This is a genomic window from Nocardia sp. NPDC058499 (assembly GCF_042719915.1).
In the GTDB taxonomy this organism is placed as follows: Bacteria; Actinomycetota; Actinomycetes; order Mycobacteriales; family Mycobacteriaceae; genus Nocardia.
The window spans coordinates 1-111,368 of sequence record NZ_JBHXMZ010000009.1; the positions used below are offsets into that span (position 1 = coordinate 1).

107 protein-coding genes and 3 pseudogenes (1 of these 110 running past the window's edge) are annotated in these 111,368 nt (G+C 66.8%); 51 read left to right on the forward strand and 59 right to left on the reverse strand.

Annotated elements, in window-relative coordinates; all coding sequences use genetic code 11:
• Window positions 1-185 precede the first annotated feature (185 nt).
• From ACFWPH_RS24770 to ACFWPH_RS24780, 3 genes are read left to right on the forward strand one after another with little or no spacing between them, the layout of a single operon-like run.
• Window positions 186-1,151: an acyl-CoA dehydrogenase gene (locus ACFWPH_RS24770; protein ID WP_378754500.1), complete on the forward strand. Its 966-nt coding sequence runs from the start codon at window positions 186-188 to the stop codon at window positions 1,149-1,151.
• A 14-nt stretch (window positions 1,152-1,165) separates the two neighbouring features.
• Window positions 1,166-2,047, forward strand: a complete 882-nt coding sequence (locus tag ACFWPH_RS24775; RefSeq protein ID WP_378754501.1) for a VOC family protein — start codon at window positions 1,166-1,168, stop codon at window positions 2,045-2,047.
• Complete coding sequence (locus tag ACFWPH_RS24780) at window positions 2,044-3,528, forward strand: MFS transporter (RefSeq protein ID WP_378754502.1); 1,485 nt, start codon at window positions 2,044-2,046, stop codon at window positions 3,526-3,528. The genes ACFWPH_RS24775 and ACFWPH_RS24780 overlap by 4 nt, the downstream gene beginning before the upstream one ends.
• Window positions 3,529-3,636: 108 nt before the next feature.
• Here ACFWPH_RS24780 and ACFWPH_RS24785 read toward each other — a convergent pair whose 3' ends face one another.
• The 5 genes from ACFWPH_RS24785 to ACFWPH_RS24805 form a co-directional block, all read right to left on the reverse strand.
• Complete coding sequence (locus tag ACFWPH_RS24785) at window positions 3,637-4,440, reverse strand: TetR/AcrR family transcriptional regulator (protein WP_378754503.1); 804 nt, start codon at window positions 4,438-4,440, stop codon at window positions 3,637-3,639.
• Between the two features lie 134 nt (window positions 4,441-4,574).
• Window positions 4,575-5,066: a hypothetical protein gene (locus ACFWPH_RS24790; protein WP_378754504.1), complete on the reverse strand. Its 492-nt coding sequence runs from the start codon at window positions 5,064-5,066 to the stop codon at window positions 4,575-4,577.
• On the reverse strand, window positions 5,063-6,715 hold the full coding sequence (locus ACFWPH_RS24795; RefSeq protein ID WP_378754505.1) for a class I adenylate-forming enzyme family protein: 1,653 nt from the start codon (window positions 6,713-6,715) through the stop codon (window positions 5,063-5,065). Before ACFWPH_RS24795 ends, ACFWPH_RS24790 begins: the two co-directional genes overlap by 4 nt.
• Before the next feature lie 78 nt (window positions 6,716-6,793).
• The gene (locus ACFWPH_RS24800) at window positions 6,794-7,396 is read right to left on the reverse strand and encodes an HD domain-containing protein (RefSeq protein ID WP_378754506.1); all 603 of its coding nucleotides are present in this window, start codon (window positions 7,394-7,396) and stop codon (window positions 6,794-6,796) included.
• Between the two features lie 57 nt (window positions 7,397-7,453).
• Window positions 7,454-8,839, reverse strand: a complete 1,386-nt coding sequence (locus ACFWPH_RS24805) for an MFS transporter (protein ID WP_378754507.1) — start codon at window positions 8,837-8,839, stop codon at window positions 7,454-7,456.
• A 467-nt stretch (window positions 8,840-9,306) separates the two neighbouring features.
• Between ACFWPH_RS24805 and ACFWPH_RS24810 the strand changes: the two genes are divergently transcribed.
• On the forward strand, window positions 9,307-10,092 hold the full coding sequence (locus ACFWPH_RS24810; protein ID WP_378754794.1) for a class II aldolase/adducin family protein: 786 nt from the start codon (window positions 9,307-9,309) through the stop codon (window positions 10,090-10,092).
• 80 nt (window positions 10,093-10,172) lie between these two features.
• Complete coding sequence (locus ACFWPH_RS24815; RefSeq protein ID WP_378754508.1) at window positions 10,173-11,423, forward strand: amidohydrolase family protein; 1,251 nt, start codon at window positions 10,173-10,175, stop codon at window positions 11,421-11,423.
• A gap of 42 nt (window positions 11,424-11,465) precedes the next feature.
• On the opposite strand, the gene ACFWPH_RS24820 is transcribed toward ACFWPH_RS24815, so the two are convergent.
• From ACFWPH_RS24820 to ACFWPH_RS24835, 4 genes are all read right to left on the reverse strand, one after another.
• Entirely contained in the window at window positions 11,466-12,284 is an 819-nt protein-coding gene (locus ACFWPH_RS24820) for a FadR/GntR family transcriptional regulator (RefSeq protein ID WP_378754509.1), read from the reverse strand.
• Between the two features lie 165 nt (window positions 12,285-12,449).
• The gene (locus tag ACFWPH_RS24825; protein WP_378754510.1) at window positions 12,450-13,985 is read right to left on the reverse strand and encodes an ATP-dependent DNA ligase; all 1,536 of its coding nucleotides are present in this window, start codon (window positions 13,983-13,985) and stop codon (window positions 12,450-12,452) included.
• Between the two features lie 230 nt (window positions 13,986-14,215).
• Window positions 14,216-15,631 (reverse strand): lipase family protein, encoded by a 1,416-nt coding sequence (locus tag ACFWPH_RS24830; RefSeq protein ID WP_378754511.1) that lies wholly within the window; start codon window positions 15,629-15,631, stop codon window positions 14,216-14,218.
• A 243-nt stretch (window positions 15,632-15,874) separates the two neighbouring features.
• Window positions 15,875-16,867 carry an Acg family FMN-binding oxidoreductase gene (locus ACFWPH_RS24835; protein ID WP_378754512.1) on the reverse strand — a complete coding sequence of 331 codons (993 nt, stop codon included), beginning with the start codon at window positions 16,865-16,867 and terminating at the stop codon, window positions 15,875-15,877.
• A 353-nt stretch (window positions 16,868-17,220) separates the two neighbouring features.
• Between ACFWPH_RS24835 and ACFWPH_RS24840 the strand changes: the two genes are divergently transcribed.
• The gene (locus ACFWPH_RS24840) at window positions 17,221-18,135 is read left to right on the forward strand and encodes a universal stress protein (RefSeq protein ID WP_378754513.1); all 915 of its coding nucleotides are present in this window, start codon (window positions 17,221-17,223) and stop codon (window positions 18,133-18,135) included.
• A 38-nt stretch (window positions 18,136-18,173) separates the two neighbouring features.
• Here ACFWPH_RS24840 and ACFWPH_RS24845 read toward each other — a convergent pair whose 3' ends face one another.
• The 3 genes from ACFWPH_RS24845 to ACFWPH_RS24855 form a co-directional block, all read right to left on the reverse strand.
• Complete coding sequence (locus ACFWPH_RS24845) at window positions 18,174-18,659, reverse strand: DUF4383 domain-containing protein (protein ID WP_378754514.1); 486 nt, start codon at window positions 18,657-18,659, stop codon at window positions 18,174-18,176.
• 484 nt (window positions 18,660-19,143) lie between these two features.
• Window positions 19,144-20,025, reverse strand: a complete 882-nt coding sequence (locus tag ACFWPH_RS24850) for a universal stress protein (protein WP_378754515.1) — start codon at window positions 20,023-20,025, stop codon at window positions 19,144-19,146.
• Window positions 20,026-20,332: 307 nt separating this feature from the next.
• Window positions 20,333-20,671, reverse strand: a complete 339-nt coding sequence (locus ACFWPH_RS24855; RefSeq protein ID WP_378754516.1) for a hypothetical protein — start codon at window positions 20,669-20,671, stop codon at window positions 20,333-20,335.
• Between ACFWPH_RS24855 and ACFWPH_RS24860 the strand changes: the two genes are divergently transcribed.
• The 3 genes from ACFWPH_RS24860 to ACFWPH_RS24870 all read left to right on the forward strand — a co-directional run bounded on the left by ACFWPH_RS24860 (window position 20,670) and on the right by ACFWPH_RS24870 (window position 22,742).
• Window positions 20,670-21,920 carry an oxygenase MpaB family protein gene (locus ACFWPH_RS24860; RefSeq protein WP_378754517.1) on the forward strand — a complete coding sequence of 417 codons (1,251 nt, stop codon included), beginning with the start codon at window positions 20,670-20,672 and terminating at the stop codon, window positions 21,918-21,920. The two genes, ACFWPH_RS24855 and ACFWPH_RS24860, sit on opposite strands and share 2 nt — an antisense overlap.
• Before the next feature lie 22 nt (window positions 21,921-21,942).
• Window positions 21,943-22,347: a group 1 truncated hemoglobin gene (locus tag ACFWPH_RS24865; protein ID WP_378754518.1), complete on the forward strand. Its 405-nt coding sequence runs from the start codon at window positions 21,943-21,945 to the stop codon at window positions 22,345-22,347.
• A gap of 62 nt (window positions 22,348-22,409) precedes the next feature.
• Window positions 22,410-22,742: a hypothetical protein gene (locus ACFWPH_RS24870; protein ID WP_378754519.1), complete on the forward strand. Its 333-nt coding sequence runs from the start codon at window positions 22,410-22,412 to the stop codon at window positions 22,740-22,742.
• Between the two features lie 32 nt (window positions 22,743-22,774).
• On the opposite strand, the gene ACFWPH_RS24875 is transcribed toward ACFWPH_RS24870, so the two are convergent.
• The 4 genes from ACFWPH_RS24875 to ACFWPH_RS24890 all read right to left on the reverse strand — a co-directional run bounded on the left by ACFWPH_RS24875 (window position 22,775) and on the right by ACFWPH_RS24890 (window position 26,902).
• Window positions 22,775-23,623, reverse strand: coding sequence for an LLM class F420-dependent oxidoreductase (locus ACFWPH_RS24875; RefSeq protein ID WP_378754520.1), 849 nt, complete (start codon window positions 23,621-23,623; stop codon window positions 22,775-22,777).
• A gap of 79 nt (window positions 23,624-23,702) precedes the next feature.
• The gene (locus ACFWPH_RS24880; RefSeq protein WP_378754795.1) at window positions 23,703-24,779 is read right to left on the reverse strand and encodes a hypothetical protein; all 1,077 of its coding nucleotides are present in this window, start codon (window positions 24,777-24,779) and stop codon (window positions 23,703-23,705) included.
• Between the two features lie 505 nt (window positions 24,780-25,284).
• Entirely contained in the window at window positions 25,285-26,487 is a 1,203-nt protein-coding gene (locus tag ACFWPH_RS24885) for a lipid-transfer protein (RefSeq protein ID WP_378754521.1), read from the reverse strand.
• A complete protein-coding gene (locus ACFWPH_RS24890) occupies window positions 26,480-26,902 on the reverse strand; it encodes a Zn-ribbon domain-containing OB-fold protein (protein ID WP_062980267.1) in 423 nt (140 codons plus the stop codon). Before ACFWPH_RS24890 ends, ACFWPH_RS24885 begins: the two co-directional genes overlap by 8 nt.
• Window positions 26,903-27,057: 155 nt before the next feature.
• Here ACFWPH_RS24890 and ACFWPH_RS24895 point away from each other — a divergent pair, with 155 nt between their 5' ends.
• Window positions 27,058-27,846, forward strand: coding sequence for a GTP-binding protein (locus ACFWPH_RS24895; protein ID WP_378754522.1), 789 nt, complete (start codon window positions 27,058-27,060; stop codon window positions 27,844-27,846).
• Here the strand turns inward: ACFWPH_RS24895 and ACFWPH_RS24900 are convergent.
• Entirely contained in the window at window positions 27,764-28,201 is a 438-nt protein-coding gene (locus ACFWPH_RS24900) for an SAM-dependent methyltransferase (protein WP_378754523.1), read from the reverse strand. The genes ACFWPH_RS24895 and ACFWPH_RS24900 overlap by 83 nt on opposite strands.
• Window positions 28,202-28,646: 445 nt before the next feature.
• Between ACFWPH_RS24900 and ACFWPH_RS24905 the strand changes: the two genes are divergently transcribed.
• From ACFWPH_RS24905 to ACFWPH_RS24925, 5 genes and pseudogenes are all read left to right on the forward strand, one after another.
• Window positions 28,647-29,684, forward strand: coding sequence for an AraC family transcriptional regulator (locus tag ACFWPH_RS24905; RefSeq protein WP_378754524.1), 1,038 nt, complete (start codon window positions 28,647-28,649; stop codon window positions 29,682-29,684).
• Between the two features lie 307 nt (window positions 29,685-29,991).
• Window positions 29,992-30,873 (forward strand): hypothetical protein, encoded by an 882-nt coding sequence (locus ACFWPH_RS24910; RefSeq protein WP_378754525.1) that lies wholly within the window; start codon window positions 29,992-29,994, stop codon window positions 30,871-30,873.
• 78 nt (window positions 30,874-30,951) lie between these two features.
• Window positions 30,952-31,368: pseudogene (locus ACFWPH_RS24915) on the forward strand (SIS domain-containing protein); the annotation flags it as partial.
• A 53-nt stretch (window positions 31,369-31,421) separates the two neighbouring features.
• Window positions 31,422-31,724, forward strand: a pseudogene (locus ACFWPH_RS24920) (triose-phosphate isomerase); the annotation flags it as partial.
• 83 nt (window positions 31,725-31,807) lie between these two features.
• Complete coding sequence (locus ACFWPH_RS24925; protein ID WP_378754526.1) at window positions 31,808-32,608, forward strand: inositol monophosphatase family protein; 801 nt, start codon at window positions 31,808-31,810, stop codon at window positions 32,606-32,608.
• Window positions 32,609-32,725: 117 nt separating this feature from the next.
• Here ACFWPH_RS24925 and ACFWPH_RS24930 read toward each other — a convergent pair whose 3' ends face one another.
• Window positions 32,726-33,604: an alpha/beta fold hydrolase gene (locus ACFWPH_RS24930; protein ID WP_378754527.1), complete on the reverse strand. Its 879-nt coding sequence runs from the start codon at window positions 33,602-33,604 to the stop codon at window positions 32,726-32,728.
• A 352-nt stretch (window positions 33,605-33,956) separates the two neighbouring features.
• Here ACFWPH_RS24930 and ACFWPH_RS24935 point away from each other — a divergent pair, with 352 nt between their 5' ends.
• The 3 genes from ACFWPH_RS24935 (at window position 33,957) to ACFWPH_RS24945 (ending at window position 36,637) form a co-directional block, all read left to right on the forward strand.
• A complete protein-coding gene (locus ACFWPH_RS24935; protein ID WP_378754528.1) occupies window positions 33,957-34,541 on the forward strand; it encodes a TetR/AcrR family transcriptional regulator in 585 nt (194 codons plus the stop codon).
• Window positions 34,542-34,724: 183 nt separating this feature from the next.
• Complete coding sequence (locus ACFWPH_RS24940) at window positions 34,725-35,567, forward strand: mycofactocin-coupled SDR family oxidoreductase (protein ID WP_378754529.1); 843 nt, start codon at window positions 34,725-34,727, stop codon at window positions 35,565-35,567.
• A gap of 8 nt (window positions 35,568-35,575) precedes the next feature.
• Complete coding sequence (locus tag ACFWPH_RS24945; RefSeq protein WP_378754530.1) at window positions 35,576-36,637, forward strand: SDR family NAD(P)-dependent oxidoreductase; 1,062 nt, start codon at window positions 35,576-35,578, stop codon at window positions 36,635-36,637.
• Here ACFWPH_RS24945 and ACFWPH_RS24950 read toward each other — a convergent pair.
• Complete coding sequence (locus ACFWPH_RS24950; RefSeq protein WP_378754531.1) at window positions 36,624-38,738, reverse strand: FAD-dependent oxidoreductase; 2,115 nt, start codon at window positions 38,736-38,738, stop codon at window positions 36,624-36,626. The genes ACFWPH_RS24945 and ACFWPH_RS24950 overlap by 14 nt on opposite strands.
• 118 nt (window positions 38,739-38,856) lie before the next feature.
• On the opposite strand from ACFWPH_RS24950, the gene ACFWPH_RS24955 reads away from it, so the two are divergent.
• On the forward strand, window positions 38,857-40,101 hold the full coding sequence (locus ACFWPH_RS24955) for a cytochrome P450 (protein ID WP_378754532.1): 1,245 nt from the start codon (window positions 38,857-38,859) through the stop codon (window positions 40,099-40,101).
• A gap of 3 nt (window positions 40,102-40,104) precedes the next feature.
• On the opposite strand, the gene ACFWPH_RS24960 is transcribed toward ACFWPH_RS24955, so the two are convergent.
• The 4 genes from ACFWPH_RS24960 to ACFWPH_RS24975 form a co-directional block, all read right to left on the reverse strand.
• The gene (locus ACFWPH_RS24960) at window positions 40,105-40,713 is read right to left on the reverse strand and encodes a TetR/AcrR family transcriptional regulator (protein WP_378754533.1); all 609 of its coding nucleotides are present in this window, start codon (window positions 40,711-40,713) and stop codon (window positions 40,105-40,107) included.
• Complete coding sequence (locus ACFWPH_RS24965) at window positions 40,710-42,317, reverse strand: AMP-binding protein (RefSeq protein WP_378754534.1); 1,608 nt, start codon at window positions 42,315-42,317, stop codon at window positions 40,710-40,712. Before ACFWPH_RS24965 ends, ACFWPH_RS24960 begins: the two co-directional genes overlap by 4 nt.
• The gene (locus ACFWPH_RS24970) at window positions 42,314-43,225 is read right to left on the reverse strand and encodes a crotonase/enoyl-CoA hydratase family protein (RefSeq protein WP_378754535.1); all 912 of its coding nucleotides are present in this window, start codon (window positions 43,223-43,225) and stop codon (window positions 42,314-42,316) included. The genes ACFWPH_RS24965 and ACFWPH_RS24970 overlap by 4 nt, the downstream gene beginning before the upstream one ends.
• Window positions 43,226-43,297: 72 nt before the next feature.
• Window positions 43,298-43,750, reverse strand: a complete 453-nt coding sequence (locus ACFWPH_RS24975; RefSeq protein WP_378754536.1) for a nuclear transport factor 2 family protein — start codon at window positions 43,748-43,750, stop codon at window positions 43,298-43,300.
• A 117-nt stretch (window positions 43,751-43,867) separates the two neighbouring features.
• Here ACFWPH_RS24975 and ACFWPH_RS24980 point away from each other — a divergent pair, with 117 nt between their 5' ends.
• From ACFWPH_RS24980 to ACFWPH_RS24990, 3 genes are all read left to right on the forward strand, one after another.
• The gene (locus ACFWPH_RS24980; RefSeq protein WP_378754537.1) at window positions 43,868-44,656 is read left to right on the forward strand and encodes an SDR family NAD(P)-dependent oxidoreductase; all 789 of its coding nucleotides are present in this window, start codon (window positions 43,868-43,870) and stop codon (window positions 44,654-44,656) included.
• 291 nt (window positions 44,657-44,947) lie between these two features.
• A complete protein-coding gene (locus ACFWPH_RS24985) occupies window positions 44,948-46,603 on the forward strand; it encodes an AMP-binding protein (RefSeq protein ID WP_378754796.1) in 1,656 nt (551 codons plus the stop codon).
• A 40-nt stretch (window positions 46,604-46,643) separates the two neighbouring features.
• Window positions 46,644-47,519 (forward strand): LLM class F420-dependent oxidoreductase, encoded by an 876-nt coding sequence (locus ACFWPH_RS24990; RefSeq protein ID WP_378754538.1) that lies wholly within the window; start codon window positions 46,644-46,646, stop codon window positions 47,517-47,519.
• 9 nt (window positions 47,520-47,528) lie between these two features.
• On the opposite strand, the gene ACFWPH_RS24995 is transcribed toward ACFWPH_RS24990, so the two are convergent.
• The gene (locus tag ACFWPH_RS24995) at window positions 47,529-48,551 is read right to left on the reverse strand and encodes a zinc-binding dehydrogenase (protein ID WP_378754539.1); all 1,023 of its coding nucleotides are present in this window, start codon (window positions 48,549-48,551) and stop codon (window positions 47,529-47,531) included.
• Window positions 48,552-48,618: 67 nt separating this feature from the next.
• Window positions 48,619-49,065 (reverse strand): SDR family oxidoreductase, encoded by a 447-nt coding sequence (locus tag ACFWPH_RS25000; RefSeq protein WP_378754540.1) that lies wholly within the window; start codon window positions 49,063-49,065, stop codon window positions 48,619-48,621.
• Here ACFWPH_RS25000 and ACFWPH_RS25005 point away from each other — a divergent pair.
• Entirely contained in the window at window positions 48,963-49,601 is a 639-nt protein-coding gene (locus ACFWPH_RS25005) for a LysE family translocator (protein WP_378754541.1), read from the forward strand. The genes ACFWPH_RS25000 and ACFWPH_RS25005 overlap by 103 nt on opposite strands.
• 62 nt (window positions 49,602-49,663) lie before the next feature.
• Here the strand turns inward: ACFWPH_RS25005 and ACFWPH_RS25010 are convergent, their stop codons facing one another.
• Window positions 49,664-51,025, reverse strand: coding sequence for an LLM class flavin-dependent oxidoreductase (locus ACFWPH_RS25010; protein ID WP_378754542.1), 1,362 nt, complete (start codon window positions 51,023-51,025; stop codon window positions 49,664-49,666).
• A 99-nt stretch (window positions 51,026-51,124) separates the two neighbouring features.
• Window positions 51,125-51,742 (reverse strand): TetR/AcrR family transcriptional regulator, encoded by a 618-nt coding sequence (locus tag ACFWPH_RS25015; RefSeq protein WP_378754543.1) that lies wholly within the window; start codon window positions 51,740-51,742, stop codon window positions 51,125-51,127.
• Window positions 51,743-51,881: 139 nt separating this feature from the next.
• Between ACFWPH_RS25015 and ACFWPH_RS25020 the strand changes: the two genes are divergently transcribed.
• The 4 genes from ACFWPH_RS25020 to ACFWPH_RS25035 all read left to right on the forward strand — a co-directional run bounded on the left by ACFWPH_RS25020 (window position 51,882) and on the right by ACFWPH_RS25035 (window position 56,221).
• Window positions 51,882-52,931: a Rieske 2Fe-2S domain-containing protein gene (locus ACFWPH_RS25020; protein WP_378754544.1), complete on the forward strand. Its 1,050-nt coding sequence runs from the start codon at window positions 51,882-51,884 to the stop codon at window positions 52,929-52,931.
• Window positions 52,932-52,976: 45 nt separating this feature from the next.
• A complete protein-coding gene (locus ACFWPH_RS25025) occupies window positions 52,977-54,059 on the forward strand; it encodes a dihydrodipicolinate reductase (RefSeq protein WP_378754545.1) in 1,083 nt (360 codons plus the stop codon).
• A gap of 766 nt (window positions 54,060-54,825) precedes the next feature.
• On the forward strand, window positions 54,826-55,503 hold the full coding sequence (locus ACFWPH_RS25030) for an MspA family porin (RefSeq protein WP_378754546.1): 678 nt from the start codon (window positions 54,826-54,828) through the stop codon (window positions 55,501-55,503).
• A 64-nt stretch (window positions 55,504-55,567) separates the two neighbouring features.
• Window positions 55,568-56,221 carry an MspA family porin gene (locus tag ACFWPH_RS25035; protein ID WP_378754547.1) on the forward strand — a complete coding sequence of 218 codons (654 nt, stop codon included), beginning with the start codon at window positions 55,568-55,570 and terminating at the stop codon, window positions 56,219-56,221.
• 75 nt (window positions 56,222-56,296) lie between these two features.
• On the opposite strand, the gene ACFWPH_RS25040 is transcribed toward ACFWPH_RS25035, so the two are convergent.
• Window positions 56,297-56,827 (reverse strand): thioesterase family protein, encoded by a 531-nt coding sequence (locus tag ACFWPH_RS25040; protein WP_378754548.1) that lies wholly within the window; start codon window positions 56,825-56,827, stop codon window positions 56,297-56,299.
• A 295-nt stretch (window positions 56,828-57,122) separates the two neighbouring features.
• On the opposite strand from ACFWPH_RS25040, the gene ACFWPH_RS25045 reads away from it, so the two are divergent.
• The 5 genes from ACFWPH_RS25045 to ACFWPH_RS25065 all read left to right on the forward strand — a co-directional run bounded on the left by ACFWPH_RS25045 (window position 57,123) and on the right by ACFWPH_RS25065 (window position 60,325).
• On the forward strand, window positions 57,123-57,653 hold the full coding sequence (locus ACFWPH_RS25045) for a VOC family protein (protein ID WP_378754549.1): 531 nt from the start codon (window positions 57,123-57,125) through the stop codon (window positions 57,651-57,653).
• Window positions 57,654-57,836: 183 nt separating this feature from the next.
• Entirely contained in the window at window positions 57,837-58,625 is a 789-nt protein-coding gene (locus ACFWPH_RS25050) for an SDR family NAD(P)-dependent oxidoreductase (RefSeq protein ID WP_378754797.1), read from the forward strand.
• 55 nt (window positions 58,626-58,680) lie between these two features.
• Window positions 58,681-59,424 carry an SDR family NAD(P)-dependent oxidoreductase gene (locus tag ACFWPH_RS25055; protein WP_378754550.1) on the forward strand — a complete coding sequence of 248 codons (744 nt, stop codon included), beginning with the start codon at window positions 58,681-58,683 and terminating at the stop codon, window positions 59,422-59,424.
• Between the two features lie 56 nt (window positions 59,425-59,480).
• Window positions 59,481-59,957: a nuclear transport factor 2 family protein gene (locus ACFWPH_RS25060; RefSeq protein ID WP_378754551.1), complete on the forward strand. Its 477-nt coding sequence runs from the start codon at window positions 59,481-59,483 to the stop codon at window positions 59,955-59,957.
• 200 nt (window positions 59,958-60,157) lie between these two features.
• Window positions 60,158-60,325 carry a hypothetical protein gene (locus ACFWPH_RS25065; protein WP_378754552.1) on the forward strand — a complete coding sequence of 56 codons (168 nt, stop codon included), beginning with the start codon at window positions 60,158-60,160 and terminating at the stop codon, window positions 60,323-60,325.
• A 203-nt stretch (window positions 60,326-60,528) separates the two neighbouring features.
• Here ACFWPH_RS25065 and ACFWPH_RS25070 read toward each other — a convergent pair.
• Window positions 60,529-60,666: pseudogene (locus tag ACFWPH_RS25070) on the reverse strand (alpha/beta hydrolase fold domain-containing protein); the annotation flags it as partial.
• Window positions 60,667-61,115: 449 nt separating this feature from the next.
• Here ACFWPH_RS25070 and ACFWPH_RS25075 point away from each other — a divergent pair.
• The 3 genes from ACFWPH_RS25075 (at window position 61,116) to ACFWPH_RS25085 (ending at window position 64,333) form a co-directional block, all read left to right on the forward strand.
• Window positions 61,116-62,609 carry an MFS transporter gene (locus ACFWPH_RS25075; protein WP_378754553.1) on the forward strand — a complete coding sequence of 498 codons (1,494 nt, stop codon included), beginning with the start codon at window positions 61,116-61,118 and terminating at the stop codon, window positions 62,607-62,609.
• A gap of 222 nt (window positions 62,610-62,831) precedes the next feature.
• Complete coding sequence (locus ACFWPH_RS25080; protein ID WP_378754554.1) at window positions 62,832-63,305, forward strand: nuclear transport factor 2 family protein; 474 nt, start codon at window positions 62,832-62,834, stop codon at window positions 63,303-63,305.
• 191 nt (window positions 63,306-63,496) lie between these two features.
• Window positions 63,497-64,333, forward strand: coding sequence for a mycofactocin-coupled SDR family oxidoreductase (locus ACFWPH_RS25085; RefSeq protein WP_378754555.1), 837 nt, complete (start codon window positions 63,497-63,499; stop codon window positions 64,331-64,333).
• Window positions 64,334-64,448: 115 nt separating this feature from the next.
• Here ACFWPH_RS25085 and ACFWPH_RS25090 read toward each other — a convergent pair whose 3' ends face one another.
• Window positions 64,449-65,027, reverse strand: a complete 579-nt coding sequence (locus ACFWPH_RS25090) for a TetR/AcrR family transcriptional regulator (protein WP_378754798.1) — start codon at window positions 65,025-65,027, stop codon at window positions 64,449-64,451.
• Between the two features lie 90 nt (window positions 65,028-65,117).
• On the opposite strand from ACFWPH_RS25090, the gene ACFWPH_RS25095 reads away from it, so the two are divergent.
• A complete protein-coding gene (locus ACFWPH_RS25095) occupies window positions 65,118-66,440 on the forward strand; it encodes a DUF2236 domain-containing protein (protein ID WP_378754556.1) in 1,323 nt (440 codons plus the stop codon).
• Window positions 66,441-66,469: 29 nt separating this feature from the next.
• On the opposite strand, the gene ACFWPH_RS25100 is transcribed toward ACFWPH_RS25095, so the two are convergent.
• A complete protein-coding gene (locus ACFWPH_RS25100) occupies window positions 66,470-66,688 on the reverse strand; it encodes a hypothetical protein (RefSeq protein WP_378754557.1) in 219 nt (72 codons plus the stop codon).
• Between the two features lie 382 nt (window positions 66,689-67,070).
• On the opposite strand from ACFWPH_RS25100, the gene ACFWPH_RS25105 reads away from it, so the two are divergent.
• From ACFWPH_RS25105 to ACFWPH_RS25125, 5 genes are all read left to right on the forward strand, one after another.
• Window positions 67,071-68,255: an acyl-CoA dehydrogenase family protein gene (locus ACFWPH_RS25105; RefSeq protein ID WP_378754558.1), complete on the forward strand. Its 1,185-nt coding sequence runs from the start codon at window positions 67,071-67,073 to the stop codon at window positions 68,253-68,255.
• 29 nt (window positions 68,256-68,284) lie between these two features.
• Window positions 68,285-69,226, forward strand: coding sequence for a VOC family protein (locus ACFWPH_RS25110; protein WP_378754559.1), 942 nt, complete (start codon window positions 68,285-68,287; stop codon window positions 69,224-69,226).
• A gap of 243 nt (window positions 69,227-69,469) precedes the next feature.
• A complete protein-coding gene (locus ACFWPH_RS25115; RefSeq protein ID WP_378754560.1) occupies window positions 69,470-71,095 on the forward strand; it encodes a flavin-containing monooxygenase in 1,626 nt (541 codons plus the stop codon).
• Between the two features lie 71 nt (window positions 71,096-71,166).
• Complete coding sequence (locus ACFWPH_RS25120) at window positions 71,167-72,114, forward strand: alpha/beta hydrolase (protein ID WP_378754799.1); 948 nt, start codon at window positions 71,167-71,169, stop codon at window positions 72,112-72,114.
• A 68-nt stretch (window positions 72,115-72,182) separates the two neighbouring features.
• Window positions 72,183-73,049, forward strand: a complete 867-nt coding sequence (locus ACFWPH_RS25125; RefSeq protein ID WP_378754561.1) for an alpha/beta fold hydrolase — start codon at window positions 72,183-72,185, stop codon at window positions 73,047-73,049.
• Window positions 73,050-73,080: 31 nt separating this feature from the next.
• Here the strand turns inward: ACFWPH_RS25125 and ACFWPH_RS25130 are convergent, their stop codons facing one another.
• On the reverse strand, window positions 73,081-73,746 hold the full coding sequence (locus ACFWPH_RS25130; protein WP_378754562.1) for a Dabb family protein: 666 nt from the start codon (window positions 73,744-73,746) through the stop codon (window positions 73,081-73,083).
• Window positions 73,739-74,086 carry a hypothetical protein gene (locus ACFWPH_RS25135; protein WP_378754563.1) on the reverse strand — a complete coding sequence of 116 codons (348 nt, stop codon included), beginning with the start codon at window positions 74,084-74,086 and terminating at the stop codon, window positions 73,739-73,741. Before ACFWPH_RS25135 ends, ACFWPH_RS25130 begins: the two co-directional genes overlap by 8 nt.
• 91 nt (window positions 74,087-74,177) lie before the next feature.
• On the opposite strand from ACFWPH_RS25135, the gene ACFWPH_RS25140 reads away from it, so the two are divergent.
• Window positions 74,178-74,846, forward strand: a complete 669-nt coding sequence (locus ACFWPH_RS25140; protein WP_378754564.1) for a helix-turn-helix transcriptional regulator — start codon at window positions 74,178-74,180, stop codon at window positions 74,844-74,846.
• A gap of 17 nt (window positions 74,847-74,863) precedes the next feature.
• Here ACFWPH_RS25140 and ACFWPH_RS25145 read toward each other — a convergent pair whose 3' ends face one another.
• Window positions 74,864-75,643 (reverse strand): IclR family transcriptional regulator, encoded by a 780-nt coding sequence (locus ACFWPH_RS25145; RefSeq protein ID WP_378754565.1) that lies wholly within the window; start codon window positions 75,641-75,643, stop codon window positions 74,864-74,866.
• A 223-nt stretch (window positions 75,644-75,866) separates the two neighbouring features.
• On the opposite strand from ACFWPH_RS25145, the gene ACFWPH_RS25150 reads away from it, so the two are divergent.
• The gene (locus ACFWPH_RS25150; RefSeq protein ID WP_378754566.1) at window positions 75,867-77,579 is read left to right on the forward strand and encodes a 3-ketosteroid-delta-1-dehydrogenase; all 1,713 of its coding nucleotides are present in this window, start codon (window positions 75,867-75,869) and stop codon (window positions 77,577-77,579) included.
• Window positions 77,580-77,835: 256 nt separating this feature from the next.
• Here ACFWPH_RS25150 and ACFWPH_RS25155 read toward each other — a convergent pair whose 3' ends face one another.
• Window positions 77,836-78,636, reverse strand: coding sequence for an SDR family NAD(P)-dependent oxidoreductase (locus ACFWPH_RS25155; protein ID WP_378754567.1), 801 nt, complete (start codon window positions 78,634-78,636; stop codon window positions 77,836-77,838).
• A gap of 378 nt (window positions 78,637-79,014) precedes the next feature.
• On the opposite strand from ACFWPH_RS25155, the gene ACFWPH_RS25160 reads away from it, so the two are divergent.
• The 3 genes from ACFWPH_RS25160 (at window position 79,015) to ACFWPH_RS25170 (ending at window position 82,441) form a co-directional block, all read left to right on the forward strand.
• Window positions 79,015-79,794 (forward strand): hypothetical protein, encoded by a 780-nt coding sequence (locus ACFWPH_RS25160; RefSeq protein ID WP_378754568.1) that lies wholly within the window; start codon window positions 79,015-79,017, stop codon window positions 79,792-79,794.
• 125 nt (window positions 79,795-79,919) lie between these two features.
• Window positions 79,920-81,053: a terpene synthase family protein gene (locus tag ACFWPH_RS25165; RefSeq protein WP_378754569.1), complete on the forward strand. Its 1,134-nt coding sequence runs from the start codon at window positions 79,920-79,922 to the stop codon at window positions 81,051-81,053.
• Window positions 81,054-81,154: 101 nt separating this feature from the next.
• Window positions 81,155-82,441: a diguanylate cyclase domain-containing protein gene (locus ACFWPH_RS25170; protein WP_378754570.1), complete on the forward strand. Its 1,287-nt coding sequence runs from the start codon at window positions 81,155-81,157 to the stop codon at window positions 82,439-82,441.
• Between the two features lie 54 nt (window positions 82,442-82,495).
• Here the strand turns inward: ACFWPH_RS25170 and ACFWPH_RS25175 are convergent, their stop codons facing one another.
• From ACFWPH_RS25175 to ACFWPH_RS25265, 19 genes are all read right to left on the reverse strand, one after another.
• Window positions 82,496-82,699, reverse strand: a complete 204-nt coding sequence (locus tag ACFWPH_RS25175) for a cold-shock protein (RefSeq protein ID WP_195053545.1) — start codon at window positions 82,697-82,699, stop codon at window positions 82,496-82,498.
• Between the two features lie 221 nt (window positions 82,700-82,920).
• Window positions 82,921-83,055 (reverse strand): hypothetical protein, encoded by a 135-nt coding sequence (locus ACFWPH_RS25180; protein ID WP_378754571.1) that lies wholly within the window; start codon window positions 83,053-83,055, stop codon window positions 82,921-82,923.
• 110 nt (window positions 83,056-83,165) lie between these two features.
• Complete coding sequence (locus tag ACFWPH_RS25185; RefSeq protein ID WP_378754572.1) at window positions 83,166-84,806, reverse strand: ABC-F family ATP-binding cassette domain-containing protein; 1,641 nt, start codon at window positions 84,804-84,806, stop codon at window positions 83,166-83,168.
• A 67-nt stretch (window positions 84,807-84,873) separates the two neighbouring features.
• Window positions 84,874-86,982, reverse strand: coding sequence for a xanthine dehydrogenase family protein molybdopterin-binding subunit (locus ACFWPH_RS25190; RefSeq protein WP_378754573.1), 2,109 nt, complete (start codon window positions 86,980-86,982; stop codon window positions 84,874-84,876).
• Window positions 86,979-87,977 (reverse strand): FAD binding domain-containing protein, encoded by a 999-nt coding sequence (locus ACFWPH_RS25195; RefSeq protein WP_378754574.1) that lies wholly within the window; start codon window positions 87,975-87,977, stop codon window positions 86,979-86,981. Before ACFWPH_RS25195 ends, ACFWPH_RS25190 begins: the two co-directional genes overlap by 4 nt.
• Window positions 87,974-88,495, reverse strand: coding sequence for a 2Fe-2S iron-sulfur cluster-binding protein (locus tag ACFWPH_RS25200; protein WP_378754575.1), 522 nt, complete (start codon window positions 88,493-88,495; stop codon window positions 87,974-87,976). The genes ACFWPH_RS25195 and ACFWPH_RS25200 overlap by 4 nt, the downstream gene beginning before the upstream one ends.
• Before the next feature lie 20 nt (window positions 88,496-88,515).
• Window positions 88,516-89,643, reverse strand: coding sequence for an XdhC family protein (locus tag ACFWPH_RS25205; RefSeq protein WP_378754576.1), 1,128 nt, complete (start codon window positions 89,641-89,643; stop codon window positions 88,516-88,518).
• Window positions 89,644-89,880: 237 nt separating this feature from the next.
• Window positions 89,881-91,005: a cytochrome P450 gene (locus tag ACFWPH_RS25210; RefSeq protein WP_378754577.1), complete on the reverse strand. Its 1,125-nt coding sequence runs from the start codon at window positions 91,003-91,005 to the stop codon at window positions 89,881-89,883.
• A gap of 482 nt (window positions 91,006-91,487) precedes the next feature.
• Complete coding sequence (locus tag ACFWPH_RS25215) at window positions 91,488-93,254, reverse strand: hypothetical protein (RefSeq protein ID WP_378754578.1); 1,767 nt, start codon at window positions 93,252-93,254, stop codon at window positions 91,488-91,490.
• 699 nt (window positions 93,255-93,953) lie between these two features.
• Entirely contained in the window at window positions 93,954-95,402 is a 1,449-nt protein-coding gene (locus tag ACFWPH_RS25220; RefSeq protein WP_378754579.1) for an aldehyde dehydrogenase, read from the reverse strand.
• Between the two features lie 13 nt (window positions 95,403-95,415).
• Window positions 95,416-95,736: a hypothetical protein gene (locus tag ACFWPH_RS25225; RefSeq protein ID WP_378754580.1), complete on the reverse strand. Its 321-nt coding sequence runs from the start codon at window positions 95,734-95,736 to the stop codon at window positions 95,416-95,418.
• 26 nt (window positions 95,737-95,762) lie between these two features.
• The gene (locus ACFWPH_RS25230) at window positions 95,763-97,025 is read right to left on the reverse strand and encodes an amidohydrolase family protein (protein WP_378754581.1); all 1,263 of its coding nucleotides are present in this window, start codon (window positions 97,023-97,025) and stop codon (window positions 95,763-95,765) included.
• Entirely contained in the window at window positions 97,022-97,348 is a 327-nt protein-coding gene (locus ACFWPH_RS25235) for a hypothetical protein (protein WP_378754582.1), read from the reverse strand. The genes ACFWPH_RS25230 and ACFWPH_RS25235 overlap by 4 nt, the downstream gene beginning before the upstream one ends.
• A complete protein-coding gene (locus ACFWPH_RS25240) occupies window positions 97,345-98,619 on the reverse strand; it encodes an aromatic ring-hydroxylating dioxygenase subunit alpha (protein WP_378754583.1) in 1,275 nt (424 codons plus the stop codon). Before ACFWPH_RS25240 ends, ACFWPH_RS25235 begins: the two co-directional genes overlap by 4 nt.
• A 66-nt stretch (window positions 98,620-98,685) precedes the next feature.
• The gene (locus ACFWPH_RS25245; RefSeq protein ID WP_378754584.1) at window positions 98,686-99,528 is read right to left on the reverse strand and encodes a TauD/TfdA dioxygenase family protein; all 843 of its coding nucleotides are present in this window, start codon (window positions 99,526-99,528) and stop codon (window positions 98,686-98,688) included.
• A gap of 53 nt (window positions 99,529-99,581) precedes the next feature.
• Window positions 99,582-99,917, reverse strand: coding sequence for a hypothetical protein (locus ACFWPH_RS25250; RefSeq protein WP_378754585.1), 336 nt, complete (start codon window positions 99,915-99,917; stop codon window positions 99,582-99,584).
• A 5-nt stretch (window positions 99,918-99,922) separates the two neighbouring features.
• Complete coding sequence (locus tag ACFWPH_RS25255) at window positions 99,923-101,191, reverse strand: aromatic ring-hydroxylating dioxygenase subunit alpha (RefSeq protein ID WP_378754586.1); 1,269 nt, start codon at window positions 101,189-101,191, stop codon at window positions 99,923-99,925.
• 2 nt (window positions 101,192-101,193) lie between these two features.
• Window positions 101,194-101,802, reverse strand: a complete 609-nt coding sequence (locus ACFWPH_RS25260) for a carboxymuconolactone decarboxylase family protein (protein ID WP_378754587.1) — start codon at window positions 101,800-101,802, stop codon at window positions 101,194-101,196.
• The gene (locus ACFWPH_RS25265; protein WP_378754588.1) at window positions 101,799-102,587 is read right to left on the reverse strand and encodes an SDR family NAD(P)-dependent oxidoreductase; all 789 of its coding nucleotides are present in this window, start codon (window positions 102,585-102,587) and stop codon (window positions 101,799-101,801) included. Before ACFWPH_RS25265 ends, ACFWPH_RS25260 begins: the two co-directional genes overlap by 4 nt.
• Before the next feature lie 273 nt (window positions 102,588-102,860).
• Between ACFWPH_RS25265 and ACFWPH_RS25270 the strand changes: the two genes are divergently transcribed.
• Window positions 102,861-103,508 (forward strand): TetR/AcrR family transcriptional regulator, encoded by a 648-nt coding sequence (locus tag ACFWPH_RS25270; RefSeq protein WP_378754589.1) that lies wholly within the window; start codon window positions 102,861-102,863, stop codon window positions 103,506-103,508.
• Window positions 103,509-103,554: 46 nt separating this feature from the next.
• The gene (locus ACFWPH_RS25275; RefSeq protein ID WP_378754590.1) at window positions 103,555-104,307 is read left to right on the forward strand and encodes an isocitrate lyase/phosphoenolpyruvate mutase family protein; all 753 of its coding nucleotides are present in this window, start codon (window positions 103,555-103,557) and stop codon (window positions 104,305-104,307) included.
• Window positions 104,308-104,375: 68 nt separating this feature from the next.
• Here the strand turns inward: ACFWPH_RS25275 and ACFWPH_RS25280 are convergent, their stop codons facing one another.
• A complete protein-coding gene (locus ACFWPH_RS25280) occupies window positions 104,376-104,954 on the reverse strand; it encodes a TetR/AcrR family transcriptional regulator (protein WP_378754591.1) in 579 nt (192 codons plus the stop codon).
• Window positions 104,955-105,055: 101 nt separating this feature from the next.
• Between ACFWPH_RS25280 and ACFWPH_RS25285 the strand changes: the two genes are divergently transcribed.
• Window positions 105,056-106,195 (forward strand): acyl-CoA dehydrogenase family protein, encoded by a 1,140-nt coding sequence (locus tag ACFWPH_RS25285; protein WP_378754592.1) that lies wholly within the window; start codon window positions 105,056-105,058, stop codon window positions 106,193-106,195.
• Window positions 106,196-106,201: 6 nt separating this feature from the next.
• On the opposite strand, the gene ACFWPH_RS25290 is transcribed toward ACFWPH_RS25285, so the two are convergent.
• Genes ACFWPH_RS25290 through ACFWPH_RS25300 form a run of 3 tightly spaced genes read right to left on the reverse strand, consistent with a single transcriptional unit; the run spans window position 106,202 to window position 108,690 of the window.
• Window positions 106,202-106,534 (reverse strand): glyoxalase superfamily protein, encoded by a 333-nt coding sequence (locus ACFWPH_RS25290; RefSeq protein ID WP_378754593.1) that lies wholly within the window; start codon window positions 106,532-106,534, stop codon window positions 106,202-106,204.
• A gap of 30 nt (window positions 106,535-106,564) precedes the next feature.
• Window positions 106,565-107,311, reverse strand: a complete 747-nt coding sequence (locus ACFWPH_RS25295) for a 3-hydroxybutyrate dehydrogenase (RefSeq protein ID WP_378754594.1) — start codon at window positions 107,309-107,311, stop codon at window positions 106,565-106,567.
• The gene (locus tag ACFWPH_RS25300; protein ID WP_378754595.1) at window positions 107,308-108,690 is read right to left on the reverse strand and encodes an MFS transporter; all 1,383 of its coding nucleotides are present in this window, start codon (window positions 108,688-108,690) and stop codon (window positions 107,308-107,310) included. Before ACFWPH_RS25300 ends, ACFWPH_RS25295 begins: the two co-directional genes overlap by 4 nt.
• Before the next feature lie 136 nt (window positions 108,691-108,826).
• Here ACFWPH_RS25300 and ACFWPH_RS25305 point away from each other — a divergent pair, with 136 nt between their 5' ends.
• Window positions 108,827-109,741 carry a LysR family transcriptional regulator gene (locus ACFWPH_RS25305; protein ID WP_378754596.1) on the forward strand — a complete coding sequence of 305 codons (915 nt, stop codon included), beginning with the start codon at window positions 108,827-108,829 and terminating at the stop codon, window positions 109,739-109,741.
• 12 nt (window positions 109,742-109,753) lie between these two features.
• On the opposite strand, the gene ACFWPH_RS25310 is transcribed toward ACFWPH_RS25305, so the two are convergent.
• Window positions 109,754-110,917, reverse strand: a complete 1,164-nt coding sequence (locus tag ACFWPH_RS25310; protein WP_378754597.1) for a helix-turn-helix domain-containing protein — start codon at window positions 110,915-110,917, stop codon at window positions 109,754-109,756.
• Window positions 110,918-111,064: 147 nt separating this feature from the next.
• Between ACFWPH_RS25310 and ACFWPH_RS25315 the strand changes: the two genes are divergently transcribed.
• Window positions 111,065-111,368: the 5' portion of a nuclear transport factor 2 family protein gene (locus tag ACFWPH_RS25315; protein WP_378754598.1), read on the forward strand. It continues 74 nt past the right edge of the window; the window shows 304 of its 378 coding nt (coding positions 1-304); it begins with the start codon at window positions 111,065-111,067; its stop codon lies off the right edge, out of view.

Genomic DNA, 111,368 nt, shown 5'->3' on the forward strand with positions numbered 1-111,368 from the left:
GGACACCGAACGAAGTAGAGTCCGAGTGGTTTCAGCGGAATCAGGCAGCGTAGGAAAGACAAGAATCCGCTGTCCGAAATTCTTCCGGCCCCTCAAAGATCCTCCGGGACGCGGGCATCATGCGGCTCATCCAGCCGAAACGTTACGGCGGGTTCGAGTCCGATCCCTGCCTCTTCAATGCTGCGATGTACGAGATCGCCCGCTTGTCGAGCTCGGCAGGGTGGGTGACCGGCGTAGTCGGTGTCCATTCGTGGCATCTCGGGCTCTTTCCCGATCAGGCGCAACACGACGTGTGGGGCGAGGATCCGGATATGTGGATCAGTTCGTCCTACAGCCCCGCGGGCACCGCCAGGATTGTGCCGGGCGGTTACGAGCTGACCGGCCGGTGGGGCTTCTCCTCCGGTAGCGACCACTGCGGTTGGGTTTTCGTGGGCGCGATGGTGGCCGACGAGGACGGACGCCGCACCGGACAGCAGGTCCATCTGCTGCTTCCCCGAACGGATTACACGATCGACGATGTCTGGTTCACTGCGGGCTTGGCGGGCACCGGCAGTAACGATATCGTCGTCGACAAAGCGTTCGTGCCCGAGCACCGCGTCCACGATGTCGCGGATCTGTACGGCGGCCGCTATCCCGGCAACGCCGTCAACACCGGGCCCCTGTTCCGTATGCCCTGGTACACGGTATTCATCAACGCGGTTGTGGTGCCGCTGGCCGGGATGTCCAGGCGGGTTGTCGACGAGGCGGCGGGCATCCACCGATCCCGGCTGGCTGTCGACCCGGCCAAGCTACCGCATCCGGCGTCGCTGGCGCGGCTGACCGAAGCAGATTTCGAGGTCGACACCGCCTACCGGATTCTGCAAGCCGACCTGGGTGATGCTTACGCGGCGGCGGTTCGCGGGGACGAGGTGGCGATGCCGATACGGCAGCGCAGCAAGCGTGATCACATCGCTGCCGTGCGACTGGTCGTCTCGGCGGCCGACAAGGCATACCAGGTCGGCGGGCCGCGTTCCATCGCGTCGTCGTGCGCACTGCAGGCGGTCTGGCGTGACGTCCACGCCGGTCAGCACCATGCGATCAACCTGCCGGACAAGGTCGATCACGAGTACGGCGAGTATCTGCTGTCCGGCGCGCTCAACGGCCTCTACTGATTCAAGGAGCTCTTATGCCCATCCTTTCTCTGGGGTACCTGCGTCTGCGCGTCGAGTCCACCGAGTCGTGGCGGACTTTCGCCGGCGATTTCCTGGGCATGATGCGAGTCGACGGCCCGCTGTCCGATGCCCTGCACTACCGGATGGACGATTATCCGCCGCGCCTGGTGATCTCGGAGTCCTCCACGCCGGGGCTGGAGGCCATCGGTCTCGAGGTCCTGAACCGGGCAGATCTACAAGAGTTGGTCGAGCGAGTCGAGGCCGCGGGTGTCGAGGTTCATATGGGCACCCCGGCGGAGTGCGAGTTACGCCAGGTGACGGGGTTCGCGGGATTCGACGATCCCTCCGGAAACCGGATCGAGCTCTTCTACGGCCCCGTTCTCAGCCACCGCCCGGTGGAACTCAACGGCGTCTCCGGTTTCGTCACCGGTGACCAGGGCATGGGACATGTCATCGTGAACGTGCTCGATACCGAAGAAGCGTACGAATTCTACGTGGGAGTCCTGGGATTCGTCGAACGCAACTCGCTGGTGCTGCCCGGCGGGGTCAGCTACTTCCTGGGGTGCAACCCACGGCAGCACACGCTCGGGCTCAGCCCCGCGCAGGGGCCCGCGTTGATGCATTTCATGGTGGAGACCGAGGATATCGACGATGTCGGCAAGGCGCTCGATCGTGCCGTCGATCTCGGGATCCCGATGATGCAGTCGCTCGGCAAGCACACCAATGACCGGATGTTGTCGTTCTACGTCTACTCTCCCGAAGGCCATGCCACCGAAATCGGCTGGGGTGGAGAACGTATCGAAGGCGCCGAGCCCACCTACCGGATCACCGAGGGTGCTGTGTGGGGACACCGATTCACGCCGGCGCCCGACGGTACGAAGGGGCTTCCGCGGTGACCGGCACACTCGACGGCGGCAGACCGGAGACAGCCGCCGCGAGCGAAACACACCGATGGACACCGAGACTGGTCACCGTACTGGTCGTGCTGATCTTGATATCCGAGATCATTCCCGTCTCGTCCGTTCTCGCGGGTACCGCCCTGCCGGCCATCACCGCGGAGTTCGCCACCACCCAGGCCGGGTGGACCATGACGATCGCCTTCCTGACCGCCAGTATCGGGATGCCGCTGGTGGGCAAGCTCGCCGATATGTACGGCAAGAAACGACTGCTCATGATCGTGCTCGCGGTGACGGTCGCCGGGGCGGTGTTGTCGGCGGTGGCGCCGAACTTCCCCGTGTTCCTGATCGGACGTGCATTGCAGGGGGCGATCTTCTCGGTCGCATTCCTGTGCTATTCGCTGGTGCGCGACGTTTTCCCGCCGAGAATCGTTCCGTTCGCGGTCAGCGTCACCATCACCGGCACCGGTATCGTGGTTGTCCTGCAGCCATTCCTCGCGGGCTGGCTGATCGACAATCACGGTGTCACGGGCGCTTTCTGGTTCGTGACGGGGCTCACCGCGGTGCTGGCCGCCGCGGCGTTGCCGGTCATTCCGGAGTCGCCGGTACGCTCCGGTGACTCCCGCCCCGACCTGGTGGGTGCGGTTCTGCTGGGTGGCTCGGTGGCGGCGGTCCTGCTGGCGGTGAGCAAGGCGCCGGAGTGGGGCTGGTCCAGCGCAGCAACGCTGGTGCTGTTACTGCTCGGGTGTGCCATGTTCGCCGCCTGGCTCGTGCAGGCCGGTCGCACCCCTGAGCCACTGATCAACGTCCGACAGCTCCGTCGGCCGGCGCTGCTGTTCACCGTGCTGTCCTCGGGCCTCGTATACGGCGTGGGGACCACCACCAGTTCGATCCTGGCGGTGATGGCGATGACCCCGCGCGAGGCCGGCGGTGACTACGGATTCGGGATGACGGCCAGTGAGTACGCGATCTTCGGGGTGATCAACGGCCTCGGCATCGTCGTGGGCGGATTGATCGTCGGGCTGACCGCCCGTCGAACGGGCGCCAAGCTGCATATGGTCGCCGCGGCGGCGATTATCGGGATCGGTGTCCTGGCAATGGGAGTGGGTCGCGGCGACGAGCTGATCGTGCTGATCGCCACCGGCGTGGTGCACCTCGGTGTGGGTTTGGCAGGCGCCGCCATTCCCAACCTCGTCATCGCGGCCGTGCCGGCCGACTCGCAGGTAGTGAGTTCGAGCATCGCCGAGGTCAGCCGCACTCTCCTGGCCGGCGTCGGAACGACGGTGGTGTTCTTCCTGCTCAACGCCAATGTCCGGGCGTCGGTAGCGGGCGCGCCGATATATGCGGGCGCAGGATTCCTGTGGGCATTCGGCGTGATTGCTGCGTGTGCCCTCGTCGGAGGTATCTGCGCAGCATTCCTTCCCGGCCGGCTGGGTGCGGAAACGACCACGGCCGGAAAGGAGGAACCAGCCGCCGCATAGTGCTCTCGGTATTGCTCGCCTACTGAGCCCCGGCTGCCCGGCGACAGGACTTCTCCGTGCCGGTAGTCCTGTCGTCACGGACCGATCATTGTGGGGCAGCGGCGCGGATCAATCCGCGGTGGCCCCTGCGGGCCGGGCCTCCTCCGTCGCCGCGCCGTCGACTGCGGCCGGCCCGCCGGACAGCGACTGCACGAGCTCGCGAATGGCATCGACGCCGGAACGCAGCTCGTCGAGCTCGCCACGGAGTTCATCGACTGGATCGGTGAGCGGTTCGGCGGCCGGCTCCGGGGCGGGAATTCGTGGGCGCGCGGTGTGCGCCGATACCGGCAGGGGAGCCGGGCCGGATCGTCCGGTACGTGCCGGTGCGAACCCGTCGAGGAACAACGACGTGACGGTGGCAGTGATGGCATCGATATCCGTACTGAGAGTGTCTCGGTGCCACCTGACCGACTGGAACACGCATTCACGTACCATTCGCTGGAACTCGAATGGGTCGATACGCGAATTGAATTCACCGCAGCGAACGCCTTCTTCGGTGACGCCCAGCCATGCCCGATGCGAAGATTCGACCGCCCTCGCGATCTCGGCGTAGTCGGGAAGAGCGCTGAGGTTCTCGTATTCGTTCTGGTAGATCTCGGTGGCGTAGGGGTGCTGGTCGGCGACCTCGAGCGAGACCCGGATCATCAGCGACAACCGGTGGCGGGCTGTTCCGGCCCCGGCCGTGACGGCGTCGTAACGCTGGACCAAGTCCGTCAGGAAACGTATCAGGATCTCGGAGAAGATCGCATCCTTCGAGTTGAAATAGTGGTAAAGCGTCCCTGAGTTCAGGCGAACCGCCTCGGCGATCTCACGGATTGTGGTGGCAGACAGACCGCATTCGGCAAACAAGCGGGCGGATTCTGCCAAGATCATCTGACGCCGACCGGCGGCCATTGTTCCCCTCTCGTTGATCTGTGCACATACTGCTCACCGGAGCCGGCAACGGTCCGGCGTCGGCCTCGGATGCCACCGGACCGACGCTGATCCGGTGGCGGCCGCCGACCGGCTCAGGATCGGCACAAATGTGTTTCCCGTGCGACCTCGGGCCGATGCGGGCCAAGGGCATGAGAAGGGGCCGCATCGGGATTGCCGGTGTACTCGTCCGCATCGAGATCTGCGGTATCGCAGGCCTCGTCGATATCGGCGCCCCGCCCCACTTCGGTCTCGAATATGCGCTGCCACCGGGCGATCTTGCCGGGTGACCAGTCGAGTCCGGTTCGTTCGCGCAGGAGTCTCTCGGTGATCCCCGCAACCGTCGTGAGCCGGGCATTGTGCCGGGCTCGGACCCAGATCAGGATGTCCGCGGGCATCAAGGGGCGCGTTCGTGTGCGGTAATGTTCCCAGGTTGCGTCGAGCGCGTCCGATTCCGCGCAGTCCCTCAGCAGTTCGGTCCAGTAGTATTCGCCGAACCCGTCGGGCGCGGTGTGCTGTTCGACTCCGGCCCGGATGCGCAGGATCTCCCGGCAGGTGTAGACGTCGACAGTTTTTACCCCGGTCATGGCGTAGGCGCATTCGACGCAGCGGTCACGGATTCGATTGCGAGCTCACGTATCGCGCCTTTCGCGATTTTGCCTCCGGACGAGCGAGGCAAACGATCGAGGACCAGCAGATGCTCGGGGAAGAGTTCCTTGGATACGCCACGATCGGCGAGATGCCCGATGAGCTGGGCGAGAGTGAGCTCATGGCCCGGCCGGAGGTCGACGACCGCGCAGACCCGTTCGCCGAATACCGGATCCGGTACCGCGACCACACTGGCCAGATCGACTGCAGGGTGGGTTTCCACCTCCTGCTCGACCTGGGGGGCGGAAATATTCTTGCCGCCGCGGATGATGATGTCCGATGTGCGGCCCACGGGCGTCAGGAAACCGTCTTCGATCGTGACGATGTCACCCATCAGCAGCCAACCGTCCGTGGTGTACAACTGCGTGTCGGCGGCCTCGTCCTCGTAATAACCGGCGCAGGTCAGGGGGCCGCGTCCACCCGGTCGGCCGGGACCGCCACCGGCGGTGACATCGGTTCCCGAGTCGTCGAACAACCGCACGTTCATGTCGGGGATGAGACGCCCCGAGGTGTTCAGCCGGCGGTCGGGGGTGTCCGATACCCGGGTCACGCTGAACGCCCCGCTCTCGTTCGACCCGAAGAACTGGAGGACGGTGGCACCGGTGCGCTTCTCGAACTCCGCCGCCCGGTCCGGTGGGACGGCCTCACCGCCGGTGAACATCACCCGCAGCGAAGACAAGTCGAACCGGTCGGCCGCCGGCGAGTTCAGCAACATCCGGAACTGGGTGCTCACGCAGCACAGCACTGTCACCTTTTCCCGGTCGATCATCCGGATCATGGTTTCCGCATCGAACCTGGGCAGGACAACGGTGGGTGCGCCGAGTATCGCCGGGGCATAGTGCGAGGTCCACAAGCCGAACCCGAACGGTGCCGGAACAGCGCCGAAGAACACCTCGTCGGCACCCAGCTCTCCCGCTTCGATTGCCAGGCGGCTGAACGCGACCCATCGATTGTCGAACTGTGTCACGCATTTCGGGAGGCCGGTCGTGCCGGAGGTCGAGTTGAGCATGGCCAGATCGTTCGGCCCGATACTGCGTGCTGCGACCTCTGCCCGGCTCGCTCGTCCCGGTTCTACCGGGACCGGGACAGCGCCCCGGATATCCACGACCCGGTCCACGCCCCGAGCCGACAGCACGATATCGAAATCGAGCGCCGCGCCGCGGCTGCGCAACTCCTGTACCAGTTCCGCCGACGACCGGCCGCCGAGCGCATCGACACCGACGAGTGCGCGTGCCCCGGTCTTCCCGACGAGGTGCGCGATCTCCTGTGGTCCCGATCGCGCACCGATACCTACCGCGACGACGCCGGCGCGTGCGGCCGCGACCAGGGCCGCGTGGACCAGGAACGAATCCGGTAGGCGGACGGCGACCCGGGCCCCGGGCGGTATTCCCAACGCGACGAGGGCGGCGGCCAGATCATCCGCCACACGGTCGTATGTGCGCCACGACGTGCGCTCGGACGGTTGGATGAACGCGGGCAGGTCGGGTGTCGCGGCGGCCTGTGCCCGGACGATCTCGTGCAGCGGTTCGGTACCCCACCAGCCGGATTCGACGTACTGTCGTGCAGTCGCGGCATCGATCAGGCTCATGTGATTACTCCTCCTGTACGTGGTGGGATGTGTCGCCGTGGCACCTGGGGAATCCCTGCGCGGGGACTCCGGACCCGCCTACGTCTCGCGTGACCACGCCAGGTCCTGGTCGCCCCAGGAGCGCGCCGGGCGTGCGAAGACTTCCTCGAGCATCGGCATGAAGAACTCGAGGGGTTCGGTGTCGTAGTCCGGGTCGAACGACTCCTGATCCCAGGCAGCGCAGAAATGTGCACACGAATCGAAGTACGGTGAGTCCCGATACCGTTCACGACTGTCGGTCGGCATGCCCAGCTTCTCCCCGTAGTGGTAGGTCTGGAAAACGCCGTGGTGCTTGACGATCCATACCGCTTCGTCGTCGAGTACCGGCCGCAGAATCGCGGCGGCGACTTCGCTGTGGTTGTCGGGGCACAGATCGTCACCGATATCGTGCAGAAGGGCGGCCACCACGAGATCGGTCCGGGCGCCTTCTCGATGCGCGCGGGTCGCGGACTGCAAAGAGTGTTCGTAGCGGTCGACGCGGTAGCCGAAGGTGTGGCCCTTCATCGATTCCAGCAGCCGCAGGACCGTATCGAGCCAGTGGTCACGCCGGTGTTGCGTGGCCTCGGACTTGATCAGCTCCATCTCCTGAGCTGTCGCGTCGTCCATCCTGGTGAAATCGACGGTGCGTGTTTCTTCGGGCATGCCAACTCCTTGTGTTCTGTGATATTTCGGCTGTCGAGGCGATTCGTGGTGAGAGGATCACGTCGCGTGCGCTGCGCTCCGGGGCGTGACTGCGGGTTCTTCGGCGAGGGGGATGCCCTTGGTCTCCCGGGTGAAGAAGGCGGCGATTGCGACAGCCGACGCGAGCACGATGACGTACCAGGTGAAGATGTCGGGTGTACCGCGGGACGTCAGCCATGAATTGAGATATGGCGCGGTGCCGCCGAAGATCGCGGCCGCGAGAGAGACGGCGATACCGGTGCCCGCTGCGCGCGATTTGGTCGAGAACAGTTCGGCGAACCAGGCCACCTGGGTACTGGCGGCCAAGGCCTGGACGACGAGCGCGAGCGAGATTGCCAGGGTCAGCGTCGCAGCCGAGGAGTCGAGCATGCCCGACAATGGGAAGGCCAGGATCGCGACCCCGAGTCCCCATCCGATGTTGTTCCATCGGCGCCCGAACCGGTCGGCGAGCAGCGCCGCGAGCGGGAGGGCGGCGATGAAGACGAGGTTGGCGACGACCCCCGCCCACATCGCGAGCTTATCGTTCACGTTATGGAAGCTGATGGCGTATGCCGGGGCGCTCACCGACCAGGTGTAGGAGAAGACCGAGGTGCCGCCGACCAGCATGACGACTCGCAGGATCGAACCACGCTGGGCCCAGATGTCCTGGATCGCCGTGCGTACCGATAACCGTGGGGAAGAAGTCGTGGTGTCGGGCGTGTGCTCGGTGAATGCCGCCGATTCGCGCAGTCCCCGGCGCAGGTAGAGCGCGAAGAAGCCGAGAACACCGCCGATGAGGAACGGTATGCGCCAACCCCAGTCGGCCATGGCGGAGGCGTCGATCCACGTGCGCATGACAGCGCCGAGAAGTGTGGCGAGCACCGTTCCGCCGACGGTGGACATGATGACCGTGCTACCCCACAGTGCGCGGTTGTCCGGGCGCGCTACTTCGGCGATGTAGGTGTATGAACCGCCCTGTTCACCGCCGTGCGCCACGCCTTGTACACATCGCACGAGCAGCAGCCACAGCGAGGCGAACGCACCGATCTGTTCGTAGGTGGGGGCGACCGCGATCAGAACGCTCGAGGCCGCAACGAGCGTCATGGTCAGGACCATGACGAATTTCCGCCCCCGGCGGTCGGCGACCAGGCCGAAGAGCAGGCCGCCGATCGGGCGCATGACGAACCCGACGGCGAAAACGGCCATCGTTGAGAGAAGGTTCGATACGGGGTCGGCCGAGTGGAAGAATTGGTTGGAGAAGTAGACCGCGAAGATCGCGAAGATGGTCCAGTCGAACCACTCCAAGGCGTTGCCCATGTTCACGGCCAGAATCATCCGGGCCTTGGCGCGGACTGTGCCGGGGGTGGCCGAGGACGCTGTTCCGGGGCTCTGCGGAGTGTCGTTGGGGGGTGGTGACGAGGTCATTTCGCGTTCTCCTTGGGGCGACAGCGTCGAGCGGATGGCCAGGTGACGCGCATCGGGACCGGCTGCCGGTGCTGATTCTCTATGGGGCTGGCGTTCAACGGTTTCGGCCCGGGGCGGGGAGTTGGTCACCGTGCGACGCGAGGTGAGGAGAGGGGGCACTCACGTATATGGCGTGAATCACAATGTAGGCCGACTTACCGACGAAGTCAATCAATCGTTTGAGTGGTTTCCCGGGCGTGCTCCGGGCTCCCGTATCGCCGCAGGTCGGCGTATTCGCCCGGCGCTCCGGGGTTGCGGGGGTTGGCTATTCGGCCGTACGGCAGTACTTCCGGTGCGTGGTGGTCGCTGCCGGGTGTCGTCCACCGCGGGAAGTCGCAAAGGGCTTACATCACTATCTTTTGTAAGTTAGAGTTCGAGTCTCGTGTAGCTCTGTGATCCCGATCTCAATGTGTGGAGGCCTCGTGACCATGTACGACGAACCGGCCGTCGCTGGGGGTGAGAGCGATCCTGTGGGCGGGTGGAAGCCGCGAGCCACACCACCGATCGGGGTCGACCTCACGAACGAGCAGGCGCTCGCCTGTGCGTTCCGGACCCTGGCGCACGGCGGATTCAGCGAGAATATGGCCGGTCACATCACCTGGGCGGATCGTGACGACGGCAGTCTTCTCATCAATCCGTGGGGGTTGTGGTGGGAGGAAGTCTCGGCCTCCGACGTATGCCGCGTCGATGCCGGCGGTGTGGTGATCGAGGGTAAATGGGATGTGACACCCGCGTACCACATCCATACCGAGCTGCACCGGCGGCGGCCGGATGCCCGCGTGGTCGTCCACAACCACCCCTACTATGTGACCTTGCTGGCCGCCGTCGGTGTACTACCGATGATCGCCCACCAGACCGGAAGTCTGTACGACGACGACCTGTCCCTGGTCAGCGAATACGATGGCGAGGTCGGCGATGCGGAACTCGGCCGGGATCTCGCCGTGCGCATCGGCGAGTGCAACAACGTGATCCTCGCCAGTCACGGCATCATCACCACCGCCGACACCATCGAACTCGCTGTCTACCGCGCGGCCTCGATCGACCGGTTCTGCCGGCTCGCCTACGACATCCTGTTGCTCGGCAAGGATCCGTTGCCGATCGAGAAGAGCATTCGCGTGGCGATGCAGAAAGCGCTCGTCGAGCGCGCCGCCGGCGTCTACTGGGCCGGTGCGGTACGCAAACTGCTCCGGACCGATCCCGGCGTTCTCCACTGAGCACATCTACCCCACCTCGTCCTGGCTGCGTGTCCGGCGCAGCCGGGTCTTCCGAACCCTGAACTCCAAGGATTTCTACGATGGCCGATCTCGACGAATTGATGCACAACACCGACTTCACCCAGAACGTCAAGGGGAAGGTAACTTTCCTTCCCGAGCCGGAGAAGGCGCACCGGCCCTTCCCGTTCATTTCGGTCGACGACCACATCGTGGAGCCGAAGAACACATTCGAGGGTCGCCTGCCCGCGAAGTTCGCCGACCGGGCACCGCGTGTGATCAATCGGGACGGCGCCGACCTGTGGGTATACGACGGCAAGGAGATCCCGAACGTCGGGTTCAACGCCGTGGTCGGTCGCCCGGTCGATGAGTGGGGGTTCGACCCGCAGCGTTTCGAGGATATGCGTCGTGGTTCCTGGGATATCCACCATCGTGTGCAGGATATGAACCTCTCGGGTGTGTATGCGTCCTTGAACTTCCCGTCGTTCCTCCCGGGTTTCGCGGGTCAGCGCCTACAGCTGAGCACCGACGATCAGGAACTGGCCCTGGCCGCGACGCGCGCATACAACGATTGGCATATCGACGAGTGGGCCGGGCCTTACCCCGATCGCATCATCCCGTGCCAGATCCCGTACTTCCTCGATCCGGAGATCGGCGCACAGGAGATCTACCGCAACGCGGAGCGCGGGTTCAAGGCCGTGACCTTCTCGGAGGGGCCGCACGCCCTGGGTCTGCCGTCCGTGCATTCGGGACACTGGGATCCGATCATGCGTGCCTGTGAGGAGACCGATACCGTGATAAATCTGCACATCGGTTCGTCGAGCACATCGCCGAGTACCTCGGCGGACGCACCCCCGGATGTATCCGGCACGCTGTTTTTCGGCTACGCCATGTTCGCCACGGTGGACTGGCTGTTCTCGAGGATCCCGGTGCGCTTTCCGAACATCAAGATCGTGATGTCGGAGGGTGGAATCGGCTGGGTTCCCGCGCTTCTCGACCGGCTCGACCATATGACCACGTACTCCTCGATGTACGGCACGTGGGACGGTATCGATATTTCGCCGGCGGATGTGCTGAAACGGAACTTCTGGTTCTGTGCGGTGGAGGACCCCAGCACGATGGTGCTGCGCGAACGGATCGGTATCGACCACATCCTGCTCGAAGAGGACTACCCGCACAGCGACAGTCTGTGGCCGCGGACCATGGAGGTCGTCAACGAGTCCATGAAGGGTCTTTCGGCCGAGGAACTGCGCAAGATCACATGGGAGAACGCATCGTTGCTCTACCGGCATCCGGTGCCGCAGAGCGTAATCGACGACCCGAACAGCTTCTGAGAAGAGCGGCCGTACCGGGCCCAGCACTGTGCGCGGGTCCGGTCAGCCGAAGAAGAGGCGATCACGGGCGACCGCCGGATCGAGGGGAACACGGGCGCGCTGCGGGTCGTGCGGATACGTCTGCACATCCCGCAGGTGGCGAGCCGCGATCACCCGCGCCGATGCTGCGTCGCCATCTTCGATGCACTGCAGGATCTGTCCGTGTACCGCCAGCGCCTGCGCCCGCTCGGTGAGTGGAATACTCGTGGGATCGGCTCGTTCGCTGGCCCAATCCGTGACATGACTCGACCACAGGGATTCGAGGGCGCCCGCCAGCACTATCAACGAGCGGTTGCCGCACAGCTGTACGACGGATTCGTGGAACCGCCGCGACAGCGTGGTAGCGGCCACGAGATCGTCGAGCTCGCGCAGTGATTGTTCGTGCAGGGCACGCAGCACGGGCACGACTGTCTCGGCGCGGTCGTCACGTTCGGCGCACAGGGCCGCGCACATCGGTTCGACTTCATGGAGCGCGCGACCCACATCGGTGATATCGGTGTCGGACATCGCCAGCACCATCGAGAGACTGTAGGCCACATTGCCGGGAGTAGGGCGGTGCACCACCGCTCCACCACGGTTGCCGCGACGGACGCGCAGTAGCCCCTCGGCTTCGAGGATCCGCATCGCCTCCCGCAGCGACTGGACGTTGACCGGGTACTGGTCGCGCATTTCGGCTTCCTTCGGCAGGACATCGCCCTCGGCGAGGTCGCCCCGAAGGATCCGTTCCCGGATCTGGTCCGCCACCATCTCGGCCAACCGCCGCCAGCGCAGATTGCCGGGGTCGGGGACCGGGGACTTGCGGTCGTGTCCCGGTGCGGGCACCGCCGTCACATCCTTCCGATCTGGAACGCCAATTCGCATTAAATTACCAAACTTAGTGAAGTTCGAATCCGGCGCGGGTCTGTACCTGCCGCACGGCTCCGGCTGTCCGCTCCCGCCACCGGCGCCCGATATCGCCGATATCGCTGCGCAGGTATCGCGATCCGCTCAACCGCCCCGTTCGTAGAGTGCGCGGACAGTGTCGACCGTATCGGCCTCGGCAGGGGATTTGTCGTCGCGGTAGCGCACCACGCGGGCGAACCGCAGCGCCATGCCGCCGGGGTAGCGGGTGGAAGTTTGGACCCCGTCGAAGGCGATTTCGACGACCTGTTCGGGTCGCAACCGCACCACATATCCGTCGGTCGGGCCGTCGGCGAGTTCGGTGAAGCGTTCGGTCTGCCATGCCAGCATGGCGTCGGTCATCCCCTTGAAGGTCTTGCCCAGCATCACGAAACCGCCGCTGCCCGGATCGCGGGCGCCCAGATGAATATTCGACAGGGTGCCGGTGCGGCGGCCGGAACCCCATTCGACGGCGAGCACGACGAGGTCCAAGGTGTGTACGGGTTTGACCTTGAGCCAGCCGGCGCCGCGGCGGCCGGCCTCGTAGGGTGCCGACGGCGACTTCGCCATCACACCTTCGTGCCCGGCAGCGAGCGTGCGATCCAGGAAAACCTGTGCCGCAGCGGAATCGGCGGTCACCAGGCGGTCCACGCGCTGGGCGGCAGGGACGAGCGCGTCGAGTGCGGTGAGGCGGTCCCGGGTGGGCAGATCCAGGAGATCGGTGCCGTCGAGGTGGAGCAGATCGAAGAAGAACACGGAGAGGGGTTCGAGATCGCCCGGATGTTTGCGGCCGAACCGGGCTGCGGTGACCTGGAACCGTTGCGGCCGCCCATCGGGTCGCAACGCGATGGCCTCGGCATCGGCGATCAGATCGGTGGCGGGGAGGGAAAGGGTGGCCGCAACGACTTCGGGGAACCGGGAGGTGACATCGTCGAGGCTGCGCGTATACACCGAGACCGCCGATCCGGCGCGGTGGATCTGTACGCGCGCGCCGTCCAGTTTCGCCTCGAATATCGCGGTCCCACCGAGCCGCTGAAGTGCGTCGTCGACCCCGGACGCGGTCTGCGCGAGCATCGGCCCGACCGGCCGTCCCGCGCTCAGCCGGAACTCCGCCAGCGCCGGCCGTCCCCCGGTGAGCGCCTCGGCTGCCACGGTGGGCAGGGCGCCGGCCAGCATCGCCGCGCGCCGGACCTCGGCCGCGGGAATCCCGGCGGCTTCGGCGACCGCATCGGCCATCACGCCCGCCAGCGCGCCCTGGCGCAGCTCACCACTGAGCAACCGGCGCAGGAACACCTGCTCGGTGCCGGTTGCCGACTCGAACAGATCGCGCACCAGATCGGCGCGTGCGGTCCGGGAACCCCGCCCGGCGACCGCGCCGATCCGCGAGAACCGTGCGTCGACATCGGCGACAGTGAGGGTCGGAGTGGTAGCGGGCGGCGGCAGCGTGCGCAATGCCGCCCAGCCCACACCGATCTGGCGTTGCGGTAGTTCACCCGAGAGCCAGGACGCGGTCACCGCGACCAGTCGCCCGTCACCGTCTGCCGCGATGCAGTTCAGCAATGTGGCCAGACGTCGGGTCTTGGCCAGCCGCGCCGAAGCGGATGCGATCTCGGCGGACGCGGCGGCGACCTCGGCTAACAGCACGTCAACAGCCTGGCATGGACACCGGCTACGGGCAATCGACGGAGCAGTAAAGGGCCGATCGTGTCGGCGGCACACATCCTCCGGGCAGTCGGCCCGGGCCGGCTCGTCCCCGGAGCGGCATATGTGTGGTGGCCCGCCGTCCGCCACAATGTGCGGCCACCACATGACCGGACGGGGCCGCCTGCATGATCCTGCGGTACGGAAGACCCCACAGAATTGTTCCGGGGAGCTCAGCATTCGCTGCGCGCCGGGAGGCCACGCAGGCGTTCGTCCAGCCAGATCATGGCTTCGGGATAACCGAGACCTGCCGCGATGAGGTGTTCGCCGGGCACGCTCCGATAAACCGCGGTGACCCCCAGCGCACACTGCTCACGGTAGAGATTGCGCGCGCCCTCGGCGGGGATCCAGAACTCTTGTTCACCGTTGTAGATGTAGAGCGGTGTCGCCGACGCGAGTCCCGCCATCCGGGTCACCGCGTAGATATCGCGTGCCGATGCCGAATGCAGCGGGTCGGCGATATTCGCCGCGATATCGATCGGCAGATGCAGGACACCGGGTAGCGCGAAAACGCTGATGCATTGATCCTTGATCGGCGAGGTGCTCACCCACTGGGCGAGGTGGTTCATCCGGGCCAGGAGTTCGGGCCGCTCGCGCGCGATACCGAAAACGGCCGCCATGAACACGCCCGAAGCGAGATTGCCGTTCATACTGCGGGACAGGATCTCGTAGTCGGCGGGCACCCCGCCGAGCGCCGCACCGGCCAGGGACGGTGCGAGTTCGGGTGCGTAACTCTCGATCAGTTTCACCGCGCCGTGCGTGGCGATCGCACCACCGGAGTAACCGGTCATTGCGAACCTGCTCGCGCCGAACTCGGCCGGACGCCAACCACGTACCGCCCGGACCGCATCCAGCACCGCGTGGCCCGCGACATAGGGTTCGGCATAGGCCATCAACGGTCCCTCGTGATCCGGGATGAGTACCGCATAGCCCCGTAACGCGGCCAGCTGTGTGGTGGGCGGGAGGAAATCGGTGACCGCGCTGTGGACCGAGAGGCCGTGCGAGAGTGTGTAACCCGGCGTGCATCGACGGCCGAGAGCGTCGATGGGGAGATTGTTGACCAGCACCGGCCGCGCCCCGGGTACCGGGGAGGCGGTCGCCGGAATCACCAGCGTGGCCGTGGCGAACGACGGGCGGCCGTGCGCATCGGTGGTCCGGTATTTGAACAGCACCGCCTGCCGGACCGGCACCGCGACCAGCGGCGCGGCCGTGGTGGTGACATCACGGACCTCGATCACCGCACCCGGGGCGAAGCCGGCGAGGTCCGGCGGCCACCGATCGAATATCGGGTCGCCGGACGGCGCGGGCAGCACCGCCTGATGCAGCGCAGCCAGTTCCGGTGCCGGATGGTTGTTTTCCACCTTCGGCACCGGATGGGGACCGGATGCGATCGGTGGCGGCGGAAGCACCTGGTCGATCCACTGCTGAACACCGGGGAGGAACCCACCGTTCGTCTCCGCGGGCGGTGGAAACAGCGGTAGTGCAGGTAGGGGAAGGCCTGGTGGTGCCGGCGGCTGGGCCGCCGCCTGGCCCACGAGCAACGGTACGATGACGAGCAACGCGAGTGCGCCGGCACGTAAACATCTCATGGCACACGCCCCTGGATGCGACGTCGAAATATGCGGCACCCGAGGCGATGTGGAGTTCCGTCGCCCGAAACGTCCCCTGTCGTACCGGGACCTGGGCCCAGGTTACGTGACCGAGAGCCGGAGGCAGTGCTACGTCACAAGATTGAGACGAGCCGCGACCGATTCGAGACAACACGGTGGCGATACGGAATCGACCTCACCACCCCGCAGTCCACCCATCCGGTGGTGGAGTGCGCCCGCCGGTCAGTTCCCGGACTTCGCGTCGGACAGGATGTCGGTGAGCGGCAACCGCGGCGTGCGTTCCGGCGGCCGGTCGCGGTGCGGTGGCGCGCCCACTCTGACCAGTATCTGGGGCAGCTGGTCGCTGTCGAGCAACTGCCGGACCGCGCGCCTGCTGTCCGGGATCTCGGTCAGATGGGTGAGCGGACAGGTCGCGTACCCCGCGAGGGTGGACTCCAGGAGTACGGCCGAGACCGTTTCACCGGACCGAACGTGTTCTGCGGGCGAATCTCCGGCCGTGGAAACCACGAGCACCGCAGCATGGTCGGACGAGTTCTCATCGGTGTGCCCGGTATCCGACGATCGGGTCGGGAAGCTGCGGCCGATATCGACCTGCTCATGCTCTCGTGGCGAAACCAGCGAGGATTTCGGTACACCGGTGGCGCCGATCACGTGCCCGGTCCACCAGTGCAGCTCCGCGTGATAGTTCGAATCGTAACGGCGGCGCGCGCCCGTCAACCGCGTGGCGTGGGCGAGCGCGGGGTGGCTTTCCTCGGGCAGGATCTCCACGGCGGTGTCTGCGGAAACGATCGCCGATCGCAGCATCGGCTCGAACTCCGGCCAGCCGGGCGGCGGCCCGAACGGCAGGCGATCCGTGTAGCGCCGGTCGATCGCGTCGGCGCGGGCACGGTCGGCATCGGTCACGGTGGGCGAACGATCGAAGGTGATGTCCGCGAGGTGGGCCTTGTTGTTGGGGTCGGGGAAACGCGCCACGGACAGACGCCAACCGGCAGCCGCCATGGCCGCCCGGAAGTGGTCCAGGGTGGCACCGCAGCTGATCAGCATCTGGCGACCGCCGGGATCGGTCGTGGTCAGCATTCGCTCGGGTACCGCGAACAGCCGCAATACCTCGCCGTCGGACTGCCACCGCCACGGCTGGGTGTTGTGCAGTGAAGGAGCCCGTGCCGCGAGGCGGACTGCGTCCGCGATTGTCGACCCGCTGGGACCAGCGCTCATATCCCGACCATACCTATCCACAGGCACCGGGTGCGCCACCACACGCGGCCCGCTCTCGATGGTGGAGCGAGCCGGATCGGGTCTCGGGCAAGTCCTCCGATCCCGGCCTCACCAGGAATTTACGGTGGGAGAAGTGCCGAGTTCGCGTGTGTCGGCCGATCGTCACGAGTGCCTCGCCTCCTATCCTGAAGCTCATCACGATCGAGTGTCGTTTCGTGCCGGCCGGATAGCCGGCTCGGCAGCGGGGATGCTCATGCGTACTACCGGTGTGGCCTCTCGTGCCTCTCGCCACCGGCGCCGGTTCCCTCCACGGCGGCCTCCGACCGAGGACCGCTGCACGAAAGGGGCAAGAAATGGTTCTCCCGGGGAAACACATCGTGGCCGGTATCGACGGTTCGGAGGCGTCGCTGGGTGCCGCCAGATGGGCCGCCGCGTTCGCGGGCAGACTCGGGCTACCGCTGCACCTGGTGCATTCGTCGCCGGCCACGGGTCCGATACCCGATGTGGCATTCGGCGCCGAGGAACTGGAAGAACTGCAGCAGGCCTATCGGTCCGATCTGTTGAATTCGGCCGAAACCGCACTTCGCGAATGGGTGCCCGAGGTCGAGCTGAAATCGATCGCCGACAACAAAGCACCCGCAGCAGGGTTGCTCGAAGCGGCAGGGCAGGCCGCGATGATCGTGCTGGGAGCGACAGGCGCCGGTTCGGTCGAACGCTGGCTGCTGGGGTCGACCGTGCTGCGGGTGGCCAACAAGGCAGTGTGCCCGGTCGCAGTATGGCGAGGGGAACTCGCCGAGGCCGCCCTCGACGACCGCCCGATCGCCGTGGGATCCGACGGAAGCCCGATATCGGAGGCCGCGACCCGGTTGGCTTTCGAATGGGCCGAGCTACTGTCCGTGCCGGTGACAGCGGTGCGGACGTGGACCGGCAGCTCGGCGGTCGCGTCCGCCGACCCAGGCACGATACAGAAACGGGGCCGGACCGCGCTGGTCATCGATTGGGAGGCGATCGCACGCTCGGAAGAAGGCGAACTCGCGAAAATCATCGCCCCGTTTCGGGAGCAGTTCCCCGAGGTCGCCGTGGAACTGCGGTCTCGGCGTGGGTCGGCGGCGCGAGAACTGCTGTACGCGCTCGATCATGCCCAGATGGCGATCGTGGGCAGCAAAAGCTGGGGACGCGTCCGGGGCGCCCTGCTGGGATCGACCGGCCAGAACCTGCTGCACCGTGCCGACCGCCCGATCGTCATCTACCGCACCGCGGACTCCTGAGGCCCGATGCCCGACCTCATCACAGCTCTACCGCAGAGTTACTCGATGATCCCGGGTTGTCGTCCCGACAGGTGCCGGCCGGGGGTGTTCATCACTCGCGGCAGGATCGCCCCGAGCGCGATCATGCCGAGGCCGAGTCCGAAGTGCAGCCAGTTGTCGGCGGTGTCGAGCGGGACGAAATTGGCGTCGCTGGTCTGGTCGATCAGCAGGCCGTACACCCAGAGCAGCAGGTAAATCACCCCGCCCACCAGCAGGTAGGTGCGGGCCAGCACCGCACTCATTCCCGCGGCGAGGCCGGCCACACCGAATACCAGGTGCACGATATTGTGCAGTATCGAAACGTTGAACAGCCCGAGTAGTTGCGCTTCGGAATGGTGTCCGGCCCATTCCATGGTGTCGTAATTCGTGGTGATGCCCGGAATGAAGCCGAGCACGCCTGCCAGGAGAAATACCGCGCCGACCGCCATGGCGGCGAGCTGCACCGGTGAACGGGCAGTGCGGGTCGAACTGGTGGGGTTCGACATGGTCTCGTCCTCCCTCCCGCTGTCTTCGCGAGACCGTCTCGCGAATCGGCAACCGGATGCCGCCGCGAATGCCCGTGTGGAGCCGCGACAAACCTCGGTGCGGGCTATCGCAAAGCGATCGGAAAATGAACGGTAGACGCAGGCGCCGGTTCGGTGCTGCTGTCCCGGCAGGTGATGGTGACCGGATCGGCATGCCCGGGACCGGAGTCGACTTCCAGGCCGCGTTCATCGATGAGCGCCGTCGAATGGTGCCCCCGGTACATGACCGCGTGCCGGCCACGTAGGCGTCGAACAGTTCCGTCCACGCCGCCGCGTGCGCGCCGGCGGTATCGGTCACCACGCCGTCGTGGTCGAGAAGGACCGCCTCGTGCATCGCGAATAGATTCCGCGCGCGGGGTGCAGGTCGAGGTCCGAATTCGCAGGGGATGGGCCGGAGGTCTCCGTTCCCTCGCGCGGCGCGGTCCCCGGCGGCCTGGTCCGGTCGTCAGGCTCCATGAGCTACGAGAACAGGGCAGTGGGCGCGCTGGACGAGGATATTGCTCGTCGATCCCAGGAGTAACCCGCGGAACCCACCGCGACCGCGGCTTCCGACGACCACCAATTGCGCGGTTTCCGACCAGTGGAGCAGATGGAGATCGGGGCCCGCGAGATACCTCTTCCGGGTCACTTCGACCTCGGGATACTTCGGCGACCACCCGGCGAGCCATTCGGTCATCCGGGCATCCATCTCGGTGGCGATCGCGGGATCGTCGATCGTCTCCGGCATACCCGCGAACCAGTGCGTCCGGAGATCGTGCCAGGTGTGTACCGCGACCAGTGGCACCCGCCGTAATGCGGCTTCGGCGAAGGCAGCGCCCACGGCCGCGTTGCTCACCACGGTGCCATCGATTCCGACCACCACCGGCCGTTCGCGGCGGCCGTCGGCTCCGGCGCCGCGGACCACGACGACTTTCCCGTGCCCGCTACTGGCGACGGCGAGCACAGTCGAGCCGAGATGGGCGAGGGCCGACCCTTCTCCGGTCCAGCCGATCACGGTCATTTCCGCGGTGGCCGATTCGTCGATGAGCAGTCGCGCCGGCGCGGCGCCGGACAGTTCTGTTTCCACCGGCAGTGCCGGATCTATATGCAGCGCCGCCGCGCGGGCACGGTCGAGGCAATCCCGCCCATGCCGGGCGAGAGCTTCGCCGACCGGCGGCGGCACACCGGGCCGGGCGGCGGTGTTGTCACCGTGCACGATGCGCAACGTGCGCTGCCGGAGTGCCGCTTCGCGGCTCGCCCAGTGCACGGCCGCCGTCGCGGCTTCGGATCCGTCGACTCCGACAACGACAGGAGCGTCGGGCTCTGGAGATGGTGCCGAGCTGTCCATCGGCGCGGTTCCTTCGGCTCGGGTTTCCGCGTGCTTCGTGATCGGTCGAGCCGGTGCGGCGACCGAGATCCGCTGTCGTCCGTCACCGGCGAGAGCACCTACAGTTGATCATAGATCGATGCAGTGTCGGTCACCTCGGGAGCGGGTGTCGCGCGCCTGATTCGCCGGAATGACACTCGGCTCCGTCGGGCAGGCGGTTCTGCACGGAACTCGTATTCCGGTCATCATCGCATCGGCGCGAGAAGGGTTTGGACGCACGGAGTTTACGCACGCTGCGCCCGGGACGAACCCTGCCCAGCGGGGCGTTCTACGTGATCGGCGGCGTGCCGGTGCATCGGCCGTGGCCGCCGGCGAACGAAGCTTGAAGTAACCAGAAATTCTTACCGATCAGCAGCAGTGCTGGCGTCTGGTTGGTTACCGCATGGTCAGGCCGGTCGCCGAATTGTATTTGTGGAGTGGGCGCGGTGAAGTGCGCTGGTACCTGTGCATTCGGCGTCTCGTCGAGCGAGTTTCCGTCAAGCCGGTCGGACTCCGAAACCTGGACAGCTGTCTGGTACAGCTGGTAAGTTACTCGATATTCCACGGATGTGGAGTGCCAGGTTTCACCGTTGCGGCGGTGATCGAACTCAATGAGGAGTGGCGGCATGGACGGACTCGACAGGCGAAGCGCGTTGAAAGCCGGAGGGGTGGCCGGGGCTGCCGGGGCATTCGCGGTGATGGCGGCGACCGCTACGGGGCGCGCGCAACCGTGGACATGGTCACCGCAGGGTTCGGTAGCCGGATCCGGATCCGGTGCCGACCCGATGACCGTGTGGGACCCCGAGGCCGACGAGCTGGTCGGCAGACTGATCGACCGGGGCGAGGTGCCCCGGATCAACGACGCATTGCGGACCTGGACCAGGAACGGTCAACCACTGCCCGCCGGATTGCCACCGGAATTACGGGATTTCATGGAATACGCCCGGCAACTGCCGCCGTGGACCGATCCGGCAAAACTGGATACGGCGATCCAGTTCAACAAGAAGCGCGGACTGTATCTCGGTGTGCTGTACGGGTTCGCCAGCGGCATGATGAGCACCGTCATCCCGAAGGAAGCCCGCGCGGTCTACTACTCCAAAGGCGGGCACGACCTCGAGGACCGGATCTCCAAGACCGCCAAACTCGGCTACGACATCGGCAGTAACAACGCCTACGCCCCCGACGGCGAGATGATCGTCACCTGCGTCAAGACCCGGCTCGTGCATGCGGCGGTCCGCCACCTCCTGCCACAATCACCGCACTGGGTGCACTCGGCCGCGGAAGATATCCCGATCAGCCAGAACGACATCATGGTCACCTGGCACAGCCTGCCCACGACCGTGATGAAACACCTGACCTCGTGGAAAGTGCCGATCCCCGGGCACGAATCGGAGGCCTTTCTGCACTCGTGGCAGGTCGCCGGGCATATGCTCGGCGTGCGCGACGAATACATCCCGAAATCGTGGCCGGAAGCCAACTCCCAGGCGGCGCAGGTCCTCGACCCTATCCTGGCGCCGACCCCCGAAGGGATCAAACTGGCCGACCGGCTGCTGAGCCTGGGCGCCAATATCGACCTCACGATCCTCAGCAAACCCGTTCTCGGCGCATTCACCCGCTTCCTGCTCGGTGATCACATCGCCGACGGCCTGCACATCCCGCGCGAACCGGTCTGGGATCCGCTGCTCCGGTTCAGCTGGGGGCCTTTCATCGCCGTCCGCGAGGGCATTCTCACCGCGGTCCCGCCGGCCGCCGACCCCTACTGGCTGCTCGACGAATTCCTCCGCAAGGCCGCACTCATGTACCTGTCCGAACTGCGGATGCCGATCAGTATCGAAATCCCCACCATGAACCGCGATATGAGCGTGCCACCGCGCTGACACATCGAAGGGTGCCGAAAACATGCCTTCCCCCGCATCTTTCGACTCCACGCCGGAACCGGACGCGGATCCGCCGATCTATGATCGGATCGGCGGCCGCGAAGCCCTCGAAACCGTCGTCGAAGACTTCTATGCCCGCGTCCTCGCCGACGAGGTTCTCCAGCCGTTCTTCACCGGCATCAACATGTCCCGGATGAAAGGCCGGCAGGTCGAATTCTTCGCGGCAGCTCTCGGTGGTCCCGACCCCTACATCGGTGCCTCGATGAAACAGGTACATCAGGGTCGCGGTATCACCCGATACCACTTCGACCTCGTGGCCTGCCACCTCACTGATGCGCTGACCGGTGCGGGAGTGCCGTCGGAGCTGGTGGCCGAAATCATCGCCGCAGTATCACCGCTGGCCGCTGAGATCGCGCCGAATCCGTGACCGGTCGCTCAGTACACGAACTTATGCCTGGTAGACACCACATTCACTATCGAAGGAACGTTATGACGCCCGCAATCATTCGTCTTGCCGTCGCCTCCGTCGCGGCGGCAGGTCTCGTCGGCGCCGCGGCCGGAGCGGCGGCCCAACCGGCCTCGTCCCCGGCCGCCGCACCGGTGGCCGAGGGCGAATCCGGCACCGGCTCCTCGGCGTTGGACTCCGGTTCGGCGGCCGCACGAACAGCCGGGATACTCGCCGGGAACGGCGATATCATCGGAATTATCGTCCTGCTCGGCGTGACCCCGTTCCAGATCCTGACCGACGGTGTCTGCGATATGGCCACCATGTCGGCCCTGCCGAGCCCCTGCTCTCCGGGCCCGGCGCATTACACGGGATGACTCCTACCGCGGGATGACGAACCGAGAGCGGTTCAAGCGGCAAGCCCGGAATCGCGAATGGCTTCGGCCAGCGGCTCCAGAACGGCCGGGTCGTGCGGCGGTGGCAGGTAGATGATCGCGAGTTCCAGACCCTCGGCGCCCAGCGCGGCCGCCCAATCGATGGTTTCGGCGTAGCCGAGCTCGGGTTCGAGCCGCTTCTGCGCCGAGAGCAGGATCTCCTTCGGATCGCGGCCGATATCGGCGCAATGGGCGGCCAGCACCTCGCGTTTGCGGACGAAATCGGCGGGAGTGCCGCCGACGAAGTTCCAGTGCTGGGCGTACCGGGCGGTGGTCCGGAGGGTGCGTTTCTCACCGTTGCCGCCGATGCAGATCGGGGGGTGCGGGCGCTGCGGGCCTTTGGGGTCGTTGCGGGCGCTGTTCAGCTGATAGAACTTGCCGTCGAAATCCGTTGTCTCCTGGCTCAACAGCCCGATCAGGACCTGGCAGGCCTCGTCGAACCGGTCGAGGCGTTCGGTGATGCTGCCCAGTTCGATACCGTAGGCGCCGGATTCCTCCTCGTTCCACCCCGCGCCGATACCGAGCTCGAGACGGCCACCGGAAATGATGTCGAGGGTGGCGGCCATATTGGCCAGCACTGCCGGATGGCGGTAGTGCACGCCGGTGACCATGGTGCCGAGCCGTAGACGTTCGGTGGCCTGCGCGAGCGCGGTCAGGGTGGTCCATCCCTCCATGCACGGACCGGTGGAATCGGAGAAGATGGGGTAGAAGTGGTCGAAGGTCCAGCCGGATTCGTAGATCTCGATATCGTCGGCGGCCCGCCAGACGGCCAGCATATCGGCCCAGGTCGTGTCCTGCGGGGAAGTCTTGAAGGCGAATCGCATGAGAACAGGCTAGAAGTTGGAGCGCGCTCCAGGTCAATATCGCCTCGGCGGGTCGGCGCGCAGGGTGTGCACAATACGATTATGCGGTCGACCGATCGGCTGCGCCCGCGGGCATACCGACTCGCACGGAGATCTGATGGGACAGGACGGCCATCGCGAAGACACCCACCGCGAAAGCCGCCACTGCGCCGAAACCTTCTGTCGCGAATTCGGCGAAGGCGTTGAGGACGGTGAATATCAGCGCCGCGATGCGCAACGTCTGCACCGGCCACAACGGGCCCGCCCGGCGGTAACAGATCATCGCCGGAGCCGCTGTGGCGAGGGTCAGGCAGGCACTGACGAAGAGGATCAGTTCGGCGATACCCATCCGATCCACATCGATCACGGTGTCGGAGGCGCGCAGGGACAGCCCGCCGGTCAACAGCGCGACGACCCCGGTGATCACTCCCGCTGCCGAGGCCACGACCAGCAGCCAGCCGATGATCGGTACCCATCGGGGGCTGCGGAGGAAACCGGGAACGAGACGCGGCAAGAACTGCTGGACCGAATACAGCCGGTCCACTCGATGATCGGCCGCGTCCAGCAGCAGCCGGATACCGTGCACAGCAGGCGGATCGGCACCCCCGTCCTCGGCGCGGTCCAGCATCGCGCGGGCCGCGCTGCGCCGATGCGCGGGTAAACCGCCTGCCATGCCGGTTGCCGCGATCGCCGCGGCATTGGCGAGATACTCGTCCACCGTCGGTGCCCGCACGATCCGCACCAGCCGGTTCGCGACCAGGATCACCAGCACCAGCACATACATGATCTCGGCGGCCGGCCCGTAGAAATAATCGTTATCGGCGGTGACGAATTTGCCGACTTCGTCGAGGAACAAACCGAACCCGATACCGCCGATCACCACGGCCACCGCCCGCGCCGTGAAACCGAGCAGCAGCCAGCCCAGCAGCAGCGCCACCATCATCGCGGCACCGCCGTACAGGGCGTGCGCGATATGGAGCGAACCACCGCCGACCTGCGGATAATCGGTGAGCGCGAGGTAGGTGCGGGTCACCAGGATGGTGATGATCGCGATGACGAGGAATGTTTCGGCGGACGCGTTGCCGTAGGTATTGCGCACGATCCTGGTGCGCCGCCGAGCGGTGCGGGGCGCGGGCATCGCGCTCACCGCCGGATCGACCGGAACGTCACCGGCCACCCCGCCTCGACGCCCGCTGTCCCGAACCACTGCCTGCCCCTGCCGTCGGACCCTGCCTGCACACGCAATCGGCATACGCGCCGGAAGGCGACAATATCCCGGTACCCGGGCAAAACCGGGTAACCCCTGTCGGTGGCACGGCCGGCCGTCAGGCTCGTCCGCATCGCAGTTCCGTCCAGAACGGGTGAAAGGCCGACGCTCGACCGGCGCCCATCGCCGACCGGGACCTTGTGCGGTACGGCTCACTCACGCGCTGGCGAAGCCTTCTGGTCTTCGGGTGGAACCGGGCATGGATATCTCGACACTCTCAGAGCGTGGCTGCGTCGGGGCGGCAGGCGCCTGCGGCCCACCGGATCACCGCTGGGCCGCAGCCGAGTACGCATCGGCCGGCATTTCGTTTCTCGCCGCGATGAGCGCCGAAGTGTCCTACGCCGGCGTCCGGGCGAGCTGAACCGTCGGCCCGGGGTCAGCGAGTGGCGATAATCGCCGAGCCGTGGCCGAAGAGGCCCTGGTTCACCGCAATACCCGCCCGAGCATCCTCCACCTGGCGGCCGTCGGCCTCGCCGCGCAACTGCCAAGTCAGCTCGCAGACCTGCGCGATCGCCTGCGCGGGAATCGCCTCACCGAAACAGGCCAGCCCACCACTGGGGTTGACCGGGATACGCCCGCCCAAGGTTGTGGCGCCGCTGCGCAGCAGTTCCTCCGCGCCGCCGGTCTCGCAGAGACCGATATCCTCGTACCAGTCCAGTTCCAGCGCGGTGGACAGGTCGTACACCTCGGCCAGCGACAGGTCGGCGGGGCCGAGCCCGGCCTCTTCGTACGCGGCGTGCGCGACGGCGGAACGGAATTCGCGCGGCGGTGGCTGGACGGCCACGGCGGAATCCGTCGCGAAATCGGGCAGATCGATCACGGTTTTCGGGAATGTCGGCGTGACCGTCGACAGCGCCCGGACGCGGACCGGATCGGTGACACCGTGGCGGCGTGCGTACTCCATCGACGTCAGCACCAGTGCGGCGCCGCCGTCGCTGGTCGCGCAGATATCCAGCAGGCGCAGCGGGTCCGAGACGACCGCCGAGGCCGCGACATCCTCGGCCGTGACCTCCTTGCGGTAGCGGGCGTACGGGTTGTTCAGGCCGTGCTTGGCGTTCTTCACCTTGACCGCGGCGAAATCGTCGAGCGTGGCACCGTGCAGCGCCATCCGCCGGCGGGCGTACAACGCGAAATAGATGGGGTTCGTCGCACCGAGCAGGTGGAAACGCAACCAGTCCGGATCGTCGCGGCGTTCGCCGCCGACCGGCTGGAAGAAACCCTTCGGGGTGGCGTCCGCGCCGACCACCAGCGCTACATCGCACAATCCGGCCAGGATCTGGGCGCGGGCGTTGGCGATGGCCTGGGCGCCGGAGGCGCAGGCGGCGTAGCTGCTGGAGATCCGTGCACCGGACCAGCCCAGCGCCTGGGCGAAGGTCGCGCCGGAAACGAACCCGGGGTATCCGTTGCGGATGGTGTCGGCACCGGCGATATAGCCGACGTCACGGTGGTCCACCCCGGCATCGGCCAATGCCGCACGCGCCGCGACCAGCCCGTATTCGACGAAATTGCGCCCCCATTTGCCCCACTGGTGCATACCCGCACCGAGGACGGCGATATCGCGGTCATTCGACTCAGGCATCGACCGGCCTCCACATCCACACCGTATGTTCTGCTTCCTCGTCTTCGTACAGCACGCCCAGGGTCAACTCGACCGGCATCCCGACGGCCAGATCGTCCACCGTGAGGCCACGCACCACCTGACCGAGAATCACCATCTGCTCGACCTCGAGCTCCACCGCCGCGACGACGTACGGTTCGAACGGTTCGGGGGAGACATAGGGCGGTGGCGGCTTGTACCGGGCGTCCGCATACGACCAGATCCGGCCGCGGGTGGAGAACAGGTACTCGGCGAGCTCGGAGCCGTCCTTCGGGCCCGTGCACTGCGGGTTGCGGCAGGCCAGGGTGTTCCGCGGGAAGTACGGCGTGCCGCAGGTAGTGCAGCGACTTCCCTTCAGGCGCACCGTGCCGTCATCCGCGGTGAACCAGTCGGCCACGGCGGGGCGTTGTTCTTTCTGCACAACCCCGACCGTATAGGAACAGGTTCTACTTTGGGGCCGGAAACCCACTCCATGGGAGTGCGACCGGAGGTACGGTGAGGCCGGATCGGGAGGTAACGGCCTCCTCGAGTCGATCTGGAGTACCACACACGATGGGCAGCGAAGTCATCGAACCGCAGTCGATCCGCAACGTCACGGTCGTCGGGGACCCCGACGCGACCGTCCGAGTCGTGCACCGTCTACTCCGTGATCTCACCAGAACCGGGACCGGCGTATCGGGCACTGTCCACTGGACCGCTGACCATACCGAACACACGATCCGTATCGCCGAGCTGTCGAGCCACGCCCCCACTGCCACGCTGGAACGGTCCATCCGGGTGGCCGACGGGCTGATCGCGGTCATGGACGCCGCCGCGAAACGCGACCCGCGGCTCGAGACGGCATTGCGCATCGCCGACGATCACCAGGTAGCCCGGCTGTGCCTGGTGACCGGCCTCGACCAGCCCGCCGCCGACTTCGGCCACTGCCTCCGGATGATCGCGGACACGCACGGGGCCGTGCCCTTGGCTCTGCAGATCCCGCGCGGTCTCGGCACCGAGTTCGAAGGCGCCGTCGATCTGATCTCGATGCGGGAGCTCGAACCGGTGGCCGCCGCCCTCGCCGGGATTCATCGCCGAGCTGCCGAAGAGTGGTACCGCCACCTGGTCGACACAGTCATGGAACAGGACGACGCGGATACCGCCGGCGTTCCCGGCCCGTGGAAGATCCCGGCCGGCCGACTACACCACCGCGTCCGCTACCTCACCCATATCGGCGATATAGCGCCCGTCCTGTGCGATACAACCCCCAGCAGCCACATCACCCCGCTCCTGGACGCCATCGTCCGCTACCTGCCCTCACCCCTGCACGTCTGCCAACCGGAACACGCCCTCGACTACTGACCGGCGCCCGGGTCGGCACATGTTGTGGATCTTCCCGGTGACTCGGCGTGACGACTGCCGTTCCCGGTGCGGTCCCGCGCTCGCCCGCCGTCCGGTACTCACGCCGCGGTGCGGTCGGGATTCCCGTGCCGATATCGAGGAACTGGCCGATCCCGGCCTCGGCGGCGAACCAGGCGGCCCGGTGCATGAAATCGCGGTTGGCCCGGGCGACCTTGCGCGCGTTCGGAACCGCCGGCTCCACCTTGGCGGCGGCTTTCTGGTCCGCCGGATAGTTGTCCTTGCCGCCGAGCAGGTAGTCGTAGATACGGGCGCTGTGCGGCTTATCGGTGTGCAGATCCAACGAATTTCCCACCACAGCATACTCCGATCGGAGAACTATACTCGCCCATCACGGTCGACCATATCGCCGATCCCGGCTCGACCGGATGCGATGTGTGAGACCGACGGTTCGCCACCGAGGACAGACCCCGCCGGCCGCCGGAGAGGGCATTCCGGCCGCACCGGGGTGGGGCGGCATCGGCGTGGCCGTGTGCCGGTACCGCGTATTCTGACCGGTCGGTTCTCCTTATCATTTCGGTCTCGGAGCCAACGGTGTGGCGATGAATTGATATCGGTGCCGCGCGTGAGCTGGCGTTCGTCGACGAATTGTGCCCTCGGCGACGCGATCTCATCTGCACTGGCAGCACGGGTGAACAGATTCTGAAACAGCGAACGCTGCGATCTGTTCCGAGTGTTCAAATGTGTTGTGCCGCGGTCGCGAAATCCCGGCACACTTTCCTCCCGTCCATCCGGTGGTGGTTATGGCCGCAAGAAATGTGCTCGAAGGCCACCGAGTCTTCGCGACGAATGACCCCGGCGAAGCTTGTCGGCGCAACAGTGAACTATTGCGCGCACATACCCTCCGTCCACTGTCGGACACCGCCGACTTCGCTGCGGTACATCACTGCATCCGCTTGCCGGCGATATCGGTCCACTATCTCGAGTTCGGCGCCGCGGTCGAAATCAACGCGGACCCCGATCCTGCCGCGGAGGTGTATCTGGTGTCGGTGCCGGTCCGTGGCTCGGGGTTGATCGCCGTGGCCGGACACGGAAACGCCGCGGTCTCGATCTCGACGGGCCGGAACCGGGGTGCGGTGATCAATCCCCGAGCCGGATTCCGGTCGGTATGGCCGGTCGGCTGCGCCAAGCTGATCGTGCGGTTGGAGGCCACCGCGTTACACCGGCACTTGGAGCTACTGCTGCAACGACCCCTGGACGAGGAGCTGGTTTTCTCCCCGCGAATGGAACCGGCCGCCACCGCCTTGTGGTGGCGAATCGTGCGTGCCTGGACCGATTCGACGATCGATACCGGGGTTTCGTTATCACGGCCGCCGCTGTCCTCGGCTCTGGAACAGTTCTTGATGACCGCCTTGCTGGTCACCCATCAGCACAACCACCGAATTCGGCTACTCGATCGGGAATACGCCGCATACCCGGCGTACCTGCGGACTGCGATCGATGCGATCCGCGTCGATCCCTCGGCGCCGGCGGGCGTCGCCGAGGTGGCCGCCGCGGCCGGCGTCAGTATACGAACGCTGCAAGACGGATTCGCGACCCACCTGCATACGACTCCTACGCTGTACCTTCGGCGAGCGCGATTGTGGCGTGCCCGAGCCGACCTCCTGGCCGCGGGTCCTGGGCGACGGGGAGTGGTCACCGACGCCGCTACCCGTTGGGGTTTCACTAATCTCGGCCGATTCGCCCAGTTCTACCGCGAGGAGTTCGGGGAGCAGCCGTCGCGGACGGTGCGCGAAGCTCCGAACATATCGCTGGATGCGTTCGGGACGCCGGAAATGTAGCGCGCGCTGCGGACGTACGGACGGATAGCGCAACGCACGTATTCGATTCGCGCGGGATCGCCGAAAAGCCTTACTGTCAAAGGCTACTCACCGATAACTCGCGTAGAGTTCGGAATCGAGCGGTATTGCGATCGCCCCGCTCGGATCGTAGAACGAAGCAGGACTGCGGAGAGACGTCTATGTCCGCCGTGCGCCGGGACGCGCGCTCCGTGCACCGCCCATAGTCGGCAGTGCTTCGAAAATGCAATGAACCATGTTCCACCGTGCTGCCCCGGGAACACGGTGGATCAACCACAGTGAGGTAGATATGGGTATCGACACCTTGGAAGACACGCTGCTCCAGAGAGTTTGCGTCCAACCGCCATATTTCGCACTGGCGGATATCGTCACCGATACGCCGGGTTCCGTGTATTGCACAGCGCCGGTGCAACTCCCGCCGGAGGTGGAGACCCCGGTCGCGATGGCCGAAGCGGCACGCCACTGCGCGATAGCCGGTCTGTGCGCGGCGGCGACCACCGCCCCCGATGACGAGCGCCGTTACTATCTGGCGCGCCGGGCCACGCTCGAGCGCGCCGCCGCGGGAGCTTTTCCGGAGACCGGCATCGTGTCCGTCGGTGCGCAGGGGAAACTTACTTCGCAACATTCGGCGTCTGCGACGGTACAGATGTATGCCGACGCTCGGCTGCTGTACTGGCTCTCCATCGACTATGTCGTATTGTCGTCGGACGCTTTCGCCAAAGTTTTCCGGAATTTGGCGGGCGGACCCGATTTCCACGCCTCGGTGCGAAACCCGTACGTGTCGTCCCTCCCGCTGATGGAGCCGCGAGTCAGCGCGAATTCCGCATCGGCGACAGTGCGAGCCGATGCCGAGCACTGTGCCGGGCACTTTCCTGGATATCCGGCTATGCCGGTCGCCTATCTGCTCACCGCCGAATTCGAACTGGGTGCCCGGCTCGCCCGCCGCTGTCTCGGTGGGCAACCGGTTGTCCCGGTCACCGGTGACCTGCTCGAGGCGCGCACGTTGCTGCCGGCCGAGTATCCGGTCGGACTGCGGGCGCGCGCGGTACAGGACAGCGAGGACACCTGCACAGTGGAGATGACGGGATCCGCGGGGAGCGAGGAGGACGTACGCACCCGATTCGTCTACCGCACCGCTCGGGCCGTTGCCGCTGGGCCCGCTCGGCTCTGAGTTCCGCGTGCCGCCATCAGTTTCTGCGTACGGAAAGGATTCGCCATGGTCCGCGATGAACCGCCCGAACTCGTCACCATGCCGGTACCGGCCCCGACGGCGGGCTCCGATGCCGCGGAGGTCAGCAACGCCGCTGTAGAGGTCGTTGCCGAGGTGAACAAGGCGCTCGGCTTCGTCGATCACCGCAGCGCACTCTCACTGATCGAAGCGATTGTGGCCGCGCGGGCGGTGTACGTGGTGGGGGCCGGGCGATCCAAGCTGATGGTCGACGCGTTCGCCATGCGCCTCGTGCATCTGGGTTACCCGGCGTATGTGGCCGCAGATATGACGACGCCGGCGATCACCGGCCCGGGAGATCTGCTGATCGTGTGCAGCGGTTCAGGAGAGACACCCACCGTCTCGGCCCACGCGCGCACCGCCGGCCGGGTCGGTGCACAGGTCGCCGCGATCACCGCCACCGCCGATTCGGGTCTGGCCCGGCTCGCCGATGTCGTCGTCGAACTCGCCGAGTATTCCGCCGGCGGCGCGCGCAGGCAAGCAGCTTCGCCGTCATGTACGAACCCTGGTGGACGGTCGGTGCGTCGGCCGCGCCCGCCGAGCAGGTGGCCGCGGTATGCGAACACCTGCACGCCTGCGCCGACGCGATGGGGCTCGGGTCTCTGTCGATTCTCTACGGGGGTGGAGTTGTGGCGGGCACCTATACCGATTTGGTCGGCGCGGGGGCGCCCATAGCGGGCCTCGGCCTCGGCCGCGTCGTTCGTGATCGTCACGCACTGGCCGAGGTCCTCGATGAACTCCGCTCAGCCACCGCCGCAGAGACACCAGGCTGCCCGGCGCGGCGGGCACACTGATGCCGGCGACGGAGGAACCGCACGAGGGCGGTTGGGATCGGGGCCCGGTGGCGCTGTCCGTTTGCTGCGGATAGCTTCATTGGGTGCAGGACCATCTCGATGACCTCCGATTCGCCCATGTTCTCGTGGATTCCGCGGCCGCGGCGAGCATGGACCGCTACAAGGCTCTCGACCTCGTGATCGAGTCGAAGCCGGATCTGGAATCGGTGCGCGAATCCGAAACCGAGGTGGAGAAGCTCATTCGCGGTCAGTTGCAGCGTTCCCGCCCGCGTGACGCCGTTCTCGGCGAGGGGGAGGGGCTGGAGGGTACCGGGCCGCGGTGCTGGGTGGTCGACGCCATCGACGGGCTCGAGAACTATGCGCGCGGCGTACCGGTATGGGCTACACAGATTTCCCTGATCGAAGCTTCCGAGGGCGGTTACCGGCCGGTGGTCGGCGTGGTCTCCGCGCCCGCGCTGGGGCGCCGCTGGTGGGCCGCACAGGATCACGGCGCCTTCACCGGCCGTAATCTCTCCTCGGCCTCCCGCATGCGTGTTTCGGGCGTCTCGAAGTTGCCGGACGCATCGTTCTCGTTCTCCTCCTTCGCGGGCTGGGAGGAGCAGGGCCGGTTGAGCGGTCTGCTGGCGCTTTCCCGGGAGGTGTGGCGTACGCGCGCGTACGGCGATTTCTGGCCCTACATGATGGTCGCCGAAGGTGTGGTCGATATCTGCGCCGATCCGGACCTCTCACCGCTGGAGATGGCCGCGCACGCCGTGATCGTCACCGAGGCCGGTGGCGCCTTCACCGGCCTCGACGGCAGTCCGGGACCGCTCGGCGACAGCGCGGCCGCGTCGAACGGCCTGCTGCACGACGAGTTGCTCGGCTATTTGAACGACCACTACTGACGAGGACGGTATCGAGGGCCACTGTCGGCAGTTGCCCCGGCGAAGTGCTCGCCGGGCCGACGCGGATTCTTCCGAGCCGCCGTGCGCGGCCGGACGGGCGGTCGTCCTTGCCTGGGCTCATCCCGCGGTGTGTACGAGGACGGCAGCCGCGAGCTCCTCGTGTACCTGGGGCGGCAGTGTATGGCCCATACCCGCGACGATCCGCAACTGTGCCCCCGGTATCTGTTCGGCGATCACCGCGCCGTGCCCCCGTTTGACCGGTTCGTGACTGCCTTCGACGACCAGCGTGGGTGCCTGGATCCCGGGGAGTGCTCCGGTCGGTTCGAAGTCGGGGCGGGCGGCGGCCGCCAGCCGGTGGTTGGTGGCCGCCGAGAGGTCGCGGGTCCGGTCGTAGATCCGTTCCTGCAGTTCGCGTGCCGCTGCCTCGTCGAACGGCAGGCCGGTGCCATGCAGTACGCGCTGCTCGGCGACCATGCCGTCGATGCGGGTGCGCCGGTCCTCCGGTGGCGGTGCGGCCATGAGCTCGCGGTAGAAGGAGACGAACTCGGGTGCCGGTTCGGCCAGGCTGCCCGGGGACTGTGGTTCGCCGAGCAGAGCGCGCATGAGTACTCGGCCTTCACCGCCGCCGAGTGGTGAGGAGCCGATAACGGTGAGCGAGCGGACCCGTTCCGGCCGTTGCACCGCGATGAGCTGGGCGAGCAGGCCGCCCGCCGAATGACCCACCAGATGGGCGCTTTCGAGGCCGTGGGCGTCCAGGACGCGGTACACGTCGTCCAGGATGTCTTCCCAGGTGTACGGGTGGGTCGTGAAGTCGATGGTGTCCGACAATCCGGTGTCGCGGTGGTCGTACCGGATCACCCGGCGGCCGCCGGCGACGAGCCGGTCGATGAATTCTTCCGGCCACAGGATGCCCTGCGACATCGACCCCATGATCAGCAGGATCGGCGGGTCCGTGGCGGCGCCGAACTCCTCACTCCAGATCTTCACATCACGCATGTTGTCCTCTTTCGTGGCGCTGCTCTTGTGTCGTGTTCTGACCGGGCCGGTTCATTGGTGAGCTTGTCCTGCACCGACCCCGGCAGGGTGCCGGCTACCGCCCACCGCGCCTGGTGTTGCGGGGCAGCCCTTTCTGGGTGACAGCCGCGCGCGGTGGCGCCGGCCGCGCAGCGAAACGCTGATGGTTGTTCGGAATCGGGAAGGTGCGGTGTGGCTTTCGCATATCGGTTCCGCCTTTCGGCGAGGACGGTGGAGTCGGGGGCGGGGATCGCCCTATACACCAGACCGCCTTGCCTGTAGTACTCTGAACGAAGTGATTTGAACCGTAGTACTACAGATGGAGTGGTGTCAAGTGGTCCGCACGAACCCCCAACGCCGCCAGGCGTTGCTGGACGCATCGATCGAGGTCCTGGCCCGGGAAGGGGCTCGCGGACTGACGTTCCGCGCCGTGGACAAAGAAGCCGAGGTGCCTGCCGGTACTGCCTCGAACTACTTCGCCAACCGTGACGACCTCCTGGTTCAGGCAGGCCACCGGTACTACGAGCGGCTGGTTCCCGACGATTCGGTGATGGTGAAACTGCAGGGCCCCCGGTCCCGCGAGACCGTCACCGAACTCATGACCGAAGTCGTCGGACGCGTCACCCGGTTCCGCACCGGCTATCTCGCGCTGCTCGAACTCCGTCTGGAGGCCACCCGGCGACCCGAGTTGCAAGCCCTGCTCACCGAACGGGTCCGGGCCGATCTGGACTTCAATATCCGCAACCACGTCGACAACGGGATGCCGGGCGACGAGAACACCGTCGTCCTGCTGTTCCTCGCCTTGAACTGGCTCATTCTGGAACGCCTCACCCTGCCCGGGGTGTTCACCGAGGAGCAGGCCGATGAACTGGTCCGGATGGCGGTCGAGCGCGCGATTCCCGCCGCCGAGCGCGCCTGAGCGGCCGCGGTTCGCCCGCTGCCAGCGCCCTTGACTGTTATATGGACACCCGTCTAACTTCGTGTCAGCCGCCGAGGAGAAGTGGGCCGGTCGGAACCCGCTCGGGACCCCTCGGCGAATATGCCCGCAGCGCGGTGGCCGGAGCCGGCCGTCCGCCCGACAACGATGATCGAAGGTGCCACGATGAGTAATCCGACCGAGCCGCTGCTGGGACAGGTGGCCCTGGTGACGGGCGCGGCCCGCGGACAGGGGCGCGCGCATGCGGTCCGGCTGGCCGAGCAGGGCGCCGATATCATCGCCATCGATGCGTGTGCGCCGATCTCCGGCACCGTCACCTATCCCGCCGCCACCGCGGAGGATCTCGCGGAGACCGCGCGGCTGGTCGAATCCGCGGGCCGCAAAATCCTCACCCGCGCGGTCGATGTCCGGGATCTGGCGGCGCTGCAACAGTTGGTGGCCGACGGCGTCGCCCAGTTCGGCCGCTTGGACGTGCTGATCGCCAATGCGGGCGTGCTGAGCTGGGGCCGGCTGTGGGAGATGAGCGAAGAGCAGTGGGACACCGTTGTGGACGTGAATCTGAGTGGCACCTGGCGCACCGTCCGGGCGGCGTTACCGGCGATGATCGAGGCGGGTAACGGTGGATCGGTCGTGATCGTCAGTTCGTCGGCCGGATTGAAAGCCACGCCGGGCAACGGGCACTACGCGGCGTCCAAGCACGGGCTGGTGGCGTTGACCAATACGCTGGCGCTGGAGGCGGGTGAGTTCGGGATCCGGGTGAACTCGATCCATCCGTACTCGGTGGACACCCCGATGATCCAGCCGGACGACATGATGGCGATGTTCGGTAAACATCCGTCGTTCCTGCACAGTTTCCCGCCGGTGCCGCTGAAGTCGGCCAACGATGGTCAGAACGGTTTCATGCCGGTCGAGGATGTGGCCGAAGTGGTGGCGTGGCTGGCCGGTCCCGCCTCGGTGGCCATCACCGGTACGCAGGTCCCGGTCGATGCGGGAGCGCTGAAGTACTGAGGCCGGAGATGCGGGTGCTGATCACCGGCGCCACCGGATTCGTGGGCGCCTGGACCGCCAAAGCCGTACACGACCGTGGACACCGGGTGCGGTTGCTGGTCCGCGACCCCGCCCGGCTGGCACCGATCGCGGCGGCACTGGGATTCGACGCCACCGATGTGGTGCGCGGGGATATGACCGACCCGGACCGGGTCCGCGAAGCGCTCGACGGCTGTGACGCGGTGGTGCACGCCGCCGCGGTGGTGGCGCTACGGGCCGATGCGGCCGACGAGATGATCCGCGCCAACCTCGCCGGCGCGCGGAATGTGCTCGGCCAGGCGGCCGCCCGCGGGATCGATCCGATCGTGTATGTCTCGAGCATGACGGCCCTGTGGCATCCGCGGTGCCCGCTGGTGCACGCCGACCTGCCACCGGCGGGCGGTAACGACGGCTACGCCACCTCCAAGGCACGCGTGGAGCGGTACGCCCGGGAACTGCAGCAGCAGGGCGCGCCCGTGGTGGTGACCTACCCGAGCTGCATCGTGGGCCCGGCCGCCGGGGATCAGTTCGGGGAATCCGGTGAAGCAGTCGCCGCCTTCGTCCGCGTCGGTATTCCGGGCCGCGGCGCGGCCTTCACGATCAGTGATGTCCGCGACCTCGCCGAGGCCCATGCCCGGATCCTCGAACCGGGCCGCGGGCCGCGCCGCTATGTCCTGGGCGGACATTCTGTGACCGGCGCCGAATTGGCCGGTCTGCTCACGGATATCACCGGCCGGCGGGTCCGCTACTACGGTGTTCCCGACGGTGTGCTCGTCGCCGCCGGTAAGCTCGCGGACCGGTTCCGGCGCCTGCTACCGGCCGCCGTGAGCCAGCTCAGCGAGACCTCGATCCGCTACCTCACCGATTCTCCACCCACCGACGACGGCCCCGCCGAACGCGATCTCGGCATCACTTTCCGGCCGGTCCGGGAGACGTTGGCGGATATGCTCACCGATCGCCGCCGACTCCGCCAGGACCGGACTCGGCGTCGTCGGCGGGGAGCCAGGGCGATCGGCCGCGCCCGGTCTCGCCGTGGGTTCAGAGCTTCGTAGCCGCTTCCCACGCTGTGTGGATCGCGCCCTGGATGTAATCGACCTGCACGGCGTCGCCCACTACGTGCACCTCGGGAACTACACCCTGCAGCGCCTCGGCCAGTTGCGCCGCCGCGGATACCTCCGAAGCGACGACGACCATATCCGCAGGAGCGGTCGAGGTTGTGTCTCCGACGGTGAATTCGACGTGCTTCCCGGTGATTCGCTGCACGGTGGCCTGGCGGTGGACCTGCACGCCCGACTCCTTGGCGTGGCGGACGGCGGTCCAGCGCCGCGGCAGCGCCATCGGCACGCCGAGCTGCCCGCCTTCTTCGAGCAGGGTCACGTTACGGCCGCGTTCGGCCAGGAACTCCGAAAGTTCCAGGCCGACAAGCGAACCACCGATCACGACGACGTTCTTACCCATCGGCAGGAACTTGCGGGTGACGGTGCGGATCGCGGCCGCGCTCTTGGTGATACCGGACAGTTTGCCGAGTGTGGCGATGGTCCGCAGCAGCGGCGGCACCTGCGATACGTCGCCGGAGCCGGTCATCAAGGCGCGCAACGTATCACCGGTGTGTACATGCGGCAGATCGCTGCCGGGGACTGCGGGCCGTCCGCGCACCGCGCCGGTGGCGACGACGACCGCATCCGGTTGCAGCGCCTGGATCGAGGCCGGCGTAGCCTCGGTCTTCAAGCGGATATCGATGTCCGGACGCCGGACCTGTACCTTCAGCCAGTCCAGCAGCATCTGGTTGTCCGGTGTGGTGAGACCGGAGAACCAGAGCGTGCCGCCGAGCCGATCGGATTTGTCCAGTACGGTCACGCGATGCCCGCGCTCGGCGGCGACCCGGGCGGCCTCGAGTCCGCCGGGTCCCGCGCCTACGACGACCACATGTTTGCGCGTGGTGGACGGTGTCAGCGGAAGCAGCTTTTCGTTGCCCAGTGCGGGATTTACCGCGCAGAGGGGAGTGTCGTCCCAGAAGTTCTCCTGGACGCACACATAGCAGTTGATACAGGGCCGGACCTGTTCCGGCGTCCCCGCCCGGAGTTTGTTCACCAGGTCCGGATCGGCCAGCAGCTGCCGGCCCATGGCCACGAAATCGGTGGTGCCCGCCGCGATTGCCTGTTCACCGACCTCCGGCAGTACCCGGCCGACGGCGATCACCGGGATGGATACGGCCTGCTTCACCGCGGCCGCCAGGTCCGTGTAGGCGCCGACCTTGTCGGGCAGGGGGCCGTCGGTGAAATTGGAGAACGGGTTACGACCCCACCCGGTGACGTGGATGGCGTCGGCGCCGGCCGCTTCGAACAGTGTCGCCGCCCGCACAGCCTCTTCGGTGGTCAGCGCGCCTTCCTCGCCGAATTCCCGGCCGGCGACGCGCACCAGGATCGCGAGGGAATCGCCGACCTCCGCCTCGACCGCACGGATCACCTCCACCGCCAGCCGCGCCCGGTTCTCGAGTGACCCGCCGTACTCATCGGTGCGTTTGTTGTCCGCCCGGTTCAGGAAGGCGCCGAGTACATAGCCGTGCGCGACGTGGATCTCGACCGCGTCCCCGCCGGCATCGCGCACCCGCCCCGCGGCCTCGGCGAAGCAGCGCACCAGCCAGTCGATATCTTCCTGGGTGGCCTCGTGGTAGGTGGCCTGCTTCCCGCCGGTGACGGCGCCCATCTTCTGCAGCTCGCCGGGAGTGTTGTCGGCCAGCGCGGACAGGTCCGCCGGTCCGGCCGGCGGCGACGGAACCAGGAGCGGCCGGTCCTGCACGGTATCGATCCGGGCAATCTTGCCGTGATGGGTCATCTGCACACACAGCTTGCTGCCGGCGGCGTGGACGGCGTCGGCCAGCGCTTTCAGCCCGGGAACGAACCGGTCCTCGGAGAGCCCGGGTTCCTTGGTGCTCGCGCACCCGACCGGGTACGCGACCGCGCAGGCGCCGGTGATGACGAGTCCCGTGCCACCGGCCGCGCGGGCGGCGAAATGATCGATATCGCCCTGTTCGATCTCGCCGTCCTCGCACAGATTCATATCCATCGCGGGCAAGACCACCCGGTTGGCCAGCGAAACCGGGCCGATGGTCCCGGGGGCGAGCAGATGCGGGAAGGTCTTGGTGCGGGTCACGAGTAGAAGCTAGACCCTCCGCCGAATTCGTCCTCGCGCTGTTCCCGATCACCGAGACCGGACCGGCGCTTGCCCATATCGCGCGAGAGTTGCCGATCTTGTGCCTAGGATCCGTCCGGTGACACTTTCCGAGCATCCATCGCCCCGGGCTCCGCACAGTTCACCCACCGATACCGACGGCCCGCGGATTCCGTTGTACGTACCGGAGTTCGCGGTCGATCCGCACAGCACCTACCGCGCCATGCGAGAACAGTACGGGTCCCTGGTGCCTGTCGAGGTGGCGCCGCGCGTGCCCGCGACGCTGGTGATCGGCTACTACACGGCGCTGCGGATCTACAACGATCCGGATCATTTCCCGGCCGACCCGCGCATCTGGCAGCGCGATATCCCCGCGGATTGCCCGGTCCTGCCGCTCATGCAGTGGCGGCCCAACGCCCGGCGTAACGACGGCAGCGCGCACGCGCGCTATCGGCAGGCGATTGTCGCCGGTCTGGGCGAGGTCGACCCGTTCGGCCTGCACGAGACCGTGGAGCGGGTCGCCATCCCGTTGATCAACTCCTTCTGCGGCGACGGGTCGGCGGACCTGATCAAGCAGTACGCGTTTCCGCTCACCTTCGCCGTGCTGAACGCGGTGCTGGGGTGTCCCACCGAGATCGCGCAGCGGGCGGCGGCCGGGATGGCGGCGATGTTCGAGGGGGTCGGCGCCGAGGGCGGTGCCGAATTGCTCATGACCTCGCTGCTGGAGTTGATCGAGCTCAAACGCGCCGAACCCGGCGACGATGTGACGACCCGGATGCTGCAGCACTCGAGTGCATTGACCGAGCCCGAGATCGTGAACCAGGTGGCCACCCTGTACGGGGCCGGTATCGAACCGCTGCAGAATCTGATCGTCAACGCGCTGCGGTTGATGCTCACCGACGAGCAGTTCGGGGACAGCGCGCTCGACGGCAGCCTGTCCACCCGTGACGCGCTGGACGAGGTGCTGTTCAACGACCCGCCGATGGCGAATTTCTGTTTCACCTTCCCGAAACAGCCGATCCTCATCGAGGGGGTCTGGTTGCCGGCCCATCAACCCGTGATCATCAGCATGGCGGCCTGTAATACCGATCCGGTGATCGGGTCGAGCCGGCATGCGGGTAACCGGGCGCATCTGGCTTTCGGCGGTGGGCCGCATGTGTGCCCGGCCAGTTCGCTGGCCTACCTGATCGCGCAGGACGCCATCGACCAATTGCTCGACGGCCTGCCGGAGATCCGGCTCGGGGTGCCCGCCGATGAGCTGACCTGGCGGACAGGCGCTTTCCATCGGGCGTTGACCACGTTGCCGGTCGTGTTCCCGCCGTCACCGCCGCTGTCGCCGGTCTAGCGGTCAGGTTTCGCGCAGCCGGGCGACGTGGTTCAGCCAGTCGTCGACGACCCGGTCGGCCAGGGTCGAATCGGCGCGCAGGAGCCGGGTGAGTTCGAGCCCGCGCACGAGGGCCATCAGCGATTCGAACGCGGTCCGGGCCGCTTCGGGATCGGCGATACCGGCATGCCGTTCGAAATGGTTGCGGAGGGCCGATCCCAGCCGTTTCTCGGCCGGCAGCAGTGCTTCCCGTAACTGGGGGTCGGTGCGGGACGCGGCCCACAGTTCCATTGCCGCCTGAAACGGCGGCCCGGTCATCGCCGACCGGACCGCGTGCACCATCTGCGGAAGGCTCTCTGGTCCATTGCCCAGACCGGCGACGCGTTCGCCGAAATCGGCCAGGCGCCGGTCGGCGATATGGTGGATCGCGGCGACCAGCAACTCCGATTTCGACGCGAAATGATGCAGGAGCGCGCCGCGCGAAACGCCGGCTTCCTCTTGGATCCGTTGCGTGGTCGTGCCCGCGTAGCCGTGCTCGACCAGGCATCGGATCGTCGCGTCGAGCAGTGCTGCGTGGGTTTTCGCGTGTTGTTCCCGCCGGGTCAGGCCGGCCGGCGCGGGCTTCCCGGTCACAGGGCTTCGAGCCGGCCGTCGGCGATCAGGTCGCGAAGCCGGAACTTCTGAAGTTTGCCCATCGCGTTCACGGGGAACCTCTCGGCGACGTACCAGGATTTCGGGGTCTTCGGCGGGGCGAGACGTTCCCGCAGGTAATCCTGCAGCTCGCCCGGTGTGGGGGCCGGGCGGGCCGGGTCCGGCCGCACCACCGCGGCCACGCTCTCGCCCCAGCCTTCATCGGGCAGGCCGAGTACGACCGCGTCGAGGAGCGCGGGATGCGCGGCCAGAGCCTCCTCGATTTCCCGGGGGTAGATGTTCTCCCCACCGCGGATGATCATATCCTTGAGCCGGCCGGTGACGCGGACGTAGCCGCGGGCGTCCATCGTTCCGAGATCGCCGGTGTGCAGCCGCCCCTCGGCATCGATCGTCTGCGCCGTTTCGGCGGGCATCTCGAGGTATCCGATCATCTGCTGGTAGCCGCGGGCGCAGATCTCGCCCTCGATTCCGAGGGGTTGCACCGCACCGGTGGCGGGGTCGCGGATGGAGACCTCGACCCCGGGAAGGGGGCGGCCCGCCGTGAACAGGTTGTCGTCGCGGCTGTCGGCCGGACTCGTCTGGCAGACGATCGGCCCGAGCTCGGTCTGGCCGTAGACCGCGCTGGTCGCGGCGCCGCAGAGCTGCACCCAGCTGTCGACCAGTGCGGGCGGCACGGCATCGCCCCCGGACATCACGACCCGCAGCGCACCGAGATCGAACTCGGCCACCCCGGGGTGGGCGAGCAGGGCGTGCAGCATGGCGGGCACACCACCGTAGATCTCGGCGCGGTACTCCTGGAGCGCGGCCAGCATCGTCGCCGGATCGAAAACCTCGGCGAGGACGAGTGTGGCCCGCTGATACACCGACCCCAATGCGGCCAGACCGCACCCCGCGGTGTGGAAGAGCGGCAGCGCGGTGGCGAAGGTCGCCCCCGGTGCCGCACCGCAGCGGTCGCGGACGAAGGCCGCATTGGTCACCATCGACCGGTGCGCCAGTACCGCCGGTTTCGCGCGGCCGGTGGTGCCGGAGGTGAACTGGATCTGGGTGGCCGAGCGCGGATCGACCACCGGTAATTGCGCGCGCACCTCGGTGCCGCGGACGTCGTCGAGCCAGCCGTCGAAGGTGACGGCCGCGTGCACCGCGGGGACTGCGGGCAGCACAGCGTGGATCTGGGCGGCCATATCGGTACCGCGGAAGCTGTCGGTGTAGAAGACGCCGGCCGCATGCGACCGGTCGAGTGCGTATTCGAGTTCGGGTCCGCGCAGGGCGGGGTTGGCCGTGACGAGCACCAGCCCGGCGAGCGCGGCGCCGTACTGCAGCACGAGCCATTCGGGGACATTCGGCGCCCACACCGCGATATGTTCGCCGGGCCGGAAACGGTCGAGCAGCCAGGTCGCCGCGCGTTCGGCATCGTCGAGCAGCTGCGCGTAGGTCCAGGTGCGGGCACTGCGTTGCGGAGCGACGGATACCAGTGCGAGCCGATCCGGTGCCTCGGCGGCCGCCTGCCGGAGCAGTTCCCCCACCGTGACCTCGAGAACCGGCCTGCTGGTGTCTACCGGCCACACGGATTCGGTGAGCGCGGTCATCGCCGCTGCTCCGCCCGCTGCTCGAGTTCCCGTTTCATCCGCTCGATCTCGTCGTCGGCCGGGATCTCGCCGCCGCCGTCCGGGATGAACCGGCCCGTATCGCGCCACTGGACCGCGGCGTCGAAACCGTGTTGCTGGGCGAAATCGACGAACCAGCGGCCCTCGGGGGAGTGACGGGTGATGCCGTCGAACAGGATCGCGAGGTTCTGCGTCGTCTGCAGGCCCATGTTGTCGTAGGCCTGGTTGATCATCATCTTCTGCATGACCAGCTGGTTGGTGGGGACCCCGGCCATCCGGTCGACGAGTTCTTCGACCGCGGTATCGAGTTCGGCCGCCGGAACCGCGTCGATGACCAGCCCCCACTCCCGGGCCCGGACCCCGTCGATGGTGTCGCCGGTGAGCAGCATCCGCTTCGCGCGTTCGGCGCCGAGGCGATACACCCACATCGCGGTGGTGGGGCAGCCCCATACCCGGGCCGGCATATAGCCGATCCGCGCGTCCTCCGCCATGACGACGAGATCGCAGGACAGCGCGATATCACTACCGCCTGCGACGGCGTAGCCGTGCACTTTCGCGACGGTGGGTTTGGCCGAACGCCACAGCGAGAAGAAATGGTCGGTATTGGTTTTCATCATCCGGAAATCCTTGATCGGATCCCAGACCGCGCCCTGATGTTCCGCGCCGCCTTCGGCGTAGAGCTTCAGATCGTAGCCCGCGCAGAAGGCGCGGCCCGCCCCTTGGACCACGATGACGCGTACCGAATCATCGGCGTTCGCCGCGGCGACGGCGTCACCGATTTCGCGCGCCATCTCGCCGGTGATCGCGTTCAGCCGCTCGGGCCGGTTCAGGGTGAGGTAGGCGCGGTGGTCACGTACTGCGTAGTCGACCGTGGTCCCGGTGAAGGTCATCTCGGTGTTCCGATCTGGTCGGCGAAGGTACCGAGAACGGTTTCACAGTCCGATTGGACTGTCAATGGGAGGTCAGCGGCCCGAGCGGGTCACCGGCACATCCTCGGCGAAATCGACCACGAGTTCCCGGCGGGAGAACAACCACGTGCCCCCGGAGTACTCGAAGGTGTCCTGATAGCGCAGCGCGATCCGGTTGTCCCGGTGACCCTCACCGCGTGCGTAGATATGGTGCGCCGTGCAGTAGGTCTCGCCGTGGGCGCGGCCGGCGGTATCGGTCTCGACCACCTGCTGTCCGATGACGTGCCGGGTCGCCACCAGGTGCGATACCGCCCCCACCACCGACCGGGCCACTGTCTCCCGGCCGCGTAGTTCGGCCGGTGCGTCCGTTCTGTTCAGTTCGGGCGGCAGCACGACCACCACCTCGGAGGTGCACAGGGCGGCGACTGCCGCGGTGTCCCGGCGGTCGACGGCTTGGGCATAACGCGCCGCGAGCGCGCTCAGGGCAAGACGGTCGGCAGGCTCCATCGTTGTATCTCAGCCCTGATCGACACGGATCCCAAGGGGGCCTCTCGCTGGGTGAGACCTCGGTGGCCGCACCGCCTGCGAGTACCGCACGCTGCCCTCGGAACAGGAGGCATACATATGGGTACGTTGACCGGCCGGGCCGCACTCGTCACCGGCGCCGGGGTGGGCATCGGGCGCGGTATCGCGGGTGCGCTGGCCCGGGAGGGCGCGGATGTGCTGGTCGCCGAGATCGACGTGGCCGCCGGTGCGGATACCGCGAAATGGTTGACCGAGACATGGGGTGTGCGGGCGCGGTTCGTGCACACCGATGTCACCGAGCAACGCCAGGTCGAGGCAATGGTGGACGCCGCGGTGTCCGAATACGGCCGGTTGGACATTCTGGTCAACAATGCGTGGCGTGGAACGGGCTACGCCCGCCTGGAGAAGACGGCGCCCGAGGTGATGTCCGCCGGTTTCGATATGGCGGTGATGGCCGCGTTCTGGGCCATGCAGCGGGCTTATCCGGCACTGGCGGAACACGGAACCGGGCGGGTCGTGAACCTGGCCAGCCTCAACGGTGTCAACGCGCATATGTACTCGGTCGCCTACAACGCGGCCAAGGAGGCGTTGCGGGCCCTGACCCGTACGGCGGCGCGCGAATGGGCGCCGAAACAGGTGTGCTGCAATGTGATCTGCCCCGGCGCGCGCAGCGCAGCCTACCAGCGGATGGCCGATGCCAATCCGGAGATGGCGGCCTCGATCGATGCGGCGAACCCGATGGGTCGCGTCGGGGACCCCCTCGACGATATCGGTCCGGTCGTGGCCTTCCTCGCCGGCGACGGTGCGCGCTACCTCACCGGTAACACCCTGTTCGTCGACGGCGGCGCGCATATCAACGGCGTGCAATGGGCGCCGGCGGTCGACTGAACGCCGGTCGGAGGGGCCGCGCCGCATGTGCCGGACGCAGCGGCCACGAGCGTGACCGGCAGTACAACCGGCACGGGAGCCCAATCGGTGATCGCTGAGGTGTTCGGGTGCTCGAAGGCGAATCCGTCGAGCCGGCCGGGCCGGTCCGGTGCGGCGCGCTTTCCACTGGCTGAGACCCGTGACGGCGGGCGGGTGACCGACTTGGATAGCGTCGGATCGGCACATGCGGCGTTGCCGGAAACGTGTGGCACGGGATCAGGAGTTGAGTTGGAACACGCGACCATTGCGGGAATGCTGCTCGACCGTCTCGGCGATTCGCATCTGGGAGTGCGGACCCGGGAACGGGATTGGACGTGGGACGAAACGGTGCGCGAAAGCGCCGCCCGCGGGGCGCTGGCCACGGCGTTGCGGGTCGACGGACCGTTCCATATCGGGGTGCTGCTCGAGAACACCCCCGAATATCTGTTCTGGCTGGGCGGCGCCGCCTTGAGCGGTGCGGTGATCGTCGGTATCAACCCCACCCGGCGCGGCGCCGAACTCGAGGCCGAGATCCGCTACGTCGACTGCCAGCTGATCGTGACCGATACCGCCGGGATGGCACAGCTGCGTGAGCTGGACCTCGGCCTCGACGAGGACCGTTTCGTCCTCGTCGACGCACCGTCCTACCCCGGCCGGGTCCGCGAGCACTGGGTGGACGAGCCCGTCGCCGCGCCGGCGGTGGACGAAACGACCCTGTTCCTGCTGCTGTTCACCTCCGGCACCACCGGTACCTCGAAAGCAGTGCGCTGCAGCCAGGGCCGGTTGTCCCGGCTCGCGTACGCGAACAACGAGAAATACGGGCACGTCCGCGAGGACGTCGACTACTGCTGTATGCCGTTGTTCCACGGAAACGCGCTGATGGCGCTGTGGGCGCCGGCGCTGTCCAACGGTGCCACCGTCTGCCTGACCCCGAAGTTCTCCGCCTCCGGTTTCTTGCCCGATGTTCGATTCTTCGGCGCCACCTTCTTCACCTATGTCGGCAAGGCCCTGAGCTATCTGATGGCCACCCCCGAACAGAACGACGATATCGACAACACCCTGGTCCGGGGGTTCGGCACCGAGGCATCACCCGAGGACAAGGCCGAGTTCGCCCGCCGTTTCGGAGCCGAACTGTTCGAGGGGTACGGATCATCGGAGGGCGCGGGATCGGTGAAGGCCGACCCGGACGCCCCCGAAGGGGCCATGGGCCGGCCCGCGCACGCCGATATCGCCGTCGTGAACCCCGACACCCGCGACGTTTGCGCCCGCGCGAAGCTCGACCCGTTCGGCCGGGTGCTGAACCCGGACGAGGCGATCGGCGAGATGGTCGACAAGGGTGGCGCGAAACGTTTCGAGGGCTACTACAAGAACGAGGCCGCGGTGGCCGAGCGGATCCGGCACGGCTGGTACTGGACCGGCGACCTCGGCTATATCGACGAGGCCGGGTTCATCTACTTCGCCGGCCGCAAAGGTGACTGGATCCGCGTCGACGGCGAGAACACCTCCGCGCTGACGATCGAACGGATCCTGCGGCGGCACCCGAAGATCATCGCGACCGGTGTGTACGCGGTGCCCGACCCGCGTTCCGGGGATCAGGTGATGGCCGCGATCGAGGTCGCGCAGGTATCGGATTTCGACCCCGCCGAATTCGCGGATTTCCTCGGCGGCCAGGACGATCTGGGGACCAAGGCGGCGCCGCGATTCGTGCGGGTATCGGCGAACCTGCCGGTGACCGGGTCGAACAAGGTGCTCAAACGCGAACTGCAGGCGCAGTTGTGGCGGGTCGGCGACCCCATATACCACCGGGTGGGTCGTGGTGCGCTGACCTACGAACTGCTGACCGAAACCGGTAAACAGGAACTCGAACAGGAATTCCACACCTACGGCCGCGCGCGGTTCCTCCCGGACCCGGAGACCTCGCGTACCTGATGGCCGGTCGATTGTGCCGGTGGAGCGAAGGAGACAGGGAATGAAGCTCGGTGTCGTGATCCCGGTCGAACTGGGCACGAGCGGGGAACCGGAGGAGATCCTGCGGTTCGCCCGGGCCGCGGAATCGCTCGGATTCGACGAGATCTCCGCCGTGGAACATTCGGTGGTCATCGCCGATACCGAGAGCGAATACCCCTACTCGCCGACCGGCAAATCTCATCTGCCCGACGATTGCGATATCCCGGACCCCTTGGAGCTGCTGTCGTTCGTCGCCGGCGCCACCCCCACGCTCGGCCTGTCGACCGGCGTCCTGGTGCTGCCGAACCACAATCCGGTGGTGCTGGCCAAACGCCTGGCCACCCTCGACCGGCTCTCCGGTGGACGCCTGCGCATATGCCTCGGTGTCGGCTGGATGCGGGAGGAGATCGAGGCGTGCGGCGGCCGGTTCGACCGCCGCGGCAGGATCGCCGACGAATCCATCGCGGTCATGCGGGCGTTGTGGGCCGGTCGCGACGGCGTGGATTTCAGCGGTGAGTACTTCTCGTTCACCGGTGCCTACAGCCGGCCCCAACCTGTCCGGGACACCGGGGTGCCGTTGTATATCGGCGGCCACAGCCTGGCGGCCGCTCGCCGGGCCGGTCGGTTGGGCGACGGATTCCAGCCACTCGGGCTGGCCGGAGACGACCTCGATACGGCGATCGGCGCCATGCGCGAAGCGGCCGCGGCCGCCGAGCGGGATCCCGCGGATATCTCCCTGGTCCTCGGCGCCACCCTGCCGCGCCTGGACGAGTCCAAGCTGGACCGGTCCCGCGCACTGGGCGCCGACCGCCTCGTACTGTCGGCGTCCCGCCACGCCACCTCCATGGATCTCGTGATCGACGAAATGGCGGAGTGCGCGAAACGTGTGGGCCGCTGATCGTCCCGGCTACGGGCGGACGACGATCTTTCCCACATGCCGGCGGGTGCCGAATTCCTGTTGTGCCCGGTGGATATCGGCCAGGTCGTAAGCGGCCGCGATCGGCGGTCGTATGGTGCCGTGGCGGGCCTCGGCCACAAGTAGATCGAAGTGGTGCGGGGTGTGCATCGAGGAACCGATGATCGCGATGTTGTGCAGATAGAGCCGGCGCAGGTCGAGCGGAACGGTGTGGCCGCCGATCGCTCCGGCGATCACCCACCGGGCGCCGTCGCGCAGATGCGGTAGCACCTCGGCAAGAACCGGGGCACCGACCACGTCGAGGACGGCGTCGAGCCCGCCGCGGGCATGCTCATGCACCGCGTCGCCGATCGGCCGGTGACGGTCGACGGTCACCGCGGCGCCCGCGGCGGCAACCCGGTCGCTCTTCGCCTCGGTGGTCAGGGCGATGACATGCGCACCGCGTGCCCGGGCGAGCTGAACCAGGGCGATACCGACTCCACCCGAAGCCCCGGTGATCAGCACTGTCTCACCGGGTCCGATGCCGCCGCGCTCCAGCATCCCCATCGCGGTGCCATAGGCGACCGGCAGGCAGGCGAGTTCCTCGTCCGACAGGGGCGAATCGGAGACGTCGTGCACCCGGCTGCTCTCGACGAGAACCCGTTCGGCGAAGCCGCCGTCGGCTTCGCTGCCCAGCAACCCGACCGGGTGGTTGCGGGCATCGTAGAAGGCGGGGTCCACCAGGACGCGCCGGCCGATCGGGGAGCTGTCCACACCGTCGCCGACGGCCTCGACGACTCCGGCGATATCGCCACCCTGGATACGCGGGAAATCGATCGGGCCACGCCAGCCGGCCCGGGCGTCCGGGTCCTCCGCGGTGCCGTAAGCGCCCTCGCGGGTCCAGATATCGGTGTTGTTCATCGCCGCTGCGGTGACCCGGACCAGCACCTGGCCCGCCCCGGGGGCCGGATCGGGCACATCGCGAACCTCCAGCGCCTCCGGTCCGCCGAAGCGAGTCAGCACTGCCGCTTTCATCTATCAACTCCTCTGCTGTGTTCACACCGCGACCGGTCGTAGCCGTGGCCGGGGACCTCCGCGGAGGCTATCGCAGCTTGATGCTGCCGCCGTCGACCATGATGGTCTGGCCGGTGATGTAGTCGGCGTCCGCGCTGGCGAGGAAAACCGCGACCCGGCCGATATCGGCCTCGGGATCACCGAACCGGTGCAGCGGCGTCTTCGCCAGCAGAACATTACCCGCGTCATCGTCGATATGACGAAAGGGCCTGAGCGCCTTCCTTGGTGAAGGCCCGGACGACCCTGCGGCCGACCTTAGGAAGCGTATGCGATCACCTCCTCGGTCCCGCGGTACAACGCCCCGGGTGCTCCTGGAGTTGGGTGCCCGCCGGACAAAGCCGGCCCGGCTGCCGGTGGTGCTAGTCTCGGGCTGTGCCGGACGTCTATACACTGCTGACTTTCGGGCTGGCCTCCCTGGTCTTGATCGTGATTCCCGGTCCCAGTGTGCTTTTCGTGATCGGGCGGTCGCTGTCACTGGGACGTAGGGGCGGGTTGCTCAGTGTGCTGGGCAACGAGGTCGGCGGTCTCGTACCGATCTGCCTGGTCGCCGGCGGGGTGGGTTCGATCGTGGCCGAATCCATCGCCTTGTTCACGATCGTCAAGATCTTCGGCGCACTGTATTTGGCGTATCTCGGGATTCAGGCCATCCGTCACCGCCGGGACGGTATCGAGACGGCTGTTTCCGCGGGGACCGCGATCTCCCCGTGGCGAGTGTTCGGTGAGGGATTCCTCGTGGGGGCGACGAACCCGAAGACGATCGTCTTCTTCGTCGCCGTCCTGCCCCAGTTCGTCGATTTCCACGCGGGCAATGTCCCGCTGCAGATGGTGGTGCTCGGCGCGGTGTTCACCGCGGTCGCCTTCACCTGCGACAGTGTGTGGGCGGTACTGGCCGGTGCCGCGCGGGGCTGGTTGACCGGGTCGCCCCGGCGGCTGTCCATGGCGGGCGCGTCCGGCGGGGCGCTGATGATCGGTCTCGGCGGAACTCTGCTCTTCGCCGACAACAGGCAGTAGCGCCTTCGGGCCCCGCACGCGAGGGCAGCGCGGTAGTAGCGCCGAAGTAGCGAGGGATCTCCCTAGCCGGAAACCGTCGCGGGTGTGAACCGGCTCGCAGGTATCGGCAGACCGAGATGGTCACGCAGCGTCCTACCGGTGTACCCGGTGCGGAACAGGCCGCGTTCCCGCAGGATCGGTACCACCGTAGCGGTGAAGGTCTCCAGGCCACCCGGATAGTAGGGCGGCATCACATTGAAACCGTCGGCGGCGCCGGAGGTGAACCATTCCTCGATGGTGTCGGCCACCTGTTCCGGTGTTCCGGCGAACACGCGGTGTCCGCGGGCGCCTGCGAGGCGGTGCAGCAGGCCGCGCAGGGTGGGGTTTTCGCGCCGCACGATTCCGGCCACGACTTGGCGCCGGCTCGCCGTATTGTCGGTGACATCGCCGGCATCGGCGAACAGGCCGGCCGGTACCGGTTCGTCGAGCGGCAGGCGGCGCAATGATTCACCGGTCAGCCCTTCCAGCTGGCCGAGACCGTATTCGGGCACCGTGAGCTCGTTGAACTCCCGTTCGAGCTGCTTCGCCTCGGCTTCGGTACTCGCGATGAACGGGCTGAGACCGGGCAGGACCTTCACATGGTCGGGGTCGCGGCCGAATTCGGCTGCCCGGCGTTTGATATCGGTATAGAAGGCCTGGGCGTCGCCGAGCCGCTGATGTGCGGTGAAGATCGCCTCGGCGTAGCGGCCGGCGAAGGCCCGCCCGTCGTTCGAGGCGCCGGCCTGCACCAGCACCGGATAACCCTGCGGAGTGCGGGCCGCGGTGAACGGGCCACGCACCCGCAGATGTTCTCCCGCGAAATGGATGGGATGGATCTTGTCCGGGTCGGCGTAGCGGCCGGCGGTACGGTCCAGCAGGATCGCGTCGTCCTCCCAGCTGTCCCACAGTGCCGTCACCGCGTCGACGAATTCACGGGCCCGTGCGTAGCGTTCGGTGTGGTCGGGATGGTGGTCGAGGCCGAAATTGGCGGCGGCCAGATCGGTTCCGGTGGTGACGATATTCCAGCCTGCCCGGCCGCCGGAGATATGGTCCAGCGAGGAGAACAACCGGGCCAGGTTGTAGGGCTCGTAATAGGTGGTGGACGCCGTCGCGATCAGCCCGATCCGGCTGGTGGCCGCGGCGATCGCGGTGAGCAGGGTGATCGGCTCCAGGCCGGGCGCGGCGTTGTGGGCCACGCTGGTTCGAAGGGCGGGTCCGTCGGCGAAGAAGACCGCATCGAAGGCCGCGGCTTCGGCGGTACGCGCGATCTCCTGGTAGTAGCGCACGTCGTAGATCCGGTCCGGGCGGCTGAGCGGATGCCGCCAGGCCGCCTCGTGATGGCCCGCGGGATAGATGAACGCGTTGAGCGCGAGCTGACGCCGCCCGGCAGGAGAAGGTTGAGGCATAGCCGCATTAGAGCAACGCCACCACCGGTCCGTGAATGGTAATTCGCGCGCTGATCCGAACTCCCGGCATGGCTTCGGTGGTGCGGGTCGACGGTTCCGTCACGCCTCGAGATAGCTGACGATTCCGCCGATCAGGGCGTCGAGGGCGTCGTCGAGGTCGCCGTAGGTGCCAAGGGTACGTTCGGAGGTGATACCGCGCATCGCGGCGGGGATGAGGGCGGCCACCTTGCGTATCTTGGCCGGGTCGAGGTCGAGGTCCGCGAATGCCTTCTGGCAGGCGGTATCCCAGTGCGGTTTCCACGAGGCGAGTTCGGCGGCGGTGAGGGGGAAATCGCGTTCGAGTTCGGTGTGGTCGCGGGGGAGGGCCGCGCGCAGGGTTTCGATGGCCAGGGATTCGCGGCTGCGCAGGCCGCGGGCCATGGCGGTGATCATGGCGGCGACCCGCTCGTGCAGGGTACCGTCCGGTTTGATGCCGGCGGGCAGATCTCCTCGCTTATCCGCGGTGCGCCGCAGCACCGCCGCCCAGAGGCCGTCGATATCGCCGAACTGGTATTTGATGACGCCCCAGGTCGCGCCGATATCACGGGCGATGCGGTTACCGGAGACGGCGGCGGGATCACCGGTGGTCAGCGAGACGATCGCGGCCTCGAGCATGCTCTCCCGAGATTGGATTCCACGCCTGTTGGCGCGCCGTTCACCTGCCGCCGTTTCCGTCACGAGCAGCGATTCTACCGGCGCCGACCGATCCCGCAGAGTTTCACACACCCCTCTTGTATTCTTTCGTAGAGGGTTCTATCATCGGTGCGCGTGGCCGGGTCGGCCGATCCGGGCAGCTCAGAAGGCGTGGAGGGTGCAGATGGCGAAACCGCCGCTGTCGATGGAGCCGACGGGCTGGTTCCAGGTGGCCTGGTGCAGTGAGATCACCACCGGTGCGGTGCACAAGATGAAGTACTTCGGCCGCGAGATGGTGGCCTGGCGATCGGCATCCGGGCGGGTCGCGGTATTCGACGCCTACTGTGAACATCTCGGCGCCCACCTCGGATACGGCGGCCGGGTGGAGGGCGAGAACCTGGTGTGCCCCTTCCACGGGTGGGAGTGGAATCGCGAGGGCCGCAACGTCTGCATCCCGTACGAGAGCCATCCGAACAAGGGCCGCCGGATCCGCAGCTATCCCGTGGTGGAACGCAACGAGGCGGTGTGGATCTGGTTCGACGTCGAGGGGCGCCCGCCGTACTTCGAGGTGCCGGATATGTTCACCGCGTTCGGTGACGGCCAGACCGCCGCCGACTATTACCCACCGGTCCCCGCGGCGACCCTGTTCCGGACGGGACTGGAGATGCATCCCCAGTACGTCATGGAGAACGGCGTGGATTTCGCCCATTTCAAGTTCGTGCACAAGACCCCGTTCGTTCCGGAATTCACCCGGCACGATTTCTCCGGTCCCGTCTCCTACGTCGATTTCACCATCGCCTTCGACGAATCGGTGGCCGCGGACCAGGTCAACAGCGGTGTCGAATCGATCAATGCCGGGCTGGGCTGTTCGATCACCAAGAGCTGGGGCATGGTCGACAATCGCACCATGCCGGCGGTGACGCCGGTAGACGAATCCACCTCCGACGTCCGGTTCACGGTGTGGATCGGGCGCAAACCCGGCGACGATGCCCCGGAGATCACCCGGTACGGCAAGACGATGGCCGATTTCGTCATCGAACAGTTCGAGGCCGATATCGAGATCTGGTCCCACCAGCGGTATTCGGATCCGCCCGCGCTGTCCCGCAAGGAGTACCAGGGGTTCACGGCGCTCCGGGAATGGGCGCGACAGTTCTACCCCGACGGCGGGCCGTCCGCCGATCCGCACCGGCGGTACAGCGGCGCCGTCCGGCCCGCGGACCCGGCCGGCTCCTGAACCCGTCCGCTCGCCCGAACCACCTCGCCAGACCGAAAGGCCCCCATGAGCACCGACAAGATCCGGGTATTCCAGGTAGCGACCGGCAATCTCGGCACCGAGATGATCGGCCGGATCCGCAACCACCCCGACCTCGAACTCGTCGGGCTGCACTGCTACACCCCGGAGAAGATCGGCCGCGACGCCGGCGAGATCGTGGGTATCGACCCGGTCGGCGTGATCGCCACCGGGACGGTCGAGGAGATCATCGCCGCCCGGCCCGATGTGCTCACCTTCCACGGCGTCTTCCCGGACGAAGAGCTGTACGAGAAAGTTCTCGAAGCGGGGATCAACGTGGTGACCACCGCGGACTGGATCACCGGTTACCACCGCGACACCAACCATCCGCATCCCTCCGGCCGCAAGGTCAGCGAGGTCATCGCGGCCGCCTGCGAGCGCGGTAACGCGACGTTCTACGGCACCGGGATGAACCCGGGCCTGGCCCAGATCCTCGGGATCGTGCACAGCGCCGATGTCGCCGAGATCGAGAACGTCACCGTCACCGAATCGGTCGACGTCTCCTGCCATCATTCCGTCGACACCTGGAAGGCCGTCGGATACGGCCGCCCGGTCGACGATCCGGCCATTCCGGAATCGCTGCACAAATACACCGCGGTATTCGCCGATTCGGTGTATTTGATGGCCGACGCCTTCGGTCTGGAACTCGACGAGGTGACCTTCGGCTACGAACTCGGCGCCTGCACCGAAGATGTCGATCTCGGCTGGTACTTCCTGCCCAAGGGGTCACTCGGCGCCAACTACATCAAGTACCAGGGCATGGTCGACGGTGTGCCGCGGGTCGAATCACATCTCGAATGGCTGATGACCCCGCATACCGACCCGGCCTGGAAGATCAAGGGTTGCTACATCACCCAGATCACCGGCGACCCCAGTATCTACAGCAAACATATGGTGTTTCCCCGCAAGGGTGTCGACCTGTCCGACCCCGCCAGTTTCGCCTCCATCGGGATGACCGTCACCGGTATGCCCGCACTGCACTCGCTGCGGTCCGTGGTGGCGGCCCGGCCGGGCATCATCACCAGCGCGGACCTGCCCCTGCGTAGTTTCGCCGGGCGGTTCAAGCTCTGAACCGGGCCGGGGACGCGCTGTCCACCGGCGAACCGCGGTGCTCGGCCGGTGTTCCTGCCGGACGCCTCCCTTCGGTACCCCGACACTGCCGGGGACGGCGAGGTCCGGCGGTGCCGAAGACGGCTCCGCCAAGTGATTCTCGCTCAGCGGGAGTGGCGATGGTCTCTTTTGCGGCGGCGACTTATCGTCGACATCGAATCGACCGGAACGCACCGGCCTCACGAAGCGGTCCATGCCGCCCGGAGCCGGTGCCCGTACCGGTCGGGACATACGGTTGCCGACCGCTACGCGGCGGCCGGTCCGCGCTGTTCCGTCCGCCCCGGCATTCGGCCGAACGGGAACAACCGGCCGGCCGTCGCGAACCTCCGCATACGACGCGCATATCCGCGCGCCACGCGGCCTGGCGGAGGATGAAGAAGGGAACATCATGACCGCAACCCAATCCTTATAACCGAGTAGTTGCGGTGCATTGCCCACCGCCCGTAATCCCGGGCGGTGGTATATCGCCACGGCCTGATCATCGGCGTGGCAATCGCCGCATACATTGTGCCGATCGCCGAACAACATCGTCCGGCCGACCGGATTCACTTCGCCCGCACCGTTACGTGAGTTCGGGAAATTCCATGTGCTCATTGTCCGACCGCTCACTGTCCGACCGATCGGCACGACACGCGGCGTAGTGGCCCGTCCATATTCTTCCGGCGACATTCCGGAAAACAATGCCGATGCCGGCATGACCGCTTTCGATCGAGATGAGGGTCAACAGATGAAAGCAAATGTCCCACGCCACCCGTATGCCCGCGGTATGCGCCTGGGCGGAGTAAGTGCGGTATTCGCGGCCGTCGGAATGCTGGCCGCCGGCCACGCCACGGCCGATACCTTCGTACCGCTACCCGACGGCCACCAGGCCGCCCCCGGGGCGACGATCTCCCGGACGGCCGAACATGCCGTGATATCCCCGTCGATGGCCGCCAACGGTGTGGGACGGGTGGTGTGGGTATCGGGCACCGTCACCGCGGATGTCACCCATACGCCTACGGTCGAACGCCCGGGGCCCTATTCGACGCCGGCGGATATGCCGGGTACCAACAATTCGTCGACCCACGGCGCTTCGCAGGTGAACACCGGCTATATCGTCGGATGCCAGGTCAGCATCGGCGACAGTGCGATCTCCGCGGGACTTTCCGGCAATGTCAGCACCAACGGTGGCGGGTTGAGCGGTTCGGCCGGTATCCAACTCGGCCCGGGTGAGGTGGAATTCGTCCGGGTCGGTTTCAAAGATATTCTGAAGCCCGGTGTCTACAGTGTCGGATACCGGGATTTCGAGATCGAGATCCAGGGGTGTGGCGGTTACGCGCAGGCCCGGGCCTACACGGTCGTGGAAATCATCGGCGATCACTATTCGAAGACCACTCTCTACGGGGCGCCGTTCAGTATCGGATGAGCACGGTCCGATTTCCGACCGCTCGTCTTCTCGACAAGTCACGAACCCGGAGAGGTTTTTCGCAATGATTGATCCCAAGAAATTCGTCCGCGCCGCATTCGTGGCGGCCGCATCGGTGGGGTTGATGGCCACCGGTACCGCCGGCGCCGACACCTTCGTACCGCTGCCCGGGGCGGCGGTCACCGAAACCCTCGCCGACGGCACAGCTGTCACGCTGCGTATCGTCGGGGAATCGGCCACGATCAGCCCGTCCATGGGCGCCACCCCGCTGCACCGCAATGCCTGGGTGTCGGCCAGTGCTCAGGTCGAACTGTCCGCGCCGGCACGTTCGAAGATCAAACCCGGCTACGTGGTCGGCTGCCAGGTCAACATCGCCGGCGGCGGTGCCAACAGCGGCGCGAACTACAGCACGGATTCGACGGGCGAGAACCAGTCGGCCGGCGGCAGTCTCGGTGGAAACCTGAGTCTGGGACCGGGGCAAGCGAAGAAGTTCTACCTGCTGGACCTGGAAGCCCCCGACGCCTTCGGTTCGGAATCGCATCGGCCCTTCTCCTCGATCACCGGTACCAGCGGCAGCGTGAGCTGGAACAACAGCACCATCGGGCTCTCGGGTTGCGCCGGCTACGCGCAGGCCCGGGCATTCACCGAGGTGGAGGTCGAAACCGCCGCCGTCAAGGAGATCGTCACCGTCTGGGGACAGCCGTTCAGCCTCGGCTGAGAACGCCGGAACCCGGTCCTCGCCGTGTAACGGGGCCCGGGTTTCGCGGTGATTGTGCCGGGACTGCGCGAGCGCCTACACCACGGAGGAGGTATGCGCTTGCGGTCCGCGCACCATCCGGCCGATTCCGCCGGGAAGGCCGGCCTCGGCCTGAATCCGGCTGAACTCCGTCAGATAACGCCGCTGCTCGGCCGACATGGGGGCGGAACGCCGAGAGGTCAGGTCGAAATGCAGGTCCAGTTGTTCACCCACCGCAACGCGGCGCCCGGTATCCAGGCTGAACACCTCGTGCAGGACGTGGATACGTTTATCGTCGACGCCCAGCAGCCAGGAGCGGATCTCGAGTTCGTCACCGCGGCGCACCTCGTGCTCGTAACCGAGCGACGACTGGACCACGACCTTTCCGAGCCCGGTGCGGTCGACGTAGTCCTCGCCCATCCCGATCATCGCACTGAACTCCGCCTGCCCGCGATAGACGATGATGCCGTAGTACATGGCATTCATATGGTCGTTGAAGTCGATCCACGACTCCTCCACCCGGCAACGGAAAGATGTGACCGGGCCCTGCGGCACCCGGTCGAGCGGTATCGTCTCCGCCGAGATCATGGGCCTCCTTCGCCTCCGGTCCACCCGGCCCGATACAGCCGGTAACCCGGTGGACAACTCCGGAACGTATCGACCGAGCGGTCGCGTTGTCTTTCCGGTTACCGGTGAGTGGAACTTTTTCGGGCGCTCCGCGACAGCCCTCGCCCCGGCCGGCATCCCGCAAGGACGGTGTTCCGCTCGTAAGGAAGGGATCGCGATAGCGACCGGCGAGTGGAGCATGATGGTGGGCGATGGGTCCGTCACCGCTGGGCGCGGCCGGGCGGACGAAACCGACGGCCGAGGAGGTCCACCGGATATGCGCGGAATCAACCATATCGTCCTGTACGTCTCGGACCTCACGCGCAGCCTCGACTTCTACGAGCAGGTGCTCGGGTTCGAACGGCTGCCCGGTGGGTTTCCCGGGGGCGCGTTCCTGCGGCACCCGGGTTCGGCCAACGACCACGATCTGGGGTTGTTCGAGGCCCGGGGCGCGGCCGTCCCGGCCCCCGGGTCGGTCGGGCTCTATCACGTGGCATGGGAGGTCGGCACGCTGGCCGAGCTCTCGGCGTACCTGCAGCGGCTGGCCGGCGCCGGGGCATCGACCGGTGCGGGTGATCACGGGTCGACCAAGGCGCTCTACGGCCGCGACCCCGACGGTATCGAGTTCGAGGTGTGCTGGCTCGTGCCCGACGAACACGTCGAGGAATCCCTCCGCGGTGCCTCGATGACCGCACCGTTGGACCTCGCGGCCGAGATCGAGCGCTACGGCGCGGATACTCCGGGCGGTCCCCGCACCGACCCGGCGGTCTGGGCCCGGGTCGCGGCGATGCGCTCCGCTCAGCGCTGAGCCGGGCGCTCCCACCACCGCGCTCCACTCCGCGTCCTGCGGCGGATCCATTGAGTGGGAGTCGGCGCCGGTGATCCGGGCGCCGACTCTAGCCTCGGGAACGGTTCTGCCGGGATTCGCCGACCCGGATCGGCGACATACCAGCCCGGCATCGGCTCGGAACGAGGAGTGAAACACGTGGATATGCAGAAGTACGGGCCGTGGGCCGTCATCGCGGGCGGCTCCGAAGGCGTCGGTGCCGAATTCGCGGTCCAGCTCGCCGAGCAGGGGATGAACCTGGTACTGCTGGCCCGTAAACCGGAACCGCTGGAGGCGACTGCCGAGGCCTGTCGTGCGCATGGCGCCGAGGTTCGTACGCTATCGGTCGATCTGTGCGCCGCGGACGCTTTCGACCATATCCGGGAGGCCACCGACGATCTCGTCGTCGGTTTGTTCATCTACAACGCGGGCGCCAACACCTACGGTCACGAATTCGTGACCGGCGACCTCGAACGCTTCCAGGCTGTTATCGATCTGAACATCACCGCACAGCTGAAACTGGTGCGGCATTTCGGTGCACCCATGAAGGAACGACGCCGCGGCGGAATCCTGCTGGTGGGTTCGCTCAGCGGCTATCTGGGATCGGCCCAGATCAGTGTGTACTCGGCGGTCAAATCGTTCGGCCGTATCTTCGCCGAAGGGCTGTGGCTGGAGATGCAGGACCACGACGTCGATGTGCTGGAACTCGTGCTGGGGCTCACCCGCACGCCGGCCATGGACCGGGCGGGTCTCAAAATGAACCGGCCCGGCCTGTTGGTCTCCGAACCCCGCGATGTCGCGGCGCAGGGGCTGGCGAATCTCGCCAACGGACCCGTCGTGGTGGTGAAGCAGTTCGAGGCCGTCGCCGAGAAGAACAGCGGGCACAACCGGGCCGAATTGCTGCTCGAAGCGCGGGCGTCGGCGAAGAAGCTGCTGCCGCCGCCGACCGAATGACAGTGGTATCGAAGCTGTTCGGACGAATCGTGGAACCGGGACGGAAGGAACATACGTGAGACTCGACGGAAGAGTCGCGATAGTCACCGGTGGTGCCGGTGGGATCGGACGCGGCATCGTCCGCGCGTTCGCCGATGAGGGCGCATCGGTCGTATTCGCCGATATCGACGCCGCCGCGGGACGGGCGCTGGAGGGGGAGCTCGACGGCCGGGCAAAGTACGTCGATATCGATATCGCGCAGGAAGGCAGCGCCGAAAAGATCTGTGCGGCAGCAATAGAGGCTTTCGGCGCCCTGCATATTCTCGTCAACAACGCGCACGCCTCGCGGCAGGCGCCGCTGGTCGAAACGACGCAGGAGATGTTCGACCTGTCGTTCGGCACCGGGTTCTACCCGACGGTGCGGTTGATGCAGGCCGCGTACCCGCATCTACGGGCGACCGCGGGGTCGGTGATCAATTTCGCCTCGGGCGCCGGTATCGACGGGCAGGTCACACAGGCCTCCTATGCCGCGGCGAAGGAAGCGATCCGCGCGGTCAGCCGGGTGGCGGCCAACGAATGGGCGGCCGACAACATCACGGTGAACGTCATTTCGCCGCTGGCCCTCACCGAAGGGGTGCACGCGTATCTCGAGGCGAATCCGGGTGTCGAGGACGTCATGCTGAAGCGTGTGCCGCTGCGCCGTTTCGGCGATCCGCAACAGGATATCGGGCGGGTGGCGGTATTCCTGGCCAGCGCGGACGCCGACTACATCACCGGTCAGACGCTCATGGTCGACGGCGGAACGATAAAGCTGCGGTAGCGATGCGCGGCAACCGGATTGCGTTGCGGCGATTCGGTATGACGAGAGGTTGGAATATGAGCGTCGAAGAGACACTCGCCGGACTGGTGACGCGGGTACAACGGCTCGAGGACGAGCTGGCCATCATCCGGAAACTCACCGCGTACGGCCCGCTGGTCGACGCCGGGGAAGCCGATGCCGTGGCCGCGCTGTGGGCCGAGGACGGTGTATACGACGTCGAGCACTGGCGGATGGCCGGGCGTGCCGAGGTGCGGGCGATGGTTCTGTCCGACGCCCACCAGGACATCATCACCGGCGGCAGCGCCCACTTCTTCGGCCCGCCCCATATCGAACGTATCGAGGGCGACGAGGCCGCCGCGATCTGCGAATCGGTTCTGGTGCGGCACGAGGACGGCAAGTTCTACATCTGGCGCGCCGGTGTCCATCGGATCCAGTTGCGCCGCACCGAGGACGGCTGGTGCGTTACCAGCCGGGTGACCCGGCCGTTGAACGGTTCCGCCGAAGCGCGCGATCTGGTGGCCGGACGGACATAGGGACACGTGCCCGGCGGTGGGTTCGGCGACGAATATTGTGTGCGTGCGGCCTTCGTTCCGGTGTCCCGGAGCGCAGGCGGATATATGCGCTGTGCTGACCTATCGCCGGGCCGGCCGGAGCTTTTCGTCCCGTCGAGGACGTGATGGACTGCGCACGTTATGGTCACCGTCGAACACTGGACGTGCGGAGTTGCGCCACCGTGCCTGGCCACAGCACCCGTGCCGGCGACTGCGCCGGTGCACTGAATGTGCTCAACGGCTACTGCCCGCATATGTGCTGGAACGCGATATGGGCGCGCCCTGGATCGTCGCAACGTCCGACTCCCCCGATGCTGCTCCGCGAGGACATCATCGTGTTCCTGCACTGACCTGTGGATTCCGCCGCGACCGGACCGCAGGATTTCTGCCGCGTTCCGGGCTACGCCGAGGATCTGTCCGGCCTTCCCCAGGCCATCGTGGTCCTCGCGGAGGGGGACCCGATCCGCGACTGAGCACCTGACAGAAAAGGCCGGGCACCACGGTCTCTCGCCGGCCGGGCTACGACGGCCGCGAGACCACCGCCCGCGCTGTCACGGAGTATCGCCGGCCGGCCGGCATCGATGCGCAACGATTCGGCGTAGGCGGCGACCCATACCGTTGCGGCATACGATTCCTCGACCTGTCCCGGCGCTCCCCATTCCGGCGCCGGCCGATAGTCGACGCCTATCACCGTCGCACCGGCGGCCGCCGCGGTCTGCCGGGCCCGCGGCTCGGCCGATTTCGGCCATCGGCGGCGTCTCGGCCGGGGGTTGTCGCCGCAGTCCCATGGGTCGCATCAAGCCGTTGTCCGGCTGTCGCTGTTCTGTCGGAGGTGATGCCGCCCGCGTACGCCGCCGACCCTGTTCGGTCTCGCTCAGCGGAAAGGTGACAGTCGACATTTCGGGCACCCTTTATCGTCCGTTGTGCCAGCCGTCGTGACCTGGGTCACGAACAACCGCTCATCTGGTCCGCTACCCGCTCCGGTGCCGGCGCTGGTGCAGTGTCCGCGGTGCCGTAGGCCCGCGGGGTTCTGCTGCCGAATCCCTCGACCACGCCGCGGAATGTCGTAGATCCACGGGTGCCGACCGAGTGATCCGGCGACCGGAACCCCGGGCCCATCTCGTCTCAGGAGGACGTTCGATGTCCGATCCCTCATCCCGGCTCACCACCGGAAGCCTCGCAGGCATGCCGGGGTACAGATCCCCGGCGCTGATCATCACGGCGCTGATCCTCGCCGAATGCGTCAGTGCCTTCGAAGCCGGCACGATCTTCATCGCGTTGCCGCGGTTCAGTGAAATCTTCGGGGCGCCGGCCTCCACGACGGGTTGGGCGGTGACCGCCTACATGCTCGTCGCGGCGGCGACAGCCCTGGTCGGCGGCCGGCTCGGTGATATGTACGGCCGCAAAAAGGTTCTCATCGTCATCATGCTGGTCTCGGTGCTCGGCTCGGTGATCAGCGTTTTCGGTGACTCGATGGCGGCGATCATCATCGGGCGGGGTGTGCAGGGAGTTTCGGGTGCGATCCTGCCCCTCTGCTACGGCCTGGCACGTGAGGCCCTTCCGGCCGAGAAGGTGTCGATCGCGGTCGGATTCATCAGTGGCGCGGCCCTGCTGGCCGGTTCGGGGGGCTCCCTGATCGCCGGTGTCCTGCTCGATATCGCCGACTGGCATATGATCTTCGTTCTCGCCGCGGTCCTGGCCATCGTGGCTTCCGCCGTGGCGGCGGTGGTACTGCCGGGAGCGCATACCCGGTCGGAATTGCCCCGCTTCGACTATGTGGGCGCGATTCTGATGACGCCCGGCCTGATCGCCCTGCTGTACGGCATCACGCAGGGTCCGGCATGGGGGTGGACCAGCCCGGCCGTTATCGGGCTGATCGTCGCCGGCCTCGCCATCCTGGCGGTATGGACCTTCTGGGAGTTGGGCCGCAGCGAACCCCTGGTCGATTTCCGGGTGTTCGCGAGCAAACGTATGACGCTCAACCTGATCGCATTGTCGGTGCTCGCGCTCGGCCCCGCCGGTGCCGTGCAGATCGTGACTCCGATGATTCTGCAGTCGCCGACCTCGCTACCGGTCGGTCTCGGGATGTCGGCGACGGTCACCGGCCTGGTGGCCGGTATCGCGGCGCTGTTCGGTTTCGGCGCTTCGCCGCTCGCGGGCGCTGTCGCCGGCCGGTGGGGCGGCCGGACGGCCTTCCTCATCGGCGGTGCGCTGTTCGCCGTTGCCAACCTGATGATTCTGGTGGGCCATAAATCGCTACCGGTGATGATGGGTGTTTTCGCCGTCGCGGCGGTCGCGACTGCTTTCGCCTTCACCGGCTACCCGAAGATCGTGATCGAATCCGTGCCCGACAACGTCACCAGTGTCACCACGGGCATCCTGAGCACTGCCCGGCAGGCGTTCTCGGCGGTGGGGGTGGCGATCGTATCGGTCATGCTCTCGATGTGGACGGTTCCCGGGACCGCATCCCCCGCGTTGTCGTCGTTCAATGTGGCGGTGGGCTGGTTCATCGTCTGCTCGCTGATCGTGGCCGCCATCTGCTTGTTCATCGGCAGGCCGCAGCAGGAGCCGAAGACGGCCGGCGACAGCGTGACCGGTGAGGAGGGTGCCGCGGAATCGGCCGCATACGCTTGACCCGAGGCAGGTCGGCCCGCCGCTACCAGGGCTCCCCGGTAGCGGCGTCGACGGCCGGAGATCGCCGGACCGGCGGTCTCCGGCCGGGGGCGGGGCGGCGTCGTGCCTCGGGTTGTCGTCGCGGAGTGGCGGAGTCCACGCCGCGCCCCGGTTACTGCGGTAGGTCCCGATCACCGGGATCAGCGGCCGGAACGCGTGCTGTTCGCTGCCTACGATCCGGGGGTGACTTCGTCCGAATCCTCGCCCCGTGGACCGATAAAATCCGACCGTGACGTCATCACCGATACGGTGAACCGATATACCTACGCTCTCGACGACCGGGACTGGGCCCGGCTCGACGAGGTATTCGCACCGGACGCCGTGGCCCGCTACGGCGCCGCCGCGGCGCCCGCGGTGCGTGGCCGCCCGGAGATCGTGGCGATGATCCGGTCCTTCCTGGATCGGTGCGGCCCCTCCCAGCACCTGCTCGGTAACCACGTCATCGATATCGACGGTGATACTGCGACCTCGATCTGCAAGGCCCGGGTATTGCATATCGGTGCCGGCGAGAACTCGAACCTCACCTACGAATGTGTCGGCGTGTATCGGGACCGGCTGACCCGGACGGAGCAAGGATGGCGGATTGCCGAACGAACTTTCGTGATCGATATCGAGTTGGGGGACCGTCACGCGGTTCTCGGTGGTGGCTCCCGATAACGCCCGCTGCCGGTACGGCCGCGGCCGGAGCAGCCGGTGATCCCACCGTGCGGAATCAGTCCATTACGCCGGCTGCGGTCGTGGTAGACGTGTGACCTCCGGAATTCTTTGAAATGAAACGACCATGAGGCGGCGCTGCCGCGGCGGCAGCCGGCAGTTCCGGCCCCGGCCGGGTGTATCAGGAGGAAGTTATGAACGATTTCACGGGCCGTGTCGCGTTGGTCACCGGTGCCGCACGAGGTCAGGGCCGAGCGCATGCCGTCGCACTGGCCGAACGTGGCGCCGATGTGGTGATCTGCGACCGTTGCGAGGACGTGCCGGCGGTCGTTTATGCGATGGGACGCAAGGACGAACTCGCGGAGACCAAGGCGCTGGTCGAAGCGACGGGCCGGCGCTGTATCGCCGAGCAGGCCGACACCGCAGACCAGGCAGCCCTGCAGGCGCTGGTGGTCCGGGCCGAGTCGGAATTCGGCGGAATCGATATCGCGATCGCCAACGCCGGTGTGTCGGCGGGTGCACCCATCCAGGAGGCGTTCGACGGCCATTGGGCCGAGGTGATCGGGACGAACCTGACAGGTGTGTTCAATACTGTCGCCGCTGTTGCACCCGGCATGATCTCGCGGGGCTATGGGCGGATCATCACCATCAGTTCGATGCTCGGTCGTGGCGCGGCGCCGGGGCAGGCAGCCTACTGTGCGTCGAAATGGGGGGTTATCGGGATGACGAAGAGCGTGGCGCTCGATCTTGCTCCGCACGGTGTGACGGCAAACGTGGTGGCGCCGGGGAATATCGCAACTCCTATGGCGCAGAACGAGACCCTGTATCGGAAGATGCGGCCGGACCTGGAATCTCCGACTCTTGCCGATGCCGAACCGATCTTCTCGACGCTGCACGCCCAGCCGGTGCCGTTCCTCGATCCGTTCGAGGTGACCCGGGCGGTGCTGTATCTGGCCGATGAGGCGAGCGCGCATATCACCGGCACCGTGATGCCGGTCGATGCGGGAGCTGCGGCCCGCGTCACCGCCTGAGCCGATTTACGGCCGCCGGCGGTCCGGGCCGGTAGTTTCTACGGCCACCGCCGGGGTCCTGACACCCACGGCGGTCGCAGGCTGTCCGGGGCACGTGGCGTTGTCCCGCGAACGGTTATCGAATCCGCTGCAACAGTTCGGAATTGAGTCGGCGCACCAAGGCGCGCAAGCGATCGTGTGAGGCCGACCCGGGTTCGCTGAGCCGGAGTTGCAGCAGTTCGCGTCCCGCCGCGTGGAGCACTCGCGCCGTGTACTCCGGGTCCTCGAGGCCGGGAGTGAACCGCAGGAGTTGCTGGACGAAGAACTCGCGGACCACCGCCTCGGACTGCGCGAGCCGTTCGTAGAGTGCCGGGGGAGCGCCTTGTGGTGGAAACAGGAACAGCCGCCAGGTTGCGGGGCGGGCGTCGACGGCGTGCAGGAGGCTGTCGAAGGCGCGCAGGGCGGGATTGCTTTCCGTGCCATCGTCGCCGCTGGTGGAAACAGCATCGGCGAATTGGGAAGCAGCGCGACCGGCTTCGCGGTCGATCAAAGCGACGAACAGGCCCGAGAGATCGCCGAACAGCTGATACAGCAACGAACGATTGACACCGGCCGCCTCCGCGATGCGGTGAGGAGTCGCGGCATGAAAGCCCTCGGCGTCGACGATCGCCTGTGTGAGGTCGAGGATCTGCTCGCGCCGTGCCTCGGCGGGCATTCGCCGTCGCTGCTGCGAAGTCATGCTTGACAGCTTAACTAACAGTCCGTGAGTATTAACTCACACAGTGTTAGTTACTTGGAGGGCGCGATGCCTACGTACTACCCGGAACTTGCGCAGCGTGTGCGCAGTCAGGGCGAGCTACAGCCCGGCCTCTACGGTGACCTCGACTTCGGCAAACAGCCCTACCGCTTGGCGACCGCGCCCGGCGAGCCGTCGTCCCTGCCGCGCGGCGTCGCCGACCGGGATACGATCCTGGCCGACGACCGCGTCGTCGAGCTGCTGTCCACGGCCACGATGCTCGGCGATGTCGTCGCCGACCCGTACGCCGCCCTGTCCGCCGAGCACAGCGTCACCAGCCTGATCGGGATGGTCCACCGAGCCTGCCGAGAAGGCCTCGACGCCGTCCCCAAGGCCCCACCGGAGCTGGTCGCCTTCCTCTCCGCAATGGAAGCGACACCCGCCTGGCTCGACCCGGAACTGGTCCGGCAAGGGGCGAAGGCGGCACGCACCCCGGCCGCCCTGCTCGCCCCCTTCGTGACCAGGGGTGCCTTCATCGCCACTTTCACCAACACCTATGCGGCGCTGCCGATGGCGCTCACCGGTGCGCTGTCCGGCCGCCGCGCGGCCCGGCGCGTCAACGAAACGGCGTCGTTCTTCGCCGTCACCACCTTGCCCGGTGCGCTCGACCGCTACGGCCCGGGCTTCGAAGCGGCGGCCATGGTGCGGCTGATGCATTCGATGGTCCGGTACAACGCGCTGAAACGATCCGAGCACTGGGATACCGATATCTACGGGGTGCCGGTGCCGCAGGTCGACCAGATGCCGGCCGGAATGATCGACCTCTACCTCCTCGCCGTCCGCGTGCGCCGGCAAGGACGCAAAGAATTCACTGCCGGGGAACGCGCCCAAGTGGAATTCAGCCGGTACCGATGCTTCCTCCTCGGGCTGCCCGAGGAACTGCTGCCGACCACGCCCGCCGAGATCATCCACGTATTCCACGCCCGCGCCGCCCTCCTCCGTGACGGCTTCGACGACGCCACCTGCGGCGAACTGATCCGTTCGACGATGGCCGCCTACCTCCGCCCGCACGAATCCCGATTCGACCGGATGGCCGACGCGGTCGAGAAGAGTTACAGCAAGGCCGGTTTCGTCCTGGCGTTCTGCCGCGGCAGCCTGCGCGTCGGCCGCGGATTGGGAGTCACGCTCGGCCCGGCCGATTTCACCCGGATCGCGGTAGCCGCCCCCTTCCTCCTCGGCCGCCTCCTGCTCGTGGACCGCGCCGCGCGCATCCCGCTACTCGCCCCCGCCGTCGACCGCTACCTCGTGAAACTGATCGAGCGCCGGTTGGCCACCTACGGCAAACCCGAGTTCGTCAGCGACGCCCGCACCTACACCCCCGTCCTGGGCTGATACTGCCGCCCCACATTGCTCGGGGATGTTCATGTTGCGGCGCGGCCCGGTCGGTCCGGACCCATTACCGTCGAAGCTGTGAGCGCCCCGGCCGTCGCCGGGTTCGTGATCGCTGTCGGTCTACCGCTGCTGGTGATCGTGGCGGCGATCTGGTGACCGTAGTGACCCGGGTTCGCACCGAGTTCGGTCTCGGCGGCCCGGCCGGCGGCGACGTAGTCGGTGACATCGAATGGCCTCGTGCCGGTCACGCCACGAGTCGACCCGCCTCTGTACCGCGAATCGAGGCCGCCAGGAAAAGGATCCCACTGAGCAGGAGATTCGTATCACGCGGCGCCACCGGCTGCGAAGGTGGACCCACTGCGACGAGTTCCGCGGTCGCAATCACTTGACCAGGAGGTATCGTGAGCCCCACGACAGGCACCGGCGCTCGAGTCCGTGTCGTCGACACCGGTGCGCCGCCTGCACGTGACGTGCGAGGGGTGGCGCTGCCTCGGTCCGGCCCGTGACTTCTGCGACGGCCACCCGAATGAGATCGCCGCGTTCGGCATCGATCTCGCCGTGTTCCGGGCGAGCCGTGTCGTCCTGACCAACTCACCCCCACTATTTCCATTACCCGGACCAGGAGCTCCGATGTCCTACGAAGTACTCGACAAAATCGTCGCCATCGCCGACGAGATCCGCGCCGGCGCCGACGAAGGCGAATCCCTCGGCCGCTTGCCCGACGATATGGCCAAAGGCCTGAAGGATGCCGGGCTCATCCGGCTGCTGCAGCGCAAGAAGTACAACGGCTACGAAGCCCATCCGCGCGAGTTCGCCGAAACCGTGATGAAGACCGCGAGCATCTACGGTTCGGCCGGCTGGGTCGGCGGCATCGTCGGTGTGCATCCGTGGCAGCTCGCTTTTGCCGACCCGAAGGTGCAGGAGGAAATTCTCGGCGCCGACACCGATACCTGGCAGGCCTCGCCGTATATGCCGGCGGGTATCGCCGTGCCGACCGACGGCGGCTATGTCATGAACGGCCGCTGGCAGTTCTCCTCCGGCACCGACCACTGCGACTGGATCTTCCTCGGCGCGATGGTGGGCGGCGCCGACGGCGCACCGCTGATGCCGCCGAAGAGCCTGCACGTGATCCTGCCCCGTTCCGATTACGAGATCGTGGCGGATTCCTGGGATGTGGTCGGTCTGCGCGGTACGGGCAGCAAGGACATCGTCGTGAAGGACGCCTTCATCCCGGAATATCGGGTGATGGAGTCGGACAAGGTGATCGACGGGACTGCGGCCAAGGAGTACGGGGTCACCGAAACCCTGTACAAGATGCCCTGGTCCACCATGTTCCCGCTGGGTATCACTTCGGCGACCATCGGTATCTGCGAAGGTGTGCTCGCGGCCGGTGTCGACTATCAGCGCAACCGGGTCGGCGCGACCGGCACGCTGGTCAAGGACGATCCGTACGTCCTGCATGCGCTCGGTGAATCGGCGTCGGAAATCGATGGGGCCCGCCAGCAACTGCTGGCCAATGTCGACCGCATCTGGGACAAGGTCGACCGCGGCGAGGAGATCGATTTCGAAACACGCGCCGCGGTGCGCCGCGATCAGATCCGCGCCGCGTGGCGGGCGGTCCGTGCCGCCGACGAAATCTTCGACCGGGCCGGCGGTAACGCGCTGCGGATGGACAACGCACTCCAGCGCTTCTGGCGCGACGCGCACGCGGGCCTGCACCACGCCATCCATGTCACCAGCACCACCTATCACGCGGCGGCCATGGCGTCGCTCGGTGTGGAGGTCCCCGAGGGGCCACTGCGGGTGATGATCTGACCGGCCCCGGAAAGGATTACGGAGACACGATGACGGAAATCAAAGCGCTCGGTTATGTACGGGTTCAGGCCACGGATATGGATCGCTGGCGCGAACTCGGGTTCGAGGTATTGGGATTCGCGCCGGGTTTCGGTGACGAAACCGATGCCCTGCACTTCCGCATGGACGAGCGCGCCTCGCGTATCACCGTCGAGCGCGGTGACGTCGACCGGGTGACCGCGGTCGGCTGGGAGGTCCGGGACGCGCCCGCGCTGCGCCGGCTGATCGCCACGTTGGACGAGGCGGGTTGCGCGTATACGCCGATGTCGCAGGAACTGGCCGATCGGCGCAAGGTCGAGGCCGGTATCTGTATGAAGGATCCCGGCGGCACGCCGCTGGAGTTCTTCTACGGGCCCGTGCTCGAGCACAGTCCGGTGATCACCAAGTACGGCCAGAGGTTTGTCACCGGCGAGCAGGGCCTGGGCCATGTGGTGATGCCGACGACCAATTTCGACGAATCGTTCGCCTTCTACACCGAGACACTGGGTTTCCTGTCCCGCGGAGCTTTCCGGATGCCGGCACCGCCGGAAGCGGGTCCGCTGCGGATCCGGTTCATGGGTGTCAACCGCCGGCATCACAGCCTGGCGATCATGCCCAGTATGGAGGGGCGTGATCCGGGACTGATCCACGTCATGGTCGAGGTGGACGAGCTCGACGCGGTCGGCCGTGCCTACGACCAGGTGATGGCCCGCGATTTCCCGGTGTCCTCGACGCTGGGCCGGCATACGAACGACAAGATGATCTCCTTCTACGTGCGGGTACCCGGCGGCTGGGATATCGAGTACGGATACGGCGGCGAGCCGGTCGACGAGGCCTATTACACGGCCGAGGAGATCACCGCCGACAGCTATTGGGGTCACGAATGGCTGTGGGCACGGGAGATGAAGGAAGCGCAGCAAGCCGCGGCGGCCGCGGAAGCCGGCGAGGGGTAGTCGGCCCGATCTCGCGACAACCTCGGTGGTAGCGCCGGGCCGGGTGCATTGCGCCCGGCCCGGCGCACATCTATATCCGTGGCGTTCTCCTGGCCGAGGTACGGGCCGGTGCACACCTCGGTGACCGCGCGCACGATGGGAATCGAAATGGGGGACCGCTGGGTGGGAACAAGCGCTCGACTCGCGCCACAGGGACCTTAGTTTGACTTCGAACTCAGGTACCTCAGCGAGGAAGTGAATGTTGTGACAAGCCAGGACAGCGATTTCGATGCCGTCGTCGTCGGTGCCGGGATCTCCGGCCTGTACGCGGTGTACAAGTTCCGTCGGCGCGGTATGCGTGTACACGGTTTCGAATCCGCCGAGGGAGTGGGGGGTACCTGGTATCACAATCGGTACCCCGGGGCGCGGTGCGATGTCGAGAGTATCGACTACTCGTATTCGTTCGACGAAGAATTGCAGCAGGAGTGGACCTGGACCGAGCGGTTCGCCACCCAGGAGGAGATCCTGCGCTATCTCGACCATGTCGCCGATCGCCACGATCTGCGCTCGGCCTACGATTTCCTGACCCGGGTGACCTCGGCCGTCTACGATGAAGCGGCCGGCCGGTGGACTGTCACCACCGATACCGGGAAAACCGTGACCGCCCGATTCTGCATTCTGGCGACGGGCGTACTGTCGGCGACGAACAAACCGGATATTCCCGGCCGGGACCTCTTCGCGGGGGAGAATTACCACACCGGTGAATGGCCGCACGAGCCGGTCGATTTCACCGGTAAGCGCGTGGGCGTGATCGGGACCGGCTCCTCCGGTATCCAGTCGATACCGATCATCGCGGAAGAAGCCGATCAGGTCGTCGTTTTCCAGCGCAGCCCCAACTACTCGATCCCGGCCGGTAACCGGCGGTTGACCGAGGATGTGCTCGCCGAGGTGAAAGCCAATTATGCGGAGCGGCGCCGATTGTCCCGGATCAGCGGCGGTGGCACACCGAACAGCCCGCATCCCAAGGGGGCGCTGGAGGTCGACGAGGCCGAACGGACCCGGATCTACGACGAATGGTGGCAGCGCGGTGGATACCTGTTCACCAAGGCGTTCCCGGACCAGATGGTGAGCAAGGCAGCCAACGACACCGCGCGCGAATACGTCGAGGCGAAGATCCGGGACATGGTGGAGGATCCCGAGATCGCCGATCAGTTGATCCCCACCGATCACCCCATCGGTACCAAACGGATCGTCACCGATACGGGTTACTTCCAGACCTTCAACCGTGACAATGTCACTCTGGTCAACCTGCGGCGGACGCCGATCACCGAGATCACCGAGTCGGGTGTCCGGACCGGCGAAAAGTCCTACGATCTGGACATTCTCATCTTCGCGACCGGATTCGACGCCATGACCGGTTCGCTGTCGCGGATCGATATCCGCGGCCGGGACGGACGGGAACTGACCGCGGAGTGGTCGGCGGGGCCGCGGACCTATCTCGGGCTGGCCGTCGACGGTTTCCCGAATATGTTCATCATCTCCGGTCCCGGCAGCCCCAGTGTGCTCGCGAATATGGTGCTGATGGCGGAACAGCACGTCGACTGGATCGCCGAATGCCTGGATCATCTGGATTCCCACGAGATAGCCACCATCGAGGCGACCCGGGAAGCGGCCGGCGAATGGGTGGCCGAATGCAACGCCAAGGCCGCGGGAACGCTTTTCCCGACGGCGAATTCCTGGTACCTGGGCTCGAATATTCCCGGCAAACCGCGCGTATTCATGCCTTATATCGGCGGTTTCGGCAATTACAACACCCTCTGCGCCGAGGTGGCGGCGGCCGGATACAAGGGTTTCGCGCTCGACGGCCGGGCCGCGGCAGCGGGTAGTTGAGCGCCGCGCACGAATACCGCGGCGCGAGCGCGTCTTATTTCCTACGACGAAAAAGTGAGGACGTGGTCGAGATGGGCGGACAGCGAAGGTCGGATCTGCATCCGGATGTCGAGGCGATGCTGACGGCGCTGGAATCGTTTCCGGATGTCACCCAGCACACGGCGGCGGAACTACGCGAGATCATCTCCTCGCGCCGGGCGCCGTTGGCGCGTGAGCCGCAGATGCGGATCGCCGAGGACCGCATCATCGACGGCCCGGGCGGCGAGCTGGCCCTACGTATCTACGTGCCGCACGGCGGAACCGGCGTGCGACCGGTGGTGGTCTTCGCCCACGGCGGCGGGTTCGTTTTCTGCGATCTCGACAGCCACGACGAATTCTGCCGGTCGATGGCCGAAGCGGTCGACGCCGTGGTCGTCTCGGTCGACTACCGGCGGGCGCCCGAGCATCCCGGACCGGCGGCGCTGGAGGATATGTATGCCGCGGTGCGCTGGGCCGCCGGACACGCCGCCGAGTTCGGCGGCGACCCCGGCCGCCTGGCAGTCGCCGGGGACAGTGCCGGCGGCAATCTGGCGGCGACGGTGAGCCTGGCCGCTCGCGACCGCGGTGGCCCGGCGATCGCGGCGCAGATCCTGCTCTACCCGGTGATCGACGACGATTTCGGCACCGAGTCCTACCGGCTCTACGGCGAGAACTACTACAACACCACCGAGGCGATGCGCTGGTACTGGCAGCAGTACGCCCCGCACGGAACCGACAGTCCGTACCTGGTACCGACCCGCGCCGAATCGCTGGCACGCCTGCCCCGGGCGGTAGTGGTGACCGCCGAACTCGATCCGCCCTGCGCGGCCGGGGACGACTATGCCCGCCGGCTCGCGGACGCCGGGGTCCCGGTGACGGCGCACCGGTTCGACGGGTTGTTCCACGGTTTCCTGACCTTCCCGTCGTTGTCGCTCACCGCGCCGGCCCGGGAGAAGCTGTGGCAGATGATGCGGGACGTGCTCGCCGCGTCGGCTACATAGGACACGCTGTGCCGCTCACCGGGAGTATGCACCGGCGACTCCCGGTACCGGTGGCAGGCTCGGTACCCATGAGTACCCCAGTCGATACCCGAACCGTTCCCGAATTGCGGGAACTCCCGACCGAGCACGGCGTCCTGCGTTACCGCGAGGCCGGCGACGGCCCGCCCCTGCTCCTGCTGCACGGGTCCGGTCCCGGCGTCACCGGGTGGCGTAACTTCGGCGGTAACTTCGCCACCTTCGCCGAGCACTATCGGACGCTGGTCCTGGAGCTCCCCGGTTTCGGTGTCAGCGACGATTTCGGCGCGGTGCATCCGATGATGTCCGCTCAGCAGGCGGTCACCGCGTTTCTCGACGGGCTCGGGCTCGACCGGGTCCGCATCATCGGTAACTCGATGGGTGGTTTCGTGGCGACCGATTTTGCGCTCGCCGCCCCCGACCGGGTCGAGCGGCTGGTGACCATCGGCGGTATCGGTACGCCGGTGCTCAGCCCGCAGCCCGGGGAGGGGATCATCCGGCTCAGCGAGTTCGTCGACAATCCCACCCGTGAGGCTCTCGTGGCGTGGCTGCGTTCGATGGTGTTCGATCAGTCGCTGGTGACCGAGGAACTGATCGAACAGCGGTGGCAGCAGGCCACCGATCCGGGAACGCTGGAGAATTCGCGCCGCATGTACAGCAGCGCGGCGCTGGCCCGGATGGCCGCGGCCGCGCGCAGTGTGGACAGCACACCGAACTGGGCGAAACTGGGCGGGCTCGCGGTACCGACCCTGGTCACCTGGGGCCGCGACGACCGGGTCAGTCCCGTCGATATGGCCTTGCTCCCGATGCGCACCCTCCGCAACGGAGAGGTGCATATCTTCCCCAACTGCGGGCACTGGGTGATGATCGAACAGAAAGAAGCCTGGGAAGCTACCGTTCTGGCGTTCCTGCGCCGCTGACGCACGTATCGTTCGCGACTGTAGACGCGGATTACGGCGCCGGGTCGATCACCGGCGCCGTGATCGCGCAGAAGCTGTGGCAGATACGGTCTTTGACGATCTGGTTCGGGCTCTCCGGATCGAACCACTGATCTACGAGCGCCCAATGCACGGGATGGTTCATATAGGGACCGAGCAGGCCGTCGAGATCGGCGAATTCCTGCTCCCAGACATGCGTCCACTGCGAGGTGCCTGTGGCACGGTCGACGCGGCTCAACTGCCATGCCCGGATCGCCGGGATATGGCGGGGCATCTCCAGGGTCGCATGCTCGAACCGTGCGATCTCCGCCGGCGCGGCGTCGTCGTCCACGCGCAGGAGCAGGGTGCGGTAGACCGTCGACGGGTGCGCGTCCGCGCGGCGGCCGTATCGATCGTCGGCGTGGCCGGCCGGATACTCGGCGGAGTCGATATGTTCGATCGCCGAGCACGCCATGGCCTCGTCGACGAGATCGCGGTGCGATAACCAGTCGGATTTCGACGCGAACCGGAAATGGGCGAGGAGATCGCCACCGTTACGCACACCGGGCAGCGTCCGGGCGACCAGTGGGCGCCGGACGCCCGCGGCTTCCGCTCCTGCGGTGATCCGTTTGACCGTCATCTCCGTGGTCATGGCGTCCGCGGGATCGGCCAGGTGTAGCAGAAATGTCACCTCATACATCGCACAGTCCTTCCACATCCTCGGTGCGGCTCGCCATGGACCGGGTTCGTTCGACGATCACCGGCGCCATCGAATCCCACCATCGGGCCGGTTCGGGGTCGTGCCGGGCGCCGACCGCCGCCGCCCACCAGGCTTTCGGGCCGGGCACCGTCCAGGTGGCGGTGACGGTGTTGGTCTCACCGTCGATCCAGGCCGGTGGACTCACCAGGATCCGATCGAGCGTCAGCCCCCGTGCGCGTGCCTGCGGCGCGTAACCGCTGAGATACGCGTCGATGAAGGTGCGTGCGCTGCCGGGCGTGAGCACGATCCGATCGATGATGTAGATGGTGCGGTCGTCCATCGTTCGAACGTAAGCGCTGCCGTCTGGGCCGCTGCCGGTGCTTCCCGGTGGCCGGGAGTCTCACCCGGCGATGCTTGTAGGCTGCACGATCATGGCCGCCGACCCCGATTCCTACCCCAACCTGCCCGCGACCAGCTGGGCTGTTCTGGGCATGTTGTCCTTCGGTGAGGAACTGACCGGCAACGACCTGAAGAAATGGGCGGATTGGAGTATCGGCTTCTTCTATTGGAGCCCCTCGGTGAGCCAGGTCTACGGTGCACTGGAAAAGCTCGAGGATCTCGCGCTGGTGCGCTCCCGGGTGGTCGCCGACGAGGGGATGCGCGGCCGGCGGCTCTACGGGATCACCGATACCGGGTTGCGTGCCCTGCGGAACTGGTCGCGAGATTCCGAGATCGATATGCCGGTGCTCAAACATGGTGTGATGCTTCGCCTTTACCTGGGGCATCTGCACGATCCCGAGCGGCTGAAAGAGATCGTCCGCCGCCATATCGAGAACCTGCGGGAGCGTGCCCAGCAGGCGCAACTGCATGCCGATCACGCCGAACCGGAGCCCGGCTGGGCCTTCACGCAGATGAGTCTGCGGTGGTCGCAACGGTATTTCGCGGCGGAGATCGAACTGGCCGAACAGTTGCTGGCCGAAATCGACGAGGCGGCCGTGTGGTATCGCGAAGCGGCGGTGCGCGAAGACAACGGTATGCCGATCCCGCGGCAGCCGGGTAGGTGGCGCACGGCCGGTGAGGATTCCACCGACGATTCGTGACGACCGCGCGCGGCCGGTCAGCCCTCGGCGCGGACGCGCGGGGCGGTGGGCAGGGAACGCAAGATGTTGCGGCGCTGCAGAGTAGGCGTGACCCGCACTCCGGCGCAGACACTGCGCCAGATGGCGTGCGCGGCCAGCTGGACGGGCCTGATCATCCGGCTGTCGAAGGTCATCTCGGTCAGCGGCCCGCAGATGGACACCGCGGTGGTCGCCTCGCCGATCGGCCCGATCGGTGCGGCGATACATCCGAACCCGGGCAGTGCGCTGTGGCGTTCGACGGCGTAACCGAGATCGCGGATGCGGGCGTCGTCCGCTCCGTTGCCGCCGTCGAAGGCCAGCAGTGCCTTGCCGAGCGCAGTCTGCGACGCCGGCAAGCGTCCGCCCACCCTGGTCGGCACGTGCGCGGCGAGCCGGCCACCGATCTTGTCGAGGTAGACGATATCGCTGCCGTCGAGGACCGCCAGGTGCACCACCATGCCGGTGGCCCGGTAGAGGTGGTGCAGGTGTTCGCCGGAGGCGGCGTGGACCCGATCCTGGTGCACTGCGAGCGAGCCGAGCTCGACCAATCGGATCCCGAGGCTGTAGCGGCGGCCTTCGCGCCGCAGCCAGCGCAATTGGACGAGCCGATCCAGCATCCGGTGGGCGGAGGAGCGGGGCAGGCCGGTGCGGAGGACGACCTCCGCCAACCCGAGGGTCTCGCGGCCGTCGAAGGCGTCCAGTACGAGTGAGATGCGGTCGAGGATGGCGCTGGGGGCGGCGGCCGTTCCGGTCTGCGTCTCCTGGGTGGTGATCGTCATGCTTGGCTCCCTTGCCTACCTGCGCCATCGCTCTGACATGGCTATTTCTATTAGAAATAGTGCCATAGACCCCGTGGTATGTGAAGCAGATCACGAAGAAGGAGGTCAGAGTTGGTTCCCGCTCAATGGACACATGGGCGGGGACACCGGCTCGGGCGGCTTACCTTTACCTCCACTTGTCGTCCCGATCTGAATGTGGAGCCCGGACCAGATGGTGAAGAAAATGCCCCCGCTCGTACCCGCCCACGACACGATCGTCGATCTGCTCGTCATCGGTTCGGGCACCGGAATGTCGGCCGCCCTCGCCGCACACGAACTGGGGCTGTCGGTGGTGATCGCCGAGAAGACGGCCTACGTCGGCGGTTCGACCGCGCGTTCGGGTGGCGCCTTCTGGATTCCGGGAAGTTCGGTCCTGCCGGAGCCGCGCGAGCAGGGAGTGCGGGAAGCCGGAACGTATCTGAGCGCCGTCGTCGGCGAATCGGCCCCCGCCGAACGCGGCACCGCCTTCCTCGACCACGGCGCCGAAACCGTCGCGATGCTGGAGCGGACGACACCGATGCGGTTCTTCTGGGCCGAAGGCTATTCCGACTACCACCCCGAGAAACCGGGCGGTCGCGCCGAAGGCCGGACCTGTGAATGCCGTCCGTTCAACGCCTCGTTGCTGGGCCCGCAACGGCCCAGACTGCGGCCGGGCGTGATGAAAGCCTCGATGCCCATGCCTGTGACGGGCGCGGACTACAAATGGATGAACCTGGTCGCCCGGAAGCCGGCGAAGGCCCTGCCGCGCATCATGCGGCGGGCGGCGCTCGGTATCGGCGGCATGCTCATCGGACGGGAGTATCTGGCCGGCGGGCAGGCACTCGCGGCGGGCCTGTTCGCGGGTGTGCTACGTGCGGGTGTGCCGGTGTGGACCGAGACGAGCCTGGTGCGCCTGGTGCACGACGAGGGCCGGGTCTCGGGCGCCGTGCTGCGGCAGGGCGAACGCGAGGTCACCGTGCGGGCGCGCCGCGGCGTCGTGCTGGCGGCGGGCGGTTTCGACCACGATATCGCTGCCCGGCACAAGTACCAGTCCTCGGCGCTGATCCCGCACGCCAGTCTCGGTGCCGAAGGGAACACCGGGGACGCCATCGAAGCGGCGCAGGAACTCGGCGCCGGCACAGTCTCCATGGACCAGGCCTGGTGGTTCCCCGCTTACGCGCCCCTCCCCGGTGGCGCACCCGCCGTAATGCTCGCGGAACGATCCCTGCCGGGTTCGTTCGTGGTCGACCAGACCGGCCGGCGCTTCATCAACGAATCCACCGACTACATGACCTACGGGCAGCAGGTACTCGCCCGCGAACGGGACGGCGACCCGATCACCGAGATGTGGCTGGTCTTCGACCAGCGCTATCGCAACAGCTACATCATGGCCGGGGGTATCTTCCCCCGGCAGCCGATCCCGAATTCGTGGTACGAGGCGGGCATCGCGCACCGCGCCGACGACCCGGCAGCGCTGGCCCGGGCCATGGGCGTACCGGTGGACGCGTTCACCGGCACCTTCAACCAGTTCAACGGTTACGCCGAGACGGGTACGGACCCCGATTTCCAGCGTGGCGCAAGCGCTTACGACCGCTACTACGGTGATCCCACGATCAGTCCGAACCCGAATCTGGCCGCCCTGGGCACAGCGCCCTACTACGCGGTGAAGATGGTTCTCAGCGACCTCGGCACCTGCGGCGGCGTCGTCGCGGACGAGCACGCCCGGGTCCGCCGGGAGGACGGTAGTCTCATCGAAGGCCTGTACGCCATCGGCAACACCGCCGGAAACGCCTTCGGTGCGACCTACCCCGGTGCCGGCGCCACGATCGGACAGGGTCTCGTGTACGGCCTCATTGCCGCCCGGCACGCCGCCGCGAGCGGCGTCACCGAATCTGTGGCTCCCGCGTCCGGCGAGTAGGAACCGCGCACATCGAGTGCCGGTCGAGCGCCCGCTGAAGCCGCCGGTTGCGCGAGTCGTCCGCCGGCCCGGAAGGCCGCGTAGCCCGGCTCTCGGGACGGCCCACGCACTGCGTGGGCAGCCGGGCCTCTGGCGCGTTCTGCTTCGAGTGTGCGGAGACGGCGGTCCGCTCCGGCGCCCGGACACTATCTCAGCGGAGTGGCCCGGATGCTTGCTGCATCCGGGCCACTCTCGTCAAAGGCGCTGGACGTGCCCACTACATATGCGAGCCGCCGTCGACCCGGACCTCGGTACCGGTGACGAAGTAGGCGTCCGGCGAGCCCAGCATGGCCACCACCGACGCCACCGCGTCCGGCCCGGCGAAGATCGCGCCACCGTCCAGCGGTAACGCGGGGGAGGCTTTGGCGAACATCCCGAGATCCACGTCCGCGGGCAGTCCGGGACCGCTGCTCTGCTTGGCGGCGCCGGTGCCGTCGGTCATCCCGGAGGAGATCGACCCGGGTTGTACGGAATTGAACCGGATCCCCTGCTTGCTGAACTCCAGGGCCAGGGCGTGGGTCATCGCCTGGATACCGCCCTTGGAGGCGGCGTAGGCCGACATATACGGATGGGCGAAAGCCGCCGAGGTCGAGCTGAAGTTCACCACGGCCGGACCTACACCCTCCCGCAATGCGGCGATCGATTCCCGGGTCACCAGGAAGGTGCCGATGAGGTTGATGCGGACCACCTGTTCGAAATCGGCGAGGGTTGTCTGCTCGAAATGCGCGGAGCGGAGAACGCCGGCCGCGTTGACGAGGGTGTCCAGGCCACCGAGCCGCTGTACCGCCTCGCCGACACCCGCCCGCACCGACTCCTCGTCGGCGATATCCATCGTCACGGTGCTCAGTGCGGGGGAGTTCGCCTTCTCGGTGGTATCCCGCAGGCCGGCGTCGCTGATATCCGCGGCCACCACCTGGCCGCCTTCCTCCAGGATGCGTAGTACACAGGCCTGGCCGATACCCGACCCGCCACCGGTGATCAGTACCCGTCGGCCGGTGTACCGCTGGAGAACTCCCATATCGGTTTGCTCCTGTACTCGGGGGCGGAACTCAGTGCGGCGCCGCCCGGACTGCCGAGGTTGGCACAGCACGGCCCGGCTCCGGAACGCGGGTTCCGCTCAGTGGGCGCCCGGCCTCGGTTCACCCCTGGGCCGGTATCGAGCGGGTACGGCCACTTCACGAGGCGGAACGCCCATTGCGTCGATCCCTGGGGCTGCACGATGTGCCATTCAGTGGAAAGACCACGGGGCGTATCGCCTTCTTCGCGTCATGATCGAGATCGGGGCGGAGGCGTGTACTCGCGCTACCTGCTCACCGGCGACTCACGAGAACGCTACTTCGGGCGCCGGGCACCGCAACCACCTGGAATTGTTCATCGAACCGGATCGGCAGGCTATATGTTCTCGGAACACGCGTTCTTCTCCTTCATCGATCTCACCGATCCCAGCGTGCATCGCGAATACAACGAATGGCATCAACTCGACCACCGTCCGGAGAACCTGCTGCTACCGGGTGTCGCCTGGGGCGATCGGTGGGCAAGGCCCGCCGAATATGCCGCGCTGGACGGGGCTTCGTCGCCGGAGCTCGCCGAAATCGACTACGTGGCGATGTATTGGTTCCGCCCGCCCTATGAGGAGAGTGTCGCGGCGTGGACCAAACTGGGCGAGGACTCCTTCCAATGGGGCCGGGGGCCGCAACTGCCCGGGGTCAGGCGCCCGCTGCTCGGGTTCTTCACACCGGTCAAGGGCTATGCGGCACCGCGCATCGGAGTGTCGGCCGACGCACTGCCCTTCCGGCCCAACCGCGGTCTACATCTGACCGTCACCCACTTCGGCGAACCGCACGGAGCCGATGTGCACGAGCAGTTCCGCTGGGACGATCGCGTCGGGATTCCCGCGCTACTCGAATGCCCGGGGGTCGCGGGCGCGTGGACCTTCTCGCTGCATTCGATGCAGAAACATCCCACTCTGCCCCTCGGTGCCGGCAACCGCGAATTCGCGCCGGGGTCGGTCCGTATCCGGATGCTGTACCTCGATGGCGATCCCGCCGACGTGACCCGTGCGGTGGTGGAACTGGAACAGGATCTGACCGACGGCAGCGGTGCGACGCGACCGGTCGTCGGGGAAACGCTGTTCGACGGTCCGCTGCGGACGATCATTCCCTGGCAGGACTGGTAACCGGTCACCGGGACAGCCGGGCGCTCTCGTCTCCCCCTCAGCTGGGGATGTGCCGGAACAGGGTGACAGTGACTCACCGGTGCACCACACTGAGAGGGTTTGGAATATGCGGGAGGAGAGTCGTCATGGCTTCTCGGTACACAGCGGCGGTCGAGCGTGAGATCACCGATATGCGAACACAATACGAGACCTGGGTGGCCAACGGTGAACCGTGGTCGTTGCGGGAGCTGTTCAGCACAGCGGATTGCGATATCGCAGAGTACTGCAGCGAGTTCCGTCCCAGCGAATTCGGTGCGCAGGCATGTGCCGAGGTCGAACGTTACTGCCGGGCGAAGGGTATATGGCTGGAACCCGGTGGCGCGCACTACAACAGCATGACACCGTATCTGCATCCGGGACCGGTCAGCGCGCAGCGGCTGACCGTGATCGGATTGTTCAACGCAATCCTGTTCTGGCTCAACGATACCGTGGGCCGGGAGAAGTACGGTCATTTACCGGAGTCCGAACAAGGCCGGGCGCGTGCGGAACTCGAGCGCCTGTGCCGCCTGCTGGAAACCCGGGAACCTCCCGCGGACCCGTCCCCGGTCGCAGCGGCGACGGTCGACTTCCTGTCGCAGGTCGGTGAGTTGTCGGATCCACGGTGGCTCGCCGAATTCCTCGTTTCGACCGTGGCGCATCTGCGCACCGCCATCCGGGACCAGAACGCCCGGGCCCGTGGCGATCTGCTGACCGTCGCGGAGTACATCGATCTGCGCGCGCAGGTATCGGGTATGTATCCGGCCATCGCGCTGTGCGAGTTCGGCCGCGACAGTTACCTGGACGAGGACCGGCTGGAGCGGGCCGGGCTGATCGCGGACTTACGCCGATTACGCGTGCTCACTGCGGAAATCGGTGCCTTGATGAACGACATGTTCTCCTTCGAGAAGGAGTGCATTGCGGACCGGTCGGATTTCAACCTCATCCCGGTCTGCCTGCTCAACACGCCCGGCGCAACCTTGGCCGACGCGGTACGCGACGCCGGCACCATGGTGCGCGACCGAATCACCGAGTTCCGGCGGCGCCACGACGCGCTGGCGGACCGCTGCCGCGAACCCGGCCTTGCCGATACGGATCTCGCCGCGCAACTGCAAGTGCATCTCGCCGACCTCGCCGGTTGTGTCCAGGCGAGCTGGGTATGGCAGCTGGTCACCACCCGGTACAAAGGAACGAGTATTTTCTCGGAGAACACCACCCCCGTCCCGCCGGAGCACGGCCGATGAGCAATGATGGTGATCATCAAGGGTAGCCACCCCACCTTTCGGTAGGCGATGTTCCATGGCTGCGAACGGGGCGGTGGCGGGCACAGCGGCGAAGGGGAGCGATGGAGTCGGAGCACAGCGAACTGGTTCGAGCGTGGTCTGCGGCCCTCCATGCGACCAGTGGCTCCGCACCCTCCGATCCGAGCATCTACCACCTGCTCAGCTGGCTGGTGCACGATCTCGCGCATGCGCTCACCACCACACCGTTCGATTTCGACGCCGGAGCCCGGGCGGGCGCCGCCCTGGCGGCCGCGGATCTGCCGGCACCCGATGTGGTGGCCACCTCGGTTCCGGTGCTGTGGTCGCTCGCGGGTTCGGACAGCGATCCCGAAACGATCCGGCGGATGACGGTCCTGCTGGCCAAACTCGGCGAAGGTTTCGGTATCCGCCGGCAGATGCTGTTCGCGCCGCCGGACGCTCCCGGTGAGGTGGCGCAACGGATGGACGAGCGTTTCCGGGTCGTTTTCGACAATGCGGCGGTGGCCATCGCCATCGGCGATACCAACGGCGTGCTGCTCAACGCCAACAAGGCGCTCGCGGATATGATCGGCGTCCCTGCCGATGATCTACGCGGTATCTCGGTCTACGAATTCGCCCACCCCGAGGATCGCGAACATATCCGCAGGCTCGTCTACGAGCGTTTGGTACCGCATAAACAGGGCACGGTGAAACTGGAACAGCAGATCGGGCGGGCCGACGGCAGCTACGGGTGGGCGTCGTTCTCCATCACCTTCGTCGAGGGTCAGGTGGGCCATCCCGACTATCTGCTGGCCGTGGGAGAGGATGTCACCGAACAGCACCGGATGCGCGAGGAGTTGCACCGGCAGGCGCGCCACGACTTGCTGACCGGGCTGCCGAACCGGCGTCAACTGCTGGAATGGCTGGATTCGACGATCCGCGACGCGGGCCCGCGGGACCGGATCGGATTGTGTTTCGTGGACCTGGACCGGTTCAAGTACATCAACGACCGGTACGGGCACGGCACCGGCGACAAGGTCCTCACCGCAGTCGCGAACCGGTTGCACGACAGTGTGGTGGAGTTCGATTGCCTGGTCGCGCGGATCGGCGGCGACGAGTTCGTGACACTGGTCCCGCCACCCGTCGACGACGACCGGATGACTCAGGTGGCCGAACGGTTGCTGGGCGCCCTGTCCGATCCCGTGCTCATCGGCGGGCACCGGCTCAACGTGTCGGCCAGTATCGGAGCGGTGGTGACAACGGTCGAGGGCGGGCAGGCGGAGGCCTTGCTGGATGCCGCCGATACCGGGCTGTATCACGCGAAGAACAGTGGAAAGGCGCAGTGGGTGCTGCACACCATGCCCGTCGGGGAGGGCGCCGAACGCACCTGACCCGACGAGAAAGGCTCCGCACCCGTGGGGTGCGGAGCCTTCAAGTCACACGAATCAGATCGTGCGGACGTCCTGAGCCTGCGGGCCCTTCTGGCCCTGGCCGATCTCGAACTCTACCCGCTGACCCTCTTCGAGAGTTTTGAAGCCCGAGCCCCCGATAGCCGAGTAATGAACGAAGACGTCAGGACCGCCTCCGTCTTGGGCGATGAAGCCGAAGCCCTTCTCGCCGTTGAACCATTTCACGCTGCCTTGCGCCATGCTTTAATACTTCATTCCTGTAGATGAGCCGCACAGATCACTTCGATTAGCGCAGTCTCGGTGAGCTAGTATGGCACACGCGTCACTGATTCGTCGAGGGGGGTTACTTCAGGTGTGCACGGTACGGACTCCCGCCGCGGTCCCGGTGGTCCGGGGCCCTTGTTGGTAACGGCGAAAGACAGTGACGGACAAGTGGTCTGGAGAGCCGATCGGCCGTGCCCTCAGCGACGTTTCGGATCGAACGTGGACTCGACATCGGATTTCGCGACAGCCTTGGCCTTCTTTTCCGCACGCTTTTCCTTCAGCGTTTTTCCGGATTTCTTGGTGGCGTCGCCACGGGGAGATTTATCGGACATGATTGTCCTTCGTTTCGCCGGACCTGAGCGGTCCCGTTGCCCCCACCGTACGCGACGCCGCCGGGTACGGTGCGGAAACAGCCCGGCGTTGCGCCCCCGGGTGCCGCGGGCTATTCCTCGGTGAGCCGGCCCGCCGTCATATGCCAGCGGCGGGTCGCATGCACGGAATCCAGCATCCGGCGGTCGTGGGTGACCAGTAGCAGCGTGCCGGTGAAGGAGTCGACGGCCTGCTCGAGCTGTTCGATGGCCGGAAGGTCGAGGTGATTGGTCGGTTCGTCGAGAACGAGCAGGTTCACCCCGCGCGCCTGCAGCAGGGCCAGCGCGGCGCGGGTGCGTTCGCCGGGGGAAAGGGTGTCGCAGGCGCGGGTGACGTGCGGTCCGCGCAACCCGAACTTCGCGAGCAGCGTCCGCACGTCGGCATCCGGCCAGTCGGGAACGGCCGCCCCGAAGGTCGTAGCGAGCGTCCCGGCACCACGGAACAGGCCGCGGGTCTGGTCGACCTCCCCGATCTGCACGCCGGAACCGAGCGCGGCGGTGCCGGTATCGGGGGCGAGCCTGCCGAGCAGCAAAGCCAGCAGGGTCGATTTACCGGAGCCGTTCGCGCCGGTCAGCACGATGCGATCGGCCCAGTCGATCTGGGTGGTGACGGGCCCGAGCGTGAACTCGCCGCGGGTGACGGTGGCATTGCTCGCCGTCGCGACCACCGAACCGCTGCGCGGCGCCGCCGCGATCTCCATCCGCAGCTCCCACTCCTTGCGCGGTTCTTCCACCACGTCGAGCCGTTCGATGCGGCGCTGCGTCTGCCGGGCCTTGGCGGCCTGTTTCTCGGTGGATTCGGCGCGGGTCTTGCGCGTGACCTTGTCGGAATCGTTCTTGCTCTTGCGGCGCGCATTGCGGACACCGTGCTCGAGCCAGTTGCGCTGCATCCGCGCCCTGGCCTCCAAAGCGGCTTTGGTATCGGCGAATTCGTCGTACGCCTCGCGGGCGTGCCGGCGCGCGATCTCGCGTTCGGTCAGGTAGGACTCGTAGCCGCCGTCGTAGAAGTTGATCTGCTGCTGGGCGAGATCCAGTTCGAGAACCGCGGTCACCGTGCGGGTCAGGAATTCACGGTCGTGGCTGATGATCATCAGCGGCACCCGGACTCCGGTGACGAACCGTTCGAGCCGGTCGAGACCGTCGAGGTCGAGATCGTTGGTGGGTTCGTCGAGTAGCAGGATATCGAAGCGCGACAACAGGACCGACGCGAGACCGGCGCGGGCGGCCTGCCCACCGGACAGTCCCGTCATCGGGGTGGCCGGCCCGCCCGCGAGGCCGTCGGTGAGGCCGAGATCGGCGGCGACCTCCGCGGCGCGCTGTTCGAAATCGGCGCCGCCGAGGGCGAGCCAGTGTTCGAGAGCGGGGGAGTAGTCGTCGCCTCCGCCGTCGGCGAGTCGTTCGGCGGCGGCGTCCATGACCCGCTGGGCGTGGGCGACACCGGTCCGGCGGGCGAGATAGTCGAGCACGGATTCGCCCGCGGTGCGCTCGGGTTCCTGCGCCAGGTAGCCGACGGTCGCGTCGGGCGGACTGAGGGTGAGACTGCCCTCCTCCGGGGCGCCGTCGGCGAGCATGCGCAGCAGCGTCGACTTACCGGCGCCGTTGACGCCGACCAGCCCGATCACATCGCCGGGAGCGAGAGTCAGATCGAGGCCGGCGAACAGGGTGCGTTCGGCGTGCCCGGCCGAGAGGCCACTGGCCTGCAATGTTGCGCTCACCGCGCATATTCTGCCCGGACCGGCGGCAACGCGCGGATCCGGCCGCCCGGTAGTGGATGCGGACCGTTCAGTGCTGCGCGGTATCGGTCAAGACGGTGTCGGCGGTGATGGGTAGCGCACGCACCCGGACCCCGGTCGCGTGATGGACGGCATTGGCGACCGCGGCGGCGGCGCCGACGATCCCGATCTCGCCCGCGCCGCGCGAACCCATCGGGTTGGTGTGCTCGTCCACTTCGTCCAGCCAGAGGGCGTCGATGTCCTGGACGTCTGCGTGCGCGCTGATGTGGTAGGACGCCAAGTCGTGGGTGACGATATGGCCGAACCGGTGGTCGCGCACGCTGTCCTCGTGCAGGGCCCCGGAAACCCCCATCGTCATGCCGCCGACCAGCTGGGAGCGCAGGGTGCGCGGGTTGATCGCCCGCCCGATCGAGAACACCCCGAGCATGCGCGGGATACGGATCTCACCGGTGTCGCGATGGACACGGGCTTCGACGAAGTGGGCGCCGAAGGAGTGCAGGGCGTACTTGCCGGCGTCCGGATTCTCCGCCGCCTGTGCGCTGCTGTGCGCGCCGGCCGGCGGGGTGTCGCCGTGCTCGCGCCGGAAGGTCCGGGCGGCGGCGACCACGGCCGAACCCCATGAGCCGATACCGGTGGACCCGCCGGCGACGCTGGCTTGGGGTAGGTCGGTGTCGCCGATGCGTAATCGCACGGCGGTGGGTTCGCAGCCGAGGGCGTCGGCGGCGATCTGGGTCAGTGCGGTCCAGGTACCCGTACCGATATCGGCGGCCCCGATATCGACGGTGTAGTGCTCGTCGGCGCCGAACTCGATCCGGGCAGTGTTACCGGGCATCGCCATCGCGGGGTAAGTGGCCGCGGCGACCCCCGTCCCGACCAGCCAGTCGCCGTCGATGCGGGCGCGCGGAGCGGGGTCGCGCCCGGCCCAGCCGAAACGTTCGGCGCCGGTGCGGAGGCATTCGACGAGATGCCGTCCCGACCACGGCCGGCCCGTCTCCGGATCGGTTTCCGGCTCATTGCGGATCCGCAGTTCGATCGGATCGATACCGCAGGCCACGGCGAGTTCGTCCATCGCCGATTCGCCGGCGTACATACCGGGACATTCGCCCGGCGCGCGCATCCAGAACGGCACCGGCACATCCAGCGCGACCAAGCGATGGGAGGTCCGCCGGTTCGGGGTGGCGTACATCGTGCGGGAGGAGACCGCAGTCTGCTCGGCGAATTCCTTGACCCGGGACGTCGTCTCGACCACCTCGTGCGACAGCGCGGTCAGCCGGCCGACGCGATCCGCGCCCAGCCGCATCCGCTGCACGGTCGGTGTGCGGTAGCCGACCAGCGCGAACATCTGCTGCCGGGTGAGCGCGAATTTCACCGGCCGGCCCGCGCAACGCCGGGCAGCCAGGAGCGCGAGCACATTGTGGGCGTGGGGCGCCCCCTTGGAACCGAACCCGCCGCCGACATGCGGGGCCAGCACCCGCAGCTGGGAAGGGTCGAGACCGAACAGGGGTGCCAGCGTCGACCGGACGGTGTGCACGCCCTGCGTGGAGTCGTACAGCGTGATCGCGGGCCGGCCCGCGGATTCGTCCCAGAGCGCGATACAGGCGTGCGGTTCCATCGGGTTGTTGTGCTCGGCGGGCGTCGTGTAAGTCCGGTCGATACACACCTCCGCCGCGGCGAGCCCCGCTTCGACGTCACCGTCCTCGGTATCGGTCGGGAAGGTGGGGTTCACCTGCTCCGGTGCGTAGCGGCCGGGGTCGTCGGCGCGCAGTTCGGTGTGATGCGGTTCGGTCTCGTACTCGACCCGCACCAGGTCGGCGCCGTGCCGTGCGGTTTCGGCGCTCTCGGCGAGCACCGCGCCGATCAGTTGTCCGCGGAAGTGCACGCGGTCGTCCTGCAGGATACTGAGTTCGCCGTCGGCGGGTTCGGCGAGTGCGGGGGCGTCGAATACGGTCAGTGCCGCGACCACTCCCGGGAGCAACAGCGCGTCGCCGGTGTCCATGGCATTCACCCGTCCCCGGGCCACGGTGGCCTGGACGGGGTGCAGATACAGGGGATCGTCCACGGGATGTTCGACGGCATACGGCGCCGTACCGGTGACCTTGGCGTGTCCGTCCAGCCTGGTCAGTGGCGTGCCCATCGAATCGGCCGGAATCAGTGTCATCGCTGTGCCTGTTCGGTGAGGGTCTGCAGGGTCGATATCAGGGTGCGGCGGGCGAGTCCGACCTTGAACTCGTTCCCGTCCAGCGGCCGGGCGCCGGCGAGTTCGGCCTCGGCGGCCCGTTCGAAGGTTTGCCCGGTCGCCGGGGCCGCGGTGAGAGCGGCTTCTGCCCGCCGCGCGCGCCAGGGACGATGCGCGACCCCGCCCAGCGCGAGCCGCGCGGATTCGATCGTGCTGCCGTCGGATTCGAGGGCCAGTTCGGCCGCTACCGAGACCAGCGCGAACGCGTAGGAGGCCCGGTCGCGCACCTTGCGATAGTCCGCCACCACCCCGTCGGGCGGGGCGGGGATGTCGATCCCGGTGATCAACTGACCATGGGCGAGGACGGTGTCACGTTCGGGATGGTCCCCGGGCAGCCGGTGGAAATCGGTGATCGGAATCCGCCGTTCGCCCTCGGTATTCTCGGTCACCACCTGGGCATCCAGCGCCGCGAGCGCAACCGCCATATCCGACGGATGCACCGCCACACAATGCTCGGAGGCCCCCAGGATCGCGTGGTAGCGGACGTACCCGCCGAGCGCCGCGCAACCGCTACCGGGCGCGCGTTTGTTGCAGGGAGTCGTCACATCCTGGAAGTACACGCACCGGGTGCGCTGCAGCAGATTGCCGCCGGTGGTGGCCAGATTGCGCAGCTGACCCGATGCCCCGGAGAGCAGCGCGCGTGCCAGCGCCGGATACCGTGCCCGGACCACCGGGTGTGCCGCCAGATCGCTGTTGCGGACGGCCGCGCCCACCCGGATCCCGCCGTCCGCGGTCTCCTCGATCCCATCCAGGGGTAGTCGGCTGACATCCACCAGCAGTTCCGGCGCGGCGATACCCAGTTTCATATGGTCGACCAGGTTGGTCCCGCCCCCGAGGAACGCCGCCCCCGGTCGTCCGGCCACCGCGGCCACGGCCTCCCGGGCGCTGGTCGCGCGCCGGTACTCGAACGGGATCACCGGGCCGCCGCCTGCCGGATCGCCGCCACGATATTCGGGTACGCCGCGCAACGGCACAGGTTGCCGCTCATCCGCTCCCGTATCTCGGCACCGTCGAGTTCCGCGGCGTCGGTGAGATCAGGGGTGACATAACTGGGATTCCCGGCCTTCACCTCGGCCAGCATCCCCACAGCCGAACACACCTGCCCGGGTGTGCAGTAACCGCATTGGAAGCCGTCGTGCTCCAGAAACGCCTGCTGGACCGGGTGCAAGGTATCCCCGTCGGGCAGCCCGGCCGCGGTGACCACCTCGGCCCCGTCGTTGGCCGCGGCGAAAGTGAGGCAGGTGGTGGCGCGCCGGCCGTCGAGCAGCACCGTGCACGATCCGCACTGCCCGTGATCGCAGCCCTTCTTGGGCGCGATGACACCGAGCTGCTCGCGCAGCGCGTCCAGCAGGGTGGTGCGGTTGTCCACGCGCAGCGTCCGCCGCTGCCCGTCCACGTCCAGCGCGATCTCGCTGTGATTCTCGGCGGCTGTCATAGGCGCCGGATACCCGCGGCTCACGCCCCAAACCGGAGACCCTCGCAACGAATCGTGGTCGTTTCGCCGGCGTGATGAATGGGACTGTCGAGATCACACAGCCGCGCCCCACTGCCGTTCCGCCGCTGCGCGACGATCTCCGCGGCGATCGACACCGCAGTCTCCTCCGGGCTGTCGGCCCCCAGATCCAGGCCGGTCGGCGCAGCGAGACGCCCGAGCCCGGCCTCGGTGACCCCGGCGTCGCGAAGCCGGCGCACGCGATCTGCATGGGTACGCCTGCTGCCCATCGCGCCGATATACCCGGCCTCGCTACGCAACGCCGCCGCGAGCAACGGCACATCGAACTTCGCGTCATGGGTGAGCACGCAGATCACTGTCGATTCGGACACGGGCGTCGACGCGAGATACTCGTGCGGCCAGCGCACCACGACCTCGTGCGCCGCCGGGAAACGCGCCGCGGTGGCGAAGGCGGGCCGGGCATCGCAGAGGGTGACCCGATAGCCGAGGAATCGGCCCATTCGGGTGAGCGCGGCGGCGAAATCGTCTCCGCCGAAAACGAGCATGCGTGGTGGGGCGGGAAAGGACTGTACGAACACTCGCAGGGCGGGGGCGGTATCGGTGGCCGGCAAGTCGAGAAGTCCGGTGGTGTCACTTTCGGCCGGCGTCCGCACCCGGTCGAGCGGGATCGTCTCCGTCGGGTGGTCGTTGCCCGCGTGAGCGGCAATCAGCGCATGGCGCGGGACCGATCGGCCGGTTCCGGAGAGGACTGTTGCGAGTGTGACCGGATGCCCGCGCCGAATCGCTGCCAGCAAAGGAGCGAGCACCGCGCCCAGTGACGTGTCGACGGGCTCGATCAACACGTCCAGCCAACCGCCGCACGGCAGCCCCGGGCCGGAGAAATCATCCTCCGCACCGTCGTACCGCAGCTCTTCCGGAACACCGCTGTGTATGACGGCCCGCGCCCGCGCACAGATATCGCCGTCGACACAGCCGCCGGAAATACTGCCCACGACCCGGCCCGATTCCGAAACCGCCAACGCGGTTCCCGGTGCACGCGGTCGTCCGGACGAACTGTCCACCACCCGCGCCAGAACAGCCCGCGAACCTGCGCGCGACCACCGCAGCACCGCATCCCAGGCATCGTTCATCGGCTGCGGACAACGACTCGGTGATCTGTCACCGCCCACGGTATGGCTACGGCGCCCATCTGCATCTCTCGGGCGCCCGTGTTCGTGTTATCGCTCATGCACGCGGCTTACCCGGACAGGCCGCCTCCATGCTCCCGCTGCGCCCAACCGGTCACGTTTTCCGATTCAGCGCAAACGACCGACGCGACGTGGCGTCCGTGCGGTCTCGCCGCCGGCCTGCTGCTGCGCGGGACTGCTTCAGATGCTCAGCGGGGGAGACGGCGGGAACATCACCGGCAGCGCTGTCAGCGCCCGGTGGAACGGGCCCGGGCGCCACACCAAGCTGTGCTTGGGTACTGCAAGGCGCAATTCCGGCAGGGCATCCAGAAGTTGATCGATAGCGTCCTGGGCCAGCAGGTACGCGTACGGCCGCGCGTGGGCGGGGCAGGCGTGCGGACCGGTGCTCCAGGCCAGATTCCAGCCGTTACCCGAGAACTCGCCCGTATTCATCTCCGGGTCGTTGTTGCAGGCGGCCATACTCACCATCACCGGCTGATTCGCCGGCAACCAGACGTTTTCGATCAGGATCGGCTGGCGCGGGTAGGTAATGCAATAGTTCGCCATCGGCGGGTCGATCGCCAGCATCTCGTCGAGTGCGGACCTGGTCGACAAAGGCAGACTGCTGTCGTTGCTGGTGAAACGGGCGTCGCTCAACATCAGTACCAGTGTGTTGGTGATGAGGTTCACCGTCGGTTCGACTCCGGCCGCGAAAAGGAGCACCAGTTGATGCACCATCTCCTCATCGGTGAGCCCGGCGTTGTGCTGCACCAGTCTTGTGGTGACATCGTCGGCCGGGTGACTGCGTTTGAGAGCGGTCAGTTCGAGCAGTGCCTTGCCCATGTTCGCGTTGACCGTTTCGGTATCGACGCCGTCGAACATCGCCGCATTAGCGGCCGCCACCTGTTCGCCGATATCCTGCGGGCAGCCGAGGACCTGGCACAGAACCGAGAAGACCAGCGGAAGAGCGTACTGGTTCAGAACATCGGCGGTCCCGTCCTTACAGAACGAGTTGATGACCGGAACCGCGGAGTTCTCCACCATGCCGCGCAGGGTGTTGAGGTCGACCTCGGCTAGCGCCGCGTTGAGCGCACCGCGGTAGCGCGCGTGCGTTTCACCACTGGTACGCAGTGCGTTGGGTCGCCACTCGATCATCGGCATGATCGGAATATCGGCGGGGACGGTCTTCTGCCAGATTCGCGGATCGGCCGGGAAATGCTCGGGATCGTTGAGAATGCGTACGGCGGTGCGGTACTTGGTCACCAAGGTGGCAGGCACTCCCGGCCACATCTCGATCGGCACCAGCGGCCCATAGTCCCTGCGCATCTGGCGGTAGGCGCCATGGGGATCGGCGGCGAACTCCGCACTGTATAGCGGGATGCGAGGGCCTATGCCCTCGATCGGCGAAAATGAGTCGGCGCCAGCACCCTGCTGCGTGGGCTGCGGATACACGTATTCTCCTCGATATCGGTTTCAGCGGCATCGTACCCAAGGTAAGGGCGTGCCGAAGACCCGTAGGTTCCTATGTTGCTCTCTACCAACAGGATTCTGGCAGAAAGGTCGGTTTCCGTCGCACCCGGCGAGGTCCCTTCGGGTATCGATTGTTGCGACTACGGATACACCCTGAGGCATTGGTTACCGGTCGGTTTCGCCGAATATTGTGGGCTACAGGGCTGATGTGCGTTCGTGACAGCGCCGCGCCGGTCGTACCGGAGCGTCTGCCGGTGCACGAAATGGGCGGGCTCCCGCCGGGAACAACCTCCGCAGAGGTGTTCCTGCCGGGAGCCCGAACAACGCGCCGTGGCAGATCAGTGGCCGCGTACCTCGGCGACGCGGGCGGCCCACGCGCCGGGCAGATCTGCAGACAGCACCGGAGCACCGAGGATCTCGTCGTCGAAGCCCAGCGAATCGAGCACGGCGGGCAGGTGCACCGCGAGATTGTCGATGGCTCGGCTGAGTTCCTGCTGCAGGGTCGCTACAGCGGTGATGTCGAGCAGGCCGTGGGTGAGGTACCACGTGGAGTCCCGGTTGATGCTGTCCAGGACGAAAACATCACGTATAGCGGCGATCTCCGCGTGGCCGCCGTGCTCATCGAGTGCATCGAGTGCCTTCTCCGTACAGTAGGCCTCGGCGAGGTCGAGAACGTGCGGAACTGCCGCCAGGCGATCATCGAGGCCGGGCGTGTTCACATGCTCCTGCGCCTCCTGCGCAATCGTCAGCGTACGAGCGGCGAGCAAGCGAGCACGGTCGCCGGGGTTGCTGGGGTCGTGCAGGGTCGTTTCGGCCGGCGGAGTCGCGGCCAGCTGTTTGGCCAGCACGCGACCAGCGACCGAACCCAGGACGTAGATATCGCCCTCGCCGGTGATGGCGGCATGACAGACGCCGAGATAACCGGCGACCCGGTTCGCGGTGAACATGCCCTGCGCGGCCATCTTGATACGGCAGTCGGTGACGGTGTCCAGGGCATGCTTCTGGATGAAGTGCTTGGCCAGCATCACTGTCACAACGGTATCGCGAGCGGTGAGGTCGGCACCGGCGAGGAACGTTTTGGTCGCGTCGCCGTAGACGGTCCGGGCGATGGTGCCGGCCAGGTCGGTCAGCAGCGTGTCACGTACATGCGGGATATCCAGCATGACCGGTTTATCGGTCGGGGTCATCGGCACCACCCGCTGACCGGCGTAGCGCAGAGCTATATAGAGCGAGGCGCGCGCCGCGGCGTTCAAGCACGACGACAGCGCCAAGCGCCCGACAGTGAGCTGACTGATCGCCGAAGCGAACGCGCGCTTCGGGCTGTCCGCGTCGTTCCAGGTCAGGACACCGTTGTCATCGACGGTGGCCAGGTTGTTCGCCAGCCACGCATGGCGTTCGACCCGCAGGTTTTCGAAGCTGATGACCGAGTTGTCCATGATCACCAGCGGCTGATGGTCGAGCTGGGTGATCGTGACGCCTGGTGCCGGGTCGCCGTTGGCGTCGCGCAACCGTGCGGTGAACAGATGAACGCCCTGGTCCACACCGGCCGCGTCGATGAACCGCGCACCGATCACGCATACCCGGCCCACCGGTATACCGACCGACGGCATGAATTTGCGAGCCCGCGGATCCGGTGTGTTGAGCACGAACCCGTCGCCGTCCCACGTGGCAGTCGTCCGCATGAACCCGATATTGGAACCGCATTCGTACTCGGTCAGCAACATGACGCCGACGGCGGTCGCGTCATCCAGGTCCATCAGGTACGGTGCTGCGGAATCGGAGTCGGTGAGGGTAGCCAAGCTCCCCGACGCCAGATTGTAGTGACCCGAGATCAGCGGGATCAGATCTGTCGCCAGCACGGCGCACCAGTCGAACACAGCGAAGAGTCTGGGTAGATCGGTCGCAACGGCGCGGGTTCCGATCTCGTCGACCAGGTATTTCAGCTGGCCGTAGGCGTTGAGGCGCCGCTCTTCCTGGCTCTGCTTCTCCGTGACGCGGAAGTCCGGGTTGCTCAGAATCTTCTGCAGCTGCTGATGGAAATCCAGGTTGCCGTGCCGAAGAACCTCGGCCAGCGATGAATGTTCCAGATACCCGTCGGTAACCATTTCCGCCTCCTACTTGTTTCCCTATCCCAACGATCGCTAGTCCACCGCTGGGCATTCCGGGCAATCCCTGAGTATCTCCGGCACCTGGAACATGCGGGGTCCGCACATGGGCGCGGGCCCCGCCGAAACCGAGGCGGGGATCTCGAGACTGCCTGTTAAGAGCTCAATGTGCCACTCACCTTCACGGGAGGGTTGATTTTCGGGTGCAGCCAGCGGTTTTCGTGTAGCGCGCAGCCGAATGGGCGGGCCGTTCGCGATTCACCAGAGGTTCGCGGGAGGGTGTGTGCAGTATCCGGCAGCCGTGATCGCCCGATCCGGGGATCGGGGTGCGCCGGTCGGTGTGTTCGCCCGGCTCGGGCTGTGTCGTGTGTGTGCAGGCGCGCCGGCCTTGCGGGCGCGTCGATCCGCGGGATCGTCGTTGCCGCAGGGTTGCCTTCGACCGTCAGAAGCACGAAAAGTATTGTGTCACAAAACCTCTTCGTACTCATCGTCAACAACGACAATCGATTGGTCTAGGCCGGTGGCCTGGTATCTTCGCGTCCGTCGTTCCCAGGAGTTTTCCCGTCCGGGCGGAAATTATCACTCAGTACAAAAGTTTGCCGAGTTCACGCCCTGGCAACTCGACGCAGCGGACTCCGCTGCCGGCGGGCGGTGCCGCCAGGTGAACGTAGAGAGCCGCTGTGGTGAGCGGCCGTTGGGTCAACGGTGTGCGACGGAGATCGACTTGGTGTCGAGGAACCCCGCCAACCCCTCACGCCCGAACTCCCGCCCGATCCCGCTGGCCTTGACTCCGCCGAACGGCGCATGCGGATCCATGCTGTAGGCCTGGTTGATGCCGAAAGTACCGCTGCGGATCCGCTGAGCGACCTCCAGGCCGCGGTCGATATCCGGTGTCCAGACCGACCCCGAGAGACCGTATTCGGTCTCGTCGGCGAGTTGTACCGCGTGGTCGAGGTCGCGATAGGTGAGCACGGTGAGTACCGGGCCGAAGATCTCTTCCCGGGCGATCCGCATCGTGGATTCCACGTCGGTGAACAAGGTCGGTTGCACGTACCAGCCGCGGTCGAGGCCGGTGGGTGGCCGATGTCCGCCGGTGATCAGGCGGGCGCCTTCGGCGGTGCCCAGCTGGATATAGTCGCGGATACGCTGCCGCTGGCGGGCGGTGACCACGGGGCCGATGCGGGTGGCGTCGTCGGCCGGATCGCCGACCGTGAGGGCGTCCACCATGGCGGCCACGGCGTCGATGTATTCGGTGCGGCGGTGGTGCGGTACCAGGATCCGGGTGTGGGCGACGCAGGCCTGGCCGCCGTTCATCAGTGCGGCGACCTGGATTCCGGCGGCGACTTCCGCCGGGTCGGCGTCGTCGAGGACCACCGCGGCCGATTTGCCACCGAGTTCCAGGCTCACCCGTTTCAACGCGGACCCGCATGCCGCGGCGACCTCGCGACCCGCCGCCGTGGATCCGGTGAAGGACACCTTGTCGATATCGGGATGCTCCACCAGGTACCGGCCGATATCGCGATCACCCGGGAGGATGGAGACGACTCCGGGCGGAATCTCGCTGTCCGCGACGAGTTCCGCCATGAGGTAGGCGTCCAGCGGTGTCTCCGGTGAGGGTTTGAGTACCACGGTGCAGCCCGCGAGCAGTGCGGGAACCAGTTTGGCGACGACCATCAGCATCGGCATATTCCACGGGGCGACGGCCCCGACCACACCGACCGGTTCGTGCCGGACGCGGATATCGCTGCCGTAGTAGCCGGGCCGCGACTCGTGCCACGGGAAGCCGGTGGCGAGATCGGCCAGTGCCCGCAACATCACACCGGGTAGCCGGGCATGGGCCGAGCGGGAGAAGGTGATCGGCGCACCCATTTCCGCGGTGACGAGCTGGGCGATCTCCTCGACCCGTTCCTCGTAGCGGCCGGCGAGGTCGCGGATGATCCGCACGCGTTCGGCAGGGGCGAGACGCGGCCAGGGGCCGGTGTCGAAGGCGTGGCGTGCTGTCGCGACGGCGCGATCGATATCGGCGGGTGCGGGTGCGGCGATCCGCGCGATGGGTGCTTCGGTGTGCGGGGAGATCACCTCGAAGGCGAGGTCGGAGCCGGGTGGCACCCATTCGCCCCCGATGAAGAGTTTCTCGTACCGGCGCATGCGTGGGTTCCTGTCAGGCTGTGTGCACGCTGAGTTCGCGCAGCAGGCGGACGGTGGGCGGCGGGTCGGACTGGACCGCTACCGGTTTCGACATCTCCCCGGATCGCGCCCGGGCACCCATGCTCGCCTGCACAGCCTCCAGGTCGTCGGCTTCGATCTCGTAGAGCGCGATGAAACTCCCGTCACCGGCCAGCGGTTCCAGCCGGCGAGCCGAGACTATCCCCTCGATCTCGAGCATCTCGCCGATATGGGTTCCGGCGTACCAGCGGTGGTATTCGCCGAGCTCTTCCGGTGAGCTGGGGCGGGATTCGACGTAGAGAATTCCTTTGGGCACGGTATTGCTCCTATGGACTGCCGGGTTCAGTTCGGGGCGGTGGCCGGTTCGTTCTTGTGGACGACGCCCTCTTTCATGACGAACCGCACCTGCTCCAGGGCGGTGATATCGCGGGTGGGGTCGCCGGGGACGGCGATGATATCGGCGAGCAGACCAGGGGTGAGGCGGCCGCGGTCGTCGGCATCGATCAGTTCGGCGCTGGTGACGGTGGCCGCGCGAATCGCCTGCACGGGCGTCATACCGCGGTCGACCAGCGCCCACAGTTCCTTGGCGTTCTGCCCGTGCGGGACCGCGGGCGCGTCGGTGCCGCAGGCGATCTTCACCCCGGCCTCGATGGCTCTGCCGAGCATGCGCCGGGCCTTCGGGAAGACCTGGGCTGCCTTGCGCTGGAGGGCCGGTGGGGCTTTGGACGTATCGAGCCCTTCGGACAGATAGCTGGTGGGCACCAGGAAGGTGCCGTGGTCCACCATCATCTGCACGGTGTCGTCGGAGGCCAGCGACCCGTGTTCGATACAGTCCACGCCCGCCCGGATACAGGCGCGGATCCCGGCGTCGCCGTGGGCGTGGGCGGCGACCTTGATCCCGGCGCGATGGGCCTCGTCGACGATGGCGGCGAGTTCTTCGTCGGAGTACTGCTGGGTGCCGGGGGCGGTGCTGTGCGACATGACGCCGCCCGAGGCGGAGATCTTGATGACGCCGGCGCCGTATTTGATCTGGTACCGGGTCGCCGCCCGCACCGCGGACACGCCGTCGGCCATCCCCTCCTGCACCGACATCGGCATGATGTGCGGGGCGAGTTTCTGGAACATGGTGGGGTCGAGATGCCCGCCGGTCGGGGTGATTGCATGCCCGGCGGATACGATCCGCGGCCCCGGGAACCAGCCCTGTTCGATCGCGCGACCGAGATCCACATCCAGCAGGTAGCCGCCGGTCTTCACCATCAACCCGAGATTGCGCACCGTGGTGAAACCCGCCATCAGGGTGGTGCGCGCGTTGACGGTCCCGCGCAGCGTCCGGTATACGGGATCGTCCTGGACCCCGTGCATCGGGTTCGGCAGCCCGGTGGGGTTGTCGGGTCCGCCGATGAGCAGGTTGATCTCCATATCCATCAGGCCCGGGAGCAAGGTGACGTCGCCGAGGTCGAGTTCGGTGGCGCCCTCCGGTACCGCGGGCGGATCGATCGCGTCGATCAACCCGTCACGCACGACGATCACGGCAGGGGAGCGGACGACCCCGGCCTCGATATCGACCCAGCGTGCCGCCCGCAGCACGGTCGCCGCGCCGCTCATGGCGCCGGCTCGACAACGCAGTCCATCGACGCCTGACTGGCATCCGGTATCCACGGCTGGTTCCACACCTCCACCGGGAAGGAGACCATGATCATGGAATACAGCAGTTGCAGCAGATTCACGGCGTCGTCGGGCATATCGTCCAGGCCGACGTGGTCGAGGTAGGTCAGCGCGGCCTCGGCGCGCGGGGTGATCGCATCGTAGAACCGCTGCATGTCCTCCATCGAGGAAGCCATGCGTTTGGCGTAGCGTTCCCCCTCGGTGGCCAGGCACCATTCGGAAAACGGTTCGAGATCGGCGAATTCGGCGGGCAGTGCGCTCATCGCTGGGCCGCTCCTGTCTGCTGGTTACGGTGGTCGTCGACCCAGTCGGCCGCGGTCTTGTGCAGGTGGCGGAGCAGAATCTCCTGATCGTTCAGCGGGAAACTGGTCACCGCGCGGGATTCCAGCATCATCTGGGTCGCCTCGAGGGTGCTGGCGTCCTGCAAGCCGTATTCCTTGAATGTCACGGCGGTCATTTCGTGCGCGACCCGATCGCGTGGGGTGCGGGCGGGCGCGAAATACAGGTTTCCCTCGAAGATATGGGTGTTGTAGGAGGTCGGCCAATAGTGGTAGGTGAGATACCAGCCGCTCGACCAGATCAGGATCACGAAATTGGGGAACAGCTGGAAGGAATCCAGGCCCCACGGATCGCATTTCGCCGGATTGACCCCGGGTGGGAGTTCGCCGAGATCCGGGACGTCCCAGGGCCCGAACAACCCGCCGCGGGTGATGTCCTCCATCGGTTTACGCATGGAGGGGTCGAGTTCCCAGGTCACCACACCCGAGGTGCTGACCATGCGGTGCGGGCCCTGCAGCTGATAGTGCGGTGCCTCGAAACCGGCCGCCTGCGCGGCCGCGGAATAGTTGTCCGGCGACTGATTCCCGTGCAGGACCGCCGCGTGATAGAACTCAGCGAACGCGTCCATGTAAAGCTTCCAGTTCGCGCCCACTTCGGACCGGTAGGAATAGCGTTCGGTGAGCTGGTCGAACGGGTAGCCGTCGAGATCGGTGATCATGGGGCCGAGGAATTCGCGCAGCGACTGTTCCGGTTCCGGTGCGAGATTCACGAAGATGAACCCCGCCCACACCTCGCAGTGCACCGCGGCGAGACCGTAATCCTTCTTGTCGAGGTCGAAGAATTCGCCCTCCTGCTGGACGAAGGTCAGTTCGCCGTCCAACCCGTAACGCCAGCCATGGTATTTACAGGTGAACTGCCGGCAGGTCCCCGAGACCTCTTCGCGCGGCAACTCGTTCCACACCAGTTTGTTTCCGCGGTGCCGGCAGATATTGAAGAACGCGCGCACCTCTTTCTGCTTATCGCGCACCACGATCACCGACGTCCAGGCGGCGTGGATCTCCTTGGTGAAATAACTGCCGACCCGCGGAAGTTGTTCCACCCGACCGATATTGAGCCAGGCCTTCTTGAAAATCGCCGCACGTTCGAGTTCGTAGATCTCCGGCGAGATCGAATCCTCGTAGGACATCGGCGCGGTGCCGAGTTCGGGATAGTGCTGTGTCCAGCTGCCTTCGGCGGGTTTGGGCCAGCGCGCCATGGTGGTGCTCCTTGCGGTGGTTCGGACAGGGCGGCGACCACGGGGCCGGTCGCCGGCGAGGGGTGGCTACTGGATCGGCTCGTCGCCTAGGACGGTGGTGCGCAGCATTTCCCGGGGAGAGTTCTCGGGGTAGGGGGCGGCGCGATGGATGACACCGCGGTTGTCCCAGATCACGGTGTCGCCCACCGACCATTCGTGGCGGTACACCCGCTCGGGTGCGGTGCAGCGGGCGAGAAGGTCGTCGAGCAGGGCGCGGCCCCGGGCACGGTCCATGCCGATCACGTGATCGGTGGAGGTGCCGAGGACGAGGGAGCGGCGCCCGGATTTGTGGGTCCACACCAGCGGATGGTCCCGGGTCGGCCAGCTTCGCCAGTACGCCAGCTGCCGGGGTGTGGGATCGGCGGTGACGGGACGCTGGGATGCCTCCAGCGAATGCAGGACCCGCAGCGTCCGCAGCTGCCCCTTCTCCTCGTCGGACAGACGTTCGTAGGCTCGATAGGTGCTGGCGAATTCGGTTTCCCCGCCGCTGACGGCCACGGCTTTCGCCGACAGGACGGTGGCCATCTGCGGGTAGGCGTCGTCCTTGGGGGTGCAGCCGTCGATATGCCAGTCGAAGGTGCCGCGCAGATAGCTCGCCGAGGTGTTCTTGCTGGTATCCAGGCTCACCCGGTAGATCCCGCTGACGGGATGGTGCCCGGCCGAGGTGTCGATCTCACCGAGTGTGCGGCAGAACGCCACCTGCGCCTCCGGCTCCAGGTGCAGGCCCCGGAACACCAGCACGCCGTTGGCTTCCAGCGCGTCCAGCACCAGCGCGGGCACGGTACCGTCCGACACCATCCGGTCGGCGTCGAGGCCGACGATTTCGGCGCCGATCTCGTGGTTCAGTTTTTCGATGGTGACAGTGGTCATTCATTGCTCCGCTCGTTCGGGTGCCGGTCCGGGTGACCGATTCGCCTGCTGGTTCAGGGCCACGGCTCCGCGATCCGTTCCAGCTCCGCGTCGGCGCTGTCGACCGGTCGGGGCAGCAGGAAGATCTCGACCGCCATGGCCACCAGCGCCAGCGAATAGATGAGCTGCAGCAGATGCAGGACCTCATCGGGCAGGTCGTCGAGGGGGAATTTGTCGCAGTAGGCGATCGCATCCTCGAGCCGCGGGAAGAACGCCGCGTAGAACTCGTTCAGTTCGTCCATCGAGCTGTTCATCCGGCGTTCCCAGCGTTCGGTTTCGGTGGCCAGGCACCAGATCGGCGCGAACCGCTCGAATTCGGCGAACGCCGGCGGCAACATGTTCTGCGCCATCGGAATCACACCCCCGCCCGTGCGCCGCGATAGTCGCCGACCCAGTCCGCGACCACCTTGTGGAAATGCCGGACCAGGATCTCCTGGTCGTTCACCGGATAGTCGGTGATCTGGGCGGTGCGGTAGGCGGATTCGAGCGCTGTCTGGGTGCCGGTGAGCATTCCGGCGTCCTGCAGGGCGAATTCCTTGAACACCACCGAGGAGACCTCGTGCTCCACCCGCTCACGTACGGTCCGGGCGGGCTGATAGCACAGCACTCCCTCGAACAGGTGACTGTTGTACGAGGTGGGCCAGTAGCGGTAGATGAGGTACCAGCCGCGGTAGAACAGGATTTCCAGATTCGGGAAGATCTGGAAATTGTCGATCCCCCACGGCTCGACCCGGCCCGGGTTGATCCCCGCCGGGAGTTCGCCGATATCGGGAGATTCCCACGGGCCCACGAGTCCGCTGCGGGTGGCCCGCTCGATCGGATACATGAACTCCGGCGGCAGTGTCCAGCGGCGGGCACCGCCGGTGCTGACCACCCGGTGCGGTCCGTCGACCTGGAAATGCGCGCATTCGAAATTCGGCTCCGGATTGCGCACCGGGCCGGGCACCTGCTGCGAATGCAGGCCGGGGACGTGGTAGTACTCCTGGAATGCGTCCGCGAACAGTTTCCAATTGCTCTGGTTCTCGGCCCGGAACTCGTACCATTCGGTCATCCGGTCGAAGGGGTAGTCCTCCAGCGCGGTGACCATCGGGCCCAGGAATTCCCGCAAGGTCTGCGGTGGCTCGGGCGCCAGGTTCACGAAGACGAACCCGGCCCACACCTCGCAGTGCACCGGAACCAGACCGAGTTCCGGCTTGTCGAGGTCGAAAAACTCGCCCTCCTGCTGTACAAAGGCCAGTTGCCCGTCGATGCCGTACCGCCACCCGTGGTATTTGCAGGTGAACTGGCGGCACGTCCCGGATGTTTCCGCCCGGGGGTCCTCGTTCCAGACCAGTTTGTTGCCGCGGTGACGGCATACGTTGTAGAAGGCCCGCACCTGCTGATCGTGATCGCGCACCACGATCACCGAGGTGCGGGCGATATGGATTTCCTTGGTGAAGTAACTGCCGACCCGCGGCACCTGCTCGACCCGGCCGATATTGAGCCAAGCTCGCTTGAAGATCGCTTCCCGCTCCAGGTCGTAGAACTCCGGCGAGATCGAATCCTCGAACGAGACCGGTCCGGTGCCGAGGTCCGGATAGTGCTGGGTCCAGGTGCCTTCCGGCGGTTTCGGCCAGCGCGCCATGATCATTCCTCCCGTACGGAGTCGTGGGCTGTCGTCGCGGATCCGGTGGGCGGGTCCGGTTGCAGATCGACACTGTTGGTCACCAGCGCCAGGCACAGGTAGGAGCCGGCCACGAACAGCAGTTCGAGCAACTGCCGCGTGTCGAGATGGGCGGTGAGGGCGGTCCAGGTGCTGTCGCAGACCCTGTAGCGGTCGAGCAGTTCGTCCGTGGCGGCCAGCACCAGCCGGTCCACGTCGGGCCAGTGGGCGGTCTCGCCGCAGGCGATATCCTCGATCGTGCCGACGGGGATGCCCAGATCCCGCGCCATGCGGGAGTGCTGGTCCCATTCGTAGGCCGACCGGGTCCGCCGAGCGACCCGCAGGATCGCGAGTTCACGTAACCGGGGATCGAGCGTGGCACGTTCCAGCAGCAGGCCGTTGTACGCCAGCCACGCCCCGCCCAGTTCCGGGTGGTGTCCCAGGATCCCGAGAATATTGGGCAGCGGCGGTGCGTCCGAGGCGCCGGACAGGTACTGGTCGGCGCGTTTCAACCGGCCCCGCAACATGGCACGTCCCTGCTCGGTCCAGTCCGCCGCGGGTAGCGGGATGAGGCGAGGATCGACGGTGGTCATATGACCGACCCTCCGTTGACACCCACCACCTGGCCGGTGATGAACCGGGCCTCCTCGGAGCAGAGGAAAGTGCAGGTCGCGGCGATATCGTCGCCGTTACCGAGGTAGCCGACCGGGATGGCCCGGGCCATTGTCCCGCTGTCCGGAAGATGGCCTGCCGCCTGGGAATCGCGTGACATCGGTGTGTCGATTCCCGACGGAGGAATGGTGTTCACGGTGATCCCGCAGGCGGCGTACTCCCGGGCCAGCGCCTTGGTCATGGCGATCACGGCGCCCTTGGAGGCGGTGTAGTGGACCATCTTCGGCGATCCGCGCTGGGCACTGGACGAGGAGATCGTGACGATCCGCCCCCAGCCCGCTTCCAGCATGTCGGGTATCACCGCCTGCACACAGTGGAATGTGCCGGTGAGGTTGATATCGATGATCCGGTTCCAGGACTCGATCGAGATATCGGTGAACGGTTCGAATGCGAAAACTCCGGCGCTGGTGACCAGTACCTGCACGGGACCCCATTCGGCACGTACCTTGCGCAGTGCTTCCTCCACGCCGGCGCGGTCGGTGACATCCACTTCGCAGCCCATCGCGGTCCCGCCGCCGGACCGCAATTCCTCGGCGACGCGCTGTGCACCCGCGCCGTCGCGGTCGAGTACGGCGACGTGATCGCCGGTCGCGGCGAGCCGCGCGCAGATGGCGGCTCCCATCCCCGAAGCGCCGCCGGTGACCACGGCGACCCTGTTGGCTCTGGCGGGGTAATTCGCGGCCTTCGCCACGTGGGCACGAACCATGGTGTTCCCTCCGCGCTCCGACGGTCGCCGGGCGATCCGCCGGTCTTTAATCGACTGCTTAATTAAGCGGGTGTTTAAAGTTATACGGACGGGGCTCTCCGGCTGTCAAGGTCCGAAAGTGGCCTGGATAGGCCGGGTTACGCCGCCAGAGGTCCGCGCCGTGGGCCGATCCGGCCGCCCTACCTGGTTGGTTTCTAAGATCGGGTAGTCGGTGAGGCCGGCCGGAGTCGTTCGGTAGGGACCGCGACCGCAGCGGTCGAACAAGGAGGTGCCATGGAGGAAAGCCGAAGGCCGGCCGACGCGGAGGCGCGAAGCGGAAGCCTCTCGTCACGCTCGGCGTTACTCGATGCGGCCGAGCAGATCATGCTCGAGGACGGTTATGCGGCGGTGAGCTCGCGGCGTCTGGGCGCCCGCGCGGGGGTGAACCCCGCGCTGGTCTACTACTACTTCGGAAATATGGACAGCCTGTTCGTCGCCCTCTTCCGGCGCGGCTCCGAACGAAGTTACCAGCGCCTGCTCGCGGCGGCGGAATCCGAACAACCCCTGTGGGCGCTCTGGGATGCCATCCATCACCAATCCCGCACCGCGCTCACCATGGAATTCGTCTCGCTGGCCACGCACCGGCCGTCCATCCGCTCCGAAATCGCTCAGTCGTCGAAAAGATTTCGCGAGCTGCAGCTCGAGATCGTCTCCGGCGCACTGCGCGACCGTGCTCCGGGCCCGTGGACACCGCTGACGCTGGTCATGCTGATGTCGAGCGTCTCCCGGTTCCTGCGGATCGAGGAAGCCTTCGATATCGACGCCGGTCACGCCGAGATCACCGCCGTGGTGGAGGAATTCCTCGAACAGGTGGAAGGGCACCGGAACGCCGGCTACGACGGGAGTGTGCCGCGCGGCGGCGCCGGATCCTCGGCGCAGTAGGCTGGGCGCGCCGGATCTCCGTCTCCCGAGAAATGGGCCCACCGCTATGACAACACTGTCCGAGAAGGCCGCCGCATTCCGCACCCTCCACCGGCCCGGTGATCCCGTGATCCTGCCGACGGTATGGGATGCCTGGTCGGCGCAGTTGGTCCAGCAGGCCGGATTCCAGGGGCTGACGGTCGGTAGTCATCCGCTGGCCGATTCGCTGGGCCGGTCCGACGGCGAAGGGATGTCGTTCGCCGAAGCGCTGGGCCGTGTCCGGGAAATCACTGCGGCGGTGGATATTCCGGTGTCACTGGATATCGAGTCCGGCTACGGCCTGGAACCGGCACAGCTGGTCGATGGACTGATCGAAGCGGGCGTGGTGGGCCTCAATATCGAGGACACCGTGCACAGCGAAGGCGGCCGGCTGCGCGAAGCACAGGAGCATGCAGACTTCGTCGGCGCACTACGGCAGGCCGCGGACGGCGCCGGGGTGCCGCTGGTGGTGAACGCGCGGACCGATCTGTTCCTGCGCGGGGTCGGTGACGAGTCCGATCGGTTCGATCGTGCCGTGGACCGATTGCGGCTGGCTGCCGAGGCGGGTGCCGATGTGCTGTACCCGGTCGGCTTCCACGACCCCGAAACGCTGCGCAGGCTCTGCGCCGAACTGCCGCTCCCGGTGAACGCCGTGGCATTTCCGGACAAGGGCGAACGGGACGTGCTCGCCGAAGCCGGGGTTGCGCGGGTCAGTTTCGGCCCGTTTCTGCAGCGGGCGCTCACCGGCACCGCCAACGGACTGCTGGAGCGCTGGAACTGACCTGGGCGCCGACCGAACGGGTACCACATTGTGGGCCGGTGCGCCGCCCCTTCGGGGCGGGTAGGACGTCAAGCGCTGATGCCGTGGGTGAGGACCGCCGCTAGTTCGCGGTAGGCGGCGCTGTCGTCCAGCCCGGTGCGGGCCCGGACGCCGCCCTGCTGGATGCGGACCATCATCGTCGCGGCCAGGTCGGCAGCGAAGGCGGCGTGGACGCCGCGGAATTCGCCGCCGGCGACTCCCTCGTCGATGAGTTCCTGGACGCGGCGCGCGGCGATACGGGTGTTTCGTTCGTAGACCTCGCGTGCCGGAGTGAAGTGGTCGAGGTCGGTCATGAACCGGTCCGAGGCCACCGCGAGTGCTTCCCCGACAGCGGTGAGGTAGGTGGTGATGCGTTCGCGTGCTCCGGTCGCTGCGGCGACTTCGGTCTCCACCGCGGCGGTGGCGCGTTTGAAGAAATGCACGGTCGCGGCCGTGACCAGCTGTTCCTTGCTGCCGGCGAGGGTGTAGAGGGTGGATTTCGAGCATTTGAGCCGGGCGGCGATGGAGTCGAGGGTCAGGTGCGCGAAGCCCTCGGTGAGGAATAGTGCGACGAGTGCGTCGAACACTTCGGTACGGCGGGTGGTCGCAAAGGTCGCACGCTGCTCCATACCAGCAATAGTACTGGGGAACTTCTTGCAGTACTGAGGAGCGGGCAGTACTGTGGCAGATGTCCGAGTACTGTTCTGCGTATCGCCGCGAGGAGATTTCTGTGGCTGTCGATCGACTCCTGCCCACCGACGAGGCACGAGATCTCCTCGGGCTGACCCGTGATGTGGCCGATAAGGTCCTGGCCCCGATCGTCGACGAACACGAGAAGGCGGAGACCTACCCCGACGGCGTCTTCGCCACGCTCGGCGAGGCGGGGCTGCTGAGCCTGCCGTACCCGGAGGAGTGGGGTGGTGGCGGGCAGCCCTACGAGGTGTACCTGCAGGTGCTCGAGGAGATCGCCGCGCGCTGGGCCGCGGTGGCGGTGGCGGTGAGTGTGCACAGCCTGTCCTGCCATCCGCTGCTGGCCTTCGGTACCGAGGAACAGAAGCAGCGCTGGCTGCCGGAGATGCTGGGCGGTGCCACGGTCGGCGCCTACAGCCTGTCCGAACCGCAGGCCGGGTCGGATGCCGCGGCCCTCGCATGCAAGGCGACCACGGTCGACGGTGGCTACCGGGTCAACGGCGCGAAGGCATGGATCACCCACGGCGGTATCGCCGATTTCTACAATCTGTTCGCGCGCACGGGGGAGGGGTCCAAGGGGATCTCGTGTTTCCTGGTGCCGCGCGGCACCCCGGGCCTGAGCTTCGGCAAACCGGAGGAAAAGATGGGCCTGCACGCCGTGCCCACCACCTCCGCCCACTACGACGACGCCTTCGTCCCGGACGAACGCCGCATCGGCACCGAGGGGCAGGGGCTGCAGATCGCGTTCAGCGCCTTGGATTCCGGCCGGCTCGGAATCGCCGCGGTCGCGGTCGGACTCGCGCAGGCCGCGCTCGACGAGGCCGTGGCGTACGCACAGGAGCGGACGGCGTTCGGTCGTAAGATCATCGACCATCAGGGCCTCGGTTTCCTACTGGCCGATATGGCCGCCGCCGTGGATTCGGCCCGCGCCACCTATATCGACGCCGCCCGCCGCCGCGATGCGGGACTGCCCTACTCGCGCAACGCCTCAGTGGCCAAACTGGTCGCCACCGACGCCGCGATGAAGGTCACCACCGACGCCGTGCAGGTACTCGGCGGCTACGGCTACACCCGCGATTTCCGGGTCGAACGCTATATGCGCGAAGCCAAGATCACCCAGATCTTCGAGGGCACCAACCAGATCCAGCGCCTGGTCATCAGCCGTCACCTCGCAGGCTGACCGGATTCACTCCATGGGGGTGCCGATCCGGAGCCGGTTGCCATCGGGGTCGCGCAGCTCGATCTCCCGCGCCCACGGGGCGTCCTCGGTCTGCACGCCGAATTCGGCGGCGATCGCATCGACATCGCGCACTCGGAGGTAGATCAGCGTATCGGGGCGGGCGTCCCCCTTGTGCTCGGAGAGAAACAGTCGCACGGCGCCCCGGGCGATCTCGACGAACGCCGGAAGTTCCGGTGCGAAGCGGTGCTCCCATTCCGTGGTGAAACCGAGTCGCTCGTACCACTCGGCTGCCGCGGCCGCGTCCTCGACGTGGAGAATCGGAATGACTTCTTCATCCATGCGGCGATGATTGCAGATCGGAGCGCGCCCTCATCGCGCGCTCCAACCTCCATCCATCGTGTAGGCAGCGCCGGTGACCATGCCCGCCTCCGCTGAAGCCAGCCAACCCACCAGCGCGGCGACCTCCTCTGGTTCCACGAGCCGTTTGACAGCGCTTTCGGTGAGCAGAATCTTGTCCAGCACCTCCTGTTCGGGCACACCGTGCGTCCGCGCCTGGCCCGCGATCTGTTTGTCCACCAAAGGAGTTCGCACGTAGCCCGGGTTCACGCAGTTGCTCGTCACGCCGTGCGGGCCGCCCTCGAGGGCGATTACCTTCGACAACCCCTCCAGGCCGTGTTTGGCCGTCACGTAGGCGGCCTTGTACGGCGAGGCGCGCAGGCCGTGGACCGAGGAGATGTTGACGATGCGCCCCCAGCCCTGCCGGTACATATGCGGTAGGGCCGCGCGCACCAGCAGGAACGGTGCCTCGACCATCAGCGTGAGCAGATCCCGGAAGCGCTGGGGTGCGAAATCCTGGATCGGGCTGATGTGCTGCACCCCGGCGTTGTTCACCAGGATGTCGGCGCCGAGGGTCAGGTCTTCGAGGGCCGTGACATCGAGCAGGTCCACCGTCCAGGCCGTGCCGCCGAGTTCCGCGGCCACTGCCTCGGCCCCGGCGGTATCGATATCGGCCACCGTGACCGTGGCGCCGCGCGCCGCGAGCGCCCGGGCGCAGGCCGCCCCGATACCGCTCGCGGCGCCGGTGACCAGGGCCGTGCGACCTGTCAGATCACTCATCGCACGGGGACTTCGGCCGGGGCCAGGCTTTCGGCGTCGGCGCGGTCGAGGCTCTCCAGAGTCAGCCCCTTCGTTTCCCGCGCGGCCAGTGCGGCGATCGCGCTGACCGCCGCCGCGCCCGCCAGATACCAGGCGATCGGCACCGCGGAATCGAAGGTGTCCAGCAGTTGGACAGCGATGATCGGCGCCAGCGACCCGGCCACAATCGAGGTGACCTGATAGCCCAGCGACACACCGGAGTAGCGCATGCGGGTCGGGAACATCTCGGCCATGAGCGCGGGCTGCCCGGCGTACATGAGGGCGTGGAAGACCAGGCCGATGATGATGGCGGAGACGATGACCAGGTTGTTACCGCTGTCCATCATCGGGAAGGCGAAGAACCCCCAGGTACCCGCGGTCACCGCGCCGACCAGGTAGACCGGTCGCCGGCCGAAACGGTCGGACAGGTTGCCCACCAGCGGGATCACCACGAAATGCACCGCGTGCGCGGCCAGCAGCCACCACAGGATCACCGAGGTATCGGTTCCCACTTCCACCTTCAGATAGGTGATGGTGAAGGTGACCACCAGGTAGTACATGATGTTCTCGCCGAACCGCAGGCCCATGGCGGTGAATACGCCGCGCGGGTACCGGCGCAGCACCTCGACGACACTGAGCGATCCGGCCTTGATCTCCTCGGCCTCCTGCTGTGCCGCGACGAAGATCGGCGCGTCGGTGATCTTGGTGCGGATGTAGTAGCCGATCAGCACGACCACCGCCGACAACCAGAACGCGACCCGCCAGCCCCACCCGAGGAACGCTTCGTCGGACAGCGTTGTCGTCAGCACCAGCAGCACCACCGTGGCCAGCAGATTGCCCGCCGGCACACCCGCCTGCGGCCAGCTCGCCCAGAAACCGCGGCTGCGGCTGGGACTGTGCTCGGCGACCAGCAGTACCGCGCCGCCCCATTCGCCGCCCACCGCGAAACCCTGGATGAATCGCAGAGCCACGAGCAGGGCGGGTGCCCAGTAGCCGATCTGGCCGAAGGTCGGCAGGCAGCCCATCAGGAAGGTCGCGGCGCCGACCAGGACGAGACTGAACTGCAGCAGTTTCTTACGGCCGTACTTGTCGCCGTAGTGCCCGAAGACCACACCGCCCAGCGGGCGCGCCACGAACCCGACGGCGTAGGTGACGAACGCGGCGAGGATGGCGTCCAGATCGCTGGTGCCCTCGGCGAAGAACACCTTGCTGAACACCAGTGTGGCGGCGGTTCCGTAGAGGAAGAACTCGTACCACTCCACGACCGTGCCCGCCATCGACGCGGCGACCACCCGTCGCAGGCCGCCGGTATCGGTGTCCTTCGCGTCGACCGCATCGGGTCCGGGGCTGTGCTCCCGCATGGCAGTTCTCCTTCGCGCCGGAGGTCGCACAGTCTGATGTGACGGCCCCCACAGTATTCGGCTGCACTGAGTATTGGTGCAGAGGATTTGCGCCGCAATGACCATTTCTGCACCACGGATGTGCGAAAGTGCAGATATGAGTGCGTCCGTCTCCGGTCGTCCCAGTGCGGATGATCTCCTCGTACTGCTCGCCGTGGGCCGCTCCGGTCGTTTCGTGACCGCGGCGGACGAGCTGGGTATCAACCACACGACCATTTCCCGGCGCATCGCGGCGCTGGAGCAGACCCTGGGCGGCCGGGTGCTCACCCGGGTCACCGGTGGCTGGGAACTGACCGAACTCGGCCGCGACGCGCTGACCGCGGCCGAGGCGGTGGAATCGGCGGTGAAATCGCTGGCCGCCGGCGCGGACGGGAACCGGGTGCTCGAAGGGGTGGTCCGGATGTCGGCGACCGACGGTTTCAGCGCCTATATCGCCGCACCCGCCGCCGCCCAGGTGCGGCGGCACCATCCGGATATCGCGGTCGAAATCGTCGCGACCACCCGGCGGGCGTCCCGGCAGCGTTCCGGGCTCGACCTCGAAATCGTCGTCGGCGAACCGCAGGTGCGCCGCGCGACCGCCACCCACCTCGCCGACTACCGGCTGGGCCTCTACGGTTCCCGCGAATACCTGCGCGAGCACCCGGCGCCCGCGACGATCGACGATCTGGCCTGGCACCCATTGGTGTACTTCATCGATTCCATGCTCCAGGTCGACGACCTGGACCTGGCCTCCGGTTTCGTTCCCGCCATGCGCGAATCCGTCACCTCCACCAACGTTTTCGTGCATGTGGAGGCGACCCGCGCCGCGGCCGGCCTGGGCCTGCTGCCCTGTTTCATGGCCGACCGCCACCCTGATCTGGTGCGCGTCCTACCGGATTCGGTGGTGGTAACCCTGGGCTACTGGCTGGTCGCCCGAGCCGAGACCCTGCGTCGCCCGGAAGTCGCCGCGGTGGTGGCCGCGATCCGGTCGATGATCGACGACCAGCGTGACATCCTCGCGGGCCAGGGATGAGCGCCGCCGGAATCAGTCCAGGCGACCCCCGCCTCGTGGCGGTGCCGAGACCGGATCCGATCTGCTGTGCGGTTCCCGGAGCAGCCGAGTGTGCAGCGCCAGATACAGCAGCGCCGCGTCGGCGGGCGAGGCGAAGGCTTTCCCGGTGAGTCGTTCTATTCGCCCGAGACGGTGCCGGACTGTGTTGCGGTGCAGATGCAGCTGCTTTCCCACCGCGGTGGTGGAGCCGCCGAGTGCGTACCAGGCCAGGGCGGTGTCGATGAGCAGCCCGCGGTCCTCGGGATCGAGTCGGTCGAAGGCGGCGAGCAGGTCGGCGAAAACATCCGCCGCCAGCTCCGGGTTCGCGGCGATCAGGGCACGTTCCGGCGCGGAGCCGTAGCGGTGTACCCCCGTCTCGGCGGGGCTCGAGCATCGGAGCGCGAAACGTGCCTGGTCGAGTGCGGCGGGCGCGGCGGCGAGGTCGGTGAAGGGCCGGCTGGCTCCTGCTCGTGCCGGCACTGTCCGAAGCGCTCGCTCGAGTGTGGCCGGTGAGCCGGCGGCGACCAAGGTGATCAGTTCGTCGCCGAGTACGGTCGACGCGGTGACGACTCCGGTCGCGTCGAGGTGGATATCGCCGACCAGGACGACCGAAACGGCTCGGGTCGACAGACCCATCCGGCGGCCGAGTTCGGCGCGCTGTCCGGGCGGTAGACCGGGATCGAGTAGCGCGCGCAGCATGCCCTGGCCGGGTTGTGTGGTCCCGCCCGCGACCACGCGCCGGTAGGCGTCGGCGGCCGCGACCGAATAGGCGTCGACAGTGCCCCACACCAGCGTGGACAGCCGGGGGAGCACGGCACGGTCATCGTCGTCGGCGGATTCGACGATGATCTCCCAGAACACCAGCCCCGCCACGCGGAACGCGTGCAGCAGGCTTTCCAAGGGAATACCGCGCTCGGCCTTGAGCCGCCCGGCGCGCCGAGCAGGTTCGAGGGAATACGGGACCTCGGCGAGCGCGTCCAGCCATGCCGCGCAACAGTCGGCGACCAGCGCGATCAGTTCGCCGTGGCCGAGTGCGGCCGTGCCGTAGTCGATATCGTCGTGCTCGATCCGGGCGGTCACCAGCTCGGTGATCGCCGTCGAATCGGCGCGGAGATCACGCAGGAGGCGCGACCTCTCGAAGTGTGTGTCCTGGCTCACTACCGCTCAAGGTAGCGCCGGCAGTGCGCGTGCACAACGGAGCCGGTCGAAGTGGGGGCTCGCGCCCATCGCCGCGCCGGCCGGCCTCCGCCGATACTGGGCATTCACTGCCGCCGCCGCGGCTGTCGATCGATCGGAGTTATCGCCGTGACCACAGCAATCCGTGAACTGTTCGAGCGTTACCACGCCTGCTGGGCCGACCGCGACCCGGACCGGATCGTCGCACTCCACACCGCCGACTCGGTGTTCCATCTGCATTCGGGCCAGGAACCCGCCCGGGGCCGGGCCGCCATCCGCGAGGCCGCGGCAGGGACTTTCGCCCTGGTCCCGGACCTGGCCTTCCGTGAGCTCTCGCTCCGCGTCGGCGCGGACTTCTGGGTGGTGCGGTGGCAGTTGACCGGTACCTCGGCAACCGGCCGGGACGTATGCGTCGATCTTGCGGATTTCGTGC

Bases quoted from the DNA above. Each gene is read 5' to 3' on its own strand.
- ACFWPH_RS24970 (WP_378754535.1), bottom strand. From the start codon at position 43,225: ATGACCTTCACCGGGACCACGGTCGACTACGCAGTACGTGACCACCGC.
- ACFWPH_RS25085 (WP_378754555.1), top strand. From the start codon at position 63,497: ATGAACGATTTCACGGGCCGTGTCGCGTTGGTCACCGGTGCCGCACGA.
- ACFWPH_RS25175 (WP_195053545.1), bottom strand. From the start codon at position 82,699: ATGGCGCAAGGCAGCGTGAAATGGTTCAACGGCGAGAAGGGCTTCGGC.
- ACFWPH_RS25155 (WP_378754567.1), bottom strand. From the start codon at position 78,636: ATGGGAGTTCTCCAGCGGTACACCGGCCGACGGGTACTGATCACCGGT.
- ACFWPH_RS25190 (WP_378754573.1), bottom strand. From the start codon at position 86,982: ATGACACTGATTCCGGCCGATTCGATGGGCACGCCACTGACCAGGCTG.
- ACFWPH_RS25150 (WP_378754566.1), top strand. From the start codon at position 75,867: ATGCCCCCGCTCGTACCCGCCCACGACACGATCGTCGATCTGCTCGTC.
- ACFWPH_RS24795 (WP_378754505.1), bottom strand. From the start codon at position 6,715: ATGAGCCTGATCGATGCCGCGACTGCACGACAGTACGTCGAATCCGGC.
- ACFWPH_RS24945 (WP_378754530.1), top strand. From the start codon at position 35,576: ATGCGGGTGCTGATCACCGGCGCCACCGGATTCGTGGGCGCCTGGACC.
- ACFWPH_RS25255 (WP_378754586.1), bottom strand. From the start codon at position 101,191: ATGGCGCGCTGGCCGAAACCGCCGGAAGGCACCTGGACCCAGCACTAT.
- ACFWPH_RS24790 (WP_378754504.1), bottom strand. From the start codon at position 5,066: ATGACCGGGGTAAAAACTGTCGACGTCTACACCTGCCGGGAGATCCTG.
- ACFWPH_RS24940 (WP_378754529.1), top strand. From the start codon at position 34,725: ATGAGTAATCCGACCGAGCCGCTGCTGGGACAGGTGGCCCTGGTGACG.
- ACFWPH_RS25140 (WP_378754564.1), top strand. From the start codon at position 74,178: ATGGCCGCCGACCCCGATTCCTACCCCAACCTGCCCGCGACCAGCTGG.
- ACFWPH_RS24810 (WP_378754794.1), top strand. From the start codon at position 9,307: ATGTACGACGAACCGGCCGTCGCTGGGGGTGAGAGCGATCCTGTGGGC.
- ACFWPH_RS25075 (WP_378754553.1), top strand. From the start codon at position 61,116: ATGTCCGATCCCTCATCCCGGCTCACCACCGGAAGCCTCGCAGGCATG.
- ACFWPH_RS24905 (WP_378754524.1), top strand. From the start codon at position 28,647: ATGGCCGCAAGAAATGTGCTCGAAGGCCACCGAGTCTTCGCGACGAAT.
- ACFWPH_RS24875 (WP_378754520.1), bottom strand. From the start codon at position 23,623: ATGCGATTCGCCTTCAAGACTTCCCCGCAGGACACGACCTGGGCCGAT.
- ACFWPH_RS24775 (WP_378754501.1), top strand. From the start codon at position 1,166: ATGCCCATCCTTTCTCTGGGGTACCTGCGTCTGCGCGTCGAGTCCACC.
- ACFWPH_RS24975 (WP_378754536.1), bottom strand. From the start codon at position 43,750: ATGGAGCCTGCCGACCGTCTTGCCCTGAGCGCGCTCGCGGCGCGTTAT.
- ACFWPH_RS25040 (WP_378754548.1), bottom strand. From the start codon at position 56,827: ATGATCTCGGCGGAGACGATACCGCTCGACCGGGTGCCGCAGGGCCCG.
- ACFWPH_RS25060 (WP_378754551.1), top strand. From the start codon at position 59,481: ATGAGCGTCGAAGAGACACTCGCCGGACTGGTGACGCGGGTACAACGG.
- ACFWPH_RS24895 (WP_378754522.1), top strand. From the start codon at position 27,058: ATGGGCAGCGAAGTCATCGAACCGCAGTCGATCCGCAACGTCACGGTC.
- ACFWPH_RS25145 (WP_378754565.1), bottom strand. From the start codon at position 75,643: ATGACGATCACCACCCAGGAGACGCAGACCGGAACGGCCGCCGCCCCC.
- ACFWPH_RS25280 (WP_378754591.1), bottom strand. From the start codon at position 104,954: ATGGAGCAGCGTGCGACCTTTGCGACCACCCGCCGTACCGAAGTGTTC.
- ACFWPH_RS25215 (WP_378754578.1), bottom strand. From the start codon at position 93,254: ATGGTTACCGACGGGTATCTGGAACATTCATCGCTGGCCGAGGTTCTT.
- ACFWPH_RS24990 (WP_378754538.1), top strand. From the start codon at position 46,644: ATGAAGCTCGGTGTCGTGATCCCGGTCGAACTGGGCACGAGCGGGGAA.
- ACFWPH_RS25200 (WP_378754575.1), bottom strand. From the start codon at position 88,495: ATGACAGCCGCCGAGAATCACAGCGAGATCGCGCTGGACGTGGACGGG.
- ACFWPH_RS24930 (WP_378754527.1), bottom strand. From the start codon at position 33,604: ATGCGTGATGTGAAGATCTGGAGTGAGGAGTTCGGCGCCGCCACGGAC.
- ACFWPH_RS24855 (WP_378754516.1), bottom strand. From the start codon at position 20,671: ATGCCGCCACTCCTCATTGAGTTCGATCACCGCCGCAACGGTGAAACC.
- ACFWPH_RS25045 (WP_378754549.1), top strand. From the start codon at position 57,123: ATGCGCGGAATCAACCATATCGTCCTGTACGTCTCGGACCTCACGCGC.
- ACFWPH_RS25010 (WP_378754542.1), bottom strand. From the start codon at position 51,025: ATGCCTCAACCTTCTCCTGCCGGGCGGCGTCAGCTCGCGCTCAACGCG.
- ACFWPH_RS25030 (WP_378754546.1), top strand. From the start codon at position 54,826: ATGAAAGCAAATGTCCCACGCCACCCGTATGCCCGCGGTATGCGCCTG.
- ACFWPH_RS24785 (WP_378754503.1), bottom strand. From the start codon at position 4,440: ATGATCTTGGCAGAATCCGCCCGCTTGTTTGCCGAATGCGGTCTGTCT.
- ACFWPH_RS25120 (WP_378754799.1), top strand. From the start codon at position 71,167: ATGGGCGGACAGCGAAGGTCGGATCTGCATCCGGATGTCGAGGCGATG.
- ACFWPH_RS24965 (WP_378754534.1), bottom strand. From the start codon at position 42,317: ATGACCGCGCTCACCGAATCCGTGTGGCCGGTAGACACCAGCAGGCCG.
- ACFWPH_RS24850 (WP_378754515.1), bottom strand. From the start codon at position 20,025: ATGGACAGCTCGGCACCATCTCCAGAGCCCGACGCTCCTGTCGTTGTC.
- ACFWPH_RS25230 (WP_378754581.1), bottom strand. From the start codon at position 97,025: ATGAGCGGCGCGGCGACCGTGCTGCGGGCGGCACGCTGGGTCGATATC.
- ACFWPH_RS25035 (WP_378754547.1), top strand. From the start codon at position 55,568: ATGATTGATCCCAAGAAATTCGTCCGCGCCGCATTCGTGGCGGCCGCA.
- ACFWPH_RS24885 (WP_378754521.1), bottom strand. From the start codon at position 26,487: ATGCCTGAGTCGAATGACCGCGATATCGCCGTCCTCGGTGCGGGTATG.
- ACFWPH_RS25025 (WP_378754545.1), top strand. From the start codon at position 52,977: ATGAGCACCGACAAGATCCGGGTATTCCAGGTAGCGACCGGCAATCTC.
- ACFWPH_RS25130 (WP_378754562.1), bottom strand. From the start codon at position 73,746: ATGTATGAGGTGACATTTCTGCTACACCTGGCCGATCCCGCGGACGCC.
- ACFWPH_RS24805 (WP_378754507.1), bottom strand. From the start codon at position 8,839: ATGACCTCGTCACCACCCCCCAACGACACTCCGCAGAGCCCCGGAACA.
- ACFWPH_RS25110 (WP_378754559.1), top strand. From the start codon at position 68,285: ATGACGGAAATCAAAGCGCTCGGTTATGTACGGGTTCAGGCCACGGAT.
- ACFWPH_RS25300 (WP_378754595.1), bottom strand. From the start codon at position 108,690: ATGCGGGAGCACAGCCCCGGACCCGATGCGGTCGACGCGAAGGACACC.
- ACFWPH_RS24815 (WP_378754508.1), top strand. From the start codon at position 10,173: ATGGCCGATCTCGACGAATTGATGCACAACACCGACTTCACCCAGAAC.
- ACFWPH_RS24985 (WP_378754796.1), top strand. From the start codon at position 44,948: ATGCTGCTCGACCGTCTCGGCGATTCGCATCTGGGAGTGCGGACCCGG.
- ACFWPH_RS25220 (WP_378754579.1), bottom strand. From the start codon at position 95,402: ATGCGCCGGTACGAGAAACTCTTCATCGGGGGCGAATGGGTGCCACCC.
- ACFWPH_RS24910 (WP_378754525.1), top strand. From the start codon at position 29,992: ATGGGTATCGACACCTTGGAAGACACGCTGCTCCAGAGAGTTTGCGTC.
- ACFWPH_RS25170 (WP_378754570.1), top strand. From the start codon at position 81,155: ATGGAGTCGGAGCACAGCGAACTGGTTCGAGCGTGGTCTGCGGCCCTC.
- ACFWPH_RS24870 (WP_378754519.1), top strand. From the start codon at position 22,410: ATGACGCCCGCAATCATTCGTCTTGCCGTCGCCTCCGTCGCGGCGGCA.
- ACFWPH_RS25180 (WP_378754571.1), bottom strand. From the start codon at position 83,055: ATGTCCGATAAATCTCCCCGTGGCGACGCCACCAAGAAATCCGGAAAA.
- ACFWPH_RS24835 (WP_378754512.1), bottom strand. From the start codon at position 16,867: ATGAGCGCTGGTCCCAGCGGGTCGACAATCGCGGACGCAGTCCGCCTC.
- ACFWPH_RS25240 (WP_378754583.1), bottom strand. From the start codon at position 98,619: ATGGCGCGCTGGCCCAAACCCGCCGAAGGCAGCTGGACACAGCACTAT.
- ACFWPH_RS24800 (WP_378754506.1), bottom strand. From the start codon at position 7,396: ATGCCCGAAGAAACACGCACCGTCGATTTCACCAGGATGGACGACGCG.
- ACFWPH_RS25020 (WP_378754544.1), top strand. From the start codon at position 51,882: ATGGCGAAACCGCCGCTGTCGATGGAGCCGACGGGCTGGTTCCAGGTG.
- ACFWPH_RS25245 (WP_378754584.1), bottom strand. From the start codon at position 99,528: ATGACCACTGTCACCATCGAAAAACTGAACCACGAGATCGGCGCCGAA.
- ACFWPH_RS24860 (WP_378754517.1), top strand. From the start codon at position 20,670: ATGGACGGACTCGACAGGCGAAGCGCGTTGAAAGCCGGAGGGGTGGCC.
- ACFWPH_RS24865 (WP_378754518.1), top strand. From the start codon at position 21,943: ATGCCTTCCCCCGCATCTTTCGACTCCACGCCGGAACCGGACGCGGAT.
- ACFWPH_RS25250 (WP_378754585.1), bottom strand. From the start codon at position 99,917: ATGGCGCAGAACATGTTGCCGCCGGCGTTCGCCGAATTCGAGCGGTTC.
- ACFWPH_RS24840 (WP_378754513.1), top strand. From the start codon at position 17,221: ATGGTTCTCCCGGGGAAACACATCGTGGCCGGTATCGACGGTTCGGAG.
- ACFWPH_RS25275 (WP_378754590.1), top strand. From the start codon at position 103,555: ATGACAACACTGTCCGAGAAGGCCGCCGCATTCCGCACCCTCCACCGG.
- ACFWPH_RS25095 (WP_378754556.1), top strand. From the start codon at position 65,118: ATGCCTACGTACTACCCGGAACTTGCGCAGCGTGTGCGCAGTCAGGGC.
- ACFWPH_RS25135 (WP_378754563.1), bottom strand. From the start codon at position 74,086: ATGGACGACCGCACCATCTACATCATCGATCGGATCGTGCTCACGCCC.
- ACFWPH_RS25305 (WP_378754596.1), top strand. From the start codon at position 108,827: ATGAGTGCGTCCGTCTCCGGTCGTCCCAGTGCGGATGATCTCCTCGTA.
- ACFWPH_RS25125 (WP_378754561.1), top strand. From the start codon at position 72,183: ATGAGTACCCCAGTCGATACCCGAACCGTTCCCGAATTGCGGGAACTC.
- ACFWPH_RS25235 (WP_378754582.1), bottom strand. From the start codon at position 97,348: ATGAGCGCACTGCCCGCCGAATTCGCCGATCTCGAACCGTTTTCCGAA.
- ACFWPH_RS24995 (WP_378754539.1), bottom strand. From the start codon at position 48,551: ATGAAAGCGGCAGTGCTGACTCGCTTCGGCGGACCGGAGGCGCTGGAG.
- ACFWPH_RS25260 (WP_378754587.1), bottom strand. From the start codon at position 101,802: ATGACCACCGTCGATCCTCGCCTCATCCCGCTACCCGCGGCGGACTGG.
- ACFWPH_RS24830 (WP_378754511.1), bottom strand. From the start codon at position 15,631: ATGAGATGTTTACGTGCCGGCGCACTCGCGTTGCTCGTCATCGTACCG.
- ACFWPH_RS25270 (WP_378754589.1), top strand. From the start codon at position 102,861: ATGGAGGAAAGCCGAAGGCCGGCCGACGCGGAGGCGCGAAGCGGAAGC.
- ACFWPH_RS25050 (WP_378754797.1), top strand. From the start codon at position 57,837: ATGCAGAAGTACGGGCCGTGGGCCGTCATCGCGGGCGGCTCCGAAGGC.
- ACFWPH_RS25105 (WP_378754558.1), top strand. From the start codon at position 67,071: ATGTCCTACGAAGTACTCGACAAAATCGTCGCCATCGCCGACGAGATC.
- ACFWPH_RS25165 (WP_378754569.1), top strand. From the start codon at position 79,920: ATGGCTTCTCGGTACACAGCGGCGGTCGAGCGTGAGATCACCGATATG.
- ACFWPH_RS25265 (WP_378754588.1), bottom strand. From the start codon at position 102,587: ATGGTTCGTGCCCACGTGGCGAAGGCCGCGAATTACCCCGCCAGAGCC.
- ACFWPH_RS24880 (WP_378754795.1), bottom strand. From the start codon at position 24,779: ATGCCCGCGCCCCGCACCGCTCGGCGGCGCACCAGGATCGTGCGCAAT.
- ACFWPH_RS25090 (WP_378754798.1), bottom strand. From the start codon at position 65,027: ATGCCCGCCGAGGCACGGCGCGAGCAGATCCTCGACCTCACACAGGCG.
- ACFWPH_RS25295 (WP_378754594.1), bottom strand. From the start codon at position 107,311: ATGAGTGATCTGACAGGTCGCACGGCCCTGGTCACCGGCGCCGCGAGC.
- ACFWPH_RS25160 (WP_378754568.1), top strand. From the start codon at position 79,015: ATGTTCTCGGAACACGCGTTCTTCTCCTTCATCGATCTCACCGATCCC.
- ACFWPH_RS25205 (WP_378754576.1), bottom strand. From the start codon at position 89,643: ATGAACGATGCCTGGGATGCGGTGCTGCGGTGGTCGCGCGCAGGTTCG.
- ACFWPH_RS25210 (WP_378754577.1), bottom strand. From the start codon at position 91,005: ATGCGCAGGGACTATGGGCCGCTGGTGCCGATCGAGATGTGGCCGGGA.
- ACFWPH_RS24845 (WP_378754514.1), bottom strand. From the start codon at position 18,659: ATGTCGAACCCCACCAGTTCGACCCGCACTGCCCGTTCACCGGTGCAG.
- ACFWPH_RS24980 (WP_378754537.1), top strand. From the start codon at position 43,868: ATGGGTACGTTGACCGGCCGGGCCGCACTCGTCACCGGCGCCGGGGTG.
- ACFWPH_RS24770 (WP_378754500.1), top strand. From the start codon at position 186: ATGTACGAGATCGCCCGCTTGTCGAGCTCGGCAGGGTGGGTGACCGGC.
- ACFWPH_RS25290 (WP_378754593.1), bottom strand. From the start codon at position 106,534: ATGGATGAAGAAGTCATTCCGATTCTCCACGTCGAGGACGCGGCCGCG.